Genomic DNA, 112098 nt, shown 5'->3' with positions numbered 1-112098 from the left:
CCAGGATGTGGCTGCGGTTTCGGGCGGCTTCTATTCCCAGTCGGAATTCGACGTCGATTCGCTGATCGCGCGTCATCCCGGAAAACGCTTCATGGAGCTCGGCCGCTCCTGCGTGCTGCCCGCCTACCGCACCAAGCGTACGGTGGAGCTGCTCTGGCAGGGCAACTGGGCCTATTCGCTGAGGCACCGCATCGACGTGATGTTCGGCTGCGCGTCGTTCCACGGCACGGTGCCGGAGGAACATGCGCTGGCGCTCTCCTTCCTGCACCACAATGTGCTGGCGAAGGAGGAGTGGAGCGTGTTCGCTCGGCCGGAACTGTTCCGCACCATGGACCTGATGCCGTCGGAAGGCATCGATGCGCGCCGCGCGCTCTCCGCCATGCCGCCGCTGGTCAAGGGCTATCTGCGCCTTGGCGCGACGGTCGGCGAGGGCGCGGTCGTCGACCACGGCTTCAACACGACGGACGTGCTGATCGTGCTGCCGATCGGCAAGATTTCCGGCCGCTACCTCAATTATTACGGTGCGGATGCCGGGCGTTTCGCCAGCTAAGCAATCCGCGAAGCGCAAACCTATTTCGATGAAGATCAGTATAGTCTGATTTTGCCGCCCGTTCCCGACCTCCGGGACGGGCGGCTTTTTCACGTTCCGGTCAGACGCCGGAATTGTAGGCAGCGAGGGCCGCCATGTTGACGATGTCGGAATCCTTCGCGCCCATCGAGACGATCTGCACCGACTTGTCGAGGCCGACCAGCAGCGGGCCGATGACCATGGCGCCGCCGAGTTCCTGCAGCATCTTGGTCGAGATCGCTGCCGAGTGGAAGGCCGGCATGACGAGCACGTTGCCGGGGCCGGAAAGGCGGCAGAACGGATACTGCTCCATGATGCGCGGGTTGAGCGCCACGTCGGCGGCCATTTCGCCGTCATATTCGAAATCGACGCGGCGGCGATCGAGGATCTTGACCGCTTCGCGCACCCGCTCGGAGCGCTCGCCCGAGGGATGGCCGAAGGTCGAATAGGCGAGCATGGCGACGCGCGGCTCGTAGCCGAGGCGCCGCGCGAGGCCGGCCGCTTCTTCCGCGATATCCGCCAGCTCCTCCGAGGAGGGCATGTCGTGCACGGCGGTATCGGCGACCAGCACGGCGCGGCCGCGGCAGAGCGCGAGCGAGGCGCCGATGACCCGGTGGCCGGGCTTGGCGTCGATGCAGCGGCGCACGTCTTCCAACGCGGTTGAATAGTTGCGGGTGAGGCCCGTCACCATGCCGTCCGCATCGCCGAGCGCCACCATGCAGGCCGCAAAGTGGTTGCGGTCGTTGTGGATCAGGCGCTGGGCATCACGGAAGAGGAAACCCTTCCGCTGAAGCCGGGCGTAGAGATAGTCGATATAGACGTTGTTGCGCTTCGAGATGCGGGCATTCAGCACCTCGATGCCGGCCCGGTCGATATCGATGCCGGCCCGTTCCGCCGTTTCGCGGATGGTTTCCTCGCGGCCGAGCAGGATGGCGGTGCCGAGCTGCTGGTTGGCATAGGAAACGGCGGCGCGCATCATCTGCTGTTCTTCGCCCTCGGCGAAGACGACGCGCTTCGGCTGGCGGCGCACCCGGGCATAGATCTGCTGGAGCGTCGAGGCGATCGGGTCGCGGCGGGCACGAAGATCGCGGGCATAGGCGTCGAGATCGGGGATCTGCTTGCGCGCGACGCCCGTCTCCATCGCCGCCTTGGCAACGGCGACCGGGATCGCCGAGATCAGCCGCGGATCGAACGGCACGGGGATGATGTACTGCGCGCCGAAGCGCGGGCGCACGCCCTGATAGGCGGCCGCCACGTCGTCCGGCACGTCTTCCTTGGCGAGGTGGGCGAGCGCTTCGGCCGCCGCGATCTTCATCGCGTCGTTGATCGTCGAGGCCCGCACGTCGAGCGCGCCGCGGAAGATATAGGGGAAGCCGAGCACGTTGTTGACCTGGTTCGGATAGTCCGAACGGCCGGTCGCGACGATCGCGTCGTCACGGATGCGGGCGACCTCTTCCGGGGTGATTTCCGGGTCGGGATTGGCCATGGCGAAGATGATCGGCCGCGGCGCCATGGAGCGGATCATCTCTTCCGACAGCGCACCCTTGGCCGAAAGGCCGAACACCACGTCGGCGCCGTCCATCGCCTCGGTCAGCGTGCGGCGGTCGGTCTTGACCGCGTGGGCCGATTTCCACTGGTTCATACCCTCTTCGCGGCCTTGGTAGATGACGCCCTTGGTGTCGCAGAGGATGACGTTTTCCGGCGAAAAGCCCATCGACTTGATGAGCTCGATGCAGGCGATGGCGGCAGCGCCGGCACCGTTGCAGACGAGCTTCGTCGTCTTGAAGTCGCGGCCGGTCAGCGCCAGCGCGTTGATCAGGCCTGCGGCGGCGATGATCGCGGTGCCGTGCTGGTCGTCGTGGAAGACGGGGATGTCCATCAGTTCGCGCAGGCGCTGCTCGATGATGAAACAGTCGGGCGCCTTGATGTCCTCCAGGTTGATGCCGCCGAAGGAGGGGCCGAGGTAGCGCACGCAATTGATGAATTCGTCGACATTTTCCGTGTCGACTTCCAGGTCGATCGAATCGACGTCGGCAAAGCGCTTGAAGAGGACGGACTTGCCTTCCATCACCGGCTTGGAAGCCAGTGCGCCCAGATTGCCGAGGCCGAGGATGGCGGTGCCGTTCGAGATGACGGCGACCATGTTGCCGCGCGTCGTGTAGTCATAGGCGGTCGACGGATCGGCGGCGATGGCCTTCACCGGCACCGCGACGCCGGGCGAATAGGCAAGCGAAAGGTCGCGTTGCGTCGCCATCGGCTTGGTCGGCGTGATTTCCAGCTTGCCCGGACGTCCGGACGAGTGGAAATCCAGTGCCTCCTGGTCCGTGACACTTGCCCTCTGGCGATCGGTTTTGTCGGTACCCGGCATGCTCCCCCCTTACACTCCTGTGGGCGATAGACCCATAGCTGCTCACAGCTGTTGTTTTCTATATCGCTGCATGGCTAGGGTGACACCTCTTTTTTAGGAAGAACAGACTCTCCGTGAACGATCAGATCGCGCGCCAGAACGATATCCTGTCGACGGCCGACCTTGCCACCGACCAAAGCCGCGCATCGGCCACGCCGATGATGGAGCAGTATATCGAAATCAAGGCGGCCAACCCCGACAGCATGCTGTTCTATCGCATGGGCGATTTCTACGAGCTGTTCTTCCAGGACGCCGTGGAGGCGTCCCGCGCGCTCGGCATCACGCTCACGAGGCGCGGCCAGCACATGGGGCTCGACATTCCCATGTGCGGCGTGCCCGTCCACGCCGCCGACGACTACCTGCAGCGGCTGATCGCGCTCGGCTTCCGCGTCGCGGTCTGCGAACAGGTCGAGGACCCGGCGGAAGCGAAGAAGCGCGGCTCGAAATCCGTCGTGCGGCGCGATGTCGTGCGGTTGGTGACGCCCGGCACGCTGACGGAAGAAAAGCTGCTCTCGCCGTCGGACGCCAATTACCTGATGGCCGTCGCCCGCATCCGCGGCGGGGCGGAGCCCGCCATGGCGCTCGCCTGGATCGACATCTCGACCGGCATCTTTCGCTTGTCGGAGACCGCGCAAGGCCAGCTTCTCGCCGATATCCTGCGCATCGATCCGCGCGAGCTGATCGTGCCGGATACGCTGTTCCACGATCCGGAATTCCGGCCTGTGCTGGATGTCGTCGGCCGCGTGGCGGTGCCGCAGCCAGCGGTGCTGTTCGACAGCGCGACGGCGGAAGGCCGCATCGCCCGCTATTTCGGCGTTTCGACGCTCGATGGCTTCGGCACCTTTTCGCGCGCCGAGCTGGCGGCGGCCTCCGCCGCCGTCGCCTATGTGGAAAAGACGCAGATCGCCGAACGCCCGCCGCTCGGCCGGCCGGAGCGGGAAAGCTCGGCCTCGACGCTCTTCATCGACCCCGCCACGCGGGCCAATCTCGAACTGGTGCGCACGCTCTCCGGCGAGCGCAGTGGCACGCTTTTGAAGGCCATCGACCGCACGGTGACGAGCGGTGGCGCGCGCCTGCTTGCCGAACGGCTGATGTCGCCGCTGACCGATCCGGAGACGATCAACGCCCGGCTCGATTCGATTGCGACCCTCGCCGATCGCCCGTCCTTTTGCGAGGACCTGCGTTCCACGCTGAAGCGGCTTCCCGACATGCCGCGCGCACTGTCCCGTATTGCGCTCGGCCGCGGCGGCCCGCGCGATCTCGGCGCGATCCTGCAAGGCCTGTCCACCTCCGCCGAAATCGCGCGGACGATGGCGGCGCAGGAGCTTGACGGTGAACTGGCCACCGCCCGCACGGCCGTTGCCGACCTGCCGCTCGACCTCTCGCACCGCCTCGCCGTCATGCTCGCCGACGAACTGCCGCTGCTGAAGCGCGACGGCGGCTTCATCCGCGAGGGGGCGAATGCCGAACTCGACGAGATGCGGGCGTTGCGCGACCAGTCGCGCCGCGTCATCGCCGGCCTTCAGCTGCAATATGCCGAGGAGACGGGCGTCAAGTCGCTGAAGATCAAGCACAACAACGTGCTCGGCTATTTCATCGAGGTTTCCGCCGGCAACGCTTCCGCGCTGACCGATGGCGACGAGGCGAAGGCGCGTTTCATCCACCGCCAGACCATGGCCGGCGCCATGCGCTTCACCACGACGGTGCTCTCCGAACTGGAAACCAAGATCGCCAACGCCGCCGACCGGGCGCTCGCCATCGAGCTCGCCGCCTTCGACGGCCTTGTCGAGGCGGTCGTGGCGGAAGCCGAGCCGATCAAGGCGGCGGCGCGGGCGCTTGCTGTTGTCGATGTCTCTGTGGGGCTTGCAGCACTTGCCGAGGAGCAGGCCTATTGCCGGCCGATCGTCGACCGCTCCACCATGTTCGCCATTGTCGGTGGGCGGCATCCGGTCGTCGAACAGGCGTTGCGCCGCCAGCAGGCCGCCGCCTTCGTTGCCAATTCCTGCGATCTCTCGCCGGCGGACGGCAAGGGCCATGGCGCGATCTGGCTGCTCACCGGCCCGAACATGGGCGGTAAATCGACCTTCCTGCGCCAGAACGCCCTCATCGCCATTCTCGCGCAGATGGGCTCCTATGTGCCGGCCGAAAGCGCGCATATCGGTATCGTCGACCGCCTGTTCTCCCGCGTCGGCGCGTCGGACGATCTTGCCCGCGGCCGCTCCACCTTCATGGTGGAGATGGTCGAGACGGCGGCGATCCTCAACCAGGCGACCGATCGTTCGCTCGTCATCCTCGACGAAATCGGCCGCGGCACCGCAACCTTCGACGGCCTCTCCATCGCCTGGGCCGCCGTGGAACACCTGCACGAGGCGAACCGCTGCCGCGGGCTTTTCGCCACGCATTTCCATGAATTGACCGTGCTTTCGGAGAAGCTTGGCCGCCTTTCCAACGCCACAATGCGCGTCAAGGAGTGGGACGGCGACGTGATCTTCCTGCATGAAGTCGGTCCCGGTGCCGCGGATCGCTCCTACGGCATCCAGGTGGCGCGGCTTGCCGGCCTGCCGGCCTCGGTGGTGGCGCGTGCAAAAGACGTGCTCGCCAAGCTGGAGGATGCGGACCGCAAGAATCCGGCAAGCCAGCTCATAGATGATCTGCCGCTCTTCCAGGTCGCGGTGCGTCGCGAGGAGGTTCAGCGCAGTTCCGCCCCGTCGAAGGTCGAGGGGCTTGTGAAGGACCTCAACCCGGACGATATGACACCGCGCGAGGCGCTCGATGCGCTCTACGCGCTGAAGAAAGAACTTGGCAATCGCTAGCGTGTAGGATGGCTGTCTTCTCGCGCTGAAAGGGTTTATAGCGCATGCGAACCGAACGGGCGATCGAGGACAAGCGGGACGCAGGCCGGCATCCGATGGAACACAAGCTCTTGGCACCGGCCGATTCCGGCCTTCTCGACGTGCCGGCGCTGCGCGCCAAATGCGAATTCATTGCCAGCACCAATGCCGATTACCGCGACCGCCTGCGCCGCGAGCTTCTCGCCGAATTCAAGGCGGTCAACGCCGCGGGCCGCGAACGGGCGCGCGAACTGCTCTTTGCCGATGGCAGCGGCCTGCAATGCGCCGCGCGCATTTCCTGGCTGCAGGACCAGTTGATCGCGGTGCTGCACGATTTTGCGCTGAACCACGTCTTCAGCGCCGGCCAGGCACCGCCCGGAGCGCGCATCACGGTGACGGCCGTGGGCGGTTACGGCCGCGGCACGCTGGCGCCGGGCTCGGATATCGACCTGCTCTTCCTGCTGCCGGCAAAACCGGCCGCCTGGAGCGAGCCGGCCATCGAATTCATGCTCTATATCCTGTGGGATCTCGGCTTCAAGGTCGGCCACGCGACGCGCAATCTGGAAGAGTGCATCCAGCTCTCCAAGGGCGACATGACGATCCGCACCGCGATCCTCGAAGCCCGCTATATCTGCGGTTCCGTGGCGCTGTTCGAAGAGCTCGGCGTGCGCTTCGACCGCGAGATCATGCGCGGCACCGGCCCGGAATTCATCGCCGCGAAACTTGCCGAGCGCGACGAGCGCCATCGCAAGGCCGGCGATACGCGCTACCTCGTCGAGCCGAACGTCAAGGAAGGCAAGGGCGGGCTTCGCGACCTGCACACGCTGTTCTGGATCGCCAAATATTTCTATCACATTCGCGACCCGGCCGAGCTGGTGAAGCTCGGCGTGTTGTCGCGCCAGGAATACAAGCTGTTCCAGAAGGCGGACGATTTCCTCTGGGCCGTGCGCTGCCACATGCACTTCCTGACGGGCAAAGCGGAGGAGCGGCTGTCTTTCGATATCCAGCGCGAGATCGCCGAATGCCTCGGCTACCAGCCGCATCCGGGCCTCTCGGCCGTCGAGCGCTTCATGAAGCACTATTTCCTCGTCGCGAAGGACGTGGGCGACCTGACGCGCATCTTCTGCGCCACGCTGGAGGACCAGCAGGCCAAAGAAGCGCCCGGCATTTCGGCCGTCATCAGCCGCTTCACCCGCCGCACGCGCAAGATCGCCGGCACGCTGGATTTTCTCGAAGATCGCGGCCGCATCACCATCGCTGATCCGGAGGTGTTCAAGCGCGATCCGGTGAACCTCATCCGGCTCTTCCACATCGCCGATATCAACGGGCTGGAATTCCATCCCGATGCCTTGAAGCAGATGACGCGCTCGCTGAAGCTGATCAATGCGGCGCTCCGTGAAAACGAGGAGGCGAACCGGCTCTTCCTGTCGATCCTCACCTCGCCGCGCGACCCGGCGTTGATCCTCCGCCGCATGAACGAGGCCGGCGTGCTCGGCCGTTTCATCCCGGATTTCGGCAAGATCGTCGCGATGATGCAGTTCAACATGTATCACCACTACACGGTCGACGAACACCTGATCCGCGCCGTGGGCGTGCTCGCGAATATCGACCAGGGTCGCGAGAAGGACGCCCATCCGCTGAGCTACCAGATCATGCCGGGCATCGAGGATCGCATCCCGCTCTATGTCGCCGTGCTGCTGCACGATATCGCCAAGGGCCGGCCGGAGGATCATTCCGAGGCGGGCGCCAAGGTCGCGCGAAAACTCTGCCCGCGCTTCGGGCTTTCGCCGAAGCAGACGGAGCTGGTCGTCTGGCTGATCGAGGAACACCTCACCATGTCGATGGTCGCCCAGACCCGCGACCTCAACGACCGCAAGACCATCGTCGACTTCGCCGAGAAGGTGCAGTCGATGGAGCGGCTGAAGATGCTCTTGGTGCTGACGGTCTGCGATATCCGCGCCGTCGGCCCCGGTGTGTGGAACGGCTGGAAGGGCCAGCTGCTGCGCACGCTCTACTACGAGACGGAACTCTTGATCTCCGGCGGCTTCTCCGAACTGTCGCGCAAGGAGCGCGCCCAGGCCGCGCGCGATATCCTGTTCAACGCGCTGCCCGCCGAATGGAGCCAGAAGGACCGCAAGGCCTCCACCAAGCTGCACTACGATCCCTACCTCCTGACGGTATCGCTGGAGGATCAGGTGCGCCATGCGGCCTTCATCCGCGAGGCCGACAAGGCCGGCAAGCCGCTCGCGACCATGGTGCGCACGCACTCCTTCCACGCCATCACCGAAATCACCGTGCTGTCGCCCGACCATCCGCGGCTTTTGACCGTGATTGCCGGCGCCTGCGCGGCGGCAGGGGCCAACATCGTCGACGCGCAGATCTTCACCACCTCGGACGGCCGCGCGCTCGACACGATCCTCGTCAACCGCGAGTTCCTGAACGATGCGGACGAGACGCGCCGCGCCGGCACGATCGGCCGGATGATCGAGGACGTTCTGTCCGGCCGTAAGCGCCTGCCGGAAGTCATCGCCACGCGGACCAAGAGCCGCAAGCGCAACCGCACCTTCACCGTGTCGCCGGCCGTCACCATCTCCAACACGCTGTCGAACAAGTTCACCGTCATCGAGATCGAGTGCCTCGACCGTCCGGGCCTGCTTTCCGAGGTGACGGCGGTGCTGTCGGACCTGTCGCTCGACATCACGTCCGCGCATATCACCACCTTCGGCGAGAAGGTCATCGATACCTTCTACGTCACCGACCTGGTGGGCCAGAAGGTCACCAATGACAACCGGCATGCCAATATCGCCGCGCGGCTGAAGGCCGTGATGGCGGACGAGGCGGATGAGGTGCGCGACCGCATGCCGCCCGGCATGATCGCGCCCGCCGCCGCGGCCACGCCGAAAAGGATCAGGGCAGAACAATGAGTCTCGTCAGGAAATTCGCGACCGTGGGCGGCGCGACGCTCGGCAGCCGCGTGCTCGGCTTCGCCCGCGAAACGCTGATGGCGGCAGCACTCGGCACCGGGCCGATGGCTGACGCCTTCTACGCCGCCTTCCGCTTTCCGAACCTGTTTCGACGGCTCTTCGCCGAAGGCGCCTTCAACGCCGCCTTCGTGCCGCTCTTTGCCAAGGAGATCGAGGCCGGCGGCATCGAGGGCGCCAAGCGCTTTTCCGAAGAAGTCTTCGGCGTGCTGTTCTCCGTGCTCCTGTTGCTGACCATCGCGATGGAGCTGATGATGCCGCTCATCGTCGCCTGGATCATCGCGCCGGGCTTCGTCGGCGACACGGAAAAATTCGACATCACGGTCAAGCTCGCCGTCGTCATGTTCCCCTATCTCATGTGCATGTCGCTGACGGCGATGCTGTCGGGCATGCTGAATTCGCTGCACCATTATTTCGCCGCCGCCGTGGCGCCCGTCTTCCTCAATGTCATGCTGATCGGCGCGCTTGGGCTGGCGCTCTGGCAGGGCGCCTCGCCGCTCGATACGGCGTGGTATCTCTCCTGGGGCGTGCTGGGCGCGGGCCTTCTTCAGATGGCCGTGCTCTATGCCGGTGTGCGTCACGCCGGCATCAGGATCGGCTTTCGCCGCCCGCGCATGACGCCCAACGTCAAGCGCCTGCTGTGGCTCGCCTTTCCCGCGGCGGTGACGGGCGGCATCACCCAGATCAACCAGATCATCGGCCAGATGATCGCCTCCACCAAGGACGGCGCGATCTCCGTGCTGCAATATGCCGACCGCGTCTACCAGCTCCCCCTCGGCGTCGTGGGCATTGCCGTCGGCGTGGTGCTGCTGCCGGAGCTTGCGCGCGCGCTGAAGGGCGGACAGGAACGCGAGGCCGGCAACCTGCAGAACCGCTCGATGGAATTCGTGCTGTTCCTGACGCTGCCCGCCGCCGGTGCCCTCTGGGTGATCTCCGACGAGATCGTGCGCGTGCTCTATGAGCGCGGCGCTTTCGGCACGGAGACGACGGCGATCGTGGCGGGCACGCTCGCCATCTACGGCCTCGGCCTGCCGGGCTTCGTGATGATCAAGGCCTTGAACCCCGGCTTCTTCGCTCGCGAGGATACCAAGACGCCGATGCGCATCACGCTGCTTTCGGTCGTCCTCAACTGCATCCTCGCCGTCACGCTGTTCCCACTGTTCCACGAGCGCGGCATCGCCACCGCGGAAGCCGTCTCCGGCTGGGTGACGGCGCTCCTGCTCTTCGTGACGCTGGTGCGCCGCGGTCACTGGCCGCTGGAAAAGGCGCTCGCCTGGCGCATCGCGCGGCTCCTGATCGCCACCGTCGTCATGGCGGTCGCGCTCAACTACGCGTCGCTCTATCTCGCTGACCGCCTCGCACCGGCCTCGCCGCTCTACGAGCAGGTTCTGGCGCTCGGCCTGCTCGTGGCCTTCGCCATGGTCGTCTATTTCTCCGTCGCCTTCCTGATCGGCGGCGCGGATATCGGCATGCTTCGGCGCAATCTGAAGCGCAAGGCGAAAGCCGCACCGCCGGAAGAAGGCTCGCCGGAATAATCAGCGCGTGGCGAGTCTTGCGCGTTTGGTCAGGCGGGCCAGCCCGCCGCAATAGTGCCAGCTGCGCCGCGGTCCAACATCGACATGGACGATGCCGTTGCAATAGGTGCCGATGCCGCCGATGGCCGGCGCGGACCGCGCGGCGGCGATGATCCGCTTTACGGAGACGCCGGGAATGCGGATATCCGCTGCAAGGCATTTGCGGTGATAGGAGCCGCGGCGGCCGTTCGAGCGATGGCCTGATGTGACGAGCGGCCGGCGTCCGACCTGGCGGGCGATATGGGACAGGACGGCTCTCAGCTTGCCTGGAAAACATCGGTGCCGCACGCGCGTGGTCTGGACGGTGTAGATCTTCGCCACGCTCCCCTTGTCGTTTCGCAGGACATGTTTGTGGATGCGGCTGGCCAGGGTTTCGGTCGCAAATATCGATGTCAGCGCGACCACGCAGGCAAGCAGAATGGAACCGTTCTTTTGCACGGTGCTCTCCCCGTTTTGCGCCCCTTCGTCACAAAACGGCCGGTCGGGACCGGCCTCCCCTCAAATCCCCGCAGGGACAGAACGACCGGAACATGTCTTTTATAAGGACTTTCTGATGAGCGCGGGCGCACCGGTTTCCCCCTCTTGATCCATGCCGCGCTGCCGTGCATAAGCGCCACCAGATCAGCAACAGGATCAGGCCCTCCACCCGCCTGAAGGAACACCGTCATGAGCGCATTCAAGCCTCTCGTCTTCTCCGGCGTCCAGCCGACCGGCAATCTCCACCTCGGCAACTATCTCGGCGCGATCCGCAAGTTCGTGGCGCTGCAGGCCGATAACGACTGCATCTACTGCGTCGTCGACCTGCATGCGCTGACGGCGCAGCTCGTGCACGAGGACATGCGCGGCCAGATCCGCTCGATCGCCGCCGCCTTCATCGCCTCCGGCATCGACCCGACCAAGCATATCGTCTTCAACCAGTCGGCCGTGCCGCAGCATTCCGAGCTTGCTTGGATCTTCAACTGCGTGGCGCGCATCGGCTGGATGGAGCGCATGACCCAGTTCAAGGACAAGACCGGTGGCAAGAATGCCGAACAGGTCTCGCTCGGCCTGCTCGCCTATCCGAGCCTGATGGCCGCCGACATCCTCGTCTACCGCGCCACCCATGTGCCTGTCGGCGACGACCAGAAGCAGCACCTGGAGCTGACCCGCGACATCGCGCAGAAGTTCAACATCGATTTCGGCGACCACATCCGCAAGGCCGGCACCGGCGTCGATACCGTCGTCGGCGAGGAGCCGGTGCACGCCTATTTCCCGATGGTCGAGCCCCTGATCGGCGGCCCGGCGCCCCGCGTCATGAGCCTGCGCGACGGCACGAAGAAGATGTCGAAGTCGGATGCCTCCGATCTCTCGCGCATCAACCTCACCGACGATGCCGAGACGATCTCCAAGAAGATCCGCAAGGCGAAGACCGATCCGGACGCCTTGCCGAGCGAGGTCGAAGGCCTGAAGGGCCGTCCCGAGGCGGACAACCTCGTCGGCATCTATGCCGCGCTGTCAGACAAGAGCAAGGCGGACGTGCTTGCCGAATATGGTGGCCAGCAGTTCTCCGTGTTCAAGCCGGCGCTCATCGACCTCTCGGTCACGGTTCTCTCGCCGATCACCGACGAGATGCGCCGCCTGATGGACGACACGACCCACATTGACGGCATCCTGCGCGATGGCGGCGAGCGGGCGCGTGCGCGTGCCGAAAAGACGATGAAGGAAGTTCGCGACATCATCGGTTTTGTGCAGTAAGGTCGCCCTGAAACGTCTTTGAGAGAAGGGGGCCGCATGGTTTCTCGACGACTTTCCCGCCTTGAAGGCCACCGCCGGAAGTTTCTGGCGGTTATCGACGACACGCCGGAATGCCAGCGCGCCGTCCACTATGCGGGAAGCCGGGCGAAGAACTCCAATGGCGGCGTGGTCCTGCTCTATGTGATCGCCAACGGCGACTTCCAGCAATGGCTGGGCGTCGAGGAGATCATGCGGGCGGAAGCCCGCGAGGAAGCGGAATCCGTGCTCACCAAGGCCGCGCAGGCGCTGCGGGAATCGATCGGCATCGAGCCGGAAATGGTCATCCGCGAGGGCGTCGCGAGCGAAGCCATCAACGGGTTGATCGAGGAGGACCGCGATATCGCGATCCTCGTTCTCGCCGCAGGATCCGCCAAGGAAGGGCCGGGGCCGCTAGTTTCGTCTCTGGCAAGCCGCGGACAGGCCTTCCCGATCCCGGTGACGGTCATTCCGGACCAGCTTTCCGACGAGGAACTGGACGCTTTGAGCTGATCCTTTGGTCTTGAAGAGTGGCGTGGAAACGCCTATCTTCTTTTGAATTATTCTAAGTATTCTGGCCGACCGAAGTGCCTGGCCGCACGGAGAGAAAGATGTTCATCCAGACCGAAGCGACGCCGAACCCGTCGACCCTGAAGTTCCTGCCGGGCAAGGTGGTGCTGGAGAGCGGCACGGCCGAGTTCCGCGACGAGACGGAAGCGCGCGCCGCTTCACCGCTTGCCGCCCGCCTGTTCGGCGTGCCCGGCGTCAAGGGCGTGTTCCTCGGCTATGACTTCATCACCGTCACCAAGGACGATGCCGACTGGCAGCACATGAAGCCGGCCATCCTCGGCAACATCATGGAACATTTCATGTCCGGCCAGCCGGTCGTGGCGAGCGGCGCGCTCGGTGCCAGCGATGATCCGGAAGAGGGCGAGTTCTTCGAGGCGGGCGACGAGACGATCGTCGCGACGATCAAGGAACTGCTCGACACCCGCGTGCGCCCGGCCGTGGCGCAGGATGGCGGCGATATTACCTTCAAGGGGTTCCGCGACGGCGTCGTCTATCTCAACATGAAGGGTGCCTGCTCGGGTTGCCCGTCCTCGACGGCGACGTTGAAGCACGGCGTACAGAACCTTCTCCGCCATTTCGTACCGGAAGTGCAGGAAGTTGAAGCCGTCATGTAAGGCCCGCTCCGCGAACCCTGGATGCCCGGCATGATCGTTCTGGCGATCGATACGGCGGGCACCGGTTGTTACGCGGCGCTTTATCATTCCGATGAGAACAGGATCCTCGGCGCCGCCGGCGCCGATATCGGCCGCGGCCATGCCGAGCGGCTGATGGACTTCGTCGATGCGGCGCTGGACGCTGCCGGCATCACCTTGCAGGACATCGACCGCATCGCGGTCACCGTCGGTCCCGGCTCCTTCACCGGCATCCGCGTCGGCGTCGCTGCCGCGCGCGGCCTGGCGCTGGCGCTCGGCGTGCCCGCGGTCGGCGTCTCCACCCTTGTGGCGCTTGCCGCCGACCAGGGAGCGGGAACGCCCCTGCTGCTCGCGATGGATGCCAAGCGCGACGAGGTCTATTGGCAGGCTTTTGCCGCCGATGGCGCCGCAGTGTCGCCGCCGTCGATCGTCTCCGTGCAGGAGGCGCGTCACCTGGCCGCCGGCCATGACGGCGCGATTGCCGGCTCTGCCGCCGCCCTGCTGCGCGATGGCGCCGAGCAGGGGGCTGACAGCGTGTCCATCGCCACCGTGGCGCGGCTCGGCGCCCGGCTCGACCCGGCGGAACATCTGCCGAAACCACTTTACCTGCGCGGTCCCGACGCCAAGCCGCAGGCGGGTTTCGCGATCCGGAGGGCGTGAGCCATGGCGCTCACCGACTATTTCACCCGCAAGCCCGCCTTCGATATCTTTCCGCTGGAAACGGCCGATGCCGGCCTTGCCGCGGTGCTGCACCGCGCCCGGTTTTCGCAGCCGTGGAACGATGGCGAGTTCCATTCCCTGTTGTCGCAGGAGCCGGTCTTCGGCTTCCTGGCGCTGAAGGAAGGCGCGCTCGGCCGCGTGGCCGGCGGCTTCGTGCTGGTGCGTGCCACGGCCGGCGAGGCGGAAATCCTGACCATCGGCGTCGACCAGCGTTTCGAGCGCGCCGGCCTGGGCTGGCGGCTGATGCAGGCGGCGCTGCGCGAGGCGAAGATGCGCGGCGCGGAGGATATTTTCCTGGAAGTCGACGAGGGCAATGTCGCTGCCCGCGGGCTCTATGCCAAGCTCGGCTTCGCCAAGGTCGGCGAGCGCAAGGCCTATTATGCCGCGGCCGATGGCCGCCGGTCCACGGCGCTTGTCTTGCGGCGCGATCTTCGCTAGTTCCCGTACCGACGGCTGAACGAACAAGGGCGGGTCCGATGACGGAAGTCGAGAAATCGCTGGAAGAACTTTGTGTCGAGCGCGGCATGCGCATGACCGAGCAGCGCCGCGTCATCGCGCGCGTGCTGGAGGGCTCGGCCGACCATCCGGACGTGGAAGAGCTCTATCGCCGGTCGTCCGCGGTCGATGCGCGTATCTCCATCTCGACCGTCTACCGCACGGTGAAGCTTTTCGAGGATGCCGGCATCATCGAGCGGCATGATTTTCGCGATGGCCGCTCGCGCTACGAGACGGTGCCGGACGAACACCACGACCACCTGATCGACCTCAAGAACGGCCAGGTCATCGAGTTCCATTCGCCGGAAATCGAGGCGTTGCAGGAGCGCATCGCGCGCGAGCACGGTTTCCGCCTCGTCGACCACCGCCTGGAACTCTACGGCGTGCCGCTCAAGGAGGGCGAGTGACGCCCGTTTCCGATCGTGCGCCGGTGATCCTTTGATCACCTGGCTCCGCCTCGCCATCGCGCTCGTCACCCTCGTCGTGGTCACGCTTGTCCTGCTGCCGATCCAGTTGGTCGGCCTGCGCTTCAACCTCAAGATTCGCCGCCGCATCCCGCGCCTGTGGCACCGCGTCGCCTGCCGCGTGCTCGGCCTGAAGGTGCGCGTGCATGGCACGATTGAGCCCAGCCGTCCGCTGCTGATTGCTGCAAACCACGCCTCGTGGAAGGACATCATGGTGCTCGGCTCGGTCGCCGACGTCGTCTACATTGCGAAGGCCGAGGTGCGCGACTGGCCGGTCTTCGGCCTGCTCGCGCGTTTGCAGGCGACGATCTTCGTGGAGCGCGAGCAGCGCCAGAAGACCGGCGACCAGGTGAACGAGATCGCGCGGCGCATGACGGATGGCGAGATCGTCGTGCTCTTTCCGGAAGGCACGACCTCGGACGGTAACCGCCTCTTGGAAATCAAGACCTCGCTGTTCGGCGCCGCCGCCTCCGCCGTGCCGCATGCGCCCAATGGCGTGGTGCACATCCAGCCGGTCTCGATCGCCTATACCGGCGTGCACGGCATGGCGATGGGCCGCTTCCACCGGCCGCTCGCCGCCTGGCCGGGTGATATCGAGCTCCTGCCGCATCTGCTTGGCGTGGCGCGGGAAGGGGCGGTGGACGTCGACGTCGATTTCGGCGAGCGCGTCGATTACACGCGGGCGAGCAACCGCAAGCAGGTCAGCCGCGAAGTCGAGGCGCGCATCCGCGCCATGCTGGGCGCGCGCCTGCGCGGCCGCTGAGCCAACGGGGCTTCATTTTCCGGGCTTTTTGCCCTATGGAAGCGGCCATGAGCGAACAAACCCTTTCTCCGCCTGTCATGAGCAACACCCGCAAGGTCTTCGTGAAGACCTACGGCTGTCAGATGAACGTCTATGACAGCGAGCGCATGACGGATGCCCTGTCGAAGGACGGCTACCAGGCGACGGACGTGCTGGAAGAGGCGGACCTCGTCCTCCTCAACACCTGTCACATCCGCGAGAAGGCGGCGGAAAAGGTCTATTCCGAGCTCGGCCGCCTGCGCGACATGAAGAAGGCGCGCGCGAAGGACGGCCGCGAGATGGTGATCGGCGTCACCGGCTGCGTCGCCCAGGCCGAAGGTAAGGAAATCCTGCGCCGCGCGCCGGCGGTCGATCTCGTCATCGGCCCGCAGACCTATCATCGCCTGCCGGACGCGCTGCGCCGTGCCAAGGGCGGCGAGCGCGTCGTCGAGACGGACTATGCGATCGAGGACAAGTTCGAGCACCTGCCCCCGCCGGAAAAGGCCAAGACCCGCGCCCGCGGCGTCACCGCCTTCCTCACCGTGCAGGAAGGCTGCGACAAGTTCTGCACCTTCTGCGTGGTGCCCTATACGCGCGGCTCCGAAGTTTCCCGCCCCGTTTCGCAGATCGTCGCGGAAGCCGAGCGTCTGGTGGATGGCGGCGTGCGCGAGATCACGCTGCTCGGCCAGAACGTCAACGCCTGGCACGGCCTCGGCCCGGACGGCGCCGAATGGGGCCTTGGCGACCTGCTCTATCGCCTCGCCGAGATCGAGGGTCTCGCCCGGCTGCGCTATACGACCAGCCACCCGCGAGACATGGACGACCGCCTCGTCGAGGCGCATCGAGACCTGCCCAAGCTGATGCCCTACCTGCATCTGCCGGTGCAGTCCGGCTCCGACCGCATCCTCAAGGCCATGAACCGGCGCCACACGGCGGCCGAATATATCGCCCTCATCGAGCGCATCCGCGCCATCCAGCCGGAGCTTGCAATCTCGGGTGATTTCATCGTCGGCTTCCCCGGCGAGACGGACCAGGACTTCGAAGACACGATGCGCCTCATCGAGACGGTCGGTTATGCACAGGCATTTTCGTTCAAATATTCCATCCGCCCCGGCACGCCGGGCGCGGAGATGGACGGCCATGTCGCGGAGGACGTGAAGTCGGAACGTCTTGAAAGATTGCAGGCTTTGCTCTTTCGCCAGCAGCGCGACTTCGCCCGCGCCTGCATCGGCAAGGAGATCGACCTGCTCCTGGAGAAGCCCGGACGCATGCCCGGACAGCTCGTCGGCCGGTCGCCCTGGCTGCAGCCTGTGAATGTTGATGCAAAAGCGTCGGAAATCGGTGACATTATCAGGGTACGAATCACGGATGCCGGCCCCAACAGCCTCTTCGCCGAAGCGATCGAGGTGACGGGCTTAACCGCAAGGAGCACGACCGCTTGAACGGACACGAACTGATGACGTCATCGCCGCGCCAGTCAAAGACCCAGACCGACGCCAATCACTTCGTGCTGACTTTCGAGAACAATCGATACGCAAGCGAGCTCTTCGGCCAGTTCGACCAGCATCTCAAGCTCATCGAGCAGCGCCTCGGCATCGATGCCCGCGCCCGCGGCAATTCCGTCTCGATCTCCGGCGACGTGGTGGCGACCAACCAGGCCCGCCGCGCGCTCGATTACCTCTACGGACGCCTGCAGAGCGGCGGCTCGATCGAGCTCTCCGATGTCGAGGGCGCCATCCGCATGGCGATCGCAGCCGATGACCAGCTTTCGCTGCCGACGATGGAGCGCAAGGCCAAGCTTACCATGGCGCAGATTTCCACCCGCAAGAAGACCATCGCCGCCCGCACGCCCATGCAGGATGCCTATATCCGCGCGCTCGAGCGTTCGGAGCTGGTTTTCGGCGTCGGCCCGGCCGGCACCGGCAAGACCTATCTCGCCGTGGCGCATGCCGCCCAGCTTCTGGAGCGTGGCGCCGTCGATCGCATCGTCCTCTCCCGCCCGGCCGTCGAAGCCGGCGAGCGTCTCGGCTTCCTACCGGGCGACATGAAGGAGAAGGTCGATCCGTACCTGCGGCCGCTCTATGACGCCCTCTACGACATGATGCCCGGTGACAAGGTCGAACGCGCCATCACCGCCGGCGTTATCGAAATCGCGCCGCTCGCCTTCATGCGCGGTCGTACGCTCGCCAACGCGGCCGTCATCCTCGACGAGGCGCAGAACACGACCTCGATGCAGATGAAGATGTTTTTGACGCGTCTTGGCGAAAACGGCCGCATGATCGTCACCGGCGACCCGAGCCAGGTCGACCTGCCGCGCGGCGTCAAGTCCGGCCTCGTCGAAGCCCTGCAGATCCTCAAGGGCGTCGAGGGCGTCTCGGTCATCCGCTTTAAGGATGCCGACGTCGTGCGCCACCCGATGGTCGCCCGCATCGTTCGGGCCTACGAAGCCCAGACGGCCGTGCAGGACGAAAGCGAGCAGATGGACCGCTGAGGCGGTCCAAAAGTCCGATGAGCGAACTCGACATCCAGATTTCCATAGAAGAGGGCACATGGCCCTCTGAAGAGATTTTGCGCGCGCTGAGCGAGCGGGTCCTCGGCGCTGCGGCGAACTTTCTCGTGCGCGAGGAAAAGCAGCCTTTCCCGAAGACGGGCGCGCCGGAAGTCTCGCTGGTCTTTACCAGCGACGCCGAAATCCGCGGCATCAATGCCGAATGGCGCAGCCAGGACAAGCCGACAAACGTGCTGTCCTTTCCTGCCTTCCCACTGACGCCGGGGAAAATGCCGGGGCCGATGCTCGGCGACATCATCTTTGCGCAGGAGACGCTGAGCCGCGAAGCGGGCGAACTCGGCAAATCTTTCGACGATCATCTCACGCATCTCTTGGTGCATGGATTTCTGCATCTCTTCGGCTATGATCACATGGAAGACGACGAGGCGGAAAAAATGGAAGGGCTCGAGACTCGCATTCTTGCCGAGCTTGGCCTATCTGACCCATACGGGGATGGCCCCGATGAATAGTTTGGACCAATGAGCGACTTCAGAAACCAGTCGGTAGCGACGGAAAAGACCGAGGCGGACGCCTCAAGCGACGAGGCGGGCAGTAGTAGCAGCGCGCCGAAGCAGGAAAGCGGGGGCCGATCATCGTTCTGGTCCCGCGCCGCCCGGCTTTGGCGCATGACCGGCGCCTCCAGCCTGCGCAAGGACCTTGCAGCAGCCCTGATGACGGAGGACGAAGGAGGCGAACCGGCCTTCGCGCCCGAAGAGCGGGCGATGCTGCACAACATTCTTCGTTTCCGCGAGGTGCGGGTCGAGGACGTCATGGTGCCGCGTGCCGATATCGAGGCCGTCGACCAGGACATCACGATCGCCGAGCTGATGGTGATTTTCGAGGATTCCGGCCGCTCGCGCATGCCGGTCTATAACGAAAGCCTCGACGATCCGCGCGGCATGGTCCATATCCGCGACCTCCTCGCCTATGTCACCAAACAGGCCCGCAACAAGCGCCGCACCGGCGTAAAGGCTGCCCCCGCCAATGGCGAAAAGCCGGCGCGCACGCCGAAGGCGGAATTCGATCTCGGCCGCGTCGACCTGTCGAAGACGGTCGCCGAAGCCGGCATCATCCGCCAGGTCCTCTTCGTGCCGCCCTCCATGCTCGCCGCCGACCTGATGGCGCGCATGCAGGCCGACCGCACGCAGATGGCTCTCGTCATCGACGAATATGGCGGCACCGACGGCTTGGCTTCGCTTGAGGACATCGTCGAGATGGTCGTCGGCGATATCGAGGACGAACACGACGACGACGAGGCGATGATCCAGCGCGTCAGCGATGATGTGTTCATCGCCGATGCGCGTGTCGAGCTCGAAGAGCTTGCCGAGGTGATCGGTTCGGATTTCGACATCCGCGACCAGCTCGAAGACGCCGATACGCTCGGCGGCCTGATCTTCGCCTCGCTCGGCCGCATTCCGGTGCGCGGCGAGGTGGTGCAGGCGGTGCCGGGCTTCGAATTCCATGTGCTCGATGCCGATCCGCGCCGCGTCAAGCGGGTGCGCGTCACGCGCAAGCGGGCCGGCTCCGTGCGCCGCCGCGAGCGCAAGCCGGAGGGTGAGGCCGTGGCACTTGGCGCCGACCGGCCGAAGGTGCCGGAGCAACAAAACGATGGGGCGAATGCCGAATAGGCCGCCCCGATCCTGTCTTTTGAAATGACCCACGCCTTGCTCCGCCGTAAAGCGGGACAAGGCGTTGATTTTTTGGAAGACTGGCGCCGGCTGATTCGGGGAAAAAAGGGGACGGCATGGAGCGGCTCGCGGGCACGGTCATGCTCCTGTCTGGGACGAGACGGGCGCTTGCGGCATTTCTTGCGGGCTTGATCGGGGTTCTGGCGCTGCCGCCTTTCGGCTTCTTCGCCGCCCTTTTCGTGTCCTTCACGCTTCTCGTCTGGCTGCTCGATGGCGCGACCGCGGCCCCCGGGGCAGGTTTTATCCGGCGTCTGGCGCCCGCTTTCCGCATCGGCTGGTTTTTCGGTTTCGGCTATTTCGTCGGCGGCCTGTGGTGGCTCGGCAATGCGCTGCTTGTCGAGGCGGACGATTTCGCCTGGGCGCTGCCGCTCGCCGTCTTCGGCCTGCCGGCCTTCCTTGCGCTCTATTACGGTTTCGCCGCCGCACTCGCCCGCCTGTTCTGGTCGGACGGCATGGGGCGCATCGCGGCACTCGCCTTCGCTTTCGGCATCGGCGAGTGGCTGCGCGGCACGCTTTTCACCGGCTTTCCCTGGAACGCCGTGGGTTACGGCGCCATGCCCGTGCCGCTCCTCATGCAGTCCGCCGGTCTTCTGGGCATTGCCGGCATCAATGCCCTCGCGGTCTTCGTCTTCGCAGCACCTGCACTTCTCGGCACGCGGCGCGGCCGCGGCATCGGGCTGACGCTCGCCACGCTGCTCTTCGCCGCCCATTTCGGCTACGGCTACTATGCGCTCAACCTGGTGCCAACGCCGGAGAGCGAGACGACCGTCATCCGCCTCGTCCAGCCGGTGATCGACCAGGCTATGAAGCTCGACGATTCCGCGCGCGCGCAGATTTTCGAGCGCCACCTGTCGCTGAGTGCCGCCGCACCGGAAGAGGGCGGCAAGCGGCCCGACATCGTCGTCTGGCCGGAAACCTCGATCCCCTTCATCCTCACCGACAATCCGGATGCGCTGGTGCGCATCGCCGAGGTGCTGGAGGACGACCAGGTGCTGATCGCCGGCGCGGTGCGCACGGAAAGTGCCGGCACCGGCAAGGCGCCGCGCTACTACAATTCGATCTACACGATCGACGGCAAGGGCCAGATCATCGGCGCGGCCGACAAGGTGCATCTGGTGCCCTTCGGCGAATACATGCCGTTTGCCGATTTCTTCGAGGGCCTCGGCGTGAGTGCCGTCGCCATGCCGGGCGGTTTCTCCGCAGCCCGCGAGCACCCGCTGCTGACGGCGCTCGGCAAGGGCTTTTATCCGCTGATCTGCTATGAGGCGATCTTCCCCTCCGAGATCAACGGCTCGGCCGATACGGCCGCCGCCCTGCTCAACGTCACCAATGACGGCTGGTTCGGCAACTCGCCGGGCCCCTACCAGCACTTTCACCAGGCGCGCCTTCGCGCCGTCGAGCGGGGGCTGCCACTGATTCGCGCCGCCAATAACGGAATTTCGGCCATCGTCGATGCCAAGGGGCAGGTCCTTTCGGGCATGGCGCATGATGTGCCGGGCTTTGTGGATGCAACTCTTCCGGGCAGATTCGCCTCCAGTGATAGGGCAAAGTGGCAGAACTGGTCGTTTCTGGTTGTGGTGGCTATTCTCTTTGCGGCGGCGAGCATTTCTCGCATTGGTTTTAGAAACAGGGTGAATTGACCCAAAACCCCTAAAATAGCATAGTGCACGGCGCCGGCCGTTTTCATGTATTGTGCCGCCCTTCAGGGGTTGCGCATACAACGTGACGTTAAGTCTTCGTTAAGGCTGCCGGCTGGGTGGGGCCATTTCCGGGGCGTTAGGACAAACAGTGATGATTGAAAATAAGAAGAAGCCGAATCCGATCGATATTCACGTCGGTAGCCGGATTAGGCTTCGCAGAACCATGCTCGGAATGAGCCAGGAAAAGCTGGGCGAAAGCCTCGGCATCACCTTCCAGCAGATCCAGAAATACGAAAAGGGCACGAACCGCGTCGGCGCCAGCCGCCTGCAGAACATTTCCAGCATTCTCAATGTGCCGGTCGCGTTCTTCTTCGAGGACGCGCCGGGCGATCACGCGGACACGCAGGTCGGCTTCGCCGAAGCATCGAGCTCCAACTACGTGGTCGACTTCCTGTCGTCCTCCGAGGGCCTGCAGCTCAACCGGGCTTTCGTCAAGATCGGCGATCCCAAGGTGCGCCGCAAGCTCGTCGACCTGGTCAAGGCACTCGCCGCCGAAGCCGAGATCGAATAATCGGTTTCTCCTGGCAGTGAATGAAAGAGCGGTCCTTCGGGGCCGCTTTTTGTGCGTAGGGGGCATCATATTTTCGGCGTATCCTGGGCAGAATAGCGCCTGAAAGTTCAAGACATAAACATATTCTTATGTCCTTCTGTGCTTGTTTTTCCCCTACGAACTGAATAACAACGTCGAAGTCCATTTTCTTTGAGGGGAATTCCCGCATGCGCAGCAGCTATCTGTTCACCAGCGAGTCCGTCGCCGAGGGGCATCCGGACAAGGTGTGCGACCGTATCTCCGACGAAATCGTCGATTTGGTCTACCGCGAAGCCGTGAAGTCGAAGGTCGATCCGTGGTCGGTCCGCATTGCCTGTGAGACGCTTGCGACGACCAACCGCGTGGTGATCGCCGGTGAAGTGCGCCTGCCGCCGAGCCTGCTCAAGAAGGACAAGGACGGCAACGACGTCATCAACCCCTCGAAGTTCAAGTCGGCCGCCCGCAAGGCGATCCGCGACATCGGTTACGAGCAGGACGGCTTCCACTGGAAGACGGCGAAGATCGACGTGCTGCTGCACTCGCAGTCCGCCGATATCGCCCAGGGCGTCGACAACGCCTCCGACAAGCAGGGCGATGAGGGTGCCGGCGACCAGGGCATCATGTTCGGTTACGCCTGCCGCGAAACCTCGGAACTCATGCCGGCGCCGCTCTATTATTCGCACCGCATCCTCCAGCTTCTCGCCACCGCCCGCAAGAAGGGCGAGGGCGATGCCGGCAAGCTCGGCCCGGACGCCAAGAGCCAGGTGACCGTGCGCTACGTCGACGGAAAGCCGGCCGACGTCGCGTCGATCGTTCTGTCCACCCAGCATCTCGATGAAAGCTGGGATTCGAAGAAGGTCCGCGAAGTCGTCGAACCCTATATCCGCGAAGCGCTGCACGACCTGAAGATCGCCGACGATTGCGTCTGGTACATCAACCCGACGGGCAAGTTCGTCATCGGCGGCCCGGATGGCGACGCCGGCCTCACCGGCCGCAAGATCATCGTCGACACCTACGGTGGTGCGGCACCCCACGGTGGCGGCGCCTTCTCCGGCAAGGACACGACCAAGGTCGACCGTTCGGCCGCCTACGCCGCGCGCTACCTCGCCAAGAACGTCGTAGCCGCCGGCCTTGCCGACCGCTGCACGATCCAGCTCTCCTACGCCATCGGCGTCGCCCAGCCGCTCTCGGTCTATGTCGACCTGCACGGCACGGGCAAGGTCAGCGAAGACGCCGTCGAGGATGCGATCCGCAAGGTCATGGACCTCTCGCCGTCGGGTATCCGCCGCCATCTCGACCTCAACAAGCCGATCTATGCCCGCACCTCCGCCTATGGCCATTTCGGCCGCAAGGCCGGCCGCGACGGTTCCTTCTCCTGGGAGCGCCTCGACCTCGTCAAGGCCCTCAAGGACGCGCTGAAGCACTGAGGCGACCATGAGCGATGCAGAGCGCCCCAGCCGCGCGAGCGAAGCCTTCTTCGGTCGCCGCAAGGGTAAACCGTTGCGGGAGCGGCAGGCGCAGCATCTCGAAACATTGCTGCCGGAGCTGAAGGTCGATCTTTCGACCCCGGCCCCGGCGGATATCACGACGCTTTACGATTTCAAGCCGACCCGCATGCGCCTCGAAATCGGCTTCGGCGGCGGCGAGCACCTCATCCATCGTGCGGTGGAGCAGCCGGAGACCGGCTTCATCGGCGTCGAGCCCTTCGTCAATTCCATGGCGAAGCTGATCGGCCGCGTCGAGGACACGGGCGCGAAGAACATCCGGCTCTATGATGACGATGCGACGGTGCTTCTGGATTGGCTGCCGGCGGCCTCGGTCGACCAGATCGACCTGCTCTATCCGGACCCGTGGCCGAAGAAGAAACATTGGAAGCGGCGCTTCGTGTCCAGGGTCAATCTGGACCGTTTTGCCCGGGTGCTGAAGCCCGGCGGGCTCTTCTGCTTCGCGTCCGACATCGACACCTATGTCAACTGGACGCTGATGCATTGCGGGGCGCATCCCGCTTTCGTGTGGACCGCCGAAAACGCGGTCGACTGGCTGACGCCGTTTGCCGGCTGGCCGGGCACGCGCTACGAGGCGAAAGCCAAGCGCGAGGGCCGCGGATCGGCCTATCTCACCTTCCGTCGGTCCTGACGGAAGGTTTCAATCCGGTATCAGTGCAGGCTGACGGTGCGCAGGTCGTCCTCGGCCGCCTTGTAGAAGGTGCTCGAACGGTTGTCGGTCAAGAGGATCGGCGTGCCGTCGGCGCCGAACAGCGCCCAGAGGTCGAGGCTCGGGTCGATTTCCGGGGCTTCCGGGAAGACGCGCGACACTTCGTCCGCCTTCATCTTGCGGATATAGCCGACTTCGCCTGCGCCGAGATGCGCAAGATCTGCCTTCGAAACGCTGGGGGTTACAGTCTTCAGTCCCATCTTTGCCTCCATGGCAATACCGGCACTTGCCGGCCACCGGACGCCCACGGCCACAATGGCCCATCGGTGCGTCAGGCGATCAGGTTACGCTCGAGACGATCCGGCGGGTGTTCCCGCGGGAACGGCTCATGATCTAGTCTGATACGGAAATGTTAATTTTCTTTACCATTCGGATCGGCTCCGGCCGCACGAGATCGACCGAGAGCAGGCCGTTCTTCAGCTCGGCGCCCGAAACGCGCATGCCGTCGGCAAGCACGAAGGTACGCTGGAACTGGCGGGCCGCGATGCCGCGGTAAAGATAATCCCGCTCGCCGCTGTCGACCTGGCGGCCGCGGATGACGAGCTGGTTTTCCTCCGTCGTCACGTCGAGTTCTTCATCCGAAAAACCCGCGACGGCGAGCGTGATGCGCAGAAGCTCCGGCGCGCCCGTATCACCGTTCGGCCGCAGCCGTTCGATATTGTAGGGGGGATAGCCATCGTTGCCCTTGGCGATACGCTCAAGGGTCTTTTCCATGGCGTCGAAACCCAGGAGCAGCGGGCTCGTGAAAGGGGTCATGCGTGACATCGTCTAGTCCTTGGCTTCAAGCGACCGTGAGGGGACCCGACCTCGGCATCCCTTCGGATGCAATATGGTGATTGCGGCGCGGGGGCGCAAGACGCTTGCGATCGGCGATTTCGCAAATATAGTCGCCGCTTCGCCTGCCGAATGTCGGCGGGAAAAGGAAGAGACAAGGGACGCAAGCGGCATGTCTGAGCCACGCAAAATCATCATCGACACCGATCCCGGCCAGGACGACGCCGCCGCGATCATGCTGGCGCTCGGCAGCCCCGAACTTGAGATCCTCGGCATTACCACCGTCGCCGGCAACGTGCCGCTTTCGCGGACCGCCACCAATGCCCGCATCATCCTGGAATTCTGCTCCCGCCCCGACATCAAGGTCTTCGCAGGCGCCGACAAGCCGATCGCCCGCCCGCTCGTCACCGCCGAGCATGTGCACGGCAAGACCGGTCTCGACGGCCCCGAGCTGCACGAGCCGCAGATGCCGCTGCAGGAGCAGCATGCCGTCGATTTCCTCATCGAGACGCTGAAGCGCGAGCCCGCAGGCACCGTGACGCTCTGCACGCTCGGACCGCTCACCAACATCGCCACCGCGCTTGAGCGCGCGCCGGAGATCGCGGGGCGCGTGCGCGAACTCGTCATGATGGGCGGCGGCTTCTTCGAGGGCGGCAACATCACGCCGGCCGCCGAGTTCAACATCTATGTCGACCCGGAAGCCGCTGCCGCAGTCTTCAAGTCCGGCATCCCGATCGTCATGATGCCGCTCGACGTCACCCACAAGGTTCTGACGCTGAAGAGCCGGGTGGCCAAGCTGCGCGCCATCGGCAGCCGTCCGGCCATCGCGCTGGTCGAGATGCTCGATTTCTTCGAGCGCTTCGACATCGAGAAATACGGCTCCGACGGCGGTCCGCTGCACGATCCGACGGTCGTCGCCTACCTCCTGAAGCCGGAACTCTTCTCCGGCCGCGACTGCAATGTCGAGGTGGAGGTGGCCTCGCCGCTCACCGTCGGCATGACCGTCGTCGACTGGTGGCAGGTCACCGGCCGCAAGCACAATGCCCGGGTCATGAAGGACATCGACGCCGACGGCTTCTTCGCGCTGCTCGCCGAGCGCGTCGGCCGCCTCTGATGCCCGGCCCCCGCAATGCGACGCCGGGTGCCGAGGGCCGCTTCCACAAGGAGATGATGGGCCTCTACGACCGTTTCTCCGCGCTCGGCTTCCGCCCGGTGCTGCTGCGCCGCTTCGTGCTGCTCAATGGCGGCGTGGCGGCGGCGAAGGAGCTGGTCTTCAAGCCCGGCACGACCGGCCTCGAACGTCTGCTCGATGCCGGCAAGGCGGAGCTCTCGATGGAGGCGCTGATGCTGCGGCCGGAATACCAGGCCCTCTTTTCCGAGCTGGAGCTGAAAGAGGCCACGCAGCGCCTGGCGAGCGCCAGCCGCTCGCGCTCCCGCGGGCGATTGCAGGCGCAGCCGACCGAGCGGAAATAGCGTTTCAAACGAAAAAGGCCGGCGTCTCCGCCGGCCTTTTGTTTCTCCGTCGTGAAGCTCAGAACTCTTGCCAGTCGTCCTGTGCAAGCGCCGTGTTGCCGGCGACCTGCGGCATGGCGCGGGCCGTCGTGCGCGGGGCCTGGTAAGCGGCGCGCTGCGGCTGGACGTCGCGTCGCACCGGCTGCTGCACGGGCTGGCTGGCGGCCATGCCGCCATTGCCGGCGCGGAAGCGGGCGACGAGCGACTTCAGCATCTGGGCCTCGTCGTTCAGCGCCATGCTGGCGGCGGTGGTTTCTTCCACCATCGCGGCGTTCTGCTGGGTCACCTGGTCCATCTGGTTGACGGCCGCGTTGATCTCCTTGAGGCCGACGGCCTGTTCGGAAGCCGATCCGGAGATCTGGCGGATGAGGCCGTTGATCTGGATGACCTGGTCGGCGATGTTTTCGAGCGCCCCACCGGCCTTGCCGACGAGATCGACACCCTCGCGGACCTGCACCTCGGAGGTGTTGATCAGCGTTTTGATCTCCTTGGCGGCATTGGCCGAGCGCTGGGCGAGCTCGCGCACTTCCTGGGCGACGACGGCAAAACCCTTGCCGGCTTCACCGGCACGCGCCGCTTCCACGCCGGCGTTGAGCGCCAAGAGGTTGGTCTGGAAAGCGATGTCGTCGATCACGCCGATGATGTTGGAAATCTCGGTCGAGGACTTTTCGATGCCGCGCATGGCGTCGATGGCCTTCTGTACCACTTCGCCGGACTTGCTGGCGTCGTTGCTCGCCGTCTCCACCGACTTGGCGGCGACGCGGGCGTTTTCGGCGCTCGAATTGACCTGGGAGGTGAGCTGGTCGAGCGCCGCCGCGGTCTCTTCGAGGCTTGCCGCCTGCTGCTCGGTGCGGTGCGAGAGATCGGCCGCGCCCTTGGAAATTTCGCCGGTGCCGCCGCCGATATTGCCGACCGAGGCGTTGACCGTCTGGATCGTCTCTTCGAGGCTGGCGATCGCCGAGTTGAAGTCGGTCTTCAGCTTGCCGTACTCGCCGGGGAAATCGCCGGAAAGGCGGAAGTTCAGGTTGCCCGATGAGAGCTGGGCGAGGCCATCGGCGAGGCGACCGACGATATCGCGCTGGAGGGCGCTCGATTCCGCGCGTTCGGCTTCCGAACGGCCACGCTCGGCTTCCGTCAGCTGGCGCTGGCTGTTGGCTTCCGCTTCCAGCCGCTTTGTATCGGCGAGCTGATGGCGGAACCCTTCGAGCGCCTTGGCGACGGAGCCCGTTTCGTCCGAACGGTCCTGGCCGGCGATCGGCTGGGTGTAGACACCATTGCTGAGCGTCGCGACGTCCGAAACGAGGCCGGCAAGCGGCTTCTGCACGAAGATGCGGACGGCGAAATAGAGCCCGAGCAGCACGGCGCCGAGAACGATCAGGCCGCCGAGGATCATCATGTAGGTCTGGTCGTTGACCGGCGCGTTGATCGCAGCGCGCGGCACGTCGAGCAGCACGAGCCAGGTCGTGTTGATGTCGGGAAGCGCGAACGGGTAGACCAGGCGGTCGAAGGAAGCGAGTTCATCGAACGAGAGGTTTTCGATGCGGCCGGCCTTACCGGTGGCGAGCGCCTCCTTGACGATGTCGACACCTTCACCCTCATAGGGCTTCATGAGGAGATCGGCATTGGGCGCGACGATCCAGTTGCCGGTCTGCGACAGCAGCATGACGCGGCCGGTGCCGAACGGGTTCATCTTGCTGAGCTTTTCATAGAGCGTCTTCAGCGAGACATCGACACCGGTGACGCCGATGAACTTGCCGCCGGAAACGACCGGGTAGGCGATCGACGCCATCGTGAAGTTTTCACCCGTCGTGGTTTCGGCATAAGGCGAGCTCATGGCGCCCTTGCCGCTCTTGGCGGCCAGCGAATACCATTCGGCCTTGTAGTCGGATTCGAAGGTCGACAGCAAAATCGAGCCGTCCTGGCGTTTCGTCCAGTAGGGGTTGAACGTACCGTCCTTGAACGTGCCGGTTTCCAGCTGCGCGGGCGTCTCCTTCGACTTGCCGTCGAAGGCGTTCGGCTCTTCCGCAAACCAGCTGCCGAGCGCAAAACTGTTCTTTTCGGTGTTCGCCTTGAGGATGTTGACGACTTCCTTGCGGTCCATCAGGCCGGAGGAATGGCCCTGCTCGATCACGCCGCCCATGGCGCGGGCAGCACCTGCCAGCGCGCCGATATCGGCGGCGATGTCGGCGGCGATCGCCTTGGCCTGTGTGTCGGCTTCGGAATAGACGAGATCGGCAACACGGCTCTGCGTCTCGCTGATGAGCACGGTGTTGGAGGCGAGCATCACCAGGGCGATCGTGCCGCCGGTGACGGCGATAAGCTTGGTCGCGAGCGACTTGGCCTTGAAATTGAACATGAAATCCTCACGAGCAGAAACGTCCGCGGCGCGGGCAGCCGCGAAGGAGCACATTCGAAAGCGGGGTGGTCTCCATCATGGAGGGCGGGGCGCGCGACCAGCGCCAGAGACGGAACGCGCCTTTCAAGGCACGCTGTCTAAGACTTCAGTAACCCATAAAATATTAATAAAGAGCCAAATTTCCCGGCAACAAATCGGCCCAACCGGCTGAATTTGCAGGCGTCACAAAGATGCGACGCCTGCTGTGCCAATTGCGAAATCTAAGGCCTAGATTTCGGCGTCGACGGCGCTTGCGAAGGGGATGGAAGGCTGGGCGCCGGGCTTCAGGCAGGCGAGCGAGCCGGCGACGGCCGCGCGGCGCAGTGCGTCCTTGAAGGCGAGGCCGGCATCGAGCGAGGCGGCAAGATAACCGCAGAACGTGTCGCCCGCCCCCACCGTGTCGACCGGCTCGATGGCTAGGCCCTTGGCGCGGTGGATCTCCCCCTTGCGGATGGCGACGACGCCATCGGCCCCGAGGGTGACGATGATCGTCTGGCCGCTCTGGGCGTGCAGCGCGCGCATCGTCGCCTCCCGTTCCTCGTCCGAAAGCTCGCCCTTGCCGATGAAGAGGTCGAACTCCGTTTCGTTGGCCACGAGAATATCCGCGATGGCGCCGAGGCGCTTGGCGTCGCCGGTAAAGGGCGCGATGTTGATGATCGAGGTGACGCCCTTCTGCTTGGCGCCGACGAGGGCCGCTTCGATGGCGCTTGCGGGGATTTCGAACTGGAGCATCAGGTAGTCGCCGCGCGACATCGCGCCGATCGTCCGCTTGGCGTCCTCGCCGGTCACCGTGCCATTGGCGCCGGGCACGACCACGATGACGTTCTCGCCATCGGCGGCGACCAGGATATGCGCGGTGCCGGTCGCTTCCGCCGCGACGCGCACGCCGTTCTGGTCGACGGCGGCATCGGCCAGAAGGGCGAGCGCCTGGCTCGCCAGCCGGTCGTCGCCGACCGCACCCGCCATGCGCACGATGGCGCCGGCGCGGCGCGCGGCCAGCGCCTGGTTGGCGCCCTTGCCGCCGGCAGCCGTGGTGAAGCTCGTGCCCATCACCGTTTCGCCGGGCTTCGGCAGGCGGTCTGGCGTGGCGATGAGGTCCATGTTGATGGAGCCGAAGACGGTGATCATGAGAAGTGCCCCTTGTCGTTTCCGCCGGACACTGCCCGAGGCGGTCAGTCCTCGTCAACTACCCTCAGGCGCAGTTGGCCCGTTCGGCTCTCCACAGTCTTCTCCGCCGGCGGGGAAACGCCCGAAACCGCCTCGAATTCCATGTCGCCGATGCGTGCGCCGCGCCGCGCGAGCTTTTCGGTCGAGGTGAGGATGAGGTCGACATCCTTTTGCGCGGAGGTGAAATGGCCGTGCAGCTTGCGCACCCGGTCGTCAAGTCGCGTCAGGTCGTCCATCAGGCGCACGACCTCGCCCTGGATGACATGGGCCTGCTCGCGCATGCGCTGGTCCTTCAGCAGTGCCTGGAGCACCTGCACGGAGAGCATCAGCAGCGATGGCGAGACGATGACGATGCGCGCGCGGTGCGCCCGCTGCACGACGCCCTCGAAATTCTCGTGGATGCTGGCAAAGATCGATTCCGACGGCACGAAAAGGAAGGCGGTATCCTGCGTTTCGCCGGGCAGCAGGTATTTTTCGGCGATATCGCGGATATGGGTCTCCATGTCGCGGCGAAACTGCTGGGCGGCGACCTTCGCCGCGTCCGGCGGGCGTCCGTCCGCCATGGCGTTCCAGGCCTCCAGCGGGAATTTCGCATCGATCACGAGCGGCGGTTGGCCGTTCGGCATGCGGATCGTGCAGTCCGGGCGCACGCCGTTGGAAAGCTGCGCCTGGAACTGGTAGGCGCCGTGCGGCATGGCATCCGCCACGATCGTCTCCATGCGCGACTGGCCGAAGGCGCCGCGCGTCTGCTTGTTGGAGAGGATCGCCTGCAGGCCGACCACGTCCTTGGCGAGCGACTGGATGTTCGTCTGCGCCGTGTCGATGACCGCGAGGCGCTCCTGCAGGCGCCGCAGGTTTTCATGCGTCGAGCGCGTCTGTTCGGAAATCGACTGGCCGAGGCGTTGGGTAAGGCCGTCCAGGCGGGAATTGATCGCCTGGTTGGTTTCGGATTGTTTGCTGCCGAAGACTTCTGCCATCGCGGCGACGCGGCCCTGCATCTCCGTCTGGGCCTTCATGAGTTCGGCAAAGCGCAGCTCCGCCATCACCGCCGCTTCCCGCTGGCGCGCCTGGCTGCGGCGGGCCGAGATCAGGCCGAAGACGGCGAGAAGAACCGCTGCCAGCAGCACGAGCGCCGGCCCGGTGCCGCCGAGCCGGGCAAGGAAGGAGGTCAGCATCGTGTCAAAGGCGGGATCGATCATGGCCGGACCATAGCACGCTTTCCGGCGAAAACCAGATCATACCGTGAACAAATTGGCGGCTTCGCGCGCGTATAGGCGGGCAAATCCGATTGAAAGCGCAAAAAAACCGCGCTAAGGAGGCGCATGACCATCAAGCCGCTGATTATCCTCCCCGATCCGATCCTCCGCCAGGTCTCGAAGCCTATCGAGACCGTGGACAGCGAGGTGAAGAAGCTCGCCGACGACATGCTGGAAACCATGTATGATGCGCCGGGCATCGGCCTTGCCGCGATCCAGATCGGCGTCGCGCGCCGCATGCTCGTGCTGGACGTGTCGAAGGACGGCGAGGACAAGGCGCCGCTCGTCTTCATCAATCCGGAGGTTGTGACCTCCTCCGATACGCGCTCGGTCTACGAGGAAGGCTGCCTGTCGATCCCGGATTATTATGCCGAGGTCGAGCGTCCGGCGGCGATCACGGTGAAGCATCTGGACCGCGACGGCAAGGAACAGCTTACCGAGGCCGACGGCCTGCTTGCCACCTGCCTGCAACATGAGATCGACCACCTGAATGGCGTGCTGTTCATCGACCACATTTCCAAGCTGAAGCGCGAGATCGTGATCCGCAAGTTCACCAAGGCGGCAAAGCTGCGCGGCAGCAAGGCGATCTGACCGGGCATCACGGTCCGGTCCGCACCATTTCACACGGAGGCTGACCGATGGCCCTACGCATCATTTTCATGGGCACGCCGGATTTCTCCGTCGCCACGCTTGAGGCGCTGGCTGGGGCCGGCCACGAAATTGTCGCCGTCTATTCGCAGCCGCCGCGCCCGGCCGGCCGCCGCGGCCTGGAGCTGGTAAAGTCTCCCGTCCATCAGGCCGCCGAACGGCTCGGCATTCCCGTCTTCACGCCGGTCAATTTTCGCGACGAGGCCGATCGCGCGGCTTTTCGCGCGCTGAATGCGGATGTCGCGGTCGTCGTCGCCTATGGGCTGCTGCTGCCGGAGGCGATCCTCAACGGCACGCGGCTCGGCTGCTACAACGGCCATGCCTCGCTTTTGCCGCGCTGGCGCGGGGCGGCACCCATTCAAAGGGCAATCATGGCTGGCGATGCCGAAACCGGCATGATGGTCATGAAGATGGACAAGGGCCTCGATACCGGCCCCGTCGCGCTGACGGCCCGCGTTGCGATCGACGACACCATGACGGCCGGCGAATTGCATGATGCGCTGATGCAGGCGGGCGGCGCGCTGATGGCGGAGGCCATGGCGAAGCTGGAAGCCGGCGACTTGCCGCTGACGGAGCAGGCGCAGGAGGGCGTGCTCTATGCCGCCAAGATCGACAAGGCGGAGACGCGCATCGATTTTTCGCGGGCCGCGCGCGACTTGCACAACCATATCCGCGGCCTCTCGCCGTTTCCCGGCGCCTGGTTCGAGCTGCCGGTCGCCGGCAAGCTGGAGCGCGTAAAAGTTCTGGCGAGCGAGCGGGCGGATGAAACCTCCACCAAGGTCGCCGGCACGGTGCTCGACGACCGGCTGACGATTGTTTGCGGCGATGGTGGTGCAGTGCGGCTCGTGCGCTTGCAGAAGGCCGGCGGCAAGCCGCTGGACGCGGCGGATTTCCTGCGCGGCACGCCGGTCCCGCCCGGTCAGGTCATCGCCTGATGCCGCGCTACCGGCTCCTGGTCGAATATGACGGCACGCCCTATGTCGGCTGGCAGCGCCAAGACAACGGCCATTCCGTGCAAGGCGCCATCGAGGCGGCGATCCTGTCGCTGACGGGCGAGACCGTCTCGATCCGCGGCGCGGGACGCACGGATTCAGGCGTGCATGCCATGGGGCAGGTTGCCCACGCGGACCTCTCCCGCGTTTGGAAGGATCACACGCTGCGCAATGCGCTGAACGCCCATCTCGGCATGGCACGCGAGCGCGTCGCGATCCTCGATGCGGCGGAGGTGCCGGAGGATTTCGACGCCCGTTTCTCGGCCAAAAGGCGGCACTATCTCTACCGCATCATTTCGCGCAAGGCGCCGCTGGCGCTGGAGGCGAACCGGGCCTGGTTCGTCGCGAAGGACCTCGATCACGAGGCGATGCATGCGGCGGGGCAGGTGCTGGTCGGCAAACATGATTTCACGACGTTTCGCGCCGCCCAGTGCCAGGCGAACAGCCCGATCCGCACCATCGACAGGCTGGAGGTGACGCGCAGCGGCGATCTGATCGAGATGCGCGTTTCGGCGCAGAGTTTTCTGCACAACCAGATCCGCTCCTTCGCCGGCACGCTGAAGCTCGCGGGCGAGGGCAAGTGGACGGTGGAGGACGTGCGCGCCGCCCTTGAAGCGCACGACCGCAAGGCCTGCGGTCCCGTGGCGCCGCCGGACGGGCTCTATTTCATGGCCGTGGACTACTAAGCCGGCAGCGTGCCCAGAATGCGCTGCAATTCCTGCCCGGCGATCATCGGCGGCAGCACGAAGATCGCCGTGATGGCGGCGGCGAGCAGCGTCTGCTTGCCGACGCACATCCAGACCAGGCGGAATTGCAGCACGACGCTCGCGCCGAACACCGCATAGAGCAGCAGGCCGGCAAAGGGCGCGCTTTCGGGCAGCAGGAGCGTCATCGCGAAGGGGACGGCGGCGGCGTAGGCGAAGGGGACGGCGATCCAGTTGCTCGCGGTGACCACCACGCCGAGCTGTTTGCCGTAGCCAAGCGGGCGCGCGCCGGCGGCGAGCAGCACCAGCGGCAGCAGCCAGCCCGCAAGATCGATCACCAGCAGCTTGACGAAGAAGGCGACGCCCGCCGGCGTTCCCGCCGGCATGCTGCCGAGATAATAGAGGCGCCAGGAGGCCCAGATGACGGCGAAGGCCGGCAGGCACCACACGATCGCCCAGAACGAACGTGTAAGCCCGCGCAACGTCAGATCCAGCCAGCCGAAACCGTCCTGCTTCTGTCGCACAAGCAGGAAGACACCGGTCAGGTAGTGCAGGACCTCGTCAAGCCCGGGCATCGCCGAACCAGCGTTCGATGAAGGTCTGGTAGATCACGGTCAGCGTTTCGAGGTCGGCGACGGCCACCCGCTCGTCCACCATGTGCATGGTCTGGCCGACAAGGCCGAATTCCACCACCGGGCAATAGTCCTTGATGTAGCGCGCATCGGACGTGCCGCCGGTCGTCGACAGTTTTGGCGCACGGCCGGTGACGGCCTCGATGGCGCCGGACATGGAGGCGATCAGCTGGTTGTTGCGCGTGAGAAAGACGTGGCTCGGCCGCTCGGCCCATTTGACGTCGTAGCGCACGGGCTCGCGGCCGGGGCGAAGCGTCTCGTCGCGCGCGGCGGCATCGAGCCGGCGCACGATCTCCTCCATCACGGTTTCGGCGGTCCATGTGTCGTTGAAGCGGATGTTGAAGCTGGCGCTCGCCTGAGACGGGACGACGTTGGTGGCGCGGTTGCCCACGTCGATCGTCGTCACTTCGAGGTTCGACGGCTGGAAACTTTCGGTGCCGGCGTCGAAGGGCGGATGCATCAGCGTGCTGGTGAGCGCGATCACGCCGCGCACGGCATTGTCGGCAAGGTGCGGATAGGCCGCATGCCCCTGCACGCCATGTACGGTGATCGTGCCGGAGACGGAGCCGCGGCGGCCGATCTTGATCATGTCGCCGAGCTGGTCGGGATTGGTCGGTTCGCCGACGAGGCACGCATCCCAGCGCTCGCCGCGTGTCGCCGCCCATTGCAGTAGCTTGATTGTGCCGTTGACGGCCGGGCCTTCCTCGTCGCCGGTGATGAGGAAGGAGACGGAACCTTTCGGCGGCCCGTTCTTCGCGATCTGGCGCGCCACGGCGGCGACGAAGCAGGCAATGCCGCCCTTCATGTCCACGGCACCACGGCCGAACATCTCGCCATCGGCAATATCGGCGCCGAACGGGTCATGCGTCCAGGCGGCGGCGTCGCCGACGGGCACCACATCCGTATGGCCGGCAAACATCAGGTGCGGGCCTTCCGTGCCGATGCGGGCATAAAGGTTCTCGATATCCGGCATGCCGGGCTCGCTGGCCGTCATACGCTCCACCGTGAAGCCGAGCGGCGCCAGCATGGCGGCAAGCGCCGTCAGCGCGCCGCCTTCGGCGGGCGTCACGGAGGGGCAGCGGATGAGCGTTGCGAGATTGGCGATCGGATCGGCAGAGGTCATGGGCATGCGGTCACAACGCGAGAGGGGAGACGTGGGTTTGAGGTTTAGCCGATCGCCCGGGGCCTGTCACGAGCCGCACTCAGTCCTTCGGGCGGTTGGGCTGGTCGCCATATTCGTTCGGCCCGTTCGTGCCGGGCCAGACCAGGAAGGCGATGAGCGCGAAGAAGGAGATGGCGGGGATGAATAGGCAGATGATCAGCGGCACCGGCAGGTTCATGTCGTGCAGCCGCTTGACCGTCAGCAGGACGGAGGAAACGGTGGAGACGATCGCCGTGCCGATGAAGACGAAGGACCAGAGGAGGAAGGACGGATCCTCCTTCGGCACGATGATGATGCGGGCGAGCGAGGCCGAAAGCAGCATGAGCCAGAAGGCCCAGCCGAGCGCGAAGGGCGCCCGGCTCACCCGGCCGGTCCAGCCGAAGAAGAGCCAGGCGAGGCTCGGCCTCTGCTCCTCGACGGCTGCCATGGCTCAGTCCCTCAGAAGTTCGTTGATGCCGGTCTTCGAGCGGGTCTGCGCATCGACGCGCTTGACGATGACGGCGCAGTAGAGGCCGGGGGCCGGCAGGCCGTTCGGCATGGTCTTGTCCGACGGCATGGAGCCCGCGACGACGACGGAATAGGGCGGCACTTCGCCGTAGGAGACTTCGCCGGTCGCGCGGTCGACGATCTTGGTCGACTTGCCGATGAAGACGCCCATGCCGAGCACGGAGCCTTCACGCACGATGCAGCCTTCGACGACTTCCGAGCGGGCGCCGATGAAGCAATTGTCCTCGATGATCGTCGGGCCAGCCTGCATCGGCTCCAGCACGCCGCCGATGCCGACGCCGCCGGACAGATGCACATGCTTGCCGATCTGCGCGCAGGAGCCGACCGTCGCCCAGGTATCGACCATCGTGCCTTCGCCGACATAGGCGCCGAGATTGACGAAGGAGGGCATCAGGATGGCGTTCGGCGCGATATAGGCCGAGCGGCGCACGACGCAGTTCGGCACGGCGCGGAAGCCGGCCTTCTCGAATTCGTTGACGCTCCAGCCATCGAACTTGGAGGGCACCTTGTCCCACCAGGAGGATTCGCCAGGCCCACCCTTGACGATTTCCATCGGGTTGAGGCGGAAGGAGAGCAGCACGGCCTTCTTGAGCCACTGGTTGACCGTCCAGTTGCCGTCCTCGCCGCGCTCGGCGACGCGCACCTTGCCGGTGTCGAGCAGGTTCAGCGCAGTCTCCACCGCATCGCGGATTTCGCCGCGCGTGCCGGTGGAAATGCCGTCCCGTTCCTCGAAGGCGCGGTCGATGGTTGCGGAAAGGGCGGACAGGTTGGACGTGCTCATCGGAATTCCTTAAACTTCGACGCTTATTTTCGATGGTCGGGATGCCGGAAGGTTGATTTCATCAATCTAAAAAATGCTCTAGAGCAAGTGCCGGGAAAGATGAAGCCCCTTTCCGGCAGATACTGTCGCACGGGCGAAATGGTAATCCCGTAGGACGGAAAAGCAGGAAAGTGACATGGCAAAACTGAAGAAGAAGAACCTGCGCCGCAAGGACGGCGTCTGGGACCCGTTGGCCGACAGCGCGCAGGACAAGCACCGTGCCTCCGTCGTGCCGCAGACGCCGCAATCGGCGAACCCCGCTTACCGCCTCGCTTATGTCGACGACGATTTCCTCTGCCGCGAGGAACTGCGCCCGGTGCGCCTCCAGCTCGAACTGTTGAAGGTCGAGATGATGCTCGCCGAGCGCGGCATCAAGTCGACCGTCGTGATGTTCGGCGGGGCGCGCATTCCCGCCCCCGGCCAGGACGCCTGGGCGGCGCGCAACGAGACCCAGCGCGCCAATCTCGAAGCCGCCTCGGTCTATTACGAGGAAGCCCGCAAATTCGCGCGCATGTGTTCCGAGCGGTCGGCGGAACTGGACTACAAGGAATATGTCGTCGTCACCGGCGGCGGGCCGGGCGTCATGGAGGCGGGCAATCGCGGCGCGGCCGATGTCGGCGCGCCGTCGATCGGCCTCAACATCGTGCTGCCGCACGAGCAGGCGCCGAACCCCTATGTGACGCCGGAGCTCAGCTTCAACTTCCACTATTTCGCGATCCGCAAGATGCATTTCCTGCTCCGCGCCAAGGCGGTCACGGTGTTTCCGGGCGGCTTCGGCACGCTCGACGAGCTGTTCGAGACGGTGACGTTGATGCAGACGGGACGCATGGCGCTGGTGCCGCTCATCCTGTTCGGCAAGGAATTCTGGCACAAGATCATCGATTTCGACGCGCTCGCCGCCTTCGGCACGATCGCGCCAGGAGATGTTGAATTGATGCAGTTCGTCGAGACGGCCGACGAGGCCTGGAACATCATCGTCGACTTCTACGAGAAGCTGGAAGCCGAAAGCGTCGCCGTCGCTGCGGCGCACGGCTGAGACAGACGAACCGGTTTTGGCCGGACCGCCACCTCACCTCCGTCATGCTCGGGCTTGACCCGAGCATCCACGCCGCAGACGCCTATAGATCCTCGGGTCAAGCCCGAGGATGACGTGGTGGGGAGGGACGGCTTCCAAAAAAAACGCCCCGGCAATCGACCGGGGCGTTTTGAGTTGGTCGTGCTGATTATTTGCCGCGCCTGCCCATTTCGTCGGCGGTGATGAAGCCGTCGCCGTTGGCGTCGCGCTGCTTGAACATGGTGGCGGCCGCCGTTTCCATTTCCGCCTTGGTCAGCGTGCCGTTCTTGTCGGCGTCGGCGCGCTCGAACATGCGGCTGCCCATGCGGTCCATGCGGGCGTCGCGCAGCGCCTTGCGGGCTTCCTGCCGGGCTTCGCCGTCTGTCGTCTTGACCTCGCTGAACGCCTTGCGGGCATCGCGGAAGGCGTCACGCTTCGCATCGACCTCGGCCTTCGTCACCTCGCCGTTCTTGTCCGTGTCGAAGCGCTCGAAGGTCTGCGAGGCGCGTGTCAGCATCTCGTCCTGGGAGAGCTTGCCATCGCTGTTGGCGTCGAGGCGCTTCAGCATGCGTTCGGCGCGATCCTCACGGTTCTTGCCGTGATGGCCCTTGCCCTTTTGCTGGCCGGCATCGGCCATATCGAGGGCGCCATCCTTGTTGCGATCGCGGCGTTCGAAGATGGTTTGCGCGGAAGCAAGAACCTCCGCTTCGGAGAGCGTGCCGTTCTTGTCGGTATCGGCGCGGTCGAACATGCGACCGGCACCCGGCAGCATAATGGGGCCTGCAGCGCGCAGCGCCTCGATCGCCTTATCCTTGTCGGCACCGGCCGCATCGCGTACGGCCTTGCGGGCCTGCCGGAAGGCATCGCGGCGGGCCTTGATCTCGTCCTTCGTCACCTGGCCATTGCCGTCGGCATCGAAGGTCTTGAAGGTCGCCGAAACATTCGTCTTGAACTCGTCGAGCGAGACCTTGCCGTCCTTGTTGTCGTCGAGGCGCTCGATCATGGCAGCGCCGCGCTGGCCATGTTTGCCTTCGCCCTTGGCGGCGAAAGCGGGGGCGGTGGCGCCCGAAAGAAGAAGTCCGGCCGCAACGGCGCCGAGGAGAAGTTCTTTTCCAGTCATGGTCGTTTCCTTGTCCATCCATCATCGTCCCTGATGGCAGGATAGGGAGAACGCCGGCTTGCGCCAGTTACAAATTGGTAATTCAACCTTTTGACGAATAAGGGTTTTTTCCGTGTCCGGAATGTGGCGGGCTAGAACATTTCCAGCCGAAGCGGCATCGCTTCGGCGTCGGATAATGCGGCAAAAAAATTTAGAGCAGCGCCTTGAGGAAACCCGTCAGGTCCGAGGTCATGTAGTCGATGTGCTGGTCCGCGTCGGAGCGCTTTTCCCAGGCATCGGCGAACTCGTGATGCTCGTCGCGCGGCGTCAAGAGCACGGTCTTCATACCGAGCGTCTTGGGCACCAGCAGGTTGCGCGGCAGGTCCTCGAACATCACGGCATGGTTCGTGTCCACCCGATGCAGCGCCATGAACTTGTCATAGGTCGCACCCGCCGGCTTCGGCACATATTCCGCCGCAACGATATCGAAGACGTCGTCGAAATGGTCGAAGATGCCGAGCGCACGCGCCGCCATCTCGGCATGTTTCACGCTGCCATTGGTGAAGATGAACTTGCGGCCGGGCAGGGCCTTGATCGCCTCGCCGAGGTCGACGTCGGGCGCCAGGACCTCGTAGTTGATGGCATGCGCCTTTTCGAGGAAGTCCGTCGGGTCGACGCCATGGTGCAGCATCAGGCCCTGCAGCGTTGTGCCGTGCTCGAAATAATATTGCTTCTGCAAGGCCCGCGCGTCTTCGCGCGAAAGCCCGAGCAGCGCCGAGACGTAAGCCGTCATGTTCTTGTCGATCTGGGCGAAGAGATCGACGTGATGCGGATAGAGCGTGTTGTCCAGGTCGAAGACCCAGTCACGCACATGGGCGAAGTCGGCTTTGCTCGGAAGGTCGGTCATGGGCCGTCTTATGACACGGGCCACAGCCGAGGGAAACGGAATTTTCCGTGGCGGACGGCGCGGGTGATGGATTTGGTCCGGCCCGCATGCTAGCGGCAGGGCATGGAACTCTGGATCCCCATCACCATCGCCGCCGCCTTCCTGCAAAACCTGCGCTCGGCCCTGCAAAAGCACCTTCAGGGCAAGCTCGGCACGCGCGGCGCGAGCTTCGTGCGCTTCGGCTACGGCTTTCCGCTGGCGATCCTCTATGTGGTGGTGCTGCACTGGATCGTCGGCTTCGCCTTCCCGGTGCTCAACTGGACCTTCGCGTTTTGGGCGGTCATCGGCGGCCTCGCGCAGATCTTTGCGACCATGCTGCTGGTCTACCTGTTCTCGCTCAGGAATTTTGCCGTCGGCACCGCCTATTCCAAGACGGAGCCGGTGCAGGCGGCGATCTTCGGCTTCGTGCTGCTCGGCGAGCGCATCACCTTCGGCGCCGTCATCGCCATCGTGGTCGGCGTCATCGGCGTGATGCTGATCTCGGTCGCCCGCGCGCCGCTCTCCTGGCGCAACACATTCGCCGCCCTGAGCAGCCGCACCGCGCTGATCGGTATCGCCTCGGGCGCCGTCTTCGGCGTCTCGGCGGTCGCTTACCGCAGCGCGTCCCTGTCGCTGGACGGCCCCGGCCCGATCATGAATGCCGCGGTTACGCTCGCCTGCGTCACGACCTTCCAGACCGCCTTCATGCTGGTCTGGATGTTATGGAAGGACAAGAACGAGATCGTTCAGGTGCTGAAAAGCTGGCGCTCCTCCGCGCTGGTCGGCATTGCCGGCGTGCTGGGCTCGGCCTGCTGGTTCACCGCGATGAGCCTCCAGCAGGTCGCCTATGTGCGTGCGCTCGGCCAGATCGAGCTGGTCTTCACCTTCATGGCCTCGTATTTCCTCTTCCACGAACGGGTGAACCGCACGGAAGTGGTGGGATGCCTGCTGATCGTCTGCGGCATCCTCGGGCTTCTGTTCTGGTAATCAGGGCACGATCAGCGTGCCGGCGCCGTGCTCCGTGAAGATTTCGAGCAGCACGGAATGCGCGGTCTTGCCGTTGAGGATGACGACGCCCTGAACGCCCGCCTTGATGGCGTCGATGCAGGTCTCGACCTTGGGGATCATGCCGCCGGAAATCGTGCCGTCCTTGATGAGTTCGCGGGCCTGCGCGACCGAAAGCTCCTTGATGAGCTGGCCGTTCTTGTCGAGCACGCCCGGCACGTCGGTGAGGAAGAGCAGGCGCGTGGCGTTCAGCGCGCCAGCGATGGCACCGGCAAAAGTGTCGGCGTTAATGTTGTAGGTGTGGCCGTCGCGGCCGGGCGCCACCGGGGCGATGACCGGGATCATTTCGGATTTCGCCAGCAGGTCGATCAGCGTGCGGTCGACTTCCACCACTTCGCCGACGAAGCCGAGATCGAGGATGCGCTCGATATTGCTGTCCGGGTCGATGACGGTCTTCTTGGCCTTTTCGGCGAAGACCATGTTGCCGTCCTTGCCGCAGAGCCCGATCGCCCATTCGCCCGTCTGGTTGATGAGCGCGACGATCTCCTTGTTGATCGAGCCGGCAAGCACCATCTCGACGATCTCCACCGTCTTCTGGTCAGTGACGCGCAGACCCCCTTCGAATTTCGATTCGATGCCCATCTTGGTCAGCATGGCGCCGATCTGCGGGCCGCCGCCATGCACGACGATCGGGTTGACGCCGGATTGCTTGAGCAGCGCCACGTCGCTTGCGAAAGCCTTGCCGAGTTCCGCATTGCCCATGGCGTGGCCGCCATATTTCACCACGATGGTCTTGTTCTCGTAGCGCTGCATGTAGGGCAGGGCTTGCGCGAGAAGGCGGGCTTGGGTTTCGCTTTCGGATAGGGACATGGCGGCCTCGTGGGAATGGGTGGGCGCCTGTTTAACGCATGTTTTGTGACGATGGAATGATCCGTCGGCCACAATGCGGCCAAGGGGGAGAAAAAGAAGAAAGGATGGCCCGTCGCAATGCCGGATCGGTGGCAACGAAAGCCGATGGGGAATATGATGCGCTGCTCGTTCGTTTCATGAGCAAAACCGCGCCTGCATGCTTATATAGGCAAGACGAGGACCGCGCCTGATGGGAACCGGTCGAAATCGAGAGAGTGCATGAGCCGATGACGGCGCCTGACAAAGACATGAGAGACCCCCGCCGCGACGAGGTGATCGCCGGCGAATATGTGCTCGGGGTGCTTTCCGCCGAAGACCGCCGCAAGGTCGAGGCGCGGCTGGCGAAGGATCGCCAGTTCGCCGCCATGGTAAACCGGTGGGAAGAAAACCTCTCCACCTTCAACGACGACTACGAGGCCCTGCACCTGCCGCCGCGCGCCCGTTCCCCGATGGAGCAGCGCCTGCTCGGCGCGGATATGCGCGACGCCGCGTTTTCCGGCAAGGTCGCCGGCGGCTGCTGGGGCTCGCTCGCCTTCTGGCGGGCCTTCGCCCTCGCCTCCTTCGCCGTGACCGCCGGGCTCGCCTTCTCGATGAGCGCGCTCCTGGCGCCGCGCCCGATGAGCGGCGGCCGGCTGGTTGCGGATCTCACGGGCGAGGGGGCGGCGGTCAATCTGGTGGTGCGCTACGACGACACGAGTGGCGCGATCCGCATCACCCCCGTCGCCGGCGGCAAGGAGAAGGAAAAGTCGCTGGAACTGTGGCTGACGCAGGAGGGCAGGGCACCGGTCTCGCTCGGCGTGCTGCCGCAGACCGGCGAGGGTGAACTTGCGGTGCCGGCGGAGATGCGCACCCGCCTCGTGCAGGGCGCCCAGCTTGCCGTCAGCGTCGAGCCCTTCGGCGGCTCGCAGACCGGCAGCGTCACCGGCCCGGTTATTGCTTCGGGTTCAGCTCGTTTTGATTGAGCTTAGCGCTGGATGGCGGTGATGATGGCGCTGCGCAGGCTATCGAGCCCGCGGCCCTTTTCCGATGAGGTGGCCAGCACCTCCGGATAGGCGGCCGGGCGCTTCTTGATCTTCAGCAGCGTTTCCTCGACGAGGCGCGGCACGCCGACATCCTTGATCTTGTCGGTCTTGGTCAGCACAAGCTGGTAGGAGACGGCGGCCTTGTCGAGCAGGGCAAAGACTTCCTCGTCGTTCGGCTTGACGCCGTGGCGGCTGTCGATCAGCACATAGACGCGCTTCAGCGTCGAGCGTCCGCGCAGGTAATCGAAGACGAGCTTGGTCCAGTTGTCGACCTGTTCCTTCGGCGCCTGCGCATAGCCGTAGCCGGGCATGTCGACGAGCGCCATCGGCGGCAGGTCGCCTTCCGCCCCCGAAAACCCGTCCGGAACGAAATAGTTGAGTTCCTGCGTGCGGCCGGGTGTGTTCGAGGTGCGCGCCAGGCCCTTGTGGCCGACGAGCGCGTTGATCAGCGACGATTTCCCGACATTCGACCGCCCGGCAAAGGCGACCTCGGCCGGGCCTTCCGGCGGCAGGAACTTCATGGCCGGCACGCCGCGGATGAAGATCCACGGCCTGCCGAACAGCGGCTTGTCGTCCGGGGATGTCGTCTCGGTCATAAATCTCGCCTTTGTTGTCAGCCCCCCGCTTCCGGGTTTTGGCCGCGAAAGTCAAGCGCGGCGCTGGCGCCAGAGCTCCACGCCGAGATAACAAAGCAGCGCCGCTAGCACGATCACACCGCCGATGACGGTCCTCAGACCGGGGATTTCGCCATGGATGACGGCCACCCAGAGAGGTCCCAGCACGGTCTCGGCCGTGCCGAGCAGGGCCGCAAGGGCGGACGGGATGAGGCGCGCGCCGGTGACGAAGAGCGCAAGGCCGAGGCCGAAATTGAGCGCGCCGAAGACGATGAGGATGCCGAGCTCGCTTGCCGTCACGGCAAAGCCGGAGGCCTGGCTTGCCGCCGTCAGGCAGGCGATGACCGTGCCGAGAAAGACGGCGGGCGTCATGCGCACATGCGCAAAGCGTCGCGTGATGATCGTCGCGGTGGCAAAGGCGAAGGCGATGAGGATGGCGAGCGCGTCGCCCATCATCGAGACGCTGCCGCCGAGCGATTCCGAGACCATGATGGCGACGCCGCCGATCACGGCCGCAATCGCGATCCAGGTGTGGAGGGCGATCCGCTCGCGAAAGAGCAGCCAGGCCATCAGCGCCGCGATCAGCGGCACGCCGGCTTGGATCAGCACGACGTTTGCGACCGTCGTATAGGCGAGCGCGAGGATGAAGGCGGTGGAGGCGACCGCGAAACAGACGCCGACCGCGACGCCGGCCAGGCCCATGCCCTTGAAGAGCTGCACCGTGCCGCGCGGCCCGTCGCGCACCAGCATGAAGCCGAGCAGGAAGAGGGCGGCGAAGAGCGAGCGCCAGAAGACAACGATCCAGCCGTCCTCGATGGTGAGAAACCGCGCCAGCGTGCCGCCAAAGCTCCACACGACGGCGGAGCCGAGCACCAGGGCGGCGCCATACCCCTGCCCCCGGCTGTCCGGAACGGTGGGGGTGAGCGGAAGCGATGAGGCGGACATGGGGCGCTCGCAGGTTCGGGATTGTCGCAAGCATGCCAGAAGCCGCGCCTGCGGCGCTTCCATGCCAGCGACGAGACGATGTCGCAAGCGGGCCGTGCATAAAAAAACGGCAAAAGAAAACCCCGGCGCAAGGCCGGGGTTTCTGATGTTACGTCGGAAGGGCCGTCAGGGTGATCCGGCTTTTTTCCCGAACAATCCCTTGAGATTGTCGAAGAGTTCGATCTTCACGCCCTGGCGCTTCATGATGATCGCCTGCTGGATGATCGAGAGCGTGTTGTTCCAGGCCCAGTAGATCACGAGGCCGGCCGGGAAGGTCGCCAGCATGAAGGTGAAGATCAGCGGCATCCAGGTGAAGATCATCGCCTGGGTCGGATCCGGCGGCGTCGGGTTCATGCGCATCTGCAGGAACATCGTGATGCCCATGATGATGGGCCAGACGCCGATCATCAGGAAGTGCGGCACGTCGTAGGGCAGCAGGCCGAACAGGTTGAACAGCGACGTCGGATCAGGCGCGGAAAGATCCTGGATCCAGCCGAAGAACGGCGCATGCCGCATCTCGATCGTGACGTAGATGACCTTGTAGAGCGCGAAGAAGACCGGGATCTGCAGGAGGATCGGCCAGCAGCCCGCCAGCGGATTGATCTTCTCTTCCTTGTAGAGCTGCATCGTCGCCTGCTGCAGCGCCATGCGGTCGTCGCCGTGCTTGGCCTTCAGCTCCTCCATCTTCGGCTGCATCTTCTTCATGTTCGCCATGGAGGCGTACTGCTTGTTGGCAAGCGGGAAGAACAGGCCCTTGACGACGATCGTGGTGATCAGGATCGCGATGCCGAAATTGCCGAAGTAGCGGAAGAAGAAGTCCATCAGCTGGAACATCGGCTTGGTGAAGAACCAGAACCAGCCCCAGTCGATCATCAGGTCGAACTGCGGAATGGCGTAGGACGTCTCGTACTGGTCGATGATCGGCACTTCCTTGGCGCCGCCGAAGAACAGGTTCTTCACCTCGATCGTCTGGCCGGGTGCAATGGAAATGTCGTCCTGGCGGTAATCCGCCTGGTAGCGCGGGCGGCCGTCCTTGAAGTAGGAGAAGCGCGTCTCGTAGGGCGTCGCCTGCGGCGGCACGATGGCCGTCGCCCAATATTTGTCGGTGATGCCGAGCCAGCCGCCGGTCGCCTTGCCGGGCGCAACCGTCGTGTCTTCCTCGGTCGTGGTGTACTTCACCTCATGCAGGCCGAGATTGCCGAGCACGCCGATGAAGCCTTCGTGCAGCACGTAGACGGACGGTTCGGTCGGCTTGAAGAAGCGCGTCGAGCGGCCGTAGGGCGACAGCGCGATTGCCGCTTCCGTGCGGTTCTCGATGCTGTCGGCGATCGTGAACATGTAATGTTCGTCGACCGAGATCGTGCGGGTGAAAGTGATGTTCTTGTCGTTGGTATAGGTGAGCTTGACCGGGGTGGTCTGCGTCAGCTTGCCGGTGCCGTCCTGCGTCCAGACGGTCTGCGGGCCGGGAACCTGGCCGGTCGTCTCGCTGCCGACATAGCCGATTTCGGCGAAGTAGCCGTGTTCGGCTTCGGCCGGGCTGAGCAGGGTGATGATCGGGCTCGACTTGTCGACGGTCTGGTGGAAGCCCTTGAGCTTCAGGTCGTCGAAGCGGGAACCGGTGAGCGCGATGGAACCGGAAAGCGAAGGCGTGTCGATTTCGACGCGGGCGGACTTGGCAAGGGCTGCCTCGCGCGTCTCGGTCGTGGTGGCCGTCGCGGCACCGCCCGGCAGCGCGCCGCTCGTCGCCGTGCCCGTTCCAGTCGCCGTGCCCGTACCCGTCGTGGTCGTGCCGCCGGCAGTGGTCGTCTGCCCGCTCTGGGCCTGCTGCGCTTCGAGCGCGGCGCGGTCCTTTTCAAGCTTCGGGTTCACATAGAGGAACTGCCAGGCAACGAGGATCAGCACGGACAGCGCGATCGCCACGAAATAATTGCGGTTGTTTTCCATCACTCTTTCCCGGGAGCAGCAGGGCGCTGCTGCTGCTTCTGTTTCTGCCTTGTCGCGATCCTCTCCTTGAGACCGGCCACAAGGGTTTTGAACGGCGCGTGCAACACGTCCCGTCTGGCGACAACCACATAGTCGTGTCCGGGCTCCATTGCAAACCCGGCGGATAGCCGCACCGCCTCTTTCAGGCGCCGCCGCATGCGATTGCGTTCCACGGCATTGCCGTGTTTCTTGGTAACGGTAAAGCCGACGCGGGGCTGTTCGTCCGGCATCTGCCGGTCGCGCACTTCGAGAAGGAACAGCGATCCCCTGCGCTTCTCTCCCTCGCGCACAAAAAGAAACTGCGGACGGCTTTTCAGCCGTCCGACAGCAGATTGTCTAACAGTTTTCGTCATTGCCCGTCGCCTCGGTTCCGGGCATTCACGGCCTTAGGCCGAGAGGCTTGCGCGGCCGCGTGCACGGCGTGCGGACAGAACCTTGCGGCCGCCCTTGGTAGCCATGCGGGCACGGAAGCCGTGACGACGCTTGCGAACAAGCTTGGAGGGTTGGTAGGTACGCTTGGTCATTTATTTAATACCGCGGTGTGCGGCCCTTCTTGGGTTTGCGTTAACGCAAGCAGCGTTCAAAGTCCGGCACAGCCCGGCCCTCGCGGGAAGGCAGTTTCCAGACGTGCGCGGCTTATAAGGGCAAAGCCGGGGGAAAGTCAATTGCCGGCGGACCACGGCCTTAACTGTCACAATCGTTAAAACGTCGGCCACCTGCGGTTGAGCGCGACGTGCAGATCGTCATGTTTGCCTCACCTTACGTAAGGAAAATCGCCTGATTTTCTTGGGAAATTTTGTACTTCAGAATATTAGCGGAAATTCACTCGCCTCCCGTTTGAGCGGGTTCCCTCAAAATCTAATTAACCTTTAGCGTTTACCGTTCATCTCCACGGACAGAACGGGCGTGCCGTTTTGTCGATCCTGTATCCGTGCCTTTTGGAGTTCGACGTGAAGATACGCGGCAAGATTTACCTCATCGTGGGCGTGATGGGCCTCATCTCCGTCTGCATCGGCGGTATCGCCGTGCATGTGGTCTCGGAGTTCAGCGAGAAGCTCCACCAGTATGAGAATGCCGCCGACCGCGCCTTCCTCGGCGAGCACCTGAACCGCCAGGTCACTGCCGTGGTGATGGAAGCCCGCGGCATCTACGCCTCCAAGGATATGGAAGGCGCGCAGAAATTCGCCGAAGGCATCGCCAAGGAACTGAACGGCATCGACGAGACGCTGAAGGAATGGCAGCCGATCGTGCCGGCGGAGCAGAAGCCCGCCTTCGACGCCGTCGTCGCGCGCTCCGCCGAATTCCGCACCTTCCGCACGGAAACCGCCCGCCTCGGCACGACGGTCTCGATCGCCGCCGCCAACGAACAGGGCAACAACGAGCTCAACCGCGCCAACCGCAAGGCCTTCCAGAAGGAAATCGATGCCGTCGTCCAGACGGACAACGAGAACCTGACCGCGATCAAGGCCGATATCGCCGCCTTCGAGACCCTCATGCTCACGCTGGTGCTCGGCACAGTCGGCGCCGGCCTGCTCATCGGCGGCGGCGCAGCCTTCTACATCGCGACCAACGAGCTGAGCCGCCCGATCCAGAACGTCACGCACACAATGAACCGTCTTGCCGGCGGCGACCTCGACACCGAGGTGCCCTATGCCGGCCGCAAGGACGAGATCGGCGAAATGGCCGGCGCCGTCGCGATTTTCCGCCAGAACGCCATCACCGTGCGCGACCTCAACGCCCAGGAGCAGGTGCTGCGCGAAAAGAGCGCCGACCTCCAGTCGTCCATCGCCACCGTCGTGCATGCCGCCGCCGCCGGCGATTTCTCCTCGCGCATCGGCAAGGACTACCAGAACGAGGACCTCAACCGCTTCGCCCGCAGCGTCAACGAACTCGTTGCCGGCGTCGAGGAGGGCATTGCCGAAACCCGTCGCGTCATCGGCGCGCTGGCCGAAGGCGACCTGACGCAGACCATGGACGGCACGTTCCGCGGCGCCTTCGCCGAATTGCAGCAGAACGTCAACGCTACCTTCGCCACCCTCCAGCGCACCATGCGCGAGGTGCGCGCCTCGACGGACGCGATCAACGCCAATTCCGGCGAATTGCGCACCGCTTCCGACGACCTCTCCAAGCGCACCGAGCAGCAGGCCGCAGCACTGGAAGAAACCTCCGCCGCGCTGGAAGAGATCACCGCCGCCGTCAAGAATTCGACGGAGCGGGCGAACGAGGCGACCAGCATGGTCGGCGAGGCGACGCGGAGCGCAAAACAGTCCGGCGATATCGTGCGCAACGCCATCGGTGCGATGAGCCGCATCGAGCAGGCCTCGAACGAAATCAGCCAGATCATCTCGGTGATCGACGAGATCGCCTTCCAGACCAACCTGCTGGCGCTCAATGCCGGCGTCGAGGCGGCCCGCGCCGGTGAGGCCGGCAAGGGCTTTGCCGTCGTCGCGCAGGAAGTGCGCGAACTGGCGCAGCGCGCCGCAAGCGCCGCGAAGGACATCAAGGGCCTCATCACCAAGTCCGGCAGCGAAGTGGCCGTCGGCGTGAAATATGTGCAGGAAACCGGTTTGGCGCTTTCGGACATCGAAACCCGCGTCGTCACCATCAACGACCGCATCCACGCGATCGCCACCGCCGCCCGCGAGCAAGCGACGGGCCTGCAGGAAATCAGCACCGCCATCAACCAGATGGATCAGGTCACCCAGCACAATGCTGCGATGGTGGAGGAAACCTCCGCCGCCACGCACAAGCTGAAAAGCGAGGCCGACAGCCTGGCCGATCTCATGGCGCGCTTCCGCACCGGCGACACCGTACAGCGCATGGCGCCGGCACGGGCCGATACCCGCCCGGTCGAATCACCGGCCCGCCGCATGATCGGCAACGTCACCCGCGCCTTCGGCGGCAGCCGCGCCACCGCAACGGCGGCCGTCGCGCAGGAGAACTGGGAAGAGTTCTGATCGATAGCCGGATTCCCCGGCGGGATTCTTATAACCCGGGTGCGGCGGTCGTTGGATCGCCGCGCTTTTTATTGCGGCCTGCAACGGCGTTGGAAAAATTGCCGTAATCTCCTATGATTGGCTATTGGCTGATGCCGAAAATGCGTCGTCGATCCTCGGATGGCGACGCCGTTTGCCGTTCTGCGGCGTGTCCAGGAGTTGAGTCATGGTGGACAGAGACGGGACGCCGTCCTTGACCGAGACGCCGGTGCCGGCGGTCGGCTTCCTGTCCGGGCTTTCGGGCAGGCTGCTCCTCCTCACCGCCGTCTTCGTCATGATCGCGGAAGTGCTGATCTTCGTGCCCTCGGTCGCCAATATGCGCCTGCAATGGCTGCGCGACCGCCTGAACACGGCGGCCGCCGCCAGCGTCGTCATCGAAGGCCTGCCGGACCAGGAACTGCCGCGCGCCGTGCAGCAGGAGACGCTGATGGCGACCGGCGCCAAGGCGATCATCCTGAAGAAGCAGGACGCCTCGCGCATGGTCGCCGCCGTCGAGATGCCGCCGAGCATCGATGCGGAATATGACCTCTCGGACGTTTCGACGCTCACCGCCGTCTACGACGCCTTCGACACGCTGATCTTCGGCGGCGACCGCGTCATCCGCGTCTATGGCCCGGTCGGCGAATCGAGCACGCGCATCGAACTCCTGCTCGACGAACGCGCGCTGCGCCGCGCCATGCTCGGCTATGCGCGCAACGTCTTCATCCTGTCGATGATCATCTCGCTGGTCACCGCGAGCCCCATCTTCTTCGCGCTCAACCGCCTGCTGATCCGCCCGATGCGCCGCATGACGGCGAACATCCAGGAATTCGCCGCCGATCCGTCCAACCCCGCCCGCGTGCTGAAACCCTCCGGCGGGCGCGACGAGATCGCGGTGGCCGGCATTCACCTCGCGGCCATGCAGCAGACGCTGCAACGCACGTTGAAGGAACAGAAGAACCTCGCCGACCTCGGCCTCGCCGTGTCGAAGATCAACCACGACATGCGCAACATCCTGTCCTCCGCCCAGCTGATGTCCGATCGCCTGTCGGATGTCGACGACCCGGTGGTCAAGCGCGTCGCGCCAAAACTTCTGCGCAGCATCGACCGGGCGGTGGGCTATACGAACGAGGTGCTGTCCTACGGCCGCATGCGCGAGCCGGAGCCGCGTCGCCGCTTCGTAGCCCTGCGCCCGCTGGTGCAGGAGGTCTCGGAGGTGCTGGCGATCGATGCGCGCGGCGATATCGAGTTCGTGCTTCAGGTCGAGCCCGGCCTTCAGGTCGATGCAGATAGCGAGCAGCTCTTCCGCGTCATCCACAATCTTTGCCGCAACGCGGTGGAGGCTCTGGCGCAGGATACCGCCGCCGACCGCCGCACCGTGCTCGTCACGGGGCTTCGCACCGGCAGCGTGGTGTCGATCGCCATCGACGACAACGGCCCCGGCATGCCCGCCAAGGCGCGCGACAACCTCTTCGCCGCCTTCCGCGGCTCCGTGCGCTCCGGCGGCACCGGCCTTGGCCTTGCGATCGCCCGCGAACTGGTGCTCGCGCACGGCGGCACAATCGCGCTTGTGGAAAAGGCAACGCCCGGCACGCTGTTCCGCATCGAGTTGCCCGACCGCCCCGTCCCCCTCGACGCCTTCCGCCACCGGGCCTGATCGCCCGGGCGTTGCGGGCGGCATGTGACGGCACGATGAAAAAAGTACATCTTTTCTCAGAAATCCGCTTGCAATAAGCCGGCGATCCCTTTAGGAACCGCCTCGCAGCCGGGCAGTAGACGCCTTGTTGCCAGCGCACCCGTAGCTCAGCTGGATAGAGCACCAGACTACGAATCTGGGGGTCAGGAGTTCGAATCTCTTCGGGTGCGCCATTTCTTTTCCAGATCGAATAATCTGGTCTTAGATTCCTCCCACCAAAGTCACCGGATTGTAGCAACGTTGATCTTAGTCAGCGTCTTGACGGTACTCAGAAAAGAAAAAGGGTCCGAATCCGGACCCTTCTCAGTCTCGCTCGCGATTGCTGGTCGCGTTGAGCGTCAGATCACCGTGGTCTTGATGAAGATCGAGTTCACGTCCGTGTGGGCGAGGAAGCCGTAGCCGCGGGGTTTGAGGATCTGCACGAATTCCTCGAAGCGGCCTTCGTGTTCGCACTGGATAATGGTGGGCTGGAAAACGTGGTCCATTTCCGAAAGCACGGCGGCGTCGAGGCCTTCCACGTCGACCGAGAGATAGTCGCAATGCGTGCCGTAGTGCTTCTTCAGGAAGTCGTTGATGTGCATGTTCTCGCACTCGATGGACTCGACGATATTGTCGGTGCCGCCGAAATTCTGGAACATCGAGATGTGGTCCGTTGAAATGGAGGACAGCTCGTTCTTCTCGTGGATGTGCAGCTTGATCGTCTTCTCGTGCGAGACGCTGATGGCGCAGTTGACGACGGTATCGTTGGGGCGCGCCTTTTGCAGCGTTTCGGCGAGCGACGGAATCGCCTCCACCAGCACGCCCGTGGCGCCGTAGAGCTTGTAGAGCAGGTAGGTCGCGCTCGTCTGGAACGGGTGGTTGGCGCCGATCTCGATGTAGCGGATCGAGTCCATCGACCGGCCGGCGCGGCGCATCTGGGCGCGCAGAACCGATTCGACGATGAAGTCCTCGTTACATTGCCCGTAGGTCTCGTAGATGTTCGTCGGGATCGGCGCGGGATTGATGCCGAACGTATTGCATTCGTTGGCGATGAATGGGTTCTGGAAGACGTGCCGTACGGTCTTGAGCATGCATGGTTCCTTTGTCCTGGCGAGTTCCCGTTGCGCTCAAGGCGACGGCAATCTTTCACTCCTCCTTACGGGCGCCGACTTACCTGAGGCTTGTCTGTCGCAAGGGCGGAAAGCGGACGGGATCAAATTTGGCGGTTTACGATAGTAATATAATATGATGTTTTACGTGAGCTGCTGAGGAGTTCCTTCATCGAAGAGGGCGGAGCCGTGCGCAAAAAGGGCCTGCTCGAAACCATGATGAACGGTGCGGCGGCGCATTCCAGCCATTCGCAGGTCGTCGATGCGCTCGGCAAGGCGATCGTTTCCGGCGAATTCGCGGTCGGTGCGACGCTGCCGGGCGATGCGGAGCTGGAGGCGCGCTTTGGCGTATCGCGCACCGTGCTGCGCGAGGCGATGAAGACACTTGCCGCCAAGGGGCTCATCGTGCCGCGGGCACGCATTGGTACGCGGGTGATGCCGAAGGCCGAGTGGAACCTCTTCGACGGTGACATCCTCACCTGGCATTTCGCCGTCGGCGTTGACGATGGTTTCCTCATCCACCTGAGCGACATTCGCCTGGGTTTCGAGCCGCATGCCGCAGCCTTGGCCGCGCGCCACGCGGTGGAGGCGGATATCAACCAGATGATGCTGCTCGCCGTCGCCATGGGTGATCCGGATCACACGCCGGAAAGCCTGGCGCTCGCCGACCTGCGCTTCCATCTCGCCGTCATGGAAGCTTCGCGCAACCCCTTCATGCGCACCATCGGCAGCCTCATCGAGGCGGCGCTGGCCGGCGTCTTCAAGCTGAGCTCGCCGGCCGCTGATCGCGGCAAGATCGGCGATGTCGCGGCCAGCCATATGCGCATCGTCGAGGAAATCCGTCGCCGCGACGAGGACGGCGCCCGCCGCGCCATGGAAAACGTTATCCGCGTTGGCCGGGACCGGATGATGGAGGCTTTGGGGCCGCCACAGGTCTGAAAAGGCCGCCGGCCGTGACCGATATGCCACGGCCTGCCTTGCTCATGCCGCGCGCAAGGCCGCCGCCGCACCGCTTCGCTTCAAAACCGCCCGCCGCTCCGCTAAGCAGGGGCGAATGGGTGAGGCCGCACCGGCGAAACCTGGAGAGCGGAAGGAAGCGGGGCATGACGAACCGCGAAAGGCCGCGCGTATTGCGTCGCGTGATCATGGCCGGGCTGCTGGCGCTGGCGGGTTGTGCCGGCCGGCCGGAAGGCGTGCTGCTGCCGGGCGGCGAGCCGCCGGCGGGGGTTTCGACGGTCGACCTGCTCGTCGCCACCACGCGCGCGCCATCGAAACAGCCGGGCGTGCTGTTTTCCGGCGAGCGCGGTTCCGATCTCCAGATGCGCGAGATCACGATCTCCATTCCGGCGGATGACAAGCGCAAGGTCGGCCAGGTGCAATGGCCGGAAAAGCTGCCCGCCGATCCGCTGAAGGATTTTTCCACCGTCAGCGTGACGCCGGTCGAAACCGCGCAGGCCGGCCGCGCCTGGCTTGACGGGCACCTGCCAAAGAGCCGCCGCGTGCTCGTCTTTGTGCACGGCTTCAACAACCGTTATGAGGATGCCGTCTACCGTTTCGCGCAGATCGTGCACGATTCGAAGACCGATGCCGCGCCGGTGATCTTCACCTGGCCGTCACGCGCCAGCATCTTCGACTATTCCTATGACAAGGAAAGCACCAACTATTCGCGCGATGCGCTGGAGGAGTTGCTGCGTGCGGCCGTCAACACGCCGGAAGTCGGCGAAATCACCATCATGGCCCATTCCATGGGCACCTGGCTGGCGGTCGAGACGCTGCGCCAGATGGCGATCCGCGACGGGCGCGTGCCGAAGAAGATCCAGCAGGTCATCCTGGCCTCGCCCGATCTCGACGTCGATGTCTTCGGCCAGCAGCTTCGCGCCATCGGCAATGACCGGCCGAACTTCACGCTCTTCGTCTCGCAGGACGACCGGGCGCTGACCCTGTCGCGCCGCATCTCCGGCAATGTCGACCGGCTCGGCCAGATCGATCCGTCGAAGGAGCCCTATCGCTCCATGCTGGAAAAGCAGGGCATCACGGTGCTCGACCTGACGGCGCTGAAATCCGGCGACAGCCTGAACCACGGCAAGTTTGCCGAAAGCCCGGAGGTCGTGCAGCTCATCGGCAACCGCCTGATCGCCGGCCAGACCGTCACCGATTCCGAGGTCGGCATCGGCGACCGGCTGGGCGCCGTGGCGCTCGGCACGGCGCAGACGGTCGGCAGCGCGGCCAGCATCGCGGTCTCGACGCCGATCGCCGTCTTCGATCCGGTGACGCGCAAGAACTACAACGACCAATGGCTGCGCTTCGGCAGCTCGGTTGAAAATACGGCGGTCACCGCGACGGGCCAGTAAACGGCAGGCATGGAAAAGGCGGCCCCCGCAGGGGGGCCGCCCTCCACTCATCCCGCAAGGGTCAGCGGACCCAGATGACCTCGCGGGTGCCGCGGTCGACGAGAACAGGGCGCTCGTCGACATAGATGTAGCCGTAGTTCGGGTTTTCCGGCACTTCGACGATCTGCACGGTTTCAGGGATCACGACGCCGGCCTCGACCGGGCCTTCCAGCAGGACGGGATCGAGCGGATGGCGCTCGACATAGGTGATGGTCGCTTCCGGAATGTCGCTCGAAATGCTCGCCGTCGTCTCGACCTCAGGCGCGTAGACGACCTGGCGGCTGTCCGTGCGCACGATCACCGGACGGTTGTCGACATAGACATAGGCGAGGTCCGGGTGATCGGGGATCGGGGTCAGCGTGACGGTGTCGTCGAAGCGCGTATCGGCGGTGACCTGGCCTTCAAGCACCACCGGCGGCGTCGGGTTTTCCATCACATAGACGCGGGCGTCATCCGGAACGGCGGCTTCCGCACCGATCGCGACACCCGCCACACCGCCGACGATGGCGCCGACCGGGCCGCCGACGACGGCACCGACGGCAGCACCCGCAGCGCCGCCGGCGGCACCGCCGAGAACTTCCTTGTCGCCGTCGTCCGCATGGGCGACCGTGGCGCCGATGAGTGCCAGGGCGGCACCGGCCATGAGAATCTTGCGCATGTCTTTCTCCTTCGAAAGTTGGGTTTCCCACCCCTTCGGCGGAGAGAACGGCATAGGCCCTGCGCGGTTCCCCAAGGGCCGCGCCGGGACGTCTCACGTTGTGTAACGCGCGTTAACCGGCGCCCTCAGGCAATCTCGGAATCACGCCGCGCGATCTCGTAATCCTCGTTGTGTACCTGCAACCCCTCCTCCGTCACCACGACGATGCCGTAGGCGGCTGGCTCGTCCACCGAGAGCGAGGCGTTCGGCGCGTCGAAGGGCATCGGCTGCTGGTGCACCGGGCTCTTGAAGATCGAGAAGGGAATGCCGCGATGCGAGCCGCCGATCGTGCGATGCACATGGCCGGCGAAGATGTGGCGGACATTGCCGTGTTTGAGCACAAGCTCGTAGAAGGCGTCCTCGTTGCCGAGCCGGATCGCGTCCATGCCGGTAAAGCCCGTCTTGTGCGGCGGGTGGTGCATGAAGAGGAGCACCGGCCGGCCGTCGGCGCTGTAAAGCGTGCGGTCGAGCCAGGCGAGGCGGGTCTCGCAGAGGTAACCGGCATGACTCATGGGATAGTCGTAGGGCGGCGCAAACAGCGTGTCGAGCAGTACGACGCGGCAGTCGTCAAAGTCGATCGCCTGCTGCACGAAGCCGTTTTCGTCCGGCGTCACATGGGTAAAGGTTTCCAGGAAACGCTCGCGATAATCATGGTTGCCGATGGTGATGGCGGCGGGCGGCACGAGCAGGGAGAGCAGGTCGCGCAACCGCTCGTAGGACATCGTGTCGGCGCGGTGCGTCAGGTCGCCGGTGAAGATGACCCGGTCGGCATCGGCATGGTATCGGTTGACATGCTCGATGCCGGCGAGCAGCCGCTGGTAAGGATCGAGGCCAATGATCGTCGTGCCCTCGGGCACCATGTGCAGGTCGGTGAAAACAATGAGCTTGGTCATGAAAAGGATCTCGTTGCGGGCGCTATTTCGTAGCGCGCAATGCTGTCGCATGAAAAGCAGTTGGAACAGATGACGATCTGATATATCAGAGAGTCGACACCGCCGGCGGGCCGGCAAAGACGGAGCGAGACGACATGAGATGGAAGCGCACGATCCAGTTGCTGGACGTTCATTGCGAAGGCGAGATCGGCAAGGTGGCGATCGGCGGCGTGCCGAAAATCCCTGGCAACACGATCGCCGAGCAGCTCAACCATATCAACACGGTCGATGACAGCCTGCGCCGCTTCCTCTGCCTGGAGCCGCGCGCGGCCGCGACCGGCTCGGTCAACCTGCTGGTGCCGGCCAAGCGCCCGGAGGCCGATGCCGGCTTCATCATCCTGCAGGCCGACCAGGCGCATGCCTCGTCCGGCTCCAACTCCATCTGCGTCACCACGGCGCTGCTCGAATCCGGCATCGTCGAGATGAAGGAGCCGGAGACGGTGGTGATCCTCGACACCGCCGCCGGCCTCGTCAAGGCGACGGCGACCTGCCGCGACGGGCGCTGCGAGAAGGTCAAGCTCACCATGGTGCCCTCCTTCGTCGAGGCACTGGACGTCGAGATCGACACGCCGCACTGGGGCCGCGTGCGCTTCGACATTTCCTATGGCGGCATCTTCTATGCGCTGGTCGATGTCGACCAGATCGGCACGAAGATCGAGAAGGCCAATGCCCGCGCGCTCGTCGACGCCGGCATGGCGCTGAAGGATCTGATCAACAAGTCGATGAAGGTCGTGCATCCGGAAATCCCGGAAATCAGCGGTATCGCCTATGTCATGTTCCGCGATCGCGACCCGGATGGCCTGGTGCGCACCGCCACCACCATGTGGCCGGGCCGCGTCGACCGCTCGCCCTGCGGCACCGGCAATTCAGCCAACCTCGCGACGCTGCACGCTCGTGGTCTGGCCAAGGTCGGCGACACGTTCCGCTCGCGCTCGATCATCGGGTCCGAATTCGAGGTCGGGCTTGCGGCTGAAACCGAGGTTGCCGGCCGCAAGGCGATCATCCCCACCATCACCGGCCGGGGCTGGACCTTCGGCCTGCACCAGATCGCGCTCGACCCGACCGACCCGCTCGCCAACGGTTTTGCCATGACGGACACCTGGGGTCCGCAGGCGGGCGAGATCGGCTAAAGCAATTCCAGCAAAAGTGTGCAGCGGTTTTGCGTCCGGAATTGCGTAAAGAGGTGCTTACTTTTCGGCGTAGTGCTTCTCGATGGCGCCGAGCGTGATCGGGTCGATCTCGGCATTCTCTGCGCCGGCGATCAGCTTGCGCTGGGCCAGCACCTGCTTGATGGCGAGGCGGGCATCGGCGCTGAGCTTTTCCGGCGCATCGCGCAGGATCACTTCGAGATCGACGTCACGCATCTCGAAGGCGGCGACGAGGCTGTTCACGGCCTGCTCGACATTCTTCACGATGCCGGTGCCGCTCTGCTGCATCAGGCCGAATTTCAGCTTGCCGTAGCTGTCGCCACGATCGGCGGCTTGCTTGAAGTAACCAGCGGCAGCGGAAAGATCCTGCGAAACGCCTTCGCCGGATTCCAGCATGAGGCCGAGATTGATCATCGCATCGACGCTGCCGCCCTCGACGGCCAGCCGGTAGAAGGCCGCGGCCCGGGCATTGTCCTCGGTGACGAGGCTGCCATCATCGAGCAGCACGCCGAGATTGAAGGCGGCCGTCTCATCACCGGCTGCTGCCGCTTTGTCGAACCAGCGGGCAGCCTCCGCGCCGTTGATCTCCGTGCCGATTCCGTCGCGATAGGCGACGCCGAGATTGTAGGCGCCGAGCATATCGCCCAGTTCCGCAGCCTTCTTGTAGTGGCTGAATTCGGCGGCGGGATCGCCGCGTTTTCCGAGCATGGCGCCGTAGTTCACCATCGCAACGGTGTGGCCGAGGGCCGCCGCTTCCGCATAGAGCTTCATGGCTTCGAGATCCTGGCCGGCGCGCTCCAGGGCGCGGGCAAGCTGGAAGGCCATGCGGGCACCGCCGCCGGCATTATAGGCTTCGCGGCAGGCGGAAAGGGCCGCGCCGATCTCGATATCCTCAAGCGCAACCGGCGCGAAGGCCGTGTTGCGGGTCATGTCGTAGCGGCTGCCGGCGCTGGCATCGCAGCGGGCTTCGATTGAAAGCGTGTTGGCCTGGACGCTGCCTGCGGCGCCGGAAAGCAGGACCGCGAAGAAAAGGGCGCGGCCAGCCGTCTTTACTCCTGTGGATCGCGAAATCATGATCCGTCTCCCTTCGTTGGATGACCGCACCTTAGTGGACCGGCGAAACAAGGCTGTTTCCGCGGGAACAGTGGGAGAGGGGCAGGGCGGCGCATAAGGTTTGCAGGGCAGGCGGCAAACGCGATTGACGCGTCGGCCTGTATTGGTTCAATTCCATCCGTCGGGTTTGTTCTGGCGCGAAAGGCATGTCATGCGAACGCTCAACGCTTTCTCTCCGGTCACCCTCAGCCGCCGGTTCTTCATCGCCGGCGCGGCGCTTGCGCTCACCAGCATCGGCGTCCGCGCCACGCAGGCCAATGCGATCATTGGCAAGGCTGTGCAGATCACCGGCGAGGTCACCCGCAAGCAGGCGGAGCGGCTCGAAGGCCTGAAGGCCGGCGCGAGCCTGATGGACCATGATTTCGTGAAGACCGGCAAGGAGAGCTTCGCCTCGCTCGAACTCGGCGACGATACGAGCCTGCTGCTCGGCAGCGAGACGGAACTGCTGATCGACACTTTCATCGCCGGGCAGGGCGGCGTCATCGAGCTCGGCACCGGCCAGATGGTCTTCGATCGTCCGGAAGGCCTCGCCAAGATCGACCTCACGGTGCGCACGGCCTTCGGCATGATCGGCGTGCGCGGCACGAAGTTCTTTGCAGGCCCCAGCCGCGGCGCCTTCGCGGTCTTCGTCGAGCATGGCCTCGTGGACGTCACCGGCGGCGGCGTCACGCGGCAGGTGGCACCCGGCCAGGGCGTCGAGATCGCCACCCCCGGGGCTGCGCCCGGTGAAATCACGCAATGGGGCGAGGCCCGCATCCGCGAGGCCTATGCGAGCGCCGGCATCCGTTAATCCAAGGTGAAGAGTTCCATCGTGCCGAAGCCACGGATTTCGTGGCTGCCTATGGGGCGCAACGGCCGGCTGGCTTCGCCGGCTGCGTTCGGGCCAACGCAGATTTGCGTACCCAGGAACTTGTTGGCATCCTGTAGCCGCGCGGCGAGATTCACCGCGTCGCCATGGGCGGTATAGTCGAGCTTGCCGCCGATGCCGACTTCCCCCAGCACCGCCATGCCCGTTTCCACGCCGATGCGCGTGCGGCCGAAGTCGCGGTCGAGGAAGGTCGGGCGGCGGCGCATCTCTTCGGTCAGCGTGCGGATTTCATCGGCACAGGCGAGCGCCTTGTCGACATGGCGGTCGAGATCGTCGGGCGCGTTGAACAGCGCATGCACGGCGTCGCCCACCACCTTGTCCACCATGCCGCCATGGCGCGCCACCAGCGCATTCACCTCGGAAAAATAGATGTCGAGCAGCCTGACGAGGTCATGCGGGCCGATCTTCTGGGCAAGCGTGGAAAAGCCCTCGATATCGGTGAACAAAGCCGTCACCTGGCGCTCCTCGCCGGCCACGCGGCCCAGGTCCGGATTGTCGATGTAGCGCGAGACCACCGACTGCGGCAGGTATTGCGCGAAGCGCAGGCGCGCCGTCGCTTCGGCCCGGCGCACATGGGTGAATTGCAGAAGGCCGGTGACCAGCGCCGCCGTCGCCACGATCAGCGTGACGCCGACCGCATCGGAGAGCAGCGCCGTTCGCATATAGAGCAGGACCGACGCGCCGAAGACGATGCCGACCAGCCCGAGACCGGCAAGTGCCGCCCAGAGCGGGCGCAACCGCGCGGCTGCAAGTGCTACCGCCGCGCCGGCGACAAAGGCGAAGCCCGCCTCGATCGGTATGAGGCCGGTATCGCGCATCGGGATATGGTCGGTCAGGATGGCGTTCGCCACATCCGCATGGATCTGCACGGAGGGTTCGAGCGGCATGGAGGCGCTGGTGCGCAGCCCGCCGAGATTGGGCAGGCTGCTGCCGATCAGCACGACCTTGCCGGCGATCTTCTCCGCCGGCACCCGGCCCGCCACGATATCGGCGGCCGAGAAGGTGCGGGCACCGATCGTGCCGGCGCTGCTCGCGACGAAGCGCAGGCTGCCGTCCTCGTCGAGCCGCATGATGCGCGAATCGTGGCGCAGCCAGGCCGGCGTGCCGCCCAGAACTGGCGTGCGTGCCCCCGCTGCCAGCCGCGCCGCCTCCACGCCGAGTGCCGGATAGGCCGCATTGCCGACGATCGCATAGGCCTGCACGCGGCGCACCACCGCATCCTCGTCGCCGACGAGGAAGGATGCCGCGGCGGCGGCGGCCTTGTCTTGCAGGAAGGGGCAGGAGCTTTCCGTGCCGTCGATGAACCAGAGTTCCGGCACATCCACCGGCCTGTGCAAGGCAAGCGCCGGCACCGGATGCGGCGCGCCGTCCAGCGTCTCGCCGATGAGGAAACCGAGAATGGTCGGCGTCTTGCCGATGGCACCCGCCAGCGCGGCATTCGCCGGCTCGTCCGCCGTGCAATCGGTGCTGAAGACGAAGTCGAAGGCGATCGCCGTCGGCTTGGCGGCGGCCAGCCGCTCGATCAGCGTCGCCGTCTGTGTGCGCGTCCAGTCTTTTTCCGGCGCGCTCTGGAAGGCCTTGCGGTCGATGTCGACGACGACAATCCGGTCGCTCGTCTCCACCGGGACCGTCTGGGTCAGCGCATCGAAATAGAACTCGCGCTGCCGCTCCAACGCCGTCTCGCCAAGTAAGAAGAGTGCCAGCGCACCGGCAAAGCTCGCCACGAGGCCGGCGGCAAGCGGTCTGTATCTCTTGGCGATCATGCCCCTAGTCGTCATCCGGCTCGGCGATGGTTTGCAACCGGCCGATATGGCAATGGATGATGCCCTCGTTGCGGCGGATGGCGCCCGCCTCCTGAAGCGCGAGGATCGACCGGTTGATCTTCGGCCGGCTGGCGCCGACGATGCTGGCGATCTCCGTCTGGCTCAGCGAAAGCTGGAGATTGGCGCTCTCCGGCAGGTCCTCGCCATGGATGTTGCGCAGCGTCGCGAGGAAAAAGCGCGCAACGCGGGCTTCGAGATCGTAGAGCGCGATGGTTTCGAGCTGTTCCGTGGTCTCGCGCAGCTTGGTGCAGAGATAGTGGATGATTGCCTGCGCAGCCGTCGGGTTGCGGGTGAGGACTTCCAGGAAGTCGCGCTTGGAGATGACATAGCCTTCGGTCGCGACGACGGCGGTGGCATCGGCCGACCGCGGCTGCCCGTCGAGGATCGCCATTTCGCCGAGCACCGAGCCGGCTTCCAGCTGGCGCAGCGACAGTTCCTTGCCCTGCGGCGTGATGAGCGAAAGCTTGATGCGGCCGGAAACGAGCGCAATGAGATAGGTGCCCTCGTCGCCGCGCTGGAAGATCACCGTGCCGGCCGTCCATTTGCGCAAGGAGGCGATGGCCGCGATCTCGCCGATCGTATCCTTGCCAAAACCCTCGAAAATCGGGAAGGAACGCCAGAACGCGCCGCTTTTGTTGATCTCGTTCATATCCGGTTTCCCCCGACCGCCGCTGACGAAACGAAGACGCGCCGCTCGGCTCAAATCTTCGCCCAGCCGCGGGGCGCATGCAACAGAAAAGAACGGAGAGTTCCGGGGCGGTCCCGTCTTCTACTGGCAGATGCGCACGCGTTTGGTGACGGTCTTGCCATAGGCGCCTTCCGTGCGGATGCGCTTGGTGATGCAGGTCTGCTGGTAGTGGCCATAATAGCCGTCCGCATAGCCTGTGCCGGCATGGCCGGGCGCGGTGAAGGCGAGGGACGCGGCGGCGAGCGCGAGAGCGAGGAGATAGTGGCGCATGGGGGGCTCCGGCTGGAGATTTCTGAGGCGGGGTGTCGTGTCTCGTTTGTTGCACGGCCGGGGCGAGGGTTCTGTTCCGGCGGGAACAAGGCGTCGTTCACAAAAAGCGAACGATCTGTATCCCGATCGCCCGTCTAGTTTGACGACGGAAAACTGATATCTCTCTGCCAACGCAAACAACCAAAGCCTCAGGAGCTTTCCATGCAACAGAACGTCGTCGTCCTCGTCGGACGCATTCTTCTCGCCCTCATGTTCATCACTGCCGGTTATCCGAAGCTCATCGATCCGTCGGGCACCGCCGGCATGATCGCCGGTGCCGGCCTGCCGGCCGCGACCGCGCTTGCCTACCTCGCCGGTCTCTTCGAAGTCGTCGCTGGCCTCTTCGTGCTCGTCGGCTTCCAGACGCGCATCGCCGCTTACCTTCTTGCCGCCTTCAGCGTGTTCACGGCCCTCGTGTTCCACAGCGGCGCGATCAACGTTCCGGACTTTCCGGAAGGCGCAAACGGCCTGCTCACCCTCTTCAACGGCCTTATGATGTGGAAGAACATCACGATCGCCGGCGGCTTCCTCGTGCTCGCCGCCTTCGGCCCCGGCGTCTATTCGCTGGACGCCCGTTCGGCCGCCGGCAAGACCGTCGCCGCCTAAGCATCCGCGATACTCTGATCCTCCAGAAAACCCTCCCCGGCCTCCGGGGAGGGTTTTTCGTGTCAGGCATGCTGGAAAGCCGCGTCTCTTGCTGCTATGCGCACGGTAAGACAGCCATGTGGGGAGATGCCGATGTTTTCTAATTCCTTTCCGGACAAAAACGTGATGGCGGGGCTGATGGCCCGCATGCTGTGGGAGATCAAGGCGGTGCATTTCCGCCCGGAAGAACCCTACAAGCTCGCCTCCGGCATGGCCTCCCCGGTCTATATGGATTGCCGCAAGTTGCTGTCCTATCCGCGCATCCGCTCGGCGATCATGGATTTCGCCGCCGCGACCATCACCCGCGACGCCGGTTTCGAGCGCTTTGACGTCATTGCCGGCGGCGAGACGGCGGGCATTCCCTTTGCGGCCCTTCTGGCTGACCGCCTCGGCCTGCCGATGGTCTATGTGCGCAAGAAGCCGAAGGGCCATGGCCGCAACGCGCAGATCGAGGGCGTGATGCCGGAGGGTGCCCGCGTGCTCGTCATCGAGGACCTCGTCACCGTCGGCGGCTCGATGTTCACCTTCATCGACGCGATCCGCGCGGCCGGCGGCGTGGTCGATCACGGCATGGCGCTGTTCTACTACGGCATCTTCCAGGAAGCGGAAGCCCGTTATGCCAATGGCGGCGTCAAGCTGCATCATATCGGCACCTGGCGCGACGTGCTGGCGGTCGCGCGCGAGGAGAAGCTCTTCGACGACGCGACGCTCGCCTCCGTCGCCGCCTTCTTCGATGCACCACTCGCCTGGTCGGCCGCCCACGGCGGCGTCGCGGAGCTGCCGACGTCTTAAAAGGCTCTCGCGAAAAGGCTCTGGCGCTTTCCGCCATGATCGTTTAAATCGATTGAAAGTTAGGTTGGAGGAAGTCTGATGATCCTGTGTTGTGGTGAAGCGCTGATCGACATGCTGCCGCGCACGTCGACGCTTGGCGAGGATGCCTACGCCCCCTATGCCGGCGGGGCGATCTTCAACACGGCGATTGCGCTCGGCCGCCTCGGCGTGCCGACGGGCTTCTTCACCGGCCTTTCCGACGACATGATGGGCGATATCCTGCGCGGCACGCTGAAGGAAAGCGGCGTCGACTACAGCTATTGCGCAACGCTGTCGCGCCCGACCACCGTCGCCTTCGTCAAGCTCGTCGACGGCCACGCGACCTACGCCTTTTACGACGAGGGCACCGCCGGCCGCATGATCACCGAGGCCGAGCTTCCCGCCCTCGGCGACGATTGCGAGGCGCTGCATTTCGGCGCGATCAGCCTGATTCCGGAACCCTGCGGCTCGACCTACGAGGCGCTTCTGGCGCGCGAGCACGACAAACGCGTCATCTCGCTCGACCCGAACATCCGCCCCGGCTTCATCAAGGACAAGGATGCCCATATGGCCCGCATCCGCCGCATGGCGGCGATGTCCGACATCGTGAAATTCTCGGACGAGGACCTCGCCTGGTTCGGGCTCGAAGGCGACGAGGAAGCTCTCGCCCGCCACTGGCTGCACCACGGCGCGAAACTCGTCGTCGTGACGCGCGGCGCGGAAGGTGCCGTCGGCTACACCGCGAGCCACAAGGTCACGGTGCCAAGCGAGCGCGTCAGCGTGGTCGATACGGTCGGCGCCGGCGATACGTTCGATGCCGGCGTGCTCGCCTCGCTGAAGATGCAGAACCTGCTCACCAAGGAACAGGTGGCCAAGCTCGACCAGGACCAGATCGCCAAGGTGCTGGCGCTCGGCGCCAAGGCCGCCGCCGTCACCGTCTCGCGCGCCGGCGCAAACCCGCCCTGGGCAAAGGAAATCGGGCTCGCCTGAGCCTTTCATTCGCCTGTCATCGCAGCATGGTCAAAGAGGCCATGCTCGACCACACCGCCCCAGATTCGCTTGCCGCCGCCCGGTCGAATGGCCGGGCTCCCACCATTCTTGTCGTCACCGATGCCTGGCGCCCGCAATTGAACGGCGTCGTGCACACGCTCGAAGAGCTCGCCCGCTCCATGGCGGAAGAGGGCATCGACGTCGTCTTCCTGACGCCGCAGGAATTCACCACGGTGCCGCTCCCGTCCTATCCGGAAATCCGGCTCGCCATCACCTCGAAGCGCCGCGTGCTGGCCGAGATCGAGAAGATCGCGCCCGACTATATCCACATCGCCACCGAAGGTCCGCTCGGCATGGCGGCACGCAGCGCCTGCCTCGAGCGCCGGCTGCCCTTCACCACGGCCTATCACACGCGCTTTCCCGAATTCATCAGCGCCCGCCTGCCTATCCCGGAAAGCGTCAGCTACTGGTGGCTGCGCCGCTTTCACAATGCCGGCGACGGCATGATGGTGGCGACCAAGTCGCTCGGCGCGGAAATGGCGGCGCGTGGTTTCGTGCGCATCAAGCGCTGGTCGCGCGGCGTCGATACCAAACTGTTCGATCCGGCAAAACGCCGCGACCTCGGCCTGCCGCGGCCGATCTTCCTCAATGTCGGCCGCGTCGCGGTGGAAAAGAACCTGCCGGCCTTCCTGAGCCTCGACCTGCCGGGCAGCAAGGTCGTCGTCGGCGACGGGCCGGACCTTGCCATGCTGCGCCAGCGGTATCCGGACGTGCATTTCCTCGGCCGCAAGACCGGCGAGGAGCTGGCAAGCGTCTACGCCTCGGCCGACGTCTTCGTCTTCCCGAGCCGCACGGATACGTTCGGCAATGTCATGCTGGAAGCGCTGGCAAGCGGCGTCCCGGTCGCAGCCTTCCCGGTCACTGCCCCGAAGGACGTTCTCGGGGAAGGCGGCGCGCTGTCTGAGAACCTGCGGGAGGCGGCCCTTGCTGCGCTCGACATCCCCAAGGACGTCGCCCGCGGCCGCGCCATGACCTATAGCTGGAGCGCCTGCGCGCGCGAATTCCTCGGGAACCTCACCCGCGTGCCGCGCGGTGCATTCGCGGCACGCCGTTTGAGCCTGCGGTCCTGAAAGCCGCTTAGTTTGCGGCCTTCAGCAAGGCGGCAACGAGGCCCGCCGTCGACGAATCGTGGCCTTCTGCGCTTTCCTTGCCCTCGACGACCGGCAGCAGGCCCGTCGCCAGCTCCTTGCCGAGCTCCACGCCCCACTGGTCGAACGAGTTGATGTTGAACAGCGCGCCCTCGACGAACACGCGGTGCTCGTAGAGCGCGATCAGCCGGCCGAGCGCAAAGGGCGTCAGGCTTTCATAGACCATGGTGATCGACGGGCGGTTGCCGGAGAACACCCGGTGCGGCGCGATCTTGTCTGCCTTCGCCTCGTCCATGCCCTTGGAGGTGAGCTGCGCCTTGGCCTCCTCAAGCGTGCGGCCCTTCATGAGGGCTTCCGACTGCGCCAGGCAATTGGCTATGAGCAGCTGGTGCTGGTGGCGCAGGTCCTTCTCGTGGCCGTTCGCCGCGATCATGAACTCGGCCGGAATGACCGTCGTGCCCTGGTGAATGAGCTGGTAGAAGGCGTGCTGGCCGTTGGTGCCGGGCTCGCCCCAGACGACCGGGCCGGTCTGGCCCTCGACGGGCGTCGAGTCCATCGTCACCGACTTGCCGTTCGATTCCATATCGAGCTGCTGGAGATAGGCGGGGAAACGCGACAGGCGCTGGTCATAGGGCAGGATGGCGCGCGACGGATAGCCGAGCACGTTGCGATGATAATAGCCGATGAGACCGAGCAGCATCGGGATGTTTTCGCGGAACGGCGCCTCGCGGAAATGATTGTCGATGGCATGGCCGCCAGCGAGGAACTCGGCAAAGTTTTCCTTGCCGATCGCGATCATAAGCGGCAGGCCGATCGCCGACCAGATCGAATAGCGCCCGCCGACCCAGTCCCAGAAGCCGAAGACGCGTGTTTCGTCGATGCCAAAGGCCGAAACCTTGTCGAGCGCCGTGGAGACCGCGCAGAAATGGCTGCCGACGGCGGCGTCGCCCAGCGCATCGGCGATGAATTTGCGCGCCGTCGCCGCATTGGTCATCGTCTCGATCGTCGTGAACGTCTTCGAGGCGACGATGACGAGCGTCGTTTCGGCCTCAAGCAGCTTCAGCGTATCGGCAATGTGCGCGCCGTCGATGTTGGAGACGAAATGCAGCCGCGGGCCGTCATGGAAGGGCGCCAGCGCCAGGGTCGCCATGACCGGGCCGAGATCCGAGCCGCCGATGCCGATATTGACGACGTCGGTGATCTTCTTGCCTGTTGCACCCTTCAGGACACCCGAGCGGATGCCATCTGCAAACGCGCCCATGGCGTCGAGCACGCCATTCACATCCGGCATCACGTCCTTGCCGTCAACGAGCACGGGCGTGTTGGAACGGTTGCGCAGCGCCGTGTGCAGCACCGCGCGCTCTTCCGTGATGTTGATGATCGCGCCGGCAAACATCGCGTCGCGCTTCGTCTCGACGCTGGCATTCCTGGCGAGCGCCTCCAGCCCGTCGAGCACGGCGTCGTTCACCGCACATTTCGAATAGTCGAAGAGGAGGTCGCCGAGTTTGGCGTTGAAGCGGGAGAACCGCTCCGGATCAGCCGCAAAGGTGGCCCTTATGTCTGTGGCGTTGGTATCGCGAACGATGGATTTCAGCTTTTCGACAAGCGCGTTCATCGGCGTCTTCCTTGGCTTTGGACGATGCCGGTTAGCTAGTCGCTTTGGCATGCGCAAATCAAGACCGAAAACGCGGCTTGCGCGAAAAAACTAAATCGATTTAACCCGCGCCGCCGTTTAGCCGCGCAGGTCCTTGCGGAGAATCTTGCCGACGTTGGATTTCGGCAGTTCGGTGCGGAACTCGATGAAGCGCGGCCGCTTGTAGTTGGTGAGGTTGGCCGCGCAATGCGCCTTCACGTCGGCCTCCGTCAGCGCCGGGTCGCGGCGCACCACGAAGAGTTTCACCGCCTCGCCGGAATGTTCGTCCGGCACGCCAATCGCCGCGCATTCGAGGATGCCGGCCAGCGACATCGCCACTTCCTCCACCTCGTTCGGGAAGACGTTGAAGCCGGAAACCAGGATCATGTCCTTCTTGCGGTCGACGATCTTGGTAAAGCCGTCCGCCGACATGAAGCCGATGTCGCCGGAGCGGAAGAAGCCGTCCGGCGTCATGACCTTCGCCGTCTCGTCCGGCCGCTGCCAGTAGCCGGCCATGACCTGCGGGCCGCGAATGCAGATCTCGCCGATCCCGCCAAGCGCCAGCGTGTTGCCGTCGTCGTCGCGGATCTCGATATCCGTCGAGGGCAACGGCAGGCCGATCGTGCCGGTGAATTCCGGCTTGTCGAAGCGGTTGGCGGTGGCGACCGGCGAGGTTTCCGAAAGCCCGTAGCCCTCCGTGATGGCGCAGCCCGTCATCGCCTGCCAGCGTTCGGCGACCGGCCGCTGCACCGCCATGCCGCCGCCGAGCGTCAGCACCAGTTCGGAAAGGTCTAGCTTGGAAAAATCCGGATTGTTCATCAGCGCGTTGAACAGCGTGTTGAGCCCCGGGAAGATGTGGACGCGCACCTTCGACAGTTCCTTGACGAAGGCCGGGATATCGCGCGGATTGGCGATCAGCACGTTATGGCCGCCGAGCGCGATGCCCATCAGCCCGTTCACCGTCAGCGCGAAGATATGGTAGAGCGGCAGCGCGCAGATGAAGACGAGCTGGTCCGGCCGCGCCTTCACCCGGAAGGTCGGCTCGATCCACAGCTTGATCTGCTCCATGTTGGAGAGCAGGTTGGCATGGGTCAGCGTCGCGCCCTTGGAAATGCCAGTCGTGCCGCCGGTATATTGCAGGAAGGCCGTATCTCCGGGCGCAACGCTGACAGGCTTCAGCGCGCCGCGCGCACCCTCCGCCATGACCTGCGTGAAGGGAATATGCCCCGGCAGCGACCAGGCCGGCACCAGCTTCTTCACCCGGCGCACGACGAAATTGACGATCAGCCCCTTGAGCCCGAGCATGTCGCCCATCGTGGTGACGACCACATGCTTCACCGCCGTGCGCGAAACGACCTGCGCCACCGTGCTCGCAAAATTCTCCAGCACGAACAGCGCCTTGGCGCCCGCATCCTTCAGCTGGTGTTCCAGTTCCCGCGGCGTGTAGAGCGGGTTGACGTTGACCACGACGAGGCCGGCGCGCAGGATGCCGAAGATGATCACCGGGTTCTGCAGGATGTTCGGCATCATGACCGCCACGCGGTCGCCCTTTTCCAGGCCCTGCGCCTGCAGCCAGACGGCGATCTTTGCCGACGCCGCTTCGAAATCCTTGAAGCTCAGCGTCTTGCCCATGCTGGTAAAGGCGGGACGATCGGCATAGCGGGCGCAGCAGCTTTCGACGAGGGCACCGATCGACGCATGGCCGAGCGTCGCGATCTCGCCCGCCATGCCCTCCGGATAGGAGGCAAGCCAGAAACGGCCGGTCGGTTGCGTGGAAGTGTCCTGGACTGTGGCCGACATGCATGCTCCTCCTCTTGCGCGCGGGCATCATCCGTCCCGCCGACACCGAAGGTTCCTCCAACCATCCGATGCGGACAAGATGATGCTTTTGGCGGGCGCCATCAAGGGCTATCGCTAGCTTACATTGACGTAAACGTCAATAATCAGTCGGCGCAACGTCACACAGCTTTTTTACAAGGCGGGTAATTGCGGCGGACTGCGGCGTCTCATCGCGCCCCGGCCCTAAAAACCGCGTATATGTTTAACATTCTTCTAGTAGACCTTATCTAGATGGTCCGGCCGCTTGCCGGCCTCATGGGAGTGGACGAGTTTGCTGCATTCGGAACATCGCAAAAGTGAGCCCCGGTTTCTCGGCGCGGCGCGCCCGAGCAGCGTCGCGCTCATATCTCCGATCTCGGCGGCGCGCTGGCTCCTCGTCCTCATCGTCTTCGCCGGCATCTATTTCTTCCATGGCTTCGTCGTGCCGGTGCTGGCCGCCCTCGTCATCGCCTTTGCCAGCTGGCCGCTCTATGCGCGCCTGCTCGCACAGGTGGGCGGCAACCGCACGCTCGCCGCCTCCATCGCCATCCTGCTGATCCTCGCCTTCATCGTCGGGCCGATCATGATCGCCTCGACCTATGCCTTCCACGAGATCCGCGACTGGATAGGCTGGGCGGTGGAGACGAACCGCACCGGTGCCGTGACGCCGGACTGGATCCGCGCGCTTCCGGTCATCGGCGGCTGGCTCGACATGCAATGGACGCGTTTCCTCGATCATCCGGGCGCGATCGGCGAACTGACGCAGATCGTCAGCGGCGCCAATATCGGCAATATCTACCGGGTGGCGCTCGCCGCCGGCGGCAAGGCCTTCGGCCTGCTGCTCGCCATGCTCTTCATGCTGATCGCGCTGTTCTTCATCTATCGCGACGGCCAGTCCTTCGCCGGCCAGGTCGATCGCCTCGGCGAGCGCATCCTGCCGATGCGCTGGGAGCGCATTTCACGCATCGTGCCGGCGACGATCAGCTCCACCGTCACGGGCATGACGCTGATCGCGATCGGCGAAGGCATCGTGCTCGGCGTCGCCTACTGGATCGCCGGCGTGCCGTCCGCCGTCACGCTCGGCGTGATCACCGGCATCATGGCGCTCTTCCCCGGCGGCGCGCCGCTCTCCTTCACCCTCGTCTCGGTCTACCTGGTCTCCAGCGGCTCGCCCGTCGCGGGCCTCGCGCTCTTCATCTGGGGCTCGGTGGAACTCTTCATCGTTGACAAGACGCTGCGCCCCCGCCTTGTCGGCGGCCCGATAAAGCTGCCCTTCCTGCCCACTTTCTTCGGCCTCATCGGCGGCGTGAAGACCATGGGTTTCCTTGGCCTCTTCATCGGCCCGGTCCTCATGGCGCTCCTCGTCGCCATCTGGCGGGAGTGGATTCGCGAAGTGGACGCCGCCGAGGCGCCGCCGTCGCCGATCATCCTCGACCCGTCCTCCGAGGCCGCCACGCGCATCGAGCACGAGCGCAATGTCGGCTGAGCCGGCTACATAGAGCAGATTGCGCGCGCGAAACCCCTGCTTCCGCTTGCAAATTTCACGGCCGCAACCATAGTCTCCGCTTGCGCGTCTTGCGCAGTTTCTTGGGGGACTAAAACATGACATCCGTTCAGCGGACAGGGCTCGCCGCCCTCGTCCTGGCGACCGTTTTCGCCACATCCACCACCTCGGCGCTCGCCTGGGGCTGCATCGCAGTGTCCGAAGAGGGCAGCTACGGCTACAGCTACAGCTACGACAACGAAGGGTCTGCCCGGGAAAAGGCACTGACCGAATGCGCCAACCGCACAACGGAAGAATCCGTCTGCGAAATCACCGAATGCGACGAAAGCGAATAAGCAAGAGGAGCCCGCCCCATGGGCGGGCTTCCGCACCTGATGCTGTTCGCGGAAAGCGGGGCCGACTCTCGATCGCTACGTTCTCACCAGGTTTCTCTTCGGGCTGGCCGTGTCGGGCGCACTTGCGAAGAAGCGTTTCAGTTTCAGGAAATGTTTTTCGAGAAGGTGCCAGGAAAGCCAGGCCGGAATGACGAATGCGATAATGCCGCACGTGATGTAGAGGCAGGCCGCAATCGGCTCCGGCATTCCAAGCCGCGCAAAGGGGGCCGGAGAAAAATGTGCCAGCACGAAGGGGTGAATGACGTAGAGGCCGTAGCTGTATTTTCCGAAAAAGCGCAGCCAATGGGGTTTGAACAGCAGTCCCATGCTCCCGCCTCGATAGTCTGGGAGGCACATAACCAATAGACCGCCCCAGCCGATGGCAAGAACCGAAAAGCCCAGCGTGTGCATCCAGCGGTCGGCGAACCATACCCCGTCGCGCAGCATGAAGACCAAAAGAACCAACGTCGCCGCTATCGCCGCCGCCCATGGGGCCGCCGCAAAAACACGCTGTTTCGCTGTCCGGTCTCTCACGGCCACAGCGATGAGCGCACCGGTGACCAAAGTGTCAATGCGGAAGGGCGTGAGCGTGTAGGCCGCGCCCTGCGGGATCCCGAACGCCGCCACCGCAAGCCGCCCACAAACGGCGCCGGCCATCAGCAGGATGCACAGTCCGACAAATTTTCTGCGGTTGAGAAAATAGACCGCAAAGGGCCAGATAAGATAGAACTGCTCTTCGATGGCGAGAGACCAGAAGTGTATCAGCGTCAACCACTCGACGTTGAAAAAGCGGGCGCCGCCTGCAGCGACGAAACCCCAGTTCGTCATGTAGGTCCAGGAAAACACCTGATGCTCTCGGATAAAATTCAGTTCCGGCGTGTTGAAGTATCCTGCCGCCGGCATGACCAGGAAGACAACGATTAGCGTGGCGTAATAGAGCGGGAATATCCGCAAGGTACGGCGTGCGAAAAAGTTGCTGAAGAAATTCCTGTTATCCTTGGTGTCGATCAGAATACCGGTGATCAGGAAGCCGGACAGGACGAAAAACAGGTCTACCCCGACCCATCCGATCCCTCCGGCCATATATAAAATGGACTTCTCCGCCGCTCCAAATGGGTAGACGAGCGTGAGATGGAATATCATGACCAGCAGTATCGCGAGGCCACGCAGTCCATCCAGCGCATCTATGCGGCCTCCATCCTCTGTCAGCCCGGCAACCCCATGTCTTGGCATGTGTCAAACCCTCTCCAGGCGAAACAGGCTAGCGAAGCAAAAAGTGCCGCATACTTGAGCATTGGGAGGGGATCGATCCGCTCAATTGGGTGCGCTTCCATCGATGGTACACCTGCCTGTGGCCATTGTCGGTAGTACTCCAAATGCCTACGTCGAAAGGGGAAGCTCGTGACTGCCTCGGCACGATTCTCGAAGACACGAGCCGTCGCCTGCCATGCGCGAATATGGTAGCCTCAAAGCATGACCAGTCTGTCCAGCGAAACATTTTTCAGCACGCTTCCCGTTTTCGTCGATTTCGCCGGCGTTGCCGATAGCCGGAACTACCGGGCTTTGCCGGCCGACTGGGCCTTGGCGACGGCCGATATCGTCGATTCCACCGGCACGATCGAGGCCGGCCGCTACAAGGCGGTCAACATGGCCGGCGCCAGCGTCATCTCGGCCATCCTGAATGCGCTGGGCAACAGCGACCTTCCCTTCGTCTTCGGTGGCGATGGCGCCGTGGTCGCCGTGCCGCCATCGGGGGTGGAGAAGGCGCACGACGCGCTTTCGGCGGTGCAGGCCTGGGTCAGCGAGGAACTGAAGCTGACGCTGCGCGCCGCGCTTGTTCCCGTGGCCGATATCAACGCAGCCGGTCGGGAAGTCGGCATTGCCCGATTTCAGGTCACACCGGATCTCTCCTACGCGATGTTTGCCGGCGGTGGGTCGAGCTGGGCCGAAGCGCGCATGAAGGAAGGCCTCTTCGCCGTTCCGCCAGCCCCGCCCGGCGCCCGTCCAGACTTGACCGGCCTGTCCTGCCGCTGGAACCCGATCCGGTCCCGCCACGGCGACATCGTCTCGATCATCGCAGTCCCCGTCGCACCCGGCAACCTGGAGCCGTTTCAGACGCTGATCGTCGATATCGTCGCGCTCGCCGCCGGCGAGGAGCGGGAGGGCCATCCCGTCGCGCAGGAGGGGCCGCAGATCGGGCTTTCGATGGCCGGCCTGTCGGCGGAAACGAAAACTGCGCCGAAGGACAAGCGCTTTTCGCACCGGCTGTTCATTCTGGGGCAATATTTTCTGACGGTCGCGCTCTATCGTTTCGGCATGAAGCTTGGCGGTTTCGATGCGCGGGTCTACCGGCAGGATGTCGCCCGCAACGCAGATTTCCGCAAGTTCGACGACGGCCTGAAAATGACCATCGACATCGATCCGAAAAGGCTTCGCGAGATCGAGACACGGCTTGAGCAAGCCGCAAGCGCTGGCATCTGCCGATTCGGCCTGCACCGCCAGGATTCGGCGCTGATGACCTGCATCGTGCCGACCGCGCTCAAGCGCGACCACATGCACTTCATCGACGGCGCCGCCGGCGGCTACGCCATGGCCGCCACGCGACTGAAGAAACAGATCTCCGCCACCACGCTTGAGGCAGGCACGCAAGCGTGAGGCCGCATGCCCGGCGAGAGAAGGCTTGGATCGAAACTAACCAGTTGAAAGTGAATGGTGCCGCTTACGTGACTCGAACACGTGACCCCGTCATTACGAATGACGTGCTCTACCAACTGAGCTAAAGCGGCCTGACCGGGTCCCGAAGTGTGTCGGACCGGAATGGGTGCGCTGATAACCGCAATGGGAGGAGATTTCAAGCGGGGAGTTTCAACTTCCGCATTTTTCCTTGTGCAATGCAGCGCTGTTGCCGGTTCAGGGCGTGCAGAGGCGGCCCTTCGCGGCCTGGTATTCGCGCTCCAGCCGGGCGACGAGGTCCTCGACGGGCGTGACGGCCTTGATTGCGCCGATACCCTGGCCGCAGCCCCAGATGTCCTTCCAGGCTTTTGCGCCGGTCGTGGCCTTCTCGAAATCCATCTTGGACGGGTCGGCTTCGGGCAGGTGGTCGGGGTCGAGGCCGGCGGCGAGGATGGAGGGTTTCAGGTAGTTGCCGTGGATGCCGGTGAAATAGTTGGAATAGACGATGTCGGCGGCGGCGCTGTCGACGATCGTCTGCTTGTAGGCGTCGCTGGCGCGCGCCTCGGTCGTGGCGATGAAGGGCGAGCCGATATAGGCCATGTCGGCGCCCATCGCCTGGGCGGCGAGGATTGCGCCGCCGGTCGCAATCGCGCCCGAAAGCAGCAGCGGGCCGTCGAACCATTCGCGGATTTCCTGGATCAGCGCGAAGGGCGAGAGCGGGCCGGCATGGCCGCCGGCGCCGGCGGCAACGGCGATGAGGCCGTCGGCACCCTTGCGGATCGCCGAATTGGCGTGGCGGTTGTTGATCACGTCGTGCAGCACGATGCCGCCATAGGAATGGATCGCGGCGTTCACCTCCGGCACGGCGCCGAGCGAGGAGATCACCACCGGCACCTTGTATTTCACGCACATCATCAGGTCGTGCTCCAGCCGCGTGTTGGAGCGGTGCACGATCTGGTTGACGGCGAAGGGCGCTGCGGGGCGATCGGGGTTCTGCGCGTCATGCGCGGCGAGGCCCTCGGTGATTTCCGCCAGCCATTCGTCGAGCTGGGATTCCGGGCGCGCATTCAGCGCCGGGAAAGCGCCGATGACACCGGCCTTGCATTGTGCAAGGGTCAGCGCGGGGTGCGAGACGATGAAGAGCGGCGCGCCCACGACGGGCAGGCGCAGCTTGTCCTTGAGGATCGCGGGCAGGGCCATGGTGGAAGTCCTGTCTGTTTTGACGTTTACGAAAACGTCAAAACCATAACAGCGAGAATCCGCTCTGAAAAGGGGTGGTGACGGGCTGAGGGCTGTGCAGCGGGGAGACGAGGGAATATCGGGCCGGGCGGGTTGTCTTCTTCCCAGCCGCGCAGCCGGGCACCGCACAGGCTCCCGCGCGGCGCTTATCCCCGGTGAAGCATCAGCAGTTTCTGTCGGAAGGCTTGCGCAAATTCCCCGCAAACGTTACGCAAAAACGAACGAAAGCCGGAAAGTGGAGCTCTTTCCACAGATGTGTCATGGCCGCAATCAGAAACGCGCTGGCGCGTTCCGAACGCGCCAATGCCGAAGTTCGGGCGCGCATCTACCAGTCGGCGCGCAATGCGCTGGAAGCGGGCCTGCGCAAGCAGGAGATCAACGACCCCGAGACGATCGCCACCCAGCGCCATCGGCTGGAAGCGACCATTCACCAGATCGAGGCGGAGGAACGCGCCGAACTGCACGCCTCCGCAGCCCACGAGGTGCGCGTTGAGCCCGTCGTGGAAGCGCGGCCGGAGCCGGTTCTGCGCGCCGAACGTGATGTGCGGCCCGAGCCGACGATCGACGCCGAGCCGCGCGTGGAGGAACGCCAGCCGGCCGGCGCAAGCGATCTCGGCGCCATGCGGCCGGAGCGCGGGGACGGCTTTGCCAAGAGCAGCAAGGCCACCACATCGGCAGCCGGCGCGGCGGCAGCGAGCCAGGCCTCGGATTTTCGGCCGGAGCGCGTCGCCAAGGCGCGCCGGCGCCGCGGGCGGCTGTTCTCCTTCCTGCTGGTCGTCGCGACGCTGATCGCGGCCTTCGGCGCGCTTGCCTGGTGGGTGCAGACGAGCGGGCTGCTTGATGATCTTCAGGATGGCGACGGTTCCAATCCGCCGGCCACTGTCTCCGGCGAAGATTTTTCGGGCGAGGACCCCATCAAGAAGGCTCTGGACACGCAGAGCCGCTTCTCTGCCGACTGGCGCGCGGTCTTCGCACCGGCCGATACGGCGAAGCTTTCCGCGGGGAGCGCCGGCCGTTTCGAGGCGGTGAGCACGAATGAAGGCCCCGCCGTGCGTATCACCTCCACCAATCCGGATCGCGACGGCGCGGTGCTGGTCGAGGTGTCGCCGGACGTTCTCGGCGAAATGGGCGGCAAGACCTCGACGGTGGCGCTCACCGTTCAATCGGTCAGCGGCAAGCCGGTGCAGGTTTCCGTCGAATGCGATTTCGGCTCGATGGGCGGCTGCGGCCGCCATCGGTTCACGATCTCGGAGCGCACCGATATCCTGTTCCAGGTGGAGTTCGAGGGCTCGCTCTCGCCGAGCGAGCCGGGTCATCTTCTGGTCAACAGCGATATCACCGGCGCGGATGCGAGCGTCAATCTCTATGCCGTCCGCATCCTGCCGGGCGAATGAGCCTTACTTGACGAAGCCAGGCCCCGATCCGACGATCTTGTCGTCGATCTCGCCGATCGCCTTCTTGTCCTTGCCCTCATAGTCGAGCGTCTTGAGGATGTGGCGGATCAGGTTGATGCGGGCGCGGCGCTTGTCGTTGGCGCGGATGACGGTCCAGGGCGCATGGTCCGTATGGGTCGCCTTCAGCATGCGGTCGCGCTTGTCCGTGTAATCGTCCCACTTGTTGAGCGCGGCGATATCCATCGGCGAGAGCTTCCAGATCTTGAGCGGATCGTGCCGGCGGTCGTGGAAGCGCTTCAACTGCATCTCGCGGCCGATGTTCAGCCAGAACTTGAAGAGGTGGATGCCCTCCGAGGTGATCATCTTTTCGAAGCGCGGCGTCTCCTTCAGGAACTTCTCATACTGTTCCGGCGTGCAGAAGCCCATGACGGGCTCGACGCCGGCGCGGTTATACCAGGAGCGGTCGAACAGCACGAATTCGCCGGCCGTCGGAAAGGTCGCGACATAACGCTGGAAATACCATTGGCCGCGCTCGGTTTCGGTCGGCTTGGTGAGTGCGACGATGCGGGCGGAGCGCGGATTCATGTTGGACATGGTGGCGTGGATCGCGCCGCCCTTGCCCGCGGCGTCGCGCCCCTCATAGACGGCCATGATGCGCTTGCCGGTCTTCTGCTGCCAGAACTGCACCTTGACGAGCTCGACCTGCAACGCTTCGAGCGTCTCCTCATACTCGTCGCCGTCGAATTTCTTGTCGTAAGGGTAGTCGTCGGAGCTGAAAGCCTTTTTATCGATCCAGTCGGGAAGCTTGGGATCGTCGATGTCGAACACCCGCTTCTTGTCGTCGATATCCAGTTCAACAGCCCGGCTTTCGGCTTCTTGCGCCATCGTGCACTCCTTCAGAAATTGCCCACGGCCAAGGCCGCTACACCAAGAGGTGGCCACAACCGGATTGCGAATTCAAGCGCGCCGTGAAAAACATGTCATGAAGCCGCGCTATCCATGGAGAATCGATGGAGGTGCGGAGGATACGATGCTTGCAAGGGAATGGGTGGCGGTGGCAGATCAGCGGACGGTCCTCGGCTGGCTGGCAATACAACTGTGGGGCGAACGCGTTCTCATTGCCTCGGCCTTTTTTGTCGGCTTCGTCATGTGGCTTGCTGGCATGCATCTCGGCTGGGTTTCCTTTGCCGTGCTGCTGCTCGTCATTGCAGGCCTGCTGCGCACCGAGCGTCGCATGGCGGACACCGCCATCCGCGCCATGGCGGCGGTCACCGTGCCCGTGCCGGCCGCTGCTCCGCCCGTTGCGCCGGCGGAAGACCTCTCCGCCATTGCCGCTGTGCTCGGTGCGCTCGATGCGCCGGCCGTGCTCCTGTCCGGGCGCGAGACCGTCAAGCTTCAGAACCGCGCCGCCGAGGCGATTTTCGGCGCGATCCCCCGCAACAGCGACCTTGCCGGCCGTATCCGCGCGCCCGGAATCCTCGACATGGTGCGCGATGCGATCGCCAGCGGCCAGCCGCGCGAGACGGAACATGCCGAGCGGCTGCCCTCCGAAACCGTCTATGTCGTGCGCATCGCGCCCCTCGCCGACCGCACCAGCGAGCCGCTCTGGCTCCTGACCTTCCGCGACGTCTCGCAGGCCCGCCGCATCGACCGCATGCGCTCCGACTTCATCGCCAATGCCAGCCATGAGCTGCGCACGCCGCTGGCGTCGCTGCGCGGTTTCATCGAGACGCTGCAAGGCCCTGCCAAGAACGACGTCAAGGCGCATGAACGCTTCCTGGGCATCATGCACGAGCAGGCCACACGCATGAGCCGCCTCGTCGACGACCTGCTGTCGCTCTCCCGCCTCGAACTGCGCTCAAACCTCACGCCGGACCAGACCGTCGATCTCGTGCCGTTGCTCGGCCATGTGCGCGACAGCCTGCAGCCGCTTGCCAGCGATCTTGGCATCGAGGTCGTGCTCGACCTGCCGAAACATCCCGTCATCGTGCCGGGCGACCGGGACGAACTCGTCGAGGTTTTCGAGAACCTGATCGAGAATGCCTGCAAATATGGCCAGGAGGGCAAGCGGGTGGACGTTTCGCTCACCGGCGGCGGCGAGGTGCCGGTCGAACTCAGCGTCACCGACTACGGCCCCGGCATCCCGCCGGAACACGTGCCGCGGATTACCGAACGTTTCTATCGGGTTAACGTCGAGGCCAGCCGTTCCAAGAAAGGCACAGGCCTGGGGCTCGCCATCGTCAAGCACATCCTGACCCGCCACCGCGCACGCCTCGTCGTGAAGTCCGAGGTGGGCAAGGGCACGGTGTTTACCGTGAAGTTTTGACACAAAGAATTACGGCTTCGTCGCATCGTTTAAAATAGCGAAGCAATTTCAGGTGTTTGGCGTGTCACAAATGTTTCGTCAAACTGACATAAAAGGGAGGGCGATCGGGGTTTAGAGAAGAGCCGCCGGTCAACGGCAGAGAGCGCGAAACCTGCGCTTCCCACATATGTCCTCTTCGGGAGAACCCAGATGAAATCTCTTAAGCTCACCCTCGCGGCGCTTGTCGCTTCCGCCGCATTCGCAGGCGTTGCCGTTGCGCGCGACCAGGTCCAGATCGCAGGCTCCTCCACCGTCCTTCCCTATGCCAAGATCGTTGCCGAGACGTTCGGCGAGACCTTCCCCGACTTCAAGACCCCGATCGTCGAATCCGGCGGCACGGGCGGTGGTCTGAAGGAATTCTGCAAGGGCGTCGGCCCGGACAGCATCGACATCGCCAATGCATCGCGTGCGATGAAGGCTGACGAAATCGAAGCCTGCAAGACCGCTGGCGTCACGGAAATCCAGGAAGTCAAGATCGGCTACGACGGCATCGTCTTCGCAACCGACGCCGGCAATGCCGACCTGAAGCTCGAGCCGAAGGACCTCTACCAGGCGCTCGCCGCTGAAGTCGTCGTCGACGGCAAGCTGGTTGCCAACCCCTACAAGAAGTGGTCGGAAGTCAACAAGGACCTGCCGGACGCCGAAATCGCCGCCTACATCCCGGGCTCCAAGCACGGCACGCGCGAAGTCTTCGAAGAGAAGATCCTCGCTCACGGCTGCAAGGACTCGGGCGCTCAGGACGTCATCAAGGCTGCTATTTCCGACGCCAAGGAACAGCTTTCCAAGTGCGTAGCCGTTCGTAAGGACGGTCTGGCTGTCGACATCGACGGTGACTACACCGAAACGCTCGCTCGCATCGCTGCCAACAAGTCCGGCATCGGCGTGTTCGGCCTTTCCTTCTACGAAAACAACGCCGACAAGCTGAAGGTCGCCACCATCAGCGGCATCGTTCCGTCGACCGAAACGATCGCTTCCGGCGAATACCCGGTTTCGCGCCCGCTGTTCTTCTACGTCAAGAAGGCGCATCTCGGCGTTATCCCGGGCCTGAAGGAATATGTCGAGTTCTTCACGAGCGAAGACATGATCGGCCCGGACTCCCCGCTGGTTGAATACGGCCTCGTCGCTGCTCCCGATGCAGAGCGCGAAGAAATCCGTAAGGCCTTCGTAGACGGCAAGATCATGTGATTGTCTCTGGCCGGCGCGTTCTTCGCGCCGGCCGCCCCTTCTGAGCGGTTTGCGCGCCCGGGGGCACTTCCAGCAAAGCCCGTCAGCAGCTTTGCGAAACACAAAATGACAGCGCAGATGATCTCGCCGGGAGAATTTCCTAAATGAGTATTTCCCTTCTCTTGCTCGTCGTCGCCGTCATCGGCGTGGCGGGCTATATGGTCGGTAGCTGGCGCGCCAATGCGCTTGCCGGCGGCAGGCTTTCCAACCTGCATTCGCGGCCAGGATATTACGGCTCTTTCGTTGCGATATGGGCCATGCTTCCGGCAATCGTCGTGCTGCTGGTCTGGATTATTGCCAGCCCGATTTACATCAGTTCGACCGTTCGCGCGGGCTTTCCCGAAGAGGTCAAGGCGACGTCGCAGGCCGAGCAGAACCTCGGCTACAACATGATCGGCGCCATTGCCCGCGGTATGGCGATGCTCTCGGCGGAAGAACGCGAGGCGCTGTTCAAGGACGGCACCACCGCACGCAGCCTGCTCGCCACCAAGGGCGTGCCGCTTGCCGCCGATCCGGCGCCCTACATGCTGAAGTCCGCCGATGATCTCAGCCGCATGTCGCGGGCGAGCAGCACCTTCCTGTCGATCCTCGTCGTCCTGGCCGCGGCCGTCGGCGCGTTTTTCTCCTACCGCGCCATTGCGCCGCGGTTCCGCGCCCGCAACCGCGTCGAAGGCGTCATGCTGGTCGGCCTCATCGCCGCCTCGTCGATCGCTATCCTGACAACGGTCGGCATCGTCGCCTCCATGGCAACGGAAGCCATCCACTTCTTCAACAGGGTGCCTGCCTGGGAGTTCTTCTTCGGCACGGTCTGGGATCCGCGTTTTGCCGCTGCCGGCTCGACGGACTCTTCCGGCCAGTTCGGCCTGATCCCGCTGCTCGCCGGCACGCTCTATATCGGCCTCGTCGCCATGCTGGTCGCCGTGCCGGTCGGGCTCTTCGCCGCGATCTACATGTCGGAATATGCCTCGCGTCACGTCCGCTCGGTTGCAAAGCCGCTGCTCGAAGTGCTTGCCGGCATCCCGACCATCGTCTACGGCTTCTTCGCCCTCGTGACCGTCGGCCCGTTCCTGCGCGACCTTTCCGAGCAGCTCAACGGCCTCGTCACCGGCGATTATTCCAATTTCATCCAGGCGCAGAGCGTTCTGACGGCCGGTTTCGTCATGGGCATCATGCTGATCCCCTACGTCTCCTCGTTGTCGGACGACATCATCACCGCCGTTCCGCGGGCCATGCGCGACGGCTCGCTCGGCCTGGGCGCCACCCGCTCGGAAACGATCAAGCGCGTCATCCTGCCGGCCGCACTGCCGGGCATCGTCGGCGCCCTGCTGATGACCGCCTCGCGCGCCGTCGGTGAAACGATGATCGTGGTCCTGGCCGCCGGCGTTGCCGCCCGCATCCAGCTCAACCCCTTCGAGCCGATGACGACCGTGACCGTCAAGATCGTCAGCCAGCTGACGGGCGACCTTGAATTCACCTCGCCTCAGACGCTGGTGGCATTCGCGCTGGGCATCACGCTGTTCTTCATCACGCTTTGCCTCAACATCTACGCCCTTTACATCGTGCGCAAATACCGGGAGCAGTACGAATGAGCCAGGTCTCCACGAGCCCTACTACGGCCGCCCTAGGTGCTGCCTCCAAGCCCGAACGCCGCGATATCGGCCTGCGCGGCCGCTATGCCGCCGAACGTCGCTTTCGCCTCTACGGCATGGCTGCGATTGCCTTCGGTCTGATCTTCCTGTTCCTGCTGCTGTTTTCGGTCGTCTCCAAGGGCTACACCGCATTCCAGCAGTCGATGATCACCATTCCGGTCGAGTTCTCCGAGCAGATCATCGACAAGGACAACGAGCGGGCCACCAACCCGCAGAAGCTGGTATCGGCCAACTATCCGGTCGTCGCCCGCAATGCGCTCGCCAAGGTGCTTGGCGTCGGCGAAGACGATCGTGCGGGCCTTCGCGCGGTCAACGGAATGATCTCGGACAGCGTCCGCACCCAGCTGCGCGATCTCGTGACCGCCAATCCGTCGATCATCGGCACCACACAGACCGTGACCTTCCTTGCGCACGGCGACCTCGATTCCGCCTTCAAGGGCCAGATCGATCTGGCCGTCCCCGAGAACAACCGCAAGATCTCCGACAAGCAGATCGGCTGGATGAACCAGCTTGCCGAAAGCGGCGCGCTTTCCAAGCACTTCAACACCGGCATCTTCCTGAACGGCGCATCGAGCCGTCCGGAAGCCGCCGGCGTGGCCGTCGCTGCCGTCGGCTCGCTCTACATGATGCTGATCGTGCTTGTGCTTGCGCTGCCCATCGGCGTCGCGGCCTCGATCTATCTCGAAGAGTTCGCACCGAAGAACCGCTTCACCGACCTCATCGAGGTCAACATCAACAACCTCGCCGCGGTGCCGTCGATCGTCTACGGTCTGCTCGGTCTCGCCGTCTTCGTCAACTTTGCGGGCTTCCCGCGCTCGGCCTCCCTCGTCGGTGGCCTGGTGCTGACCCTCATGACACTGCCGACGATCATCATCGCGACCCGTTCGGCGCTGAAGGCCGTGCCGCCGTCCATCCGCTCGGCAGCGCTCGGCCTCGGCGCCTCGAAGATGCAGACCGTGTTCCACCACGTCCTGCCGCTCGCCATGCCGGGCATCCTGACGGGCACCATCATCGGTCTCGCCCACGCGCTCGGCGAAACCGCGCCGCTGCTGCTCATCGGCATGGTTGCCTTCGTCGCCGATATTCCGTCGACGCCGCTCGAACCCGCAACGGCGCTGCCGGTGCAGATCTACATGTGGGCGAATGAGGCGGAGCGCGCCTTCGTGGAGCGCACATCGGGTGCTATCATCCTCCTCCTCGTCTTCCTCATCCTCATGAATGTTGGCGCCATCCTGTTGCGCCGCCGCTTCGAGCGGCGTTGGTAGAAGGACCAAACAGATGAACATGATGTCAGAAGCAGCAGTCGAGAAAGCGCTGGACAAGAAAATGAACGACATTTCCTACAAGATGATCGGCAAGGACGTTTCGGTCTACTACGGCGACAAGCGTGCCCTCTATGACGTGAACCTCAACGTCCGCCAGAACACCGTGACGGCCCTCATCGGCCCGTCGGGCTGCGGCAAGTCGACGTTCCTGCGCACGCTGAACCGCATGAACGACACGATCGAAGGCTGCCGCGTCACCGGCCGCATCACGCTCGACACGGACGATATCTACGATCCGAACATCGACGTCGTCGAACTGCGCGCCCGCGTCGGCATGGTGTTCCAGAAGCCGAACCCGTTCCCGAAGTCGATCTACGAGAACGTTGCCTACGGCCCGCGCATCCACGGCCTCGCCAAGGCGAAGGCCGACATGGACGCCATCGTCGAGTCGAGCCTGCAGAAGGCCGGCCTGTGGAACGAGGTGAAGGACCGTCTGCTGGAAGGCGGCACCGGCCTCTCCGGCGGTCAGCAGCAGCGCCTGTGCATCGCACGCGCCGTCGCCGTCAGCCCGGAAGTCATCCTGATGGACGAACCCTGCTCGGCGCTCGACCCGATCGCGACCGCAAAGGTCGAGGAACTGATCCACGAGCTGCGCGCCAACTTCACGATCGTCATCGTGACGCACTCGATGCAGCAGGCGGCCCGCGTTTCGCAGCGCACCGCCATGTTCCACCTCGGCAACCTCGTCGAGGAGAACGACACCGACAAGATGTTCACCAACCCGGATGACCAGCGCACGCAGGACTACATCATGGGCCGCTTCGGCTGACGCCATCGTCGCCGAACCCCCTGAAAATCCGAGCGCATTAAGGACACAACCATGTCATCGACCCATATTGTCTCGATTTATGACGAAGAACTGAAGTACCTCTCCCGCCGCATCTCCGAAATGGGTGGCACGGCCGAGCAGATGGTGGCGGATTCCGTCCGTGCGCTCGTCACCACCGATGGTGCGCTGGCGCAGAAGGTGATCTCGGAAGACGTCATCCTCGACACCGCCGAGCGCCAGATCAACGAGAAGGCGATCGTCACGATCGCCAAGCGCCAGCCGGTGGCTGCGGACCTGCGCGAAATCATGGGCGCGATCCGCATCGCGGCCGAACTGGAGCGCGTCGGCGACCTCGGCAAGAACACCGCCAAGCGCGTCATCGCCGTGCAGAGCTCGGGCATGCCCCGCAAGCTCACCCGCGGCCTGGAGCACCTCGCCGAACTGACGCTGATCCAGCTCAAGGAAGTGCTCGACGTCTACGCCACCCGCTCGGTGGAGAAGGCCAAGGCGATCCGCGAGCGCGACGACGAGATCGACGCGATCTACACCTCGCTGTTCCGCGAACTCCTCACCTACATGATGGAAGATCCGCGCAACATCACGCCCTGCACCCACCTCCTGTTCTGCGCCAAGAACATCGAGCGCATCGGCGACCATGCGACAAACATCGCGGAAACCATCTACTACATGGCGACCGGCTCGCAGCCCGAAGGCGAACGCCCGAAGGACGACACCTCGACGTCAGTGGTCACTGCCGACGTCACTGAAGCCTCCGAGTAAGGAGTTTTGCCTCCATGGTGCCCAGAATCGCCGTCGTGGAAGACGAGGAGGCGCTAAGCGTCCTCCTGCGCTACAACCTCGAAGCCGAAGGTTTCGAGGTCGATACGATCCTCTCCGGTGACGAGGCCGAAGTGCGCTTGCAGGAGCGCATGCCGGACCTCCTCATCCTCGACTGGATGCTGCCGGGCGTTTCGGGCATCGAACTGTGCCGGCGGCTGCGCCAGCGGCCGGAGACCGAACGCCTGCCGATCATCATGCTGACGGCACGCGGTGAGGAAAGCGAGCGCGTGCGCGGGCTCGCCACCGGCGCCGACGACTATGTCGTCAAGCCGTTCTCGACGCCTGAGCTCGTCGCCCGCGTGCGCGCCATGCTGCGCCGGGCCCGGCCGGAAGTCGTCTCGACGGTGCTGCGCTGCGGCGATATCGAGCTCGACCGCGAGACGCATCGGGTGCATCGCCGCACCCGCGAAGTCCGCCTCGGCCCGACGGAATTCCGACTGCTGGAATTCCTGATGACCTCGCCTGGCCGCGTCTTCTCGCGCTCGCAGCTTCTCGATGGCGTCTGGGGCCACGACATCTATGTCGACGAACGCACGGTCGACGTGCATGTCGGCCGCCTGCGCAAGGCGCTCAACTTCGCAAACATGCAGGACGTCATCCGCACGGTCCGCGGCGCAGGCTATTCGCTGGAAGCCTAAGCGACCCCTTTCCTCCCAAGGACGAAAATGGGCCCTTCGGGGCCTGTTTGCGTTTCGGAGTGTGGTCCGGCCCTGCACCACAAACGAAAACGGACCCTTTCGGGTCCGCATCGCATGTGCTGTCGTGGAAAAGATCACCGCATCCGGCGGCGCTCGGCCGAGGGCTGGTAGGCGAGGCGCTGGTGGTAGGTGCAGTAGGGCGAGTTGTCCGGGGACTCGTTGCCGCAGAAGTGGAAGTCGTCGTTCAGCGGGTCGCCGATCGGCCATTTGCAGGTGCGCTCGGTGAGCTGCGTCAGCTCGAGCCGGCGCGACATGGGCACGACCACGCTGTTGCCGTTGGACGGAACCGGAAGCTGCTCGCGCTGCGTCTCGAAATCCGTCTCGACCTCTTCCTTGGTAATGGTGTTGCCGGCCGGGCGCACGACGGAGCGGGCGGTCACGGCGCGGGCCTGGAAGGTTGTCGCGGGGCGCGGGGCTGCCGGCACCGGGCGCTTGGGACGCGACGCGCTCTGCGTGCCGCCGGCCTTGGCGCGGCCCGGAAGGTTCAGCCGGTGCACCTTGCCGATGACCGCGTTGCGGCTGACGCCGCCGAGCTGTGCCGCGATCTGGCTCGCGCTCAGGCCCTCGCTCCAGAGCTTCTTGAGTTTCTCGACCCGCTCGTCTGTCCAGTTCATCTCTCGTCTCCGCTCGACGCTCGCAATGCGGGAATCCCTCATCGCGTTCCGGACGGGTCCGGAATTTGAACGCCCTAACTCTTTTGGTGACTAGTTCCGCCGCATGCAGTCTAGTAATTGGTCTTTAACCTAGAGTTTGGGGGACTCTGTGACAAGAGTCGCAGGAATCCGGGCGAATCGATTTCCGAGTTTTCCCCAACTTGCTGGCTGGGTGTGACTCGATAGCGACACCTTCCGCGCGTGGCGTGAATCCTTACCTTGCGGGAGGTTCAGCACTATTTCGGGGTGCGATTTGTTGACATCCCGGCCTGAAATGCCGATAGTGCCGCATGCCGCCGAAAGGCGGCTTTTGATTTTTCTGGAGCCTGGAAAAGTCAAGCCGCGTTCACGTTTTTCCGCATCTCTTTTTCGGAGGATCCGCGCCATGGCCGATGCCGCGCCGCTCTATGAAACCTATATGCGTGCACCGCTCCGGTTCACGCGCGGGGAGGGCGTCTGGCTGATCGCCGAGGATGGCGAGCGATATCTCGACTTCGCCGCCGGCGTCGCCGTCAATTCGCTGGGCCACGCGCATCCGCATCTCGTCGCCGCTCTGAAGGACCAGGCCGACAAGGTCTGGCACCTGTCGAACCTCTATGAGGTTCCGGGCCAGGAAAGCCTCGGTCGGCGCCTGACGGAAGCGACCTTCGCCGACAAGGTGTTCTTCACCAATTCCGGCGCGGAAGCGCTGGAATGCGCGATCAAGACGGCGCGCCGCTATCATTTCGCCAAGGGCCATCCCGGCAAGTTCCACATCATCACCTTCGAAGGCGCCTTCCACGGCCGCACGCTCGCGACGATCGCCGCCGGCGGCCAGGAAAAGTACCTCGAAGGCTTCGGCCCCAAGGCCCCCGGCTTCCTCCAGGTTCCCTTCGGCGACATCACCGCCGTCAAGGATGCGATCACGGAGGAGACGGCGGCGATCCTGATCGAGCCGGTGCAGGGCGAGGGCGGCATCCGCCCGGTGCCGAAGGAATTCATGCAGGAGCTGCGCCAGCTCTGCGACGAATACGGCCTGCTGCTGGTGCTCGACGAGGTTCAGTCCGGCGTCGGCCGCACCGGGCGTCTGTTCGCCCATGAATGGTCGGGGGTCACGCCGGATATCATGGCGGTCGCCAAGGGCATCGGCGGCGGTTTCCCGCTCGGCGCCTGCCTTGCCACGAACGAAGCGGCCGCCGGCATGGTCGCCGGCACGCATGGCTCCACCTATGGCGGCAATCCGCTCGCCATGGCGGTCGGCAACGCGGTGCTCGATGTCGTGCTGGAAGAGGGCTTCCTCGACCATGTGCGCGACGTGGCGCTCGTTTTCCGCCAGGGCCTCGCGGCGCTGAAGGATCGCTTCCCCGAGATCATCGAGGATATCCGCGGCGAGGGCCTGATGCTCGGTATCAAGGCGAGGATTCCGACCGCCGAACTGCTCAAGGCCGTGCGTGCGGAAAAGCTGCTCGCCGTGCCGGCGGGCGATAACGTGCTGCGGCTGCTGCCGCCGCTGACGGTGACCGCCGAGGAGGCGCGCGAGGGGCTTGCGCGCATCGAGCGGGCTGCCGAAAAGCTCAGCGCCGCCAAGGCTGCCTGAGCACTGCCGCGACGCGCGTCACTCGTGACGCGCAAAGGTCGCGGCAGCATCAAAGGACCGGACAGACAGGACACATCATGGCCAAGCATTTTCTCGACCTTTCCGCCGTTTCGGAAAGCGATCTCCGCGTCATCATGGACGATGCGCACACGCGCAAGGCCGCCAGCAAGGCCGGCACGGAGGCAAAGCCGCTCGCCGGCAAGATGCTCGCCATGATCTTCGAGAAGCCCTCCACCCGAACCCGCGTCTCCTTCGACGTCGGCATGCGCCAGCTCGGCGGCGAGACGCTGTTCCTGTCGGGTACGGAAATGCAGCTCGGCCGCGCCGAGACGATCGGCGATACCGCCAAGGTGCTCTCGCGCTATGTCGATGCCATCATGATCCGCACGACCGACCATGCCCGCCTGCTGGAGCTTGCCGAACACGCCACCGTGCCGGTCATCAATGCGCTGACGGACCTGACGCATCCCTGCCAGATCATGGCCGACATCATGACCTTCGAGGAGCATCGCGGCTCGACGAAGGGCAAGACCTTCGCCTGGACGGGCGACGGCAACAATGTGCTGCATTCCTTCGTCGAAGGTTCGGCCCGCTTCGGCTACACGATGAAGATGGCCGTGCCGATGGGCTCCGAACCGGACGACAAGATCCTGAACTGGGCGCGCGACAATGGCGGCAACATCCTGCTCGGCCACGATCCGGACGCCATCGTCGAGGGCGTCGACCTCATCGTTACCGACACCTGGGTCTCGATGAACCAGGAACACCGCGCCCGCGGCCACAACATCTTCCAGCCCTACCAGGTGAACAAGCAGCTGATGGCGCGGGCGAACGAGAACGCCCTCTTCATGCACTGCCTGCCGGCGCATCGCGGCGAGGAGGTCACCGACGAGGTGATCGACGGCCCGCAGTCGGTGGTCTTCGACGAGGCGGAAAACCGCCTTCATGCGCAGAAATCGATCCTTGCCTGGTGCCTTGGCGCCGTCTGACGCCATCTTGAAAAACGCCGTGCGCGGCACGATCTAGGGGCCATCACGGAGCGCTGGAAGGCGCTCTCTCTGGCGCATGCCCGCTCTCTATGGAATTATCGGGCGGCAGGAGCGCGAAATCACGGTAGAACGCCGGTCTGACCGAAGCGGGGCCTCTGGCCCGGCGGCTTCCCGGCGTGCAAGGAGCAGGATGATGATGGCTGAGAATGCCCTGAAACTCGGAGAGCCCGGTTATGCCGGCGACGATCATGTCGTGCCGTTCCAGGTGGAGGGCCTCGATGTGCGCGGCCGCGCGGTCCAGCTCGGCCCCATGCTCGACGGCATTCTGGGCCGTCACAACTATCCGGCCCCCGTCGCGCGGCTGCTTGCCGAGGCGATTGCGCTCACCGTGCTGCTCGGCACCTCGCTGAAGTTCGAGGGCAAGTTGATCGTCCAGACCAAGGGCGACGGCCCCGTCGACCTGCTGGTCGCTGATTTCTCCGCGCCGGAGAATGTGCGCGCCTATGCCCGCTTCGACCAGGCGGCACTCGACGCCGCGATTGCCGAAGGCAGGACCGAGCCGCATGAACTGCTCGGCAAGGGCATCCTCGCCTTCACCATCGACCAGGGCGCCCATACCCAGCGCTACCAGGGCATCGTGCCGCTCGACGGTGACACGCTGGAAGAGATTGCCGGTGTCTATTTCCGCCAGTCGGAACAGATCCCGACCAAGGTGCGCCTCGGTGTCGCCGAACTGTTCGATCGCGATCAAGACGGCAAGGTGCGTCACCGCTGGCGGGCCGGCGGCATGGTCGCGCAGTTCCTGCCGCAGGCGCCGGAGCGCATGCGCCAGCCCGATCTTCCGGGCGGCGACGGCGACGAGGCCGGCCACAAGATCGCCGATGACGACAACTGGGCGGAAGCCAAGGCGATGGTCGAGACGATCGACGCCGACGAGCTGACGGATCCGAATGTCGGCACCGAACGGCTGCTGTTCCGGCTCTTCCACGAGCGCGGCGTGCGTGTGTACCAGCCGCAGCAGGTCTTGGATCGCTGCTCCTGCTCGCGCGAGAAGCTGAAGGGCGTGCTCGCAGCGCTGAGCGCCGAGGAGATCGCCCACACGACGGACGACAAGGGTGAGATTGAACTCACCTGCGAATTCTGCTCGACCACCTACCGCTTCGAGGCGGCGGAAGTTTTGCCGCAGTAAAAGGGGTGCACGTCCTTAGTTGAGGACGCGCGGCTGCCCTGGCGTATCCAGCGAGAAGGCGGGGATGGCGACGTCGAAGGCTTCGCCGTTCTCCGCTTCCATGCGGTAGCGGCCGAACATGATGCCGGACGGCGTTTCGAGCGGGCAGCCGGAGGAATATTCGTAGGTATCGCCTGGGCGCAGCACCGGTTGCTCGCCGATGACGCCCGGACCGTTGACCTCGTCGACCTGGCCGTTCTGGTCGGTGATGTGCCAGTAGCGCGTCATCAGCCGGACGACGACATCGGAATGGTTCGCGATGACCACCCGGTAACCCCAGACATAGCGGCTGTCGTCGGGATCGGACTGATCGGCCAGGTAATACGGCTCTACGGTCACTTCGATGTCGCGGGTAAGCGCACGATACATGGGCAAGCCTTGAACTGATTAGCTCCTGCTATTCTACAGGAATATGGTTTCGTCAAGGATAAGCAAAGAAAGCACCGGCCGCTTCGGCCGGTGCTTCCGCATTTGTCCGTTTCACGATGTCGAGGATCAGGCGTTGATCTTTGCAAGGGCGCGCGAAAAGTCCTCGATCAGGTCTTCGCTGTCCTCGATGCCGGCCGACAGGCGCACCGTGCCGGCGGAAATGCCGAGTTCGGCGCGTGCCTCGTCCGTCAGGTTCTTGTGCGTGGTCGTCGCCGGATGGGTGATCAGGCTCTTCGCATCACCAAGATTGTTGGAGATCTTGATCACCTCCAGCGCATCCTGCAAAGCGAAGGCCGCTTCCTTGCCGCCCTTCAGCTCGAAGCAGACCAGCGTCGAGCCGCCCGTCATCTGCTTGGCGATGATGTCGGCCTGCGGATGGTCCTTGCGGCCCGGATAGATGACCTGGGCAACCTTGTTGCTGTCGGCCAGGAAATCGGCGATGCGGCGGGCATTCTCCGTCTGCTGCTTGACGCGGAGCGGCAGCGTCTCGATGCCCTTCAGCAGCGTCCAGGCATTGAACGGCGACATGGCCGGGCCGGTATGGCGGAAATAGTCGTGCAGGTTCTCGTCGATCCACGCCTTGTCCGACAGCACCACGCCGCCGAGGCAGCGGCCCTGGCCGTCGATATGCTTGGTGGCGGAATAGACGACGACATGCGCGCCGAGTTCGAGCGGCTTCTGGAAGAGCGGTGTGGCGAACACGTTGTCGACGACGACCTTGGCGCCGATCTGGTTGGCGAGCGTCGCCACGCCCGCAATGTCGATGACTTCCAGCGTCGGGTTCGTCGGGCTTTCGAGGAAGAACACCTTGGTGTTCTTCTGGATCGCCGTTTCCCAGTTGGCGAGGTCGCGGCCGTCGATCAGCGTGCATTCGATGCCGTATTTCGGCGCGAGCGTCTCGACCACCCAGCGGCAGGAACCGAACAGCGCACGGGCGGCGACGATATGGTCGCCGGCCTTCAGCTGGCAGAGGATCGCGGCGGAAACGGCAGCCATGCCGGAGGCGGTGGCGCGCGCATCCTCCGCACCTTCCAGCAGGCACATGCGCTTTTCGAATATGTCGTTGGTGGGGCTGCCGTAGCGGGCGTAGATGAAGCCGTCCGTCTCGCCCTTGAAGCGGGCCTCGGCGGCCGCGGAGGTGTCATAGACGAACCCCTGCGTGAGGAAGATTGCCTCTGCGGTTTCGCCGTGCTGGGAGCGGGTGGTTCCGCCGTGAACGAGTTGGGTGGCCGGGCGCCAGGACTTGCTCATGTGATCGTTGCCTTCAAACAAAAAAACCGGCCGCAAAAGCAGGCCGGTTTTGAACCCGGCCTTTTTAGCTACTTGTTTTACGTGGCTGCAAGCCGGCCGGCCAAATCACCACGGGATAACTTTGCTAATACTGCGCGCCCGCGCTTGCGTCAATTGCCGGCATTTGGTTTTGTGCGGCCTTCTGACGGGACTTTATGATGATGGGTGGCTCTGCGGTGCGCAGCACAGGTATTCTGGCGGACAACGCCATTCGTGGCTTGTTCGACGGCGGCCGGCTGAAAAGCGAGGCCCCGCTCGACGACGACCAGATCCAGCCGGCAAGCCTCGACCTGCGCCTCGGCGCACGCGCCTTCCGTGTGCGCGCCAGCTTCCTGCCGGGGCCGTCCCATCTCGTCGCCGACAAGCTCGACCGCCTGCAACTGCACGTCATCGACCTATCGGTCGGCGCGGTGCTGGAGACCGGCTGCGTCTATATCGTGCCGCTGATGGAAAGCCTCGACCTGCCGGCCGAACTCGCGGCTTCCGCGAACCCGAAAAGCTCCACCGGCCGCCTCGATATCTTCACCCGCGTCATCACCGATCGCGCCCAGGAATTCGACAAGATTCCAGCCGGCTATTCCGGCCCGCTCTATCTCGAAATCTCGCCGCGCACCTTCCCGATCGTCGTGCGCCGCGGCTCTCGCCTGTCGCAGATCCGCTTCCGAAAGGGCAATGCGCTGCTCGGCGAAAGCGAGCTTGTCGCCCTGCATGGCAGCGACACGCTGGTGGCGAGCGACACGCCGAACGTCTCCGGCGGCGGCATCGCACTGTCGATCGACCTCAAGGGCACCGGCCCGGAAGGCCTCATCGGCTATCGCGGCAAGCACCACACCTCGGTCGTCGATGTCGACCGCAAGAACCAGCACGATATCTTCGATTTCTGGGAGCCGCTGTTCAGCCGCGGCCGCAACGAGCTGATCCTCGATCCCGACGAGTTCTACATCCTCGTCTCGCGCGAAGCCGTGCACGTCCCGCCGCTCTATGCCGCCGAGATGACGCCCTTCGACCCGCTCGTCGGCGAATTCCGGGTGCACTATGCCGGCTTCTTCGACCCCGGCTTCGGCCACGCGCCCGCCGGCGGCTCCGGCAGCCGCGCGGTGCTAGAGGTTCGCAGCCACGAGGTGCCCTTCATCCTGGAGCACGGCCAGATCGTCGGCCGCCTCATCTACGAGCACATGCTCGACGCCCCCGAAGGCCTCTACGGCACCGGCCTCGGCTCCAACTACCAGGCGCAAGGCCTGAAACTCTCCAAGCATTTTCGCGCGGGGTGACGGGCGGCCTTCCGCCTCGGAATTTTCCGCTTTACAAATGAAGTTAAACGTTTTTGTTGTCATGCAGACGTTTAATGAAGGCTGGACGCCCGAGCCGAGACGCGATGCAGCGACCGACGATCAAGACCATCGCGCAGGAAACGGGCCTTTCGATCGCCACCGTGTCGAAGGCGTTGAACGACAGCCCGCAGGTGCGGCCGGAAACCCGCGCCATCGTCGTCGCCGCCGCCGAGCGCGTCGGCTACCAGCTCAATATGCATGGCGTGCAGCTTCGCACCGGAAAAACCTACCAGGTCGCCGCCATCATGACGGCGCCCGGCCCCAAGCAGAACGAATGGGAAGGCGTCGAATACGCCCAGCTCTTGAGCGGCATCTCCTGGGCGCTGGAGGAAAGCCCCTATCGCGTCTCGCTTTACGCCGTGCGCAATTTCGAGGAGAGCCTCGCTACTATCCGGCAGATCGTCTCGCTGAAGAAGGCGGACGGCATCATCGTCTCCGGCACGCGGGCCGACGACCCGCGCGTGCGCATCATGCAGGCGGCGGATTTTCCCTTCGTCACCTACGGCACGACGATCCACAATGCGCCGCATGCCCATGTCGATGCCGACAACGAGCAGATGATCCGCCATTCCGTGGCGCGGCTTGTCGAACGCGGCCATCGCCGCATCGCGCTGGTCAACCCGATGGCGGAGCTGACCTATGCGATCACCCGGCTCGACGCCTATTGCCGGGCACTCGAAACGGCGGGCCTCGCCTTCGATCCGGCACTGGTCGCGCACGGTCCCCTGACGCCCGCCTTCGGCCGGCAAAACGTGCTGACCATGTCCGAGCTTTCCGACCCGCCAACCGCCTATATCTGCGCCAACGAGGCCTCGGCGCTCGGTGCCTTTTCCGGTTTCCATGCCCGCGGGCTGATGCATGGGCGCGACGCGGTCATCAACGCGACGGACGACCTGAACGTCAGCCAGTATTTTGCCCCGCCGATCACCACCTATTTCCTGCCGATCCATGAGCCGAGCGAGATGCTCGGCAGCTATATCCTGCGCCGCATGGAAGGCGAACCGCCCGAGGCGCTGCAGACACTCATCATGCCGAAGCTGATGGAGCGGTCGGACGACCGGCTTGCGAAATTATAAGCCGGCTAAAGAATGAAGTCGCTCTCCGTGAGGGTGATCGCCGCATCGAACCGGATGGAAAAATCGGCCTTGCCGTCGCCGTTCACGTCGCCAAACACATATGTGTCGCCGGCTTTGGTCTCATAGCGCAACTCGCCCGCCTTTTTGTGGAAGGCCTGGGTGCCGATGAAGGCGAAGGCCTGGTCGCCTGTGGATTTCGTGCTCGCGTCGATAACCTTCAGGTCGATCCTGTCGCCGTCCTTTGCCGAAAAATCGCCGACCGTATCGCGCCCAGTGGCAGCTAAGGTCGAATCCTTGATGGACTTGAAGACGAAGGTATCGGCGCCGGCACCACCCTTCAGCCTGTCGGCGCCTGCGCCACCCGTGAGCGTATCCTTGCCCGCGCCGCCATAGAGCCAGTCGTTGCCGGCTCGGCCGTCGATCCTGTCATTGCCGGCCAGCGCATGGATGGTGTCCGCAAGCTTCGAGCCGCGCAGCACATCGGCCTTCGCCGAAGGTTTTATATAAGCCGGATCGCCGTCATGGGTGCCGACCAGCCGGTCGAGATCCCGGTCCGGTGAGGCGAAGGGGATGAAACCGTCTTCCAGCACCATCTTGTTGAAGTCGGCGACCCGCTTGCTGCCGTTGATGTAGTCGACGACGAAGACCGGTATGCCCTTGTCCAGAAAATCCCGCTTCAGAGTGGCGATGGTCTCCTCGTCCGGGCGGAGCGGATTGTTCTCGTCCGCATCGCCGCGAAAGTAGAGGTCTTCCACCGCAATGCCGCCGATGGCATCGAGATAGGCTTTTTTGCGCGCGGTGTCGGAGCCGAGATCGTCGAGGATCCATGCGCCGTTCTGCGGGATCACGAAGAAATCCGGATTGCTTTCGCGCGCATGTGCGGTCAGGTCCACGATGAAATCGACCATGCGCTGCGCTGCCTGTTTCACGTTTGCCGGGTCGCCCACCTGCTTGTCCTTGGCGGAAACCTCCGCGCCCCAGAAATAATAGCCGTCGACAATATCGAGATAGGCCGCGTCAAAACCTGCCTTGACGATGGCATCCACTTCGCCGGTCTTCTGGTCGTTGAAGATGTTCTTCTGCCAGTCGGAATCCCAGTAGCGGACCTTCCGGCTCTCCGGCCAGTCGGGATTGACCGGTCCCAGCCAGTCCGGCGCTTCGCCGGTCAATCGTCCCGTCGCCGTGCCGGTGGTCGTCCAGTCCTTGCCCCAATAGTCGCGGAAGTCCGAGGCTTCGCCGATCGAGGTATAGGAGACGACGACGGTGCGGCCGCCCATGCCATCCTTCATGCGCGTGATCTCGTCTTGCGAAAACCGACCGGCATCGGTTCCGTTCCGCGAGGCGTCGATCACCAGCAGGTCATGGGTGGCCGAGGCGAGCAGGGCCGGATCAAGCGCATTGCCATTCAGGCCTTGCAGTTCGTAGCCCCAATTTTTGACCGAGACCGTCCCGGTGGAGGTGGTGAACTGGATCATAGGTTGTTTTGGCTCCGAACGAATCGATGAAATCCGGACGCCAATCTAGTATAGGCCACCGGGCATGTCGCGCGCTTGACACGCCGGGCGAACTGTTGAATGACTGCGTCGTCGCGCTGCCTTGCGGGTATGATGTAATGGTAGCCTGTCAGCTTCCCAAGCTGAACGCGCGGGTTCGATTCCCGCTACCCGCTCCAGCCGCCCGACACCGCTTCCCCATATTTTTCCTCCTTCACCGGCTGCACAACCGCGCGTGACGCATGCTGGCAAGATGCACATTACGCAAAATATAAACGTTTATATTTGCTATTGAAAACGTTTATATTCCTTGTTACCGTTTCTGCCAGGATGAGAAAGCCGCACGATCTGCCGTGCGCAAAAAAGTTGTCGAGCGCTTGCCGGGAGTGGCGGTCGCCGACGGTTGAGGAGGAAGAGATGAGGAAATTCGTTGTGACAATCGCGCTCGCCGTCTTTGCGGTAGGCAGCGCGCAGGCGGCCGATCTCGGTGGCAAGCTGCTGAAGGTCGGCTCCGATACCACGTCGCCGCCGATGGAAAGCATCGACCCGGCCTCCGGCCAGATCGTGGGCTTCGATGTCGACGTGGTCAACGCCATCTGCGCCAAGATCAACTGCCAGGCCGAATTCGTGACGACCGGCTGGGACGGCATTTTCGCGGCCCTCGACCAGGGCAGTTTCGACCTCGTCGCGTCCGGCGTCTCGATCACGGATGAGCGCAAGAAGGCGATGGACTTCTCCGAGCCCTACATCATCAACAGCCAGGCCGTGCTGACGCGCGCCGAAGATCAGGGCATGACGCTCGACATGTTCAAGGCCGAGGGCAAGAAACTCTCCGCCCAGGCCAACACGACGGATGCGCAGGTGGCGGAAGGTGTCGTCGGCAAGGAAAACGTCGTCGCCTATGACAGCTTCAGCGCCGCCATCATCGCGCTCAAGAACAAGGACGTCGACGGCGTGGTGATTAATGGCGCCAACGCTGCTGCCTATGAGCGCGAATTCGCCGGCGAACTCGTCGCCTCCATCAAGGATCTCGAATCCGATCCGCTCGGCCTCGTCTTCCGCAAGGGCGACGAGAATGTCGCGGCCTTCAACGAGGGCCTGACGGCAATTAAGGACGATGGCACGCTCGACCAGATCGTCGCCAAATACTGGGGCCTCAAGTAACGCTGTCGCCGGGAGCGCGCGGCGCGCACTCCCGGTTTTCCCCCGATCGTGACGCCGGAGGCGGGAATGTCGTTCGTCAGAAGCGTGAGGCCCAGCAATCTGGTAATCCTCGCCGCGCTCCCCTTCATCGTCTACCTGTTCGCCTCGTCGCCGGATTACCAGCGGTCGTTGCGCGCCATTCTGGGTGTCGAGCTCGGCTCGGGCGCCTTCGTGCCGGGTTTCCTGCTGCTGGCGATCGCCTTTTCCGCCGGCTTTGCCGTGCTCGTCCTATCGCGGGGAAAGGTGGCGCGGCCGCGCCTGACCATTGCCGCTGGCCTCGTGAGCCTGCTCGCGACGGCGGCCATCCTCGCGGGCGATCTCGTCCATCCCTTCATCGTTTCGGTCGTCGCGAACGGCGTCGATTCCTTCAAGTCCGACCTCGTCGTCAAGGGCGCGACACCGCGCCAGCTAACCGAAGCCGCGGACCTCTGGCTGCGCGGTGTGGAAGCCTGGCTCTGGCCGGCTTATGCGGTGCTGCTCCTCGCCGGCTTCGGCCTCACCTTCGCCGGCAGCCGCGCGCCGGTCCCGTCCGAGAGTCTTGCGCGCCGGGCGGGGGCCTGGATCGTCGGCCTCGTCAACGGCGCCGGGCTCGTCTTCGTCTTCCTTTTCGCCCATCTCGCTTTCGCCTCCGGGCTCGCGACGACCATCCGCGCGGCGATCGCCGCCTATATCCTCGCGGCCATTCTGGGCCTCGTCTGGGTCGGCTTGTTGAAGCTGCGGTATACGCGGCAAAGCCTCGTCTTCTTCGCTGCGATGACGCTCGCGCTGGCGGCGCTTTCCGCCTGGTTCCTGCTGCAGCCGCGCGACGGCTACGTGCTTGCCGGCACGCTGGAGGGCAAGATCGGCATTGTCACCAACACGCCGTCCGGCCTGATCGGCGCGGTGCGCTTCGGCCAGTACGAAGGCGGGCCGACGACGGAGACGCCGGTGCGCACCTTCGTCAGCCCGGCGCAGGCGATCGAGGCCGTCGGCAAAAAGGAAGACGTCAGCGGCGCGCTGCTGCCCGCCGCCGCGGTGCCGGCCGATTGGCCGCGCCTCTGGCAGGTCGAGGCGCTGAACGACCGCGATCGTGCGGCCGGCATCACGTTTGCCGTGCTGGCCATCGTGACCGGCCTCCTGACGCTTGGCGGCGTCCTGCATCGCCGCCATCCGCTGTCGATCGGCTCGGAATTCATCGTCGACACGATCCGCGGCATCCCCATGCTGGTCATCGTGCTCTATGTCGGCCTGCCGCTGTCCGGCGCGCTGAAAGATGCGACGGCGGGTGTCTTCGACCCGCCGAACCTCGTGCGCGGCATCGTCGCCATGGCGATCGCGTATTCCGCCTATCTCGCCGAGATTTTTCGCTCGGGCATCAATGCCATTCCGGCCGGCCAGGTGGAGGCGGCGGCCAGCATCGGGCTCAACCGCTGGCAGACGGCGCGGCTGATCATCCTGCCGCAGGCCTTCCGCATCGTCATTCCGCCGCTCGGCAACGAGCTGATCGCCATCCTGAAGGACACGTCGCTGCTCTCCATTCTGTCGATCCGCGACATCACGCAGCGCATGCGCGAGTTCCAGTCGGCGAGCTTCCTGCCCTTCGCGCCCTATAATTCGGCGGCGATCCTCTACATCCTGCTGACGCTCGCGGCCGCCAGCCTCATCAGCCTCATCGAGAAGAAATATGACGTCAAGCACCGGTGACGCCGGCACGGTGCTCGTCACCGGTGCCTCCCGCGGTCTCGGCCGGGCGCTTGCCGATCTCTATGCGGCGGTGGGCTTTCGCGTGATCGCCTGCACGCGGCAGGGGACGACCGACGCCTTGCCGCTCGATGTCGCGGACGCCGCCTCGATCGCGGCGCTCGGCGAGACGCTGAAGGGCGAGCCGATCGACGTCGTCATCAACAATGCCGCGGTCCGCGGCGATACCGGCGGCCTCGACACGCTGGAAACGGGCGATTTCCTGGAGGCGATGCGGATCAATGCGCTGGCGCCGCTGCTGGTCGCCCGCGCGCTTCGCTCCAATCTGCGCGCGACGCCGCGGCCGGTGCTGGTCAATATCAGTAGCCGCGCCGGCTCGCTGGCCGAGGGCACGATCGACGACGAGGACGGCGACTACGCCTACCGCTGCTCGAAGGCGGCGCTGAACATGGCGACGGTCAAGCTCGCGCAGGATTTCCGCAGCGACGGCATCGCCGTCATCGCGCTGCATCCCGGCTGGGTGCGCACGGATATGGGCGGGTCGGAGGCCGCGATCGACGTTGCCGAAAGTGCGGCGGGCCTGAAGGTGCTGATCGACGGAACGACGATGGCCGATACCGGCAGTTTCCGGGCCTATGACGGCGGACCGGTGCTTTGGTGACCAGATTGAATCGTGACGAAAGCGGCGCCCGGTTCTCCGGCGCTGTGAAGAATGAAGGACAGACCCGTGCATAAGCCGCTCCCCAAACAGAACCGCTTCGACACCAGCCGGCAGGACGCCAGCATGCTCGAGCTTGGCGTCTGCTATTATCCGGAGCAGTGGCCGCGCGAGAAATGGGACGAGGACGCGCGCCGCATGGTGGAACTGGGCCTTGCCTGGGTGCGCATCGGCGAGTTCGCGTGGTCGCATATCGAGCCGCAATCCGGCGCCTTCCAATGGGAATGGATGGACGAGGCGATCGAGGTGTTGGGCTGCGCGGGGCTCAAGGTCATTCTCGGCACGCCGACGGCGGCCCCACCGAAATGGCTGGTCGATCGTTACCCGGATATCCTGCCCGTTGATGAACGCGGCGTGGTGCGCAAGTTCGGTGCGCGCCGGCATTATTGTTTCTCCAGCCGGCGCTACCGTGTGGAGGCCGCCCGTATCGCCGAGGCGATGGTCCGCCGCTACGGTGAAAACCCCTTCGTGCACGCCTGGCAGACGGACAACGAATACGGCGACCACGACACGATCCATAGCTATTCGGACGAGGCGCTGCGGGCCTTCCGCGAATGGCTTGCTGCCCGCTACGGCACGATCGACGAGATGAACCGCGCCTGGGGCGCCGCGTTCTGGAGCATGCGGTACAACGCCTTCGATGAGGTGGACCTGCCCAACAATCTCGTTGAGGAGCCGAGCCCAACCCATCTGGTCGATTATTTCCGCTTCTCCTCCGACCAGGTTAAGAGCTTCAACAAGGCACAGGCCGATCTCGTCCGGAAGCACTCGCCCGGACGCCCAGTCACGCATAATTTCATGTCGCAGAATACCGACTTCGATCACTACAAGGTCGGCGAGGATATCGATATCGCCTCCTGGGATGTCTATCCGATGGGCGGGCTCATCAATGGGCGGCTCAGCGCCGAGGAAAAGGCCCGTTATCTGCGCGTCGGCGATCCGGACCAGACAGCCTTCAATCACGATCTCTACCGTGCGGTTGGCAGCGGTCGGGTCTGGGTGATGGAGCAGCAGCCGGGCCCAGTCAACTGGGCGTCCTACAACCAGTCGCCGGCTGATGGCATGGTGCGGCTGTGGACCTGGCTCGCCTATGCGCACGGCGTCGACATGGTCTCCTATTTCCGCTGGCGCCAGGCGCCCTTCGCACAAGAGCAGTTCCATGCCGGGCTGCTGCTGCCGAACAGCGAGGTGGACCAGGGTTATCTGGAGGTGGCGCAGGTTGCCGAGGAAATGGCGCGGCTGCCGAAGGGAGAGGTGCGGGAAAAGGCCTCGGTCGCCATCATGCTAGATTACGAGTCCCGCTTTGCCACTCGAGCCCTGCCGCAGGGACGCGGTTACGCTGCCTCTTCCATCGCGCTCGACTGGTATTCTGCCGTCGCCCGCCTCGGTGTGGATGTCGATTTCATCGGTCAGCATTCCGATCTCTCCGACTACAAGCTGGTGCTGGCGCCCGATCTCGTCATTCCCGATGCCAATTTCATTGCCCGGCTAAAGGCCTCCGGCGCCAAGGCGCTGCTCGGCCCGCGCAGCGGCAGCAAGACGCGTGACATGCACATCCCCGCGGATCTTCCGCCCGGCCCGCTGGCCGCATTGCTGGATTTCCGCGTAACGCGCGTGGAATCCCTGCCGGACTTCCACAGCGAGCAGGTGCTTTATGGCAATACCAGCCATCCGGTGACCGGCTGGCGCGAACGCATCCGCACGACCGAGCCGGTGCTGGCGACCTTCGAGGGCGAACATCGCCCGGGCTCGCCGGCGGTTATCGGCAATGAGCGCGCGCGGTATGTCGGGACGTTGCCGCGTGGCGAATTCCTGTCGAAGCTGATGGGCGATACGCTCGGTTGGGCCGACGTGAAAAACTTGTCCGACCTCGGCGACCTCAGGCTCGCCCGCCGCGGCAAGCTGCATTTCGCCTTCAACTACGGTAACGCAGTGGCCAGCGTGCCGGCCGCCGCGGACGCGACCTTCCTTGTCGGCACAAGGGAGCTTGCGCCGGTGGATGTGGCAATCTGGATGGAAGGGTGACGGCCGAACCGTTTATCCGGCTTCCGGTGCGGTCACCGTCTGCGCCGGGCGGTGAGTCGTTTTGTTCCAGAAGAACGGGTCGTTGCAGAGTTCCCTGACCGCGCGCCAGGCGGCAAATGACAGGAACAGCCAGTAGACCGGCGTCAGCGCCCAGCGCCAGCCCAGGGCGGCCTGCTCGCCGGGCGTCATTCCACCTCGCCCGAGGGCGACGAAGACAGCGTAGCTGCCGAAGATGTTGACCATGTCGATGGTGAACATGGTGAGCTCGAATGGCCCGACCGTATAGGCGGACTTGAAGAACAGCGACCACGTGATCACGCCGATATAGGCGATGATGAGTGGATGGGCGAGTGAGGAGAGGATGAGCCCGCCGATCAGCACCTGAAAGACGAAGCTCGGCCAGAGGCCCATCTCCTGCACCAGCCGCGAAGGGCGCCGCATCAGCACCAGCCAGGTTTGCAGCCAGCCCTTGAACCAGCGCGTGCGCTGGCCAAGCCAAGCGTCCCGCCCGCTCGGCGCCTCTTCATAGGTCGGCCGGGTGATCGTGCCGCAGCGATAGCCGAGCCGGTAGAGCCGCAGCCCCAGGTCGGCATCCTCGGTGACATTGTAGGGATCCCACCCGCCCACTTGCTGAAGCACGCGCGTGCGAAAATGGTTGGAGGTGCCGCCGAGCGGCATGGGCAGGCGGGCGGCCGCAAGCCGCGGCAGCAGCACCCGGAAGAGCCCGGCATATTCGAGCGCGAAGAGGGCGCTCAGCCAACTCTCCCGCACATTGGTGACGACGAGCGGCGCTTGCAGACAGACTATCTCCCGAGGACCGCTCTCGAAGGTGCGCCAGGCTTCTTCAAGCTGGAGGGGATCGATCCGATCCTCCGCGTCGTAGATCACCAGATATTCGCCGCGCGCGGCACCCAGCGCATAGGAGAGCGCCTTGGGCTTGGTGCGCGGCCGGCCGGGCGGCACCGCGACCACCTCATATTGCCGGCCGAGCGGTATGGCGGCCAGCGCGTCGAGCGTCTCCTGGTCGTCGGCCTCGCAGATCAGCTTGATGTCGAGGCAGGCGACCGGCCATTCGATCTTGTTCAGGGTCTCGATGAGCTGCGGCACGACCGCCGCCGCCCGGTAGAGCGCGACGAAGACGGAATAGACCGGGCGCGGTCGGGCAGGGGGACGGGCCAGAGCTCGTCCTGCCTCCCGCTTTTTGGCGACAAGCGCCACGAGACGGACCAGGAAGGTGGCGAAGAAAAGCAGGGTCGTCACGATGTGCAGGAGGATCAGGGCGAGCTTGGGCGCAGCTGTGGCGAGCGAGAGCAGGAGCGCCAACACGATGCCGGTGTAAAACCCTTGCCGCCCCCAGAGCGTGATGCGGGCGCTTGCCTCCGGCATCGTGGCAAAAAGCTGGTCCACCGTGTCGCGCACCCGCCGGTTGCAGCCAGCCTGCCAGAGGGCGGCCCGCAAGGCCGAGGGCGTGGTCGCGGCCATCATCGTGCGCAGGGCCGGCGCATGGGCAAGCCGCTCGGTGAGATAGCCCAGCCGCTCGGCGCTCGGAACGATCGCCGTCGTTGGCGCGCGGGTAGGATGGCGAAGCCGCACAACGGTGGGCTCGACGAGCTGCGTATCCACGCCGGGAAGGTCTTCGAGCTGGGTCGGGTCGATACGGGTGAGAAAGGGAAGATGCAGGATTTCGGCAAGCGCCTCGTAATAGATCTCTTCCGACACTGCACCGCTCGCCAGCAGTTCCGATTCCAGCGTCGTTCCGTGCTGGCTGGCGCGCACCAGCATGGTCGAGATCAGCGTCTTCGACAGGCCGAGCCGACGGAAGAACCGGGCTTCCGTCATCAGGCGCGGTGGGATGTGTTCCTCGCAGGGTGGGCCGCATGGCCTCGGCAGGATGCCGATTGCGGTGGCGAAAGCGATATCGTCAGGATATTCTGCCAGTCGCATGCAGCTATCGCTCCCGTTTATCGGTGCTACCCTTTTTTAACCCTAAGTTGATTGTAATGAGACATAGCGAAATTTCACCTCTCAAAATCTATGGGTTTTTTGCGCTTTGCCTGGTGATGGCGGTGATGATGCCGCGGGCCGCTGCGGCGCAGGAGCGCTCGGCGGTCGATCTGCCTATCCTGTTCGATACGCGCGAGCGCATCGCGCGGCCGGATCTCTCGGGCATCGTGCGCCTGCGGTTCCTGACCACGGTCGATTTTCCGCCGTTCAATTTCATCGACCAGACCGGCAAGCTCGCCGGATTTCATGTCGATCTGGTGCGCGAGATCTGTCGGGAATTGGCGCTGACGGAGAAGTGCCAGATCCAGGCGGTGACCTTCCCGGAGCTCGAAAAAGCGCTGGTTGACGGCAATGGCGAGGCGGTCGCCGCGGGTGTTGCCGTCACCGCCGATCTGCGCAAGCGCTTTCTCTTCTCACGCCCCTTCATGCGCCTACCGGCCCGCTTCGCCGTGACGAAGAAGGCGCCGCCCGCAGGCGAGACCGCGGCGGCCCTCGATGGCAAGCGTGTTGGGGTCGTTGCGGCCAGCGCACACGAGGCGATGCTGAAGGCGTTTTTCCCGCGCCTGAAAGCGGAAGTCTTTCCCGATCGCACGGCCCTGCTCGCAAGTCTCAAGGACGGCAAAGTCGACGCCGTTTTCGGCGACGGCATGCAGCTCGCATTCTGGACGAACGGCACGGAATCCGCCGGCTGCTGCCGCCTGTTCGACGGGCCTTACGTGTCGGAGCAGTTCCTCGGCGAAGGCCTGACGATCATGTTCCGCAAGGAGGACACGGCGATCGCCGGCGCCATCGACCATGCGCTCTTGGCGCTGTCGCGCAACGGCCGTCTGCAGGAGATCTACCTGCGTTATTTCCCGGTCAATCTCTACGGCGGTTAAGAGCAATCCCAGCAAAAGTGTATAGCGGTTTTGCGTTGGGAATTGCGGAGACACTTTAAGGACCGGCGTCCTATTGGCTCGCCCAGATGATGCGGGCGATCCAGTCGACCTCGTCCATGTCGAAATTGCGGTTCGGGTGCTCGGGATTGAGCGAGACGAGCTCGATCGTGCGCGGGCTCTGGCGGTGCAGCACCTTGGCCATGACCTCGCCTTCGCGGGTCTTCACCACGACCCGGTCGCCGCGGCGCACCTGCGCGCCGGGCTCGACGATCAGCACGTCACCGTCGCGGTAGAGCGGCATCATGCTGTCGCCCTGCACCTCCAGCGCATAGACGCCGGCCTTGCGTTCCGGCCCGGCGGGGAATTCGACCACGTCCCAGCCCTGGCCGGCGGGAAAGCCGCCATCGTCGAAAAAGCCGCCGGCGCCCGCCTGCGCGAAGCCGAGCAGCGGGATGGTGCCCGTCTGTGGCGGAAAAGCGCCCTGCGGTAGCGCGATATCGCGCGTGACGTCTGAGATCGTGAAGAACTCGTCGATCGAGGCGCCGGTCGCGTCGAGCACCTTGGCGATCGATTCCGTCGAGGGCCAGCGCTGGCGGCCGTCCACACCCTGTCGCTTCGATTTGTTGAAGGACGTGGGATCGAGCCCGGCGCGGCGGGCAAGGCCGGACGGGGAGAGCCGGTTGCGCTCGGCGAGGGCGTCGATTGCCGCCCAGATCCGGTCGTGGGAGAACATGCTGAGAAACCCTGCCAAGGCGGCGGACCGGCACGCGCCGGTCCGATTACCCGGAAGCATAGCGAAGGACGTTTTCCGAGTAAAGAAAAAAGGATTATTTTCCTGTTTCATTTCCGGACGATTTTTCGGCCGCCCGCCGCCGCGCCACCACGCTTTCGCGCCAGATGGTGAAGATGCCCGCACCCACCACGATGGCCGAGCCGACGACCATGTTGAGGTTCAGCGTCTCTCCGAAGACGGTGACGCCGACGATCGCCGCCAGCACGACCTGGAGATAGGTGAGCGGCTGCACGGCCGCAGCATCGAGCAGGTCATAGGCGCGGATCAGGAAATAGTGGCTCGACATGCCGGTGATGCAGACGATGCCCATCCAGACCCAGTCGACGGGAGCGAGATTGGTCCAGTAGAACGGGCCGATCAGCGAGATCGCCACGGCACCTGCGACGCCGATATAGAAGAAGCTTGTCGAAGCGCTGTCTTCGCGGCTGGCGAGGCGGGTCGCGATGACATAGATCGCGAACATCAGCGCCGAGAGGAGCGGCAGCAGCACGGTGAGGTCGAAGGCGACGCCGCCCGGATTGACGATGATCAGCACGCCGCAAAGGCCGACGCCGATCGCCGTCCAGCGCCGCCAGCCGACGCGCTCGCCGAGCAGCGGCATCGAAAGCAGCGCCACGAAGATCGGCCCGGAGGCCAAGATCGCCTGCGAGCGGGCGAGGCCGACGGTCGTAAAGGCGGTGATGGTGACGACGATCTGGAATGCGAGGATGGCGCCCCGCATGATCTGCAAAACCGGCCGTTTCGTCGCCGCTGCCGCCCGCAACCCGCCCGGGCTGCGCGCCCCGAGCACGATGGCGAAGGCCGCGAACGCCCAGAAGCGTATCATCGCGATGAAGACCGGCGGATAGACGCTGCCGAGATGTTTCGAGATGGAGTCCTGCAGGCTGAAAATCAGGATGGCGAGCAGGGTGAAGACATAGCCGAGTCGTTTGGAGTCCATGGTCCCGCGCATATACCCGTCACGCCCCGCTTGCACGCTGAAATTTGGCGCCCGTCTGACTTTTCGCGGCGGGTCGTTGCAGGCGCGCGGCGCGGTGGGAAAAATTTCCTTCAACCCGCGATTTTCAGCCACTTTCGCTGCAACGAACGGCGCGCTATCAAGGATTGCGCGGCTTCGTCGCGTTTTCGAGGTCCATCCCGTGCACAAGACCGTCACTTCCGGCATTTTGCTGACGTCCTTCGCCTATTTCCTGTTTTCTGTGCAGGATGCGTCGGTCAAATGGCTCGTCGCGGCGCTGCCGGTTTGGCAGATCCTTTTCGTGCGCAGCGTCACGATCTTCTCGCTCTGTCTTGCCTGGGGCGGTCGCCCGCTTCTGCGCAGCGCGCGCTATTCGCCGGTGCTGAAGCCACTCTTTTTGCGCAACCTGCTGCTCCTCGCCGCCTGGCTTTCCTACTACACCGCCGCGCGCGACCTCGGGCTCGCCGAGCTGACGACGCTCTACTATGCCTCGCCGATCGTCATGACGATCCTCTCGGTGCCGATCCTCGGCGAGAAGGTGCCGGGCTATCGCTGGCTTGCGGTGGCGACCGGCTTTGTCGGCGTGGTCATTGCCTGCGGCGTGGCGGTCAAGGGGCTCGAGCTGTCGCTGCCCGTGTATCTCGCCTTGCAGGCCGCCATCTTCTGGGCGATCGCGACGGTCCTGCTGCGCAAAACAGCGCTGCACGAGCGCACGCCGGTGCAGATGACCATATCGAGCGGCTTCTTCGTGTTCTACACGGCCCTTGCCATGCCCTTCGTCTGGCAATCGGTCTCGGCGACCGATCTTGCGCTGATGGCAGGCACCGGCGTGGTGGCCGGCATCGGCCAGTTCGCGATGTTCGAGGGCATGCGCCGGGCGCCCGTCTCGGTGCTCGCCCCCTTCGAATATTCCTCGCTCGTCTGGGCCTTTGTGCTCGGTTATCTCATCTGGAGCGACGTGCCCGGCTCGAACGTTTTCGCCGGCGCCGTGCTGATCATTTCGGCCGGCATGATCATCATTGCCAGCGAACGCTTCGCCGGACGTTTCCGGGAACGTGTTTGAGCTGTTAAGTCGCGAAACAACCAAAAGATTCCCCTTGTACTTGGCGCCAGTCAGTTGCATGCAGGCCCTATAACGATATTGTCGCCGTCCTGTGGACGGCTCTAACCGGGGGGTGGAATGCCGATATCGAACGCCGCATTCGTGCGCTCGACGATTATCCTGCTCATCGCAGGCATGATTGCTTTGCTCGGCATCGTGGGCACGTCGCTTTTGCTCGGCAGCAAGGTGCAGGCCTATTTTGCCGAACTGATCGAAATCCGCGCGACGCGCAGCGCCGCCGCCGACCTTCTGTCCACCCTCAAGGACGCCGAAACCGGCCAGCGCGGCTTCGTCATCACGGGGGAAGCGGGTTTTCGCGCACCCTATGACGATGCGCTGAAAGCCGTTTCCGAGCGGCAGAAGTCGTTGGCGGAAAAGGCTGCGCGTTTCCCCGAATATGCTGCACGCATTCCCACAATCGATCGCCTCATCGCCGACAAGCTCGGCGAGCTTGCCGATACGGTGACGGCCATCCAGGAAGGTCGGTCGGCGGATGCCGTAGCCCAGGTCAAGACGGATCGCGGCCGCATCCTGATGGACCAGCTTCGCGACCAGCTCGGCAATATCATGGACGATGCCGACCGCCGCCTTCAGGAGGGCGTGGTCGATATGCTGTGGTCGGCCGGTGCGCTGCGGTGGACGACGATCATCGGTGCCATCGCCATCATCGGCGTCATGGGGGGCGCGGCCACGGTCGTTGCGCAATATACCCGCGACATCGTCGTTGCCCGGCGTGAAGTGGAGACGCTGAACGCCACGCTGGAAAGGCGTGTCGACGAGCGTACGGAAGAACTGATCCGCGCCAACCAGGAAGTCCAACGCTTCGCCTATATCGTCACGCACGACCTGCGCGCCCCGCTCGTCAACATCATGGGTTTCACCAGCGAGCTCCAGGCTTCGCTGTCCTCCATCCAGAACTACGTGCTCGCCGACGGCAAGGCGCCGAGCGAGGCCGACATCCTCGAAGCCCGCCGGGCGGCCTCCGAAGACCTGCCGGAAGCGATTGGCTTCATCCGTTCCTCCACCAAGAAGATGGACGGGTTGATCAACGCCATCCTGAAGATCTCGCGTGACGGCCGGCGGGAACTGCGGATCGAGCGGGTGGACCTGAAGGCCTTGGTCGAAGGGGGGGCTGCCGCGGTCAACCACCAGGTCAGCGAATCCGACGGCGAGGTGACCATCGACGGCAATCTGCCAACCGTCATTTCAGACCGGCTGTCGCTGGAACAGGTGTTCGGCAACCTGTTCGACAATGCCATCAAGTACCAGTCGCCCGGCCGGCCGCTGCGCGTTTCCGTCAGCGCGCGCAATGGCGGCCGCGCCGGCTTCGTCATCGAATTCACCGACAACGGCCGCGGCATCGCGCCGGAAGACCACGAGCGGGTCTTCGAGCTGTTCCGCCGCTCCGGCACCCAGGACAAACCCGGCGAAGGCATCGGCCTTGCCCATGTGCGTTCACTGATGCGCAATCTTGGCGGTGATATCGTCATCCGATCGGAACTCGGGCAGGGGACCACCTTCGTGCTGCGTCTGCCGCCCGATCTCAGCAAAGTAGTCAGGAGTATGCAGGCATGAACGGATTGGGCAAGGAAGTCACCATCGTCATGATCGAGGACGACGAGGGCCATGCGCGCCTCATCGAGAAGAACATTCGCCGCGCCGGCGTGCACAACGAGGTCGTGCCGTTCACGAACGGCACCGAAGCGCTCGATTTCGTGCTGGGCAAGGATCGCTCGGGCCTCGCCAGCGCCGGCCGGTTCCTGCTGATCCTGCTCGATCTCAACCTGCCGGACATGTCGGGCATCGACATCCTCCAGAAGATCAAGACCAACACCCATACCAAGCGCCTGCCGGTCGTCATCCTCACGACGACGGACGACGAGCGGGAAATCCAGCGCTGCTACGATCTCGGCGCCAATGTCTACATTACCAAGCCGGTCGAGTATGAGAGCTTCGCGCATGCGATCCGCCAGCTCGGCCTGTTCTTCTCCGTCATCCAGATCCCCGAGACGCAGTAAATGAAGGAAGGTCCTGTCCGCATCCTCTATATCGACGACGATCCGATCCTCGCGCGGCTTGCCGAGCGGGCGCTTGGTCGTCTCGGTTATACAGTGCTGCATGCGGAGGACCTGGAGCGCGGCCGCGAGCTTCTCGCCGAAGGCGAGATCGATGCCGTCGTGCTCGATCACTTCCTGAAGGCGGGCACGGGCCTGTCCTTCCTGAAGGAGCTTGCGGATGCGCCGGGTGCGGTGCCGGTCGTCTATGTGACGGGGTCGAACGACGCCCAGGTCGCCGTCGAGGCGCTGAAGGCGGGTGCTGCGGACTATGTGATCAAGTCGGTCGGCGACGATTTCATCCCGCTGCTGGCCAATGCACTGGGCCAGGCGCTGGAAAATGCCGAGCTGAAGCGGGCGAAACTCAAGGCCGAGCTGGAGATCCGCCTCGCCAAGGAGCGCGCCGAAGTACTGCTCGCCGAGGTCAACCACCGCGTCGGCAATTCGTTGGCGCTCGCCGCGGCCCTTATCCGGCTACAGATGTCGAGCGCCTCCGACGAGGCCGTCAGGCAGGCGCTTTCCGAGACGCAGGCCCGCATCACCGCCATCGCCGGCATCCACCGCCGGCTCTATACGTCGGAAGACGTTCGCCATGTCGATATGGGCGCCTATCTCTCGACGCTGCTGTCCGAGCTCGACACGTCCATGCAGGGCCATGGCCGTAATGTCCGCCTCAACCGCATGCTGGAGCCGCTGCACGTGCCCACCGACCGTGCCGTCTCGCTCGGCGTCATCGTCACGGAACTCGTCACCAACGCCTTCAAATATGCCTATGGTGAGGCGGGCGGCGAGGTGCGCGTCGGCTTCACCCGCCTCGATCCGGAAAATGCACTTCTTTTCGTCGAGGACGACGGCATCGGCTGGCGCGGCGAAGGCCCGGTGCGTGGCACCGGCCTCGGCTCCAAGATCATCGGCGCCATGGCCTCCAGCCTCGGCGCCAAACTCGCCTATGCCACCCGCCCGGTGGGCACGCGCGCGGAGCTGCTGGTGCAGATGGCCGAGGCCCCGCGCCCGGCGTGATCCACACGGCAAAAGACCCGGATGCAGGGGAACATCCGGGCCTTTGGGGAGGTCAGCGGTAGTGATGCTTACTTGCAGATCTTGATCTTCTTGACGATCAGGTTGCCGTAGTAGTCGTAGGAGTGGATCTTCTTGACGAAGCAATGCGGCTTGTAGCCGTAGCTGTAGTAGCCGGCCTGCGACGGGGCGGCGAAGGAAACAGCGGCGACGAGGGCGACGGTGGCGGAAACGATGATCTTGCGCATGGGGGTCTCTCCTGATCTCTGAGGGATGAGCCTCTCTCATCCAGTGACCAGACTTTCCCACATCGCCCCGCCGTCCGCTGTTCCGGATGGAACAGGCTCTCACCGTTGACGGTTTGCGCCCGCGACCTAGCTAGAAGGCTTTCATCGTCAAGGGAGCTTCGGGCATGGAAACGCAGGAACTCTATCGCGGTCGCCTCATCGACCATATCCAGCTCGTGGTGCGCGACCTGTCGGCAAGCCGTCGGTTCTACGAAGCCATCTTCGATGCGCTGAAAATTCCAATCGGCGGCGTCGGGGAGGATTTTTTCTGGGTGGACGAATTCGTCGTCTCGAGCATCGACAGCGAGGCGGCAGCGGGCAAGCTGACCGGCCGCCACCATGTCGCCTTCCAGGCGTCCGACAACGCCATGGTCGAGGCCTTCCACCAGGCCGGCCTCGACGCCGGCGGCAAGGACAATGGCGCCCCCGGCCTACGGCCCTATCACCCCGGCTATTACGCCGCCTTCCTCATCGATCCCGACGGCAACAATATCGAGGCCGTGTATCACGGCGAGGCGCAGCGCAGCGCCCCTTCGATCAAGATCACCTTCTAGGGCGCCGCGCTTCTGCTTCGATCGGGTCAGTCCCGCGTCATGAAGAGGGCGGCTCAGGCCGCCTTCTTCTCCTGCGGTGCGAAACGGCTGTAGAAAGTCTCGCCCTTGGCGGCCATGTCCTTTAGCAGCGGTGTCGGCTGGAAGTGGCTGCCGTAGCTGGCGGCGAGCTTTTCGCAGAGCGCGACGAAGGTTTTGACGCCCATGCCGTCGATGTAGGACAGCGTGCCGCCGGTATAGGGCGCAAAGCCGAAGCCGAGGATGGAGCCGACATCGGCCTCGCGCGGATCGGTGACGATGCCCTCTTCCATGGTGCGCGCCGCTTCGAGCGCGATGGTGACGAGCAGGCGCTCCTTCAGCACCTTCACGTCCACATCGTCCGCCTTCTGCTGCGGGTAGAGGTCCTTCAGGCCGGGCCACAGCTTCTTCTTGGCGGGCTTCGGTGGGTAGTCGTAAAAGCCCTTGCCGGCCTTGCGGCCGAGGCGGCCTTCGCCCTCCACCAGCTTCGTCACGAGATCCAGATGGCGCGGATCGACGGCCTTTTCGCCGAGATCGGCGATGGCGGCCTTGAAGACCTTGTAGGAGAGATCGACGGCGACTTCGTCGTTCAGCGACAGCGGGCCGACCGGCATGCCGGCCATCTTGGCCGCATTCTCGATCATCGCCGCCGGCACGCCTTCGATCAGCATGTCATACGCTTCCGCCATATAGCGGAAGACGCAGCGGTTGACGTAGAAGCCGCGCGTGTCGTTGACGACGATCGGCGTCTTCTTGATGGCCGCGACATAGTCGAGCGCGGTTGCAAGCGCCTTGTCGCCCGTCTCCTTGCCGAGGATGACTTCCACCAGCATCATCTTGTCGACCGGCGAGAAGAAGTGGATGCCGATGAACTGGTCGGGGCGCTTGGAGTTCTTGGCAAGCCCGGTGATCGGCAGCGTCGAGGTGTTGGAAGCGAGGATCGCGTCCTCCTTCAGCACGGCTTCGATCTTCTCGGTGACTTCCTTCTTGACGGTGCGGTCCTCGAAAACGGCCTCGATGACGAGATCGGCATCGGCGAGGTTGGCATAATCCGGCGTCGGCGTGATGAGGGAAAGCAGCTTCTCGCCGTCCTCCTTCGACATGCGCCCCTTGCCGACAGCGCCGGTGACGAGGCCTTCCGACACGGTCTTGCCCTTGTCGGCCGCTTCCTGGTCACGATCGACGAGCACGACCGGAATGCCGGCAGCGGCCGTCACATAAGCGATCGACGCGCCCATGAAGCCGGCGCCGATGACGGCGACCTTCTTGAACTCCGCCTTCGGTACGCCCGCCGGTCGGCGCGCG

General features: G+C 64.4%; 103 protein-coding genes, 3 tRNA genes and 1 riboswitch (2 of these 107 only partly in view). Of the genes, 65 read left to right on the top strand and 41 right to left on the bottom strand.

Annotated features, from left to right (window positions below):
• On the top strand, positions 1–550 hold the 3' portion of the coding sequence (gene olsB, locus AC1Q6Z_RS15350; protein ID WP_435266723.1) for a l-ornithine N(alpha)-acyltransferase. It extends 329 nt beyond the left edge of the window; the window shows 550 of its 879 coding nt (coding positions 330–879); the start codon falls outside the window, past its left edge; its stop codon occupies positions 548–550.
• 100 nt (positions 551–650) lie between these two features.
• Here olsB and AC1Q6Z_RS15345 read toward each other — a convergent pair whose 3' ends face one another.
• The gene (locus AC1Q6Z_RS15345; RefSeq protein ID WP_492648438.1) at positions 651–2936 is read right to left on the bottom strand and encodes an NADP-dependent malic enzyme; all 2286 of its coding nucleotides are present in this window, start codon (positions 2934–2936) and stop codon (positions 651–653) included.
• A gap of 113 nt (positions 2937–3049) precedes the next feature.
• Here AC1Q6Z_RS15345 and mutS point away from each other — a divergent pair, with 113 nt between their 5' ends.
• The 3 genes from mutS to murJ all read left to right on the top strand — a co-directional run bounded on the left by mutS (position 3050) and on the right by murJ (position 10322).
• Positions 3050–5788, top strand: a complete 2739-nt coding sequence (mutS, locus tag AC1Q6Z_RS15340) for a DNA mismatch repair protein MutS (protein ID WP_492648437.1) — start codon at positions 3050–3052, stop codon at positions 5786–5788.
• Between the two features lie 95 nt (positions 5789–5883).
• Positions 5884–8730, top strand: a complete 2847-nt coding sequence (locus AC1Q6Z_RS15335; protein WP_439615075.1) for a [protein-PII] uridylyltransferase — start codon at positions 5884–5886, stop codon at positions 8728–8730.
• A complete protein-coding gene (gene murJ, locus AC1Q6Z_RS15330; protein WP_439614890.1) occupies positions 8727–10322 on the top strand; it encodes a murein biosynthesis integral membrane protein MurJ in 1596 nt (531 codons plus the stop codon). Before AC1Q6Z_RS15335 ends, murJ begins: the two co-directional genes overlap by 4 nt.
• Here the strand turns inward: murJ and AC1Q6Z_RS15325 are convergent, their stop codons facing one another.
• Positions 10323–10799 carry a YcbK family protein gene (locus AC1Q6Z_RS15325; protein ID WP_256118079.1) on the bottom strand — a complete coding sequence of 159 codons (477 nt, stop codon included), beginning with the start codon at positions 10797–10799 and terminating at the stop codon, positions 10323–10325.
• A 228-nt stretch (positions 10800–11027) separates the two neighbouring features.
• Between AC1Q6Z_RS15325 and trpS the strand changes: the two genes are divergently transcribed.
• From trpS to trmB, 15 genes are all read left to right on the top strand, one after another.
• A complete protein-coding gene (gene trpS, locus AC1Q6Z_RS15320) occupies positions 11028–12095 on the top strand; it encodes a tryptophan--tRNA ligase (protein ID WP_439625631.1) in 1068 nt (355 codons plus the stop codon).
• A 36-nt stretch (positions 12096–12131) separates the two neighbouring features.
• Complete coding sequence (locus AC1Q6Z_RS15315) at positions 12132–12623, top strand: universal stress protein (protein WP_256118076.1); 492 nt, start codon at positions 12132–12134, stop codon at positions 12621–12623.
• 98 nt (positions 12624–12721) lie between these two features.
• Entirely contained in the window at positions 12722–13294 is a 573-nt protein-coding gene (locus AC1Q6Z_RS15310; RefSeq protein ID WP_256118075.1) for a NifU family protein, read from the top strand.
• Between the two features lie 30 nt (positions 13295–13324).
• Positions 13325–13972: a tRNA (adenosine(37)-N6)-threonylcarbamoyltransferase complex dimerization subunit type 1 TsaB gene (tsaB, locus tag AC1Q6Z_RS15305; RefSeq protein WP_492648436.1), complete on the top strand. Its 648-nt coding sequence runs from the start codon at positions 13325–13327 to the stop codon at positions 13970–13972.
• A 3-nt stretch (positions 13973–13975) separates the two neighbouring features.
• Positions 13976–14470 (top strand): GNAT family N-acetyltransferase, encoded by a 495-nt coding sequence (locus tag AC1Q6Z_RS15300; protein ID WP_256118071.1) that lies wholly within the window; start codon positions 13976–13978, stop codon positions 14468–14470.
• Between the two features lie 38 nt (positions 14471–14508).
• Positions 14509–14934, top strand: a complete 426-nt coding sequence (locus tag AC1Q6Z_RS15295; RefSeq protein WP_256118069.1) for a Fur family transcriptional regulator — start codon at positions 14509–14511, stop codon at positions 14932–14934.
• 31 nt (positions 14935–14965) lie between these two features.
• Complete coding sequence (olsA, locus tag AC1Q6Z_RS15290; protein ID WP_492648435.1) at positions 14966–15754, top strand: lyso-ornithine lipid O-acyltransferase; 789 nt, start codon at positions 14966–14968, stop codon at positions 15752–15754.
• Between the two features lie 47 nt (positions 15755–15801).
• A complete protein-coding gene (miaB, locus tag AC1Q6Z_RS15285) occupies positions 15802–17214 on the top strand; it encodes a tRNA (N6-isopentenyl adenosine(37)-C2)-methylthiotransferase MiaB (RefSeq protein WP_439614895.1) in 1413 nt (470 codons plus the stop codon).
• Positions 17211–18263: a PhoH family protein gene (locus AC1Q6Z_RS15280; protein ID WP_256118064.1), complete on the top strand. Its 1053-nt coding sequence runs from the start codon at positions 17211–17213 to the stop codon at positions 18261–18263. The genes miaB and AC1Q6Z_RS15280 overlap by 4 nt, the downstream gene beginning before the upstream one ends.
• A 17-nt stretch (positions 18264–18280) precedes the next feature.
• Positions 18281–18790 carry an rRNA maturation RNase YbeY gene (ybeY, locus tag AC1Q6Z_RS15275; RefSeq protein WP_492648434.1) on the top strand — a complete coding sequence of 170 codons (510 nt, stop codon included), beginning with the start codon at positions 18281–18283 and terminating at the stop codon, positions 18788–18790.
• A gap of 9 nt (positions 18791–18799) precedes the next feature.
• Positions 18800–19948, top strand: coding sequence for a hemolysin family protein (locus AC1Q6Z_RS15270; protein ID WP_439625623.1), 1149 nt, complete (start codon positions 18800–18802; stop codon positions 19946–19948).
• Between the two features lie 116 nt (positions 19949–20064).
• Positions 20065–21648, top strand: a complete 1584-nt coding sequence (lnt, locus tag AC1Q6Z_RS15265) for an apolipoprotein N-acyltransferase (RefSeq protein WP_492648433.1) — start codon at positions 20065–20067, stop codon at positions 21646–21648.
• 151 nt (positions 21649–21799) lie between these two features.
• Positions 21800–22219, top strand: a complete 420-nt coding sequence (locus tag AC1Q6Z_RS15260) for a helix-turn-helix domain-containing protein (RefSeq protein ID WP_256118058.1) — start codon at positions 21800–21802, stop codon at positions 22217–22219.
• Between the two features lie 206 nt (positions 22220–22425).
• Positions 22426–23664 carry a methionine adenosyltransferase gene (gene metK, locus AC1Q6Z_RS15255; protein WP_256118056.1) on the top strand — a complete coding sequence of 413 codons (1239 nt, stop codon included), beginning with the start codon at positions 22426–22428 and terminating at the stop codon, positions 23662–23664.
• Positions 23665–23671: 7 nt separating this feature from the next.
• Entirely contained in the window at positions 23672–24373 is a 702-nt protein-coding gene (gene trmB / locus AC1Q6Z_RS15250) for a tRNA (guanosine(46)-N7)-methyltransferase TrmB (RefSeq protein WP_492648432.1), read from the top strand.
• Positions 24374–24393: 20 nt separating this feature from the next.
• Here the strand turns inward: trmB and AC1Q6Z_RS15245 are convergent, their stop codons facing one another.
• Complete coding sequence (locus AC1Q6Z_RS15245; protein WP_319323808.1) at positions 24394–24651, bottom strand: BQ00720 family protein; 258 nt, start codon at positions 24649–24651, stop codon at positions 24394–24396.
• Positions 24652–24784: 133 nt separating this feature from the next.
• On the bottom strand, positions 24785–25216 hold the full coding sequence (locus AC1Q6Z_RS15240; RefSeq protein WP_256118053.1) for an Hsp20 family protein: 432 nt from the start codon (positions 25214–25216) through the stop codon (positions 24785–24787).
• A gap of 181 nt (positions 25217–25397) precedes the next feature.
• Here AC1Q6Z_RS15240 and AC1Q6Z_RS15235 point away from each other — a divergent pair, with 181 nt between their 5' ends.
• Positions 25398–26339, top strand: coding sequence for a nucleoside hydrolase (locus tag AC1Q6Z_RS15235; protein WP_492648431.1), 942 nt, complete (start codon positions 25398–25400; stop codon positions 26337–26339).
• On the top strand, positions 26339–26698 hold the full coding sequence (locus tag AC1Q6Z_RS15230; protein WP_492648430.1) for a hypothetical protein: 360 nt from the start codon (positions 26339–26341) through the stop codon (positions 26696–26698). Before AC1Q6Z_RS15235 ends, AC1Q6Z_RS15230 begins: the two co-directional genes overlap by 1 nt.
• A gap of 58 nt (positions 26699–26756) precedes the next feature.
• Here AC1Q6Z_RS15230 and AC1Q6Z_RS15225 read toward each other — a convergent pair whose 3' ends face one another.
• The 3 genes from AC1Q6Z_RS15225 to AC1Q6Z_RS15215 form a co-directional block, all read right to left on the bottom strand.
• Entirely contained in the window at positions 26757–29093 is a 2337-nt protein-coding gene (locus tag AC1Q6Z_RS15225) for a methyl-accepting chemotaxis protein (protein WP_492648429.1), read from the bottom strand.
• A 267-nt stretch (positions 29094–29360) separates the two neighbouring features.
• Positions 29361–30260 (bottom strand): ribokinase, encoded by a 900-nt coding sequence (locus AC1Q6Z_RS15220; RefSeq protein ID WP_439614903.1) that lies wholly within the window; start codon positions 30258–30260, stop codon positions 29361–29363.
• 44 nt (positions 30261–30304) lie between these two features.
• The gene (locus tag AC1Q6Z_RS15215; RefSeq protein WP_492648428.1) at positions 30305–31498 is read right to left on the bottom strand and encodes a DNA recombination protein RmuC; all 1194 of its coding nucleotides are present in this window, start codon (positions 31496–31498) and stop codon (positions 30305–30307) included.
• A 123-nt stretch (positions 31499–31621) separates the two neighbouring features.
• On the opposite strand from AC1Q6Z_RS15215, the gene def reads away from it, so the two are divergent.
• From def to truA, 3 genes are read left to right on the top strand one after another with little or no spacing between them, the layout of a single operon-like run.
• Positions 31622–32146 (top strand): peptide deformylase, encoded by a 525-nt coding sequence (gene def / locus AC1Q6Z_RS15210; RefSeq protein WP_439625606.1) that lies wholly within the window; start codon positions 31622–31624, stop codon positions 32144–32146.
• Positions 32147–32193: 47 nt separating this feature from the next.
• Positions 32194–33138, top strand: a complete 945-nt coding sequence (gene fmt / locus AC1Q6Z_RS15205) for a methionyl-tRNA formyltransferase (protein ID WP_492648427.1) — start codon at positions 32194–32196, stop codon at positions 33136–33138.
• A complete protein-coding gene (gene truA / locus AC1Q6Z_RS15200) occupies positions 33138–33881 on the top strand; it encodes a tRNA pseudouridine(38-40) synthase TruA (RefSeq protein ID WP_492648426.1) in 744 nt (247 codons plus the stop codon). Before fmt ends, truA begins: the two co-directional genes overlap by 1 nt.
• Here the strand turns inward: truA and AC1Q6Z_RS15195 are convergent.
• The 4 genes from AC1Q6Z_RS15195 to dapD form a co-directional block, all read right to left on the bottom strand.
• On the bottom strand, positions 33878–34474 hold the full coding sequence (locus AC1Q6Z_RS15195) for a hypothetical protein (protein ID WP_439614906.1): 597 nt from the start codon (positions 34472–34474) through the stop codon (positions 33878–33880). The two genes, truA and AC1Q6Z_RS15195, sit on opposite strands and share 4 nt — an antisense overlap.
• On the bottom strand, positions 34461–35654 hold the full coding sequence (dapE, locus tag AC1Q6Z_RS15190) for a succinyl-diaminopimelate desuccinylase (protein WP_492648619.1): 1194 nt from the start codon (positions 35652–35654) through the stop codon (positions 34461–34463). Before dapE ends, AC1Q6Z_RS15195 begins: the two co-directional genes overlap by 14 nt.
• A gap of 79 nt (positions 35655–35733) precedes the next feature.
• Entirely contained in the window at positions 35734–36120 is a 387-nt protein-coding gene (locus AC1Q6Z_RS15185) for a DUF805 domain-containing protein (RefSeq protein WP_492648425.1), read from the bottom strand.
• Positions 36121–36123: 3 nt separating this feature from the next.
• The gene (gene dapD, locus AC1Q6Z_RS15180) at positions 36124–36981 is read right to left on the bottom strand and encodes a 2,3,4,5-tetrahydropyridine-2,6-dicarboxylate N-succinyltransferase (protein ID WP_492648424.1); all 858 of its coding nucleotides are present in this window, start codon (positions 36979–36981) and stop codon (positions 36124–36126) included.
• A 175-nt stretch (positions 36982–37156) separates the two neighbouring features.
• Here dapD and AC1Q6Z_RS15175 point away from each other — a divergent pair, with 175 nt between their 5' ends.
• On the top strand, positions 37157–38056 hold the full coding sequence (locus AC1Q6Z_RS15175) for an LOG family protein (protein WP_435266701.1): 900 nt from the start codon (positions 37157–37159) through the stop codon (positions 38054–38056).
• A gap of 187 nt (positions 38057–38243) precedes the next feature.
• On the opposite strand, the gene AC1Q6Z_RS15170 is transcribed toward AC1Q6Z_RS15175, so the two are convergent.
• On the bottom strand, positions 38244–39194 hold the full coding sequence (locus AC1Q6Z_RS15170; RefSeq protein ID WP_492648423.1) for an EF-hand domain-containing protein: 951 nt from the start codon (positions 39192–39194) through the stop codon (positions 38244–38246).
• A gap of 190 nt (positions 39195–39384) precedes the next feature.
• Positions 39385–40080, bottom strand: a complete 696-nt coding sequence (locus tag AC1Q6Z_RS15165; RefSeq protein WP_439614909.1) for a pyrimidine 5'-nucleotidase — start codon at positions 40078–40080, stop codon at positions 39385–39387.
• Between the two features lie 102 nt (positions 40081–40182).
• Here AC1Q6Z_RS15165 and AC1Q6Z_RS15160 point away from each other — a divergent pair, with 102 nt between their 5' ends.
• On the top strand, positions 40183–41085 hold the full coding sequence (locus AC1Q6Z_RS15160; protein WP_492648422.1) for a DMT family transporter: 903 nt from the start codon (positions 40183–40185) through the stop codon (positions 41083–41085).
• On the opposite strand, the gene argB is transcribed toward AC1Q6Z_RS15160, so the two are convergent.
• Positions 41086–41973, bottom strand: a complete 888-nt coding sequence (argB, locus tag AC1Q6Z_RS15155; RefSeq protein ID WP_256118036.1) for an acetylglutamate kinase — start codon at positions 41971–41973, stop codon at positions 41086–41088.
• Between the two features lie 266 nt (positions 41974–42239).
• Between argB and AC1Q6Z_RS15150 the strand changes: the two genes are divergently transcribed.
• Positions 42240–42974, top strand: coding sequence for an anti-sigma factor (locus AC1Q6Z_RS15150; RefSeq protein ID WP_492648421.1), 735 nt, complete (start codon positions 42240–42242; stop codon positions 42972–42974).
• Positions 42975–42976: 2 nt separating this feature from the next.
• On the opposite strand, the gene yihA is transcribed toward AC1Q6Z_RS15150, so the two are convergent.
• From yihA to rpmH, 5 genes are all read right to left on the bottom strand, one after another.
• On the bottom strand, positions 42977–43630 hold the full coding sequence (gene yihA, locus AC1Q6Z_RS15145) for a ribosome biogenesis GTP-binding protein YihA/YsxC (RefSeq protein WP_439614912.1): 654 nt from the start codon (positions 43628–43630) through the stop codon (positions 42977–42979).
• Positions 43631–43681: 51 nt separating this feature from the next.
• Complete coding sequence (locus tag AC1Q6Z_RS15140; RefSeq protein WP_435266696.1) at positions 43682–44593, bottom strand: DMT family transporter; 912 nt, start codon at positions 44591–44593, stop codon at positions 43682–43684.
• Between the two features lie 165 nt (positions 44594–44758).
• The gene (yidC, locus tag AC1Q6Z_RS15135) at positions 44759–46576 is read right to left on the bottom strand and encodes a membrane protein insertase YidC (protein ID WP_492648420.1); all 1818 of its coding nucleotides are present in this window, start codon (positions 46574–46576) and stop codon (positions 44759–44761) included.
• On the bottom strand, positions 46576–46968 hold the full coding sequence (rnpA, locus tag AC1Q6Z_RS15130) for a ribonuclease P protein component (protein ID WP_435266694.1): 393 nt from the start codon (positions 46966–46968) through the stop codon (positions 46576–46578). Before rnpA ends, yidC begins: the two co-directional genes overlap by 1 nt.
• Before the next feature lie 33 nt (positions 46969–47001).
• Positions 47002–47139 carry a 50S ribosomal protein L34 gene (gene rpmH / locus AC1Q6Z_RS15125; RefSeq protein ID WP_083242913.1) on the bottom strand — a complete coding sequence of 46 codons (138 nt, stop codon included), beginning with the start codon at positions 47137–47139 and terminating at the stop codon, positions 47002–47004.
• Between the two features lie 426 nt (positions 47140–47565).
• Here rpmH and AC1Q6Z_RS15120 point away from each other — a divergent pair, with 426 nt between their 5' ends.
• From AC1Q6Z_RS15120 to AC1Q6Z_RS15110, 3 genes are all read left to right on the top strand, one after another.
• A complete protein-coding gene (locus AC1Q6Z_RS15120; RefSeq protein ID WP_492648419.1) occupies positions 47566–49572 on the top strand; it encodes a methyl-accepting chemotaxis protein in 2007 nt (668 codons plus the stop codon).
• Between the two features lie 205 nt (positions 49573–49777).
• On the top strand, positions 49778–51247 hold the full coding sequence (locus AC1Q6Z_RS15115; protein ID WP_256118023.1) for a sensor histidine kinase: 1470 nt from the start codon (positions 49778–49780) through the stop codon (positions 51245–51247).
• 135 nt (positions 51248–51382) lie between these two features.
• Positions 51383–51459: transfer RNA gene (locus tag AC1Q6Z_RS15110), tRNA-Arg, on the top strand.
• Positions 51460–51624: 165 nt separating this feature from the next.
• Here the strand turns inward: AC1Q6Z_RS15110 and AC1Q6Z_RS15105 are convergent.
• Positions 51625–52356: an FkbM family methyltransferase gene (locus AC1Q6Z_RS15105; protein ID WP_256118022.1), complete on the bottom strand. Its 732-nt coding sequence runs from the start codon at positions 52354–52356 to the stop codon at positions 51625–51627.
• Between the two features lie 234 nt (positions 52357–52590).
• On the opposite strand from AC1Q6Z_RS15105, the gene AC1Q6Z_RS15100 reads away from it, so the two are divergent.
• Both AC1Q6Z_RS15100 and AC1Q6Z_RS15095 read left to right on the top strand, forming a co-directional pair.
• Positions 52591–53313 (top strand): FadR/GntR family transcriptional regulator, encoded by a 723-nt coding sequence (locus AC1Q6Z_RS15100; protein WP_492648618.1) that lies wholly within the window; start codon positions 52591–52593, stop codon positions 53311–53313.
• A gap of 164 nt (positions 53314–53477) precedes the next feature.
• Positions 53478–54725, top strand: a complete 1248-nt coding sequence (locus AC1Q6Z_RS15095) for an alpha/beta hydrolase (protein WP_492648418.1) — start codon at positions 53478–53480, stop codon at positions 54723–54725.
• A 61-nt stretch (positions 54726–54786) separates the two neighbouring features.
• On the opposite strand, the gene AC1Q6Z_RS15090 is transcribed toward AC1Q6Z_RS15095, so the two are convergent.
• Together AC1Q6Z_RS15090 and spdA are read right to left on the bottom strand one after the other, a co-directional pair.
• Positions 54787–55422 (bottom strand): DUF1236 domain-containing protein, encoded by a 636-nt coding sequence (locus AC1Q6Z_RS15090; RefSeq protein WP_435266690.1) that lies wholly within the window; start codon positions 55420–55422, stop codon positions 54787–54789.
• 125 nt (positions 55423–55547) lie between these two features.
• Entirely contained in the window at positions 55548–56354 is an 807-nt protein-coding gene (gene spdA / locus AC1Q6Z_RS15085; protein WP_492648417.1) for a 2', 3'cyclic nucleotide phosphodiesterase SpdA, read from the bottom strand.
• A 134-nt stretch (positions 56355–56488) separates the two neighbouring features.
• Here spdA and AC1Q6Z_RS15080 point away from each other — a divergent pair, with 134 nt between their 5' ends.
• Positions 56489–57523: a proline racemase family protein gene (locus AC1Q6Z_RS15080; RefSeq protein ID WP_435266688.1), complete on the top strand. Its 1035-nt coding sequence runs from the start codon at positions 56489–56491 to the stop codon at positions 57521–57523.
• Positions 57524–57580: 57 nt separating this feature from the next.
• On the opposite strand, the gene AC1Q6Z_RS15075 is transcribed toward AC1Q6Z_RS15080, so the two are convergent.
• On the bottom strand, positions 57581–58615 hold the full coding sequence (locus tag AC1Q6Z_RS15075) for a tetratricopeptide repeat protein (protein ID WP_492648416.1): 1035 nt from the start codon (positions 58613–58615) through the stop codon (positions 57581–57583).
• A 190-nt stretch (positions 58616–58805) separates the two neighbouring features.
• Between AC1Q6Z_RS15075 and AC1Q6Z_RS15070 the strand changes: the two genes are divergently transcribed.
• Positions 58806–59444 carry a FecR family protein gene (locus AC1Q6Z_RS15070; RefSeq protein WP_492648415.1) on the top strand — a complete coding sequence of 213 codons (639 nt, stop codon included), beginning with the start codon at positions 58806–58808 and terminating at the stop codon, positions 59442–59444.
• Here the strand turns inward: AC1Q6Z_RS15070 and AC1Q6Z_RS15065 are convergent.
• The 3 genes from AC1Q6Z_RS15065 to AC1Q6Z_RS15055 all read right to left on the bottom strand — a co-directional run bounded on the left by AC1Q6Z_RS15065 (position 59441) and on the right by AC1Q6Z_RS15055 (position 62303).
• Entirely contained in the window at positions 59441–61282 is a 1842-nt protein-coding gene (locus AC1Q6Z_RS15065) for a CHASE2 domain-containing protein (RefSeq protein ID WP_492648617.1), read from the bottom strand. The genes AC1Q6Z_RS15070 and AC1Q6Z_RS15065 overlap by 4 nt on opposite strands.
• Before the next feature lie 7 nt (positions 61283–61289).
• Positions 61290–61994 (bottom strand): Crp/Fnr family transcriptional regulator, encoded by a 705-nt coding sequence (locus tag AC1Q6Z_RS15060; protein WP_256118013.1) that lies wholly within the window; start codon positions 61992–61994, stop codon positions 61290–61292.
• Positions 61995–62114: 120 nt separating this feature from the next.
• A complete protein-coding gene (locus AC1Q6Z_RS15055; protein WP_492648414.1) occupies positions 62115–62303 on the bottom strand; it encodes a hypothetical protein in 189 nt (62 codons plus the stop codon).
• A gap of 201 nt (positions 62304–62504) precedes the next feature.
• Between AC1Q6Z_RS15055 and AC1Q6Z_RS15050 the strand changes: the two genes are divergently transcribed.
• From AC1Q6Z_RS15050 to AC1Q6Z_RS15035, 4 genes are all read left to right on the top strand, one after another.
• Complete coding sequence (locus AC1Q6Z_RS15050) at positions 62505–62948, top strand: DoxX family protein (RefSeq protein WP_492648413.1); 444 nt, start codon at positions 62505–62507, stop codon at positions 62946–62948.
• A 132-nt stretch (positions 62949–63080) separates the two neighbouring features.
• The gene (locus AC1Q6Z_RS15045; protein WP_492648412.1) at positions 63081–63779 is read left to right on the top strand and encodes an orotate phosphoribosyltransferase; all 699 of its coding nucleotides are present in this window, start codon (positions 63081–63083) and stop codon (positions 63777–63779) included.
• A 78-nt stretch (positions 63780–63857) separates the two neighbouring features.
• Positions 63858–64787, top strand: a complete 930-nt coding sequence (locus AC1Q6Z_RS15040) for a carbohydrate kinase family protein (protein WP_492648411.1) — start codon at positions 63858–63860, stop codon at positions 64785–64787.
• Positions 64788–64828: 41 nt separating this feature from the next.
• Positions 64829–65917, top strand: coding sequence for a glycosyltransferase family 4 protein (locus AC1Q6Z_RS15035; protein ID WP_439614922.1), 1089 nt, complete (start codon positions 64829–64831; stop codon positions 65915–65917).
• Between the two features lie 7 nt (positions 65918–65924).
• On the opposite strand, the gene pgi is transcribed toward AC1Q6Z_RS15035, so the two are convergent.
• Positions 65925–67550, bottom strand: coding sequence for a glucose-6-phosphate isomerase (pgi, locus tag AC1Q6Z_RS15030; RefSeq protein WP_492648410.1), 1626 nt, complete (start codon positions 67548–67550; stop codon positions 65925–65927).
• Positions 67551–67667: 117 nt separating this feature from the next.
• On the bottom strand, positions 67668–69368 hold the full coding sequence (locus tag AC1Q6Z_RS15025) for a long-chain-fatty-acid--CoA ligase (RefSeq protein ID WP_492648409.1): 1701 nt from the start codon (positions 69366–69368) through the stop codon (positions 67668–67670).
• A 310-nt stretch (positions 69369–69678) separates the two neighbouring features.
• Between AC1Q6Z_RS15025 and AC1Q6Z_RS15020 the strand changes: the two genes are divergently transcribed.
• Together AC1Q6Z_RS15020 and AC1Q6Z_RS15015 are read left to right on the top strand one after the other, a co-directional pair.
• The gene (locus AC1Q6Z_RS15020) at positions 69679–70872 is read left to right on the top strand and encodes an AI-2E family transporter (protein ID WP_492648408.1); all 1194 of its coding nucleotides are present in this window, start codon (positions 69679–69681) and stop codon (positions 70870–70872) included.
• Between the two features lie 116 nt (positions 70873–70988).
• Positions 70989–71225 (top strand): DUF4189 domain-containing protein, encoded by a 237-nt coding sequence (locus AC1Q6Z_RS15015; RefSeq protein WP_256118001.1) that lies wholly within the window; start codon positions 70989–70991, stop codon positions 71223–71225.
• Between the two features lie 75 nt (positions 71226–71300).
• Here the strand turns inward: AC1Q6Z_RS15015 and AC1Q6Z_RS15010 are convergent, their stop codons facing one another.
• The gene (locus tag AC1Q6Z_RS15010; RefSeq protein ID WP_492648407.1) at positions 71301–72497 is read right to left on the bottom strand and encodes an acyltransferase family protein; all 1197 of its coding nucleotides are present in this window, start codon (positions 72495–72497) and stop codon (positions 71301–71303) included.
• Between the two features lie 240 nt (positions 72498–72737).
• Here AC1Q6Z_RS15010 and AC1Q6Z_RS15005 point away from each other — a divergent pair, with 240 nt between their 5' ends.
• Positions 72738–73919, top strand: a complete 1182-nt coding sequence (locus AC1Q6Z_RS15005) for a DUF3095 domain-containing protein (RefSeq protein ID WP_256117995.1) — start codon at positions 72738–72740, stop codon at positions 73917–73919.
• A gap of 55 nt (positions 73920–73974) precedes the next feature.
• Here AC1Q6Z_RS15005 and AC1Q6Z_RS15000 read toward each other — a convergent pair.
• Together AC1Q6Z_RS15000 and AC1Q6Z_RS14995 are read right to left on the bottom strand one after the other, a co-directional pair.
• Positions 73975–74050, bottom strand: a tRNA-Thr gene (locus AC1Q6Z_RS15000).
• A gap of 124 nt (positions 74051–74174) precedes the next feature.
• Positions 74175–75137: an NAD(P)H-dependent flavin oxidoreductase gene (locus tag AC1Q6Z_RS14995; RefSeq protein WP_492648406.1), complete on the bottom strand. Its 963-nt coding sequence runs from the start codon at positions 75135–75137 to the stop codon at positions 74175–74177.
• A 299-nt stretch (positions 75138–75436) separates the two neighbouring features.
• Here AC1Q6Z_RS14995 and AC1Q6Z_RS14990 point away from each other — a divergent pair, with 299 nt between their 5' ends.
• Positions 75437–76570 (top strand): biotin transporter BioY, encoded by a 1134-nt coding sequence (locus AC1Q6Z_RS14990; RefSeq protein ID WP_492648405.1) that lies wholly within the window; start codon positions 75437–75439, stop codon positions 76568–76570.
• Between the two features lie 3 nt (positions 76571–76573).
• Here the strand turns inward: AC1Q6Z_RS14990 and ppk2 are convergent, their stop codons facing one another.
• The gene (gene ppk2 / locus AC1Q6Z_RS14985; protein WP_256117991.1) at positions 76574–77455 is read right to left on the bottom strand and encodes a polyphosphate kinase 2; all 882 of its coding nucleotides are present in this window, start codon (positions 77453–77455) and stop codon (positions 76574–76576) included.
• A 145-nt stretch (positions 77456–77600) separates the two neighbouring features.
• Here ppk2 and phoR point away from each other — a divergent pair, with 145 nt between their 5' ends.
• From phoR to phoB, 7 genes are all read left to right on the top strand, one after another.
• Positions 77601–78896 (top strand): phosphate regulon sensor histidine kinase PhoR, encoded by a 1296-nt coding sequence (gene phoR / locus AC1Q6Z_RS14980; protein WP_492648404.1) that lies wholly within the window; start codon positions 77601–77603, stop codon positions 78894–78896.
• 189 nt (positions 78897–79085) lie between these two features.
• The gene (locus tag AC1Q6Z_RS14975) at positions 79086–80120 is read left to right on the top strand and encodes a substrate-binding domain-containing protein (protein WP_492648403.1); all 1035 of its coding nucleotides are present in this window, start codon (positions 79086–79088) and stop codon (positions 80118–80120) included.
• 143 nt (positions 80121–80263) lie between these two features.
• On the top strand, positions 80264–81748 hold the full coding sequence (gene pstC / locus AC1Q6Z_RS14970; RefSeq protein ID WP_435266631.1) for a phosphate ABC transporter permease subunit PstC: 1485 nt from the start codon (positions 80264–80266) through the stop codon (positions 81746–81748).
• Positions 81745–83073: a phosphate ABC transporter permease PstA gene (pstA, locus tag AC1Q6Z_RS14965; RefSeq protein ID WP_256117987.1), complete on the top strand. Its 1329-nt coding sequence runs from the start codon at positions 81745–81747 to the stop codon at positions 83071–83073. Before pstC ends, pstA begins: the two co-directional genes overlap by 4 nt.
• Positions 83074–83086: 13 nt before the next feature.
• Entirely contained in the window at positions 83087–83902 is an 816-nt protein-coding gene (pstB, locus tag AC1Q6Z_RS14960; RefSeq protein ID WP_256117986.1) for a phosphate ABC transporter ATP-binding protein PstB, read from the top strand.
• Between the two features lie 51 nt (positions 83903–83953).
• The gene (gene phoU, locus AC1Q6Z_RS14955) at positions 83954–84682 is read left to right on the top strand and encodes a phosphate signaling complex protein PhoU (RefSeq protein ID WP_439614929.1); all 729 of its coding nucleotides are present in this window, start codon (positions 83954–83956) and stop codon (positions 84680–84682) included.
• A 14-nt stretch (positions 84683–84696) separates the two neighbouring features.
• Positions 84697–85380, top strand: coding sequence for a phosphate regulon transcriptional regulator PhoB (phoB, locus tag AC1Q6Z_RS14950; protein WP_256117983.1), 684 nt, complete (start codon positions 84697–84699; stop codon positions 85378–85380).
• A 134-nt stretch (positions 85381–85514) separates the two neighbouring features.
• Here the strand turns inward: phoB and AC1Q6Z_RS14945 are convergent, their stop codons facing one another.
• Complete coding sequence (locus AC1Q6Z_RS14945; RefSeq protein ID WP_256117982.1) at positions 85515–86054, bottom strand: GcrA family cell cycle regulator; 540 nt, start codon at positions 86052–86054, stop codon at positions 85515–85517.
• 424 nt (positions 86055–86478) lie between these two features.
• Here AC1Q6Z_RS14945 and AC1Q6Z_RS14940 point away from each other — a divergent pair, with 424 nt between their 5' ends.
• The 3 genes from AC1Q6Z_RS14940 to AC1Q6Z_RS14930 all read left to right on the top strand — a co-directional run bounded on the left by AC1Q6Z_RS14940 (position 86479) and on the right by AC1Q6Z_RS14930 (position 89847).
• Positions 86479–87669, top strand: a complete 1191-nt coding sequence (locus AC1Q6Z_RS14940) for an aspartate aminotransferase family protein (RefSeq protein ID WP_439631374.1) — start codon at positions 86479–86481, stop codon at positions 87667–87669.
• A gap of 77 nt (positions 87670–87746) precedes the next feature.
• Positions 87747–88658 carry an ornithine carbamoyltransferase gene (gene argF, locus AC1Q6Z_RS14935; protein ID WP_256117979.1) on the top strand — a complete coding sequence of 304 codons (912 nt, stop codon included), beginning with the start codon at positions 87747–87749 and terminating at the stop codon, positions 88656–88658.
• Positions 88659–88854: 196 nt separating this feature from the next.
• Entirely contained in the window at positions 88855–89847 is a 993-nt protein-coding gene (locus AC1Q6Z_RS14930) for an Hsp33 family molecular chaperone (protein WP_492648402.1), read from the top strand.
• A gap of 15 nt (positions 89848–89862) precedes the next feature.
• Here AC1Q6Z_RS14930 and apaG read toward each other — a convergent pair whose 3' ends face one another.
• Both apaG and AC1Q6Z_RS14920 read right to left on the bottom strand, forming a co-directional pair.
• Positions 89863–90255: a Co2+/Mg2+ efflux protein ApaG gene (gene apaG / locus AC1Q6Z_RS14925; RefSeq protein WP_256117977.1), complete on the bottom strand. Its 393-nt coding sequence runs from the start codon at positions 90253–90255 to the stop codon at positions 89863–89865.
• 126 nt (positions 90256–90381) lie between these two features.
• Entirely contained in the window at positions 90382–91566 is a 1185-nt protein-coding gene (locus tag AC1Q6Z_RS14920; protein WP_492648401.1) for an O-succinylhomoserine sulfhydrylase, read from the bottom strand.
• Positions 91567–91609: 43 nt separating this feature from the next.
• A riboswitch (SAM riboswitch) is annotated at positions 91610–91688 on the bottom strand.
• Positions 91689–91766: 78 nt separating this feature from the next.
• Between AC1Q6Z_RS14920 and AC1Q6Z_RS14915 the strand changes: the two genes are divergently transcribed.
• Positions 91767–92876, top strand: coding sequence for a 2'-deoxycytidine 5'-triphosphate deaminase (locus AC1Q6Z_RS14915; protein ID WP_492648616.1), 1110 nt, complete (start codon positions 91767–91769; stop codon positions 92874–92876).
• A gap of 104 nt (positions 92877–92980) precedes the next feature.
• Positions 92981–94012 carry a LacI family DNA-binding transcriptional regulator gene (locus AC1Q6Z_RS14910; RefSeq protein ID WP_492648400.1) on the top strand — a complete coding sequence of 344 codons (1032 nt, stop codon included), beginning with the start codon at positions 92981–92983 and terminating at the stop codon, positions 94010–94012.
• A gap of 5 nt (positions 94013–94017) precedes the next feature.
• Here AC1Q6Z_RS14910 and AC1Q6Z_RS14905 read toward each other — a convergent pair whose 3' ends face one another.
• Positions 94018–95487 (bottom strand): endo alpha-1,4 polygalactosaminidase, encoded by a 1470-nt coding sequence (locus AC1Q6Z_RS14905; protein ID WP_492648399.1) that lies wholly within the window; start codon positions 95485–95487, stop codon positions 94018–94020.
• Between the two features lie 123 nt (positions 95488–95610).
• Here AC1Q6Z_RS14905 and AC1Q6Z_RS14900 point away from each other — a divergent pair.
• The 5 genes from AC1Q6Z_RS14900 to AC1Q6Z_RS14880 all read left to right on the top strand — a co-directional run bounded on the left by AC1Q6Z_RS14900 (position 95611) and on the right by AC1Q6Z_RS14880 (position 101131).
• A tRNA-Gly gene (locus AC1Q6Z_RS14900) sits at positions 95611–95684 on the top strand.
• 238 nt (positions 95685–95922) lie between these two features.
• Entirely contained in the window at positions 95923–96669 is a 747-nt protein-coding gene (locus AC1Q6Z_RS14895) for a transporter substrate-binding domain-containing protein (RefSeq protein ID WP_439614935.1), read from the top strand.
• A gap of 66 nt (positions 96670–96735) precedes the next feature.
• Complete coding sequence (locus AC1Q6Z_RS14890) at positions 96736–98391, top strand: amino acid ABC transporter permease (protein WP_492648398.1); 1656 nt, start codon at positions 96736–96738, stop codon at positions 98389–98391.
• A gap of 10 nt (positions 98392–98401) precedes the next feature.
• Complete coding sequence (locus tag AC1Q6Z_RS14885; protein WP_369431671.1) at positions 98402–99049, top strand: SDR family oxidoreductase; 648 nt, start codon at positions 98402–98404, stop codon at positions 99047–99049.
• 66 nt (positions 99050–99115) lie between these two features.
• Positions 99116–101131: a beta-galactosidase gene (locus AC1Q6Z_RS14880; RefSeq protein WP_492648397.1), complete on the top strand. Its 2016-nt coding sequence runs from the start codon at positions 99116–99118 to the stop codon at positions 101129–101131.
• 12 nt (positions 101132–101143) lie between these two features.
• Here AC1Q6Z_RS14880 and AC1Q6Z_RS14875 read toward each other — a convergent pair whose 3' ends face one another.
• Positions 101144–103075 carry a glycosyltransferase family 2 protein gene (locus tag AC1Q6Z_RS14875; RefSeq protein WP_492648396.1) on the bottom strand — a complete coding sequence of 644 codons (1932 nt, stop codon included), beginning with the start codon at positions 103073–103075 and terminating at the stop codon, positions 101144–101146.
• Between the two features lie 56 nt (positions 103076–103131).
• On the opposite strand from AC1Q6Z_RS14875, the gene AC1Q6Z_RS14870 reads away from it, so the two are divergent.
• Complete coding sequence (locus tag AC1Q6Z_RS14870) at positions 103132–104013, top strand: transporter substrate-binding domain-containing protein (RefSeq protein WP_435266619.1); 882 nt, start codon at positions 103132–103134, stop codon at positions 104011–104013.
• A 70-nt stretch (positions 104014–104083) separates the two neighbouring features.
• Here the strand turns inward: AC1Q6Z_RS14870 and AC1Q6Z_RS14865 are convergent, their stop codons facing one another.
• Together AC1Q6Z_RS14865 and AC1Q6Z_RS14860 are read right to left on the bottom strand one after the other, a co-directional pair.
• Positions 104084–104746: a S24 family peptidase gene (locus AC1Q6Z_RS14865; RefSeq protein ID WP_256117968.1), complete on the bottom strand. Its 663-nt coding sequence runs from the start codon at positions 104744–104746 to the stop codon at positions 104084–104086.
• Between the two features lie 94 nt (positions 104747–104840).
• On the bottom strand, positions 104841–105746 hold the full coding sequence (locus tag AC1Q6Z_RS14860; RefSeq protein WP_492648395.1) for a DMT family transporter: 906 nt from the start codon (positions 105744–105746) through the stop codon (positions 104841–104843).
• Between the two features lie 199 nt (positions 105747–105945).
• Between AC1Q6Z_RS14860 and AC1Q6Z_RS14855 the strand changes: the two genes are divergently transcribed.
• From AC1Q6Z_RS14855 to AC1Q6Z_RS14840, 4 genes are all read left to right on the top strand, one after another.
• Positions 105946–106827 carry a DMT family transporter gene (locus AC1Q6Z_RS14855; protein ID WP_439614939.1) on the top strand — a complete coding sequence of 294 codons (882 nt, stop codon included), beginning with the start codon at positions 105946–105948 and terminating at the stop codon, positions 106825–106827.
• 117 nt (positions 106828–106944) lie between these two features.
• A complete protein-coding gene (locus AC1Q6Z_RS14850) occupies positions 106945–108441 on the top strand; it encodes a sensor histidine kinase (RefSeq protein WP_492648394.1) in 1497 nt (498 codons plus the stop codon).
• Positions 108438–108884 carry a response regulator gene (locus AC1Q6Z_RS14845; protein WP_069060116.1) on the top strand — a complete coding sequence of 149 codons (447 nt, stop codon included), beginning with the start codon at positions 108438–108440 and terminating at the stop codon, positions 108882–108884. The genes AC1Q6Z_RS14850 and AC1Q6Z_RS14845 overlap by 4 nt, the downstream gene beginning before the upstream one ends.
• A complete protein-coding gene (locus AC1Q6Z_RS14840) occupies positions 108885–109940 on the top strand; it encodes a sensor histidine kinase (RefSeq protein WP_492648393.1) in 1056 nt (351 codons plus the stop codon).
• Positions 109941–110008: 68 nt separating this feature from the next.
• On the opposite strand, the gene AC1Q6Z_RS14835 is transcribed toward AC1Q6Z_RS14840, so the two are convergent.
• Positions 110009–110185: a hypothetical protein gene (locus AC1Q6Z_RS14835; protein WP_256117961.1), complete on the bottom strand. Its 177-nt coding sequence runs from the start codon at positions 110183–110185 to the stop codon at positions 110009–110011.
• Between the two features lie 164 nt (positions 110186–110349).
• On the opposite strand from AC1Q6Z_RS14835, the gene AC1Q6Z_RS14830 reads away from it, so the two are divergent.
• On the top strand, positions 110350–110778 hold the full coding sequence (locus tag AC1Q6Z_RS14830) for a VOC family protein (RefSeq protein ID WP_492648392.1): 429 nt from the start codon (positions 110350–110352) through the stop codon (positions 110776–110778).
• Between the two features lie 53 nt (positions 110779–110831).
• On the opposite strand, the gene AC1Q6Z_RS14825 is transcribed toward AC1Q6Z_RS14830, so the two are convergent.
• A protein-coding gene (locus AC1Q6Z_RS14825; RefSeq protein WP_492648391.1) for an FAD-dependent oxidoreductase crosses the window boundary here: on the bottom strand, positions 110832–112098 show its 3' portion. The gene runs 941 nt beyond the window's last position; 1267 of the gene's 2208 nt are visible here — the last part of the coding sequence; its start codon lies beyond the right edge, outside the window; it ends in the stop codon at positions 110832–110834.

This window comes from Shinella sp. GW835-FHT14H05, from assembly GCF_058793575.1.
Note: the sequence above shows the minus strand (reverse complement) of the source record. Positions and strands in the feature narration are given on the sequence as shown.

Bases quoted from the DNA above. Each gene is read 5' to 3' on its own strand.
- AC1Q6Z_RS15345 (WP_492648438.1), bottom strand. From the start codon at position 2,936: ATGCCGGGTACCGACAAAACCGATCGCCAGAGGGCAAGTGTCACGGAC.
- AC1Q6Z_RS15335 (WP_439615075.1), top strand. From the start codon at position 5,884: ATGGAACACAAGCTCTTGGCACCGGCCGATTCCGGCCTTCTCGACGTG.
- murJ (WP_439614890.1), top strand. From the start codon at position 8,727: ATGAGTCTCGTCAGGAAATTCGCGACCGTGGGCGGCGCGACGCTCGGC.
- trpS (WP_439625631.1), top strand. From the start codon at position 11,028: ATGAGCGCATTCAAGCCTCTCGTCTTCTCCGGCGTCCAGCCGACCGGC.
- AC1Q6Z_RS15315 (WP_256118076.1), top strand. From the start codon at position 12,132: ATGGTTTCTCGACGACTTTCCCGCCTTGAAGGCCACCGCCGGAAGTTT.
- AC1Q6Z_RS15310 (WP_256118075.1), top strand. From the start codon at position 12,722: ATGTTCATCCAGACCGAAGCGACGCCGAACCCGTCGACCCTGAAGTTC.
- tsaB (WP_492648436.1), top strand. From the start codon at position 13,325: ATGATCGTTCTGGCGATCGATACGGCGGGCACCGGTTGTTACGCGGCG.
- AC1Q6Z_RS15300 (WP_256118071.1), top strand. From the start codon at position 13,976: ATGGCGCTCACCGACTATTTCACCCGCAAGCCCGCCTTCGATATCTTT.
- AC1Q6Z_RS15295 (WP_256118069.1), top strand. From the start codon at position 14,509: ATGACGGAAGTCGAGAAATCGCTGGAAGAACTTTGTGTCGAGCGCGGC.
- miaB (WP_439614895.1), top strand. From the start codon at position 15,802: ATGAGCGAACAAACCCTTTCTCCGCCTGTCATGAGCAACACCCGCAAG.
- ybeY (WP_492648434.1), top strand. From the start codon at position 18,281: ATGAGCGAACTCGACATCCAGATTTCCATAGAAGAGGGCACATGGCCC.
- AC1Q6Z_RS15270 (WP_439625623.1), top strand. From the start codon at position 18,800: ATGAGCGACTTCAGAAACCAGTCGGTAGCGACGGAAAAGACCGAGGCG.
- lnt (WP_492648433.1), top strand. From the start codon at position 20,065: ATGGAGCGGCTCGCGGGCACGGTCATGCTCCTGTCTGGGACGAGACGG.
- AC1Q6Z_RS15260 (WP_256118058.1), top strand. From the start codon at position 21,800: ATGATTGAAAATAAGAAGAAGCCGAATCCGATCGATATTCACGTCGGT.
- metK (WP_256118056.1), top strand. From the start codon at position 22,426: ATGCGCAGCAGCTATCTGTTCACCAGCGAGTCCGTCGCCGAGGGGCAT.
- trmB (WP_492648432.1), top strand. From the start codon at position 23,672: ATGAGCGATGCAGAGCGCCCCAGCCGCGCGAGCGAAGCCTTCTTCGGT.
- AC1Q6Z_RS15245 (WP_319323808.1), bottom strand. From the start codon at position 24,651: ATGGGACTGAAGACTGTAACCCCCAGCGTTTCGAAGGCAGATCTTGCG.
- AC1Q6Z_RS15240 (WP_256118053.1), bottom strand. From the start codon at position 25,216: ATGTCACGCATGACCCCTTTCACGAGCCCGCTGCTCCTGGGTTTCGAC.
- AC1Q6Z_RS15235 (WP_492648431.1), top strand. From the start codon at position 25,398: ATGTCTGAGCCACGCAAAATCATCATCGACACCGATCCCGGCCAGGAC.
- AC1Q6Z_RS15230 (WP_492648430.1), top strand. From the start codon at position 26,339: ATGCCCGGCCCCCGCAATGCGACGCCGGGTGCCGAGGGCCGCTTCCAC.
- AC1Q6Z_RS15225 (WP_492648429.1), bottom strand. From the start codon at position 29,093: ATGTTCAATTTCAAGGCCAAGTCGCTCGCGACCAAGCTTATCGCCGTC.
- AC1Q6Z_RS15220 (WP_439614903.1), bottom strand. From the start codon at position 30,260: ATGATCACCGTCTTCGGCTCCATCAACATGGACCTCATCGCCACGCCA.
- AC1Q6Z_RS15215 (WP_492648428.1), bottom strand. From the start codon at position 31,498: ATGATCGATCCCGCCTTTGACACGATGCTGACCTCCTTCCTTGCCCGG.
- def (WP_439625606.1), top strand. From the start codon at position 31,622: ATGACCATCAAGCCGCTGATTATCCTCCCCGATCCGATCCTCCGCCAG.
- fmt (WP_492648427.1), top strand. From the start codon at position 32,194: ATGGCCCTACGCATCATTTTCATGGGCACGCCGGATTTCTCCGTCGCC.
- truA (WP_492648426.1), top strand. From the start codon at position 33,138: ATGCCGCGCTACCGGCTCCTGGTCGAATATGACGGCACGCCCTATGTC.
- AC1Q6Z_RS15195 (WP_439614906.1), bottom strand. From the start codon at position 34,474: ATGCCCGGGCTTGACGAGGTCCTGCACTACCTGACCGGTGTCTTCCTG.
- dapE (WP_492648619.1), bottom strand. From the start codon at position 35,654: ATGACCTCTGCCGATCCGATCGCCAATCTCGCAACGCTCATCCGCTGC.
- AC1Q6Z_RS15185 (WP_492648425.1), bottom strand. From the start codon at position 36,120: ATGGCAGCCGTCGAGGAGCAGAGGCCGAGCCTCGCCTGGCTCTTCTTC.
- dapD (WP_492648424.1), bottom strand. From the start codon at position 36,981: ATGAGCACGTCCAACCTGTCCGCCCTTTCCGCAACCATCGACCGCGCC.
- AC1Q6Z_RS15175 (WP_435266701.1), top strand. From the start codon at position 37,157: ATGGCAAAACTGAAGAAGAAGAACCTGCGCCGCAAGGACGGCGTCTGG.
- AC1Q6Z_RS15170 (WP_492648423.1), bottom strand. From the start codon at position 39,194: ATGACTGGAAAAGAACTTCTCCTCGGCGCCGTTGCGGCCGGACTTCTT.
- AC1Q6Z_RS15165 (WP_439614909.1), bottom strand. From the start codon at position 40,080: ATGACCGACCTTCCGAGCAAAGCCGACTTCGCCCATGTGCGTGACTGG.
- AC1Q6Z_RS15160 (WP_492648422.1), top strand. From the start codon at position 40,183: ATGGAACTCTGGATCCCCATCACCATCGCCGCCGCCTTCCTGCAAAAC.
- argB (WP_256118036.1), bottom strand. From the start codon at position 41,973: ATGTCCCTATCCGAAAGCGAAACCCAAGCCCGCCTTCTCGCGCAAGCC.
- AC1Q6Z_RS15150 (WP_492648421.1), top strand. From the start codon at position 42,240: ATGACGGCGCCTGACAAAGACATGAGAGACCCCCGCCGCGACGAGGTG.
- yihA (WP_439614912.1), bottom strand. From the start codon at position 43,630: ATGACCGAGACGACATCCCCGGACGACAAGCCGCTGTTCGGCAGGCCG.
- AC1Q6Z_RS15140 (WP_435266696.1), bottom strand. From the start codon at position 44,593: ATGTCCGCCTCATCGCTTCCGCTCACCCCCACCGTTCCGGACAGCCGG.
- yidC (WP_492648420.1), bottom strand. From the start codon at position 46,576: ATGGAAAACAACCGCAATTATTTCGTGGCGATCGCGCTGTCCGTGCTG.
- rnpA (WP_435266694.1), bottom strand. From the start codon at position 46,968: ATGACGAAAACTGTTAGACAATCTGCTGTCGGACGGCTGAAAAGCCGT.
- rpmH (WP_083242913.1), bottom strand. From the start codon at position 47,139: ATGACCAAGCGTACCTACCAACCCTCCAAGCTTGTTCGCAAGCGTCGT.
- AC1Q6Z_RS15115 (WP_256118023.1), top strand. From the start codon at position 49,778: ATGGTGGACAGAGACGGGACGCCGTCCTTGACCGAGACGCCGGTGCCG.
- AC1Q6Z_RS15105 (WP_256118022.1), bottom strand. From the start codon at position 52,356: ATGCTCAAGACCGTACGGCACGTCTTCCAGAACCCATTCATCGCCAAC.
- AC1Q6Z_RS15100 (WP_492648618.1), top strand. From the start codon at position 52,591: ATGATGAACGGTGCGGCGGCGCATTCCAGCCATTCGCAGGTCGTCGAT.
- AC1Q6Z_RS15095 (WP_492648418.1), top strand. From the start codon at position 53,478: ATGACGAACCGCGAAAGGCCGCGCGTATTGCGTCGCGTGATCATGGCC.
- AC1Q6Z_RS15090 (WP_435266690.1), bottom strand. From the start codon at position 55,422: ATGCGCAAGATTCTCATGGCCGGTGCCGCCCTGGCACTCATCGGCGCC.
- spdA (WP_492648417.1), bottom strand. From the start codon at position 56,354: ATGACCAAGCTCATTGTTTTCACCGACCTGCACATGGTGCCCGAGGGC.
- AC1Q6Z_RS15080 (WP_435266688.1), top strand. From the start codon at position 56,489: ATGAGATGGAAGCGCACGATCCAGTTGCTGGACGTTCATTGCGAAGGC.
- AC1Q6Z_RS15075 (WP_492648416.1), bottom strand. From the start codon at position 58,615: ATGATTTCGCGATCCACAGGAGTAAAGACGGCTGGCCGCGCCCTTTTC.
- AC1Q6Z_RS15070 (WP_492648415.1), top strand. From the start codon at position 58,806: ATGCGAACGCTCAACGCTTTCTCTCCGGTCACCCTCAGCCGCCGGTTC.
- AC1Q6Z_RS15060 (WP_256118013.1), bottom strand. From the start codon at position 61,994: ATGAACGAGATCAACAAAAGCGGCGCGTTCTGGCGTTCCTTCCCGATT.
- AC1Q6Z_RS15055 (WP_492648414.1), bottom strand. From the start codon at position 62,303: ATGCGCCACTATCTCCTCGCTCTCGCGCTCGCCGCCGCGTCCCTCGCC.
- AC1Q6Z_RS15050 (WP_492648413.1), top strand. From the start codon at position 62,505: ATGCAACAGAACGTCGTCGTCCTCGTCGGACGCATTCTTCTCGCCCTC.
- AC1Q6Z_RS15045 (WP_492648412.1), top strand. From the start codon at position 63,081: ATGTTTTCTAATTCCTTTCCGGACAAAAACGTGATGGCGGGGCTGATG.
- AC1Q6Z_RS15040 (WP_492648411.1), top strand. From the start codon at position 63,858: ATGATCCTGTGTTGTGGTGAAGCGCTGATCGACATGCTGCCGCGCACG.
- AC1Q6Z_RS15035 (WP_439614922.1), top strand. From the start codon at position 64,829: ATGCTCGACCACACCGCCCCAGATTCGCTTGCCGCCGCCCGGTCGAAT.
- pgi (WP_492648410.1), bottom strand. From the start codon at position 67,550: ATGAACGCGCTTGTCGAAAAGCTGAAATCCATCGTTCGCGATACCAAC.
- AC1Q6Z_RS15025 (WP_492648409.1), bottom strand. From the start codon at position 69,368: ATGTCGGCCACAGTCCAGGACACTTCCACGCAACCGACCGGCCGTTTC.
- AC1Q6Z_RS15015 (WP_256118001.1), top strand. From the start codon at position 70,989: ATGACATCCGTTCAGCGGACAGGGCTCGCCGCCCTCGTCCTGGCGACC.
- AC1Q6Z_RS15010 (WP_492648407.1), bottom strand. From the start codon at position 72,497: ATGCCAAGACATGGGGTTGCCGGGCTGACAGAGGATGGAGGCCGCATA.
- AC1Q6Z_RS15005 (WP_256117995.1), top strand. From the start codon at position 72,738: ATGACCAGTCTGTCCAGCGAAACATTTTTCAGCACGCTTCCCGTTTTC.
- AC1Q6Z_RS14995 (WP_492648406.1), bottom strand. From the start codon at position 75,137: ATGGCCCTGCCCGCGATCCTCAAGGACAAGCTGCGCCTGCCCGTCGTG.
- AC1Q6Z_RS14990 (WP_492648405.1), top strand. From the start codon at position 75,437: ATGGCCGCAATCAGAAACGCGCTGGCGCGTTCCGAACGCGCCAATGCC.
- ppk2 (WP_256117991.1), bottom strand. From the start codon at position 77,455: ATGGCGCAAGAAGCCGAAAGCCGGGCTGTTGAACTGGATATCGACGAC.
- phoR (WP_492648404.1), top strand. From the start codon at position 77,601: ATGCTTGCAAGGGAATGGGTGGCGGTGGCAGATCAGCGGACGGTCCTC.
- AC1Q6Z_RS14975 (WP_492648403.1), top strand. From the start codon at position 79,086: ATGAAATCTCTTAAGCTCACCCTCGCGGCGCTTGTCGCTTCCGCCGCA.
- pstC (WP_435266631.1), top strand. From the start codon at position 80,264: ATGAGTATTTCCCTTCTCTTGCTCGTCGTCGCCGTCATCGGCGTGGCG.
- pstA (WP_256117987.1), top strand. From the start codon at position 81,745: ATGAGCCAGGTCTCCACGAGCCCTACTACGGCCGCCCTAGGTGCTGCC.
- pstB (WP_256117986.1), top strand. From the start codon at position 83,087: ATGAACATGATGTCAGAAGCAGCAGTCGAGAAAGCGCTGGACAAGAAA.
- phoU (WP_439614929.1), top strand. From the start codon at position 83,954: ATGTCATCGACCCATATTGTCTCGATTTATGACGAAGAACTGAAGTAC.
- phoB (WP_256117983.1), top strand. From the start codon at position 84,697: ATGGTGCCCAGAATCGCCGTCGTGGAAGACGAGGAGGCGCTAAGCGTC.
- AC1Q6Z_RS14945 (WP_256117982.1), bottom strand. From the start codon at position 86,054: ATGAACTGGACAGACGAGCGGGTCGAGAAACTCAAGAAGCTCTGGAGC.
- AC1Q6Z_RS14940 (WP_439631374.1), top strand. From the start codon at position 86,479: ATGGCCGATGCCGCGCCGCTCTATGAAACCTATATGCGTGCACCGCTC.
- argF (WP_256117979.1), top strand. From the start codon at position 87,747: ATGGCCAAGCATTTTCTCGACCTTTCCGCCGTTTCGGAAAGCGATCTC.
- AC1Q6Z_RS14930 (WP_492648402.1), top strand. From the start codon at position 88,855: ATGGCTGAGAATGCCCTGAAACTCGGAGAGCCCGGTTATGCCGGCGAC.
- apaG (WP_256117977.1), bottom strand. From the start codon at position 90,255: ATGTATCGTGCGCTTACCCGCGACATCGAAGTGACCGTAGAGCCGTAT.
- AC1Q6Z_RS14920 (WP_492648401.1), bottom strand. From the start codon at position 91,566: ATGAGCAAGTCCTGGCGCCCGGCCACCCAACTCGTTCACGGCGGAACC.
- AC1Q6Z_RS14915 (WP_492648616.1), top strand. From the start codon at position 91,767: ATGGGTGGCTCTGCGGTGCGCAGCACAGGTATTCTGGCGGACAACGCC.
- AC1Q6Z_RS14910 (WP_492648400.1), top strand. From the start codon at position 92,981: ATGCAGCGACCGACGATCAAGACCATCGCGCAGGAAACGGGCCTTTCG.
- AC1Q6Z_RS14905 (WP_492648399.1), bottom strand. From the start codon at position 95,487: ATGATCCAGTTCACCACCTCCACCGGGACGGTCTCGGTCAAAAATTGG.
- AC1Q6Z_RS14895 (WP_439614935.1), top strand. From the start codon at position 95,923: ATGAGGAAATTCGTTGTGACAATCGCGCTCGCCGTCTTTGCGGTAGGC.
- AC1Q6Z_RS14890 (WP_492648398.1), top strand. From the start codon at position 96,736: ATGTCGTTCGTCAGAAGCGTGAGGCCCAGCAATCTGGTAATCCTCGCC.
- AC1Q6Z_RS14875 (WP_492648396.1), bottom strand. From the start codon at position 103,075: ATGCGACTGGCAGAATATCCTGACGATATCGCTTTCGCCACCGCAATC.
- AC1Q6Z_RS14870 (WP_435266619.1), top strand. From the start codon at position 103,132: ATGAGACATAGCGAAATTTCACCTCTCAAAATCTATGGGTTTTTTGCG.
- AC1Q6Z_RS14865 (WP_256117968.1), bottom strand. From the start codon at position 104,746: ATGTTCTCCCACGACCGGATCTGGGCGGCAATCGACGCCCTCGCCGAG.
- AC1Q6Z_RS14860 (WP_492648395.1), bottom strand. From the start codon at position 105,746: ATGGACTCCAAACGACTCGGCTATGTCTTCACCCTGCTCGCCATCCTG.
- AC1Q6Z_RS14850 (WP_492648394.1), top strand. From the start codon at position 106,945: ATGCCGATATCGAACGCCGCATTCGTGCGCTCGACGATTATCCTGCTC.
- AC1Q6Z_RS14845 (WP_069060116.1), top strand. From the start codon at position 108,438: ATGAACGGATTGGGCAAGGAAGTCACCATCGTCATGATCGAGGACGAC.
- AC1Q6Z_RS14840 (WP_492648393.1), top strand. From the start codon at position 108,885: ATGAAGGAAGGTCCTGTCCGCATCCTCTATATCGACGACGATCCGATC.
- AC1Q6Z_RS14835 (WP_256117961.1), bottom strand. From the start codon at position 110,185: ATGCGCAAGATCATCGTTTCCGCCACCGTCGCCCTCGTCGCCGCTGTT.
- AC1Q6Z_RS14830 (WP_492648392.1), top strand. From the start codon at position 110,350: ATGGAAACGCAGGAACTCTATCGCGGTCGCCTCATCGACCATATCCAG.